Consider the following 115,343-nt stretch of genomic DNA (forward strand, 5'->3'; position numbering starts at 1 on the left):
GGTTCAAATACACCGGCCTGAACGGCGCGATCGTCGGCATGACCACCTTCGGTGAGTCAGCGCCAGCGGATCAGCTGTTTAAAGCGTTTGGCTTCACCGTTGAGAACGTGGTTAAAACGGCGAAATCGATTCTGTGAGAGTGAAGCGGCGTCCCAGCGGGACGCCCTTCTTAACTACGCGGTAATACGAATGATTTTTTGCGTCATGCTCATGGCTGAATCAAACGGGCCGGTATTGCGCACGATTTTTACCATCACGCTGGCGCCCACCCAAAGCTGATACAGGCTTTCCGCTACCCGGCCGGGTGTATCATCAATAGCCAGTGAACCCTCTTCAACGCCCGCTTCCAACGCTTCCGCCAGTCGCGAGATGATACCCGAGGTGCCATTTTGCAACGTAACGCGCATGTAATCCGACAGATCGGCAACTTCAGCGCCCAGCTTCACCGCCAGGCACTTGCCCTGACAATCGGAGAACGATTGCGATTCGCGCCACAGCTGCCAGTAGTTCATTAGCCGCTGCGCCATCGTGAGCCCCGGCTGAGCAAGCGTGGTATCAAGCTCAGCCAGATAATCATCAAAATAGCGCGCCAGCATCGCGACGCCGAACGCTTCTTTCGAACTGAAGTAATGGTAGAAAGAGCCTTTCGGCACGCCTGCATCGGTGAGGATTTCATTCAATCCGACCGCCGAAAATCCCTTGCCCGCCATAATACGTTGGCCGGTGGCAAGGATGTGATCGCGGATTTCATTACTGTGTAATTGGGATGTAGTCGTCATAGCGTTAGATTACCAAATACTAGACCAGTCGTCTATGAGCAGATTATACGCAAATTACTGCGATAAGCTACGGGCCGCATGCTCGATCGCCGCCGCCATTTCCCTTGGCTGTGAGGCATAGAAAGCATGATTGCCTTTCAGTTCCGTCACCGTGCGACAAGGGAATAGACAGCGGTTCATCCCGATAAGTTTATTGCGCCAGTTGTTTGATTAACTGTTGCGCCGTCTCTGCTGAAGAAGTTGGGTTTTGTCCGGTAATCAGCAAACCATCGCTAACCACATATGAACTCCAGTCGGCACCTTTCGAGTACAGACCGCCCTTAGCGATCAGCTCGTCTTCCACCAGGAACGGCACCACCTTCGTCAGGCCGACCGCTTCCTCTTCGCTATTGGTAAAACCGGTGACTTTGCGCCCTGCTACCAGCGGTTTGCCTGCTGGCGTTTTGACGTGGCGCAGCACGCCCGGCGCATGACATACCAGCGCCACGTGTTTGTTGGCTGCGAGGAAACCTTCGATCAAGGCAATCGAGTGCTTATCTTCGGCTAAATCCCACAGCGGACCGTGGCCGCCTGGGTAAAACACCGCGTCAAAATCCGCAGGTGAAACGCTATCCAGACGAACGGTGGCGGCGAGCTGTGCGGTTGCTGCAGCATCTGCTTCAAAGCGATGGGTTTGTTCGGTCTGAAAATCGGGCTCGTTGCTTTTCGGATCTAACGGCGGGTTGCCGCCTTTCGGTGACGCCAGGGTGATTTCTGCGCCGGCATCCTTGAAGGCGTAGTAAGGCGCAGCCAACTCTTCCAGCCAGAAACCGGTTTTGCGGCCGGTATTACCCAATTGATCGTGTGAGGTCAAAACCATAAGAATCTTCATTGTAAATCTCCTGCTTGCTGGATTTAAACATCTAAACTAGACCAGTCGTCTAGAGCTTGAATTCAAAGTAACAGCAAATAGACCAGTCGTCTAGAGGTTAATTCATTTTTTACTGCCGTGAAATGCGCCCGCGATTGTTACTTTCTATCCGCTTGCGGGTAATCTATCCCCATTTACTCTCTCTCATGGAACTGGAGAAATCATGTCTACCTTACGTTTGCTCATCTCTGACTCACACGATCCCTGGTTCAATCTGGCGGTGGAAGAGTGTATTTTCCGCCAGATGCCAACGACGCAGCGTGTGCTGTTTCTTTGGCAGAATGCTGAAACCGTGGTGATCGGGCGCGCACAAAATCCATGGAAAGAGTGCAATACGCGGCGCATGGCAGAAGACGGCATTAAGCTGGCGCGCCGCAGTAGCGGTGGTGGTGCGGTGTTTCACGATTTGGGCAACTGCTGCTTCACCTTTATGGCCGGCAAACCTGAATACGATAAAACCGTCTCTACCGCGATCATCCTGCGTGCGCTTGAGCAGCTCGGCATTGCCGCTGAAGCGTCAGGGCGCAACGATATCGTGGTGAATGTTGACGGTAACGTGCGCAAAATTTCCGGTTCCGCCTACCGTGAAACGCCAGATCGGGGTTTTCATCACGGCACCTTTTTAATGAATGCTGATCTGTCGCGTCTCGCCGATTACCTCAATCCAGACATCAAAAAATTACAGGCGAAAGGCATCAGTTCGGTACGATCGCGTGTGGCTAACATCGTCGATTTGGTGCCGGACATCAGCTTTGCAGCGATATGCCGCGAGGTGATTGCCGCCTACTTCGCTTACTACCATGAGCAGTGCGAACCGGAGCATATCTCCCCTGAGGCGCTGCCTGACTTACCTGGCTTCAGGCAGCAGTTTGCCCGGCAAAGCAGCTGGGAGTGGAATTTTGGCAACGCGCCGGATTTCTCGCATTTGCTGAATGAGCGCTTTGTCTGGGGCGGCGTGGAGATCCATTTCGATGTGGAACGCGGCGTGATTTCCCGCTGCCAGATTTTCACCGACAGCTTGAACCCTGCGCCATTAGAGACGCTGGCGTTACGCCTGCAGGGCGCGGTATATCGACCAGAAACCATGTCGACGCAAGTCGCGCAGTTGAAAGCGGAATGTCCAGAACAGCTGAATGAACTGAGCCAGCTGGAAAGCTGGCTGGTCAGTAGCGTGAGTTAACTATGATTCAGGTGCGCCGTTGCGCGCACCTGTTCGCTTATTTTCTCTCTGTCTGCACCACTAAATCAGGTTCCTTGCCCACCAATATCAGCGTCAGGCTAAAGGACATAATCAAGGCAATCGCCACACCAGAAACTGCCCAGATAAAGTACGGTCCAATATAGGCTGGCAGACTAAAGATACTGGAAAGAATATAGCCATATAAACGCACGCCAAAGAAACCAATAAACGCGGATGCCAACGCGCTGGAAACCGTGGCGGCGATAAAGGCTTTTTTGTAGCGGGTTAATACGCCAAACAGCGCCGGTTCCGTGATGCCTAATAGTGCTGAAATGGCGGCTGAAAGTGTTACCACTTTATCCTGGCGATGTTTACTTAATGTCCATATAGCAAAAGTCGCGCCGGCAATCGACATATTGGCCATAAACATCATGGGCATTAACATGTCATAACCGCGATCGCTGAAGTTTTGTAGCGCGATCGGTGTCATCGCATGGTGCATACCGGTTAGCACCGCAATAGGCCGGATCGCGCCGACAATCAAGCCGGCAAAGCTGGAAGAAATACTGAATAAGCCTTCAATAAATAACGCTAACCCTTTGCCCAACCAGATGCCCATCGGGCCAATCACCACCAGCGCCGTCAGTGCCGCGAGGAACAGCGTTAAGGTTGGCGTAAAGACGGTCTTCAACACCTCGGGCATAATACGATCCACCCAGCGATGGATATAGCTAAGCGCCAGAATAGAAAAAATTACCGGAATAACGCTGGAGGCATAATTAAACACCGAAACCGGAATCACGCCCATCAGCCAAAACGCACTTATCGCCCCTTCCTGATGCGCCGCCAGCGTTTTAGCCGCGTCGATTAATGTGGGATACATTAAACACGCGGCAACAGCCGCCGCGAGATACTCATTGGTTTTAAATATTTTGGCTGCAGAGACTGCCAAAAAGAACGGTAGGAAATAGAATACTCCGCTGGCGATTAAATCAATCACCATTACCGTATCACTCTTTGCCGAAATCAGTTTTAACGCCACTAATCCGGCCAGCAATCCTTTGATCATCCCTGCCCCAGCAATCGCCGGGACAATAGGCCCGAATACGCCGGAGACGGTATCCATAAACATCGACACCACACTTTTACGTGTTTTTTCACTCGACGCAGTCTGTGCGCTATCGCTATTTAATACCGGAGCGATCTGCTCATACCAGCTATTCACCTGCGGACCAATAATGATTTGAAACTGCTCGCTCTGCATTTGCGCACCCAGTATGCCGGGCAAGGTTTTAATTTCACTCTGGTTAACTTTATTGTCATCAATCAGATCAAAGCGCAGGCGCGTCATGCAGTGCCAGACTTTATTAATATTACTCTTCCCACCCACTAAGTGGATTATATTTTTTATGACTTCCTGCGTTCCCATAGTGGCTCCTGAGGGAAGAAAAATGGTGTGATAAAAGCTGCCGTGGATGGTAATAAATGCCAGAGTGCAAAACAAACCAATAAATCATGATGAAGATCACAAAACCTGCCACAGCAGGACAAATAAACCATTAAATTCCTAATTGGTCCGTTTTTTTAAGGAAAAATTAAAGCTTTCCTAACCAATATTTATTTCTTAAAAAAGGGTTTGCGCCTCAATAAAAAGCCAGTAATTATACGCAAAAAAATTCTTATCATACTGCTTTGATGTCGAACGCAGTCACTGCGCTGCAGGAGTATTTCTCGTGACCCCAACGATTATTGAGAGTATTAGCTGTTTTATTACCCGTCCGGATCGCCATAATCTGATTACCGTACGCGTCACCACCAATAAAGGCATTACCGGTCATGGCTGTGCGACTTTTCAGCAGCGTCCGCTGGCGGTGAAAACCATGGTTGATGAATATCTGGTACCGTTATTAGTGGGACGTGATGCCAACAATATTGAAGATTTATGGCAGATGATGAACGTCAATGCCTATTGGCGTAATGGCCCGGTAACCAATAATGCTATTTCAGGGATTGATATGGCGTTGTGGGATATTAAATCACAGCTGGCGGACATGCCTCTCTATCAGCTATGGGGCGGTAAAGCGCGCGATGCCATTGCAGCTTATACCCATGCCAGTGGAGAAACGCTGGCCGAACTTTTTAGTTCGGTTGATAACGCATTGGCAAAAGGTTATCGCCATATTCGCTGTCAGCTCGGTTTTTATGGCGGCACCGCGAAAGAGCTGAATTCGCCAGAGAACAGCACGGCTGGCGCCTATTATTCTCAGCAAGAGTACATGGCAAATACCCTTGAGATGTTCCGCGCGTTGCGAGAGAAATACGCCCACCGTTTTGAAATCCTGCACGACGTTCATGAACGCCTGTTTCCGCAACAGGCCATTCAGCTGGCAAAACAGCTTGAACCCTATATGCCCTATTTCCTCGAGGATGTGCTGCCGCCGGCGCAAACAGCCTGGCTGGCACAGTTGCGTCAGCAAAGTGCGGTTCCGCTGGCATTAGGTGAACTCTTTAACAATCCGGCTGAGTGGCATGACTTAATTGTAAATCGCCGCATTGACTTTATTCGCTGCCACGTCTCGCAAATCGGTGGCATTACGCCCGCTTTAAAACTGGCGACGCTGTGTCAGGCGTTTGGCGTCAGACTGGCGTGGCATGGTCCAGGCGATATGACACCGATTGGCGTCGCGGTGAATACGCATCTAAATATCCATCTTCACAATGCCGCGATTCAGGAGTTTATTCCGCGCTCGGCGTTGACGGATGCCATTTTCCCAGGCGCGCCGGATATCAAAGAGGGCTATCTTTATCCCCCGCAGGCCTCGGGCATTGGCGTAACGTTTGACCAGGCGTTGGCAGAAAAATATCCGGTGGTGTACCGCCCGCATGAATGGACGCAGAGCCGTCTGCCGGATGGCACTATTCACACGCCGTGATTTAGCGCTGTTCCTGACGGAAGCGCAGATTGTCGGAATTGTGCGGAATCAGGTAGGTGCAGGTGTAGTTAATATCAATGATGTCACTGATTTCATACACCTGCCCGCCCTGCAGAATGCCGCGGTTAATAATGTGCATCGCCGGGCTGCCTTTTTTACACTGCAACAGAGCCGCCTGTTCGCGATTAACGTTAATAGCCCGATAGCTGGTGAGCAAATGTGAAATCTGGTAGCCCTTAGCTAACACATATTGCTGTATCGAACGCTCAATCACTTCACCGCTAAGGTCAGCAAATAAGCTGGCGGGCATGCGTGATATTTCGATCTGCACCGCGACATTATCGACAAAGCGCAGGCGGGAAAACTCCCAAATAAACGCGTCATCATTGATGGCGAATATTTGCTGCTCATCGCTGTCCGGGCGTCGTTTGCGCAGGCTAATCGCGCGGTAATGCATCTGGTCGAAGCGTTTTTCGGTGATGGAATTATAAACCAGCGGGTTATTACGTACCGTTTCATTGATCCAGATACCTGAGCCCTGCACGATGCGCACGGCGCCGATACTCACCAACTTCTCCAGCGCCTGGCGAATGGTAAAACGGGAAACACCATACTCTTCCGCCAGTTGGCGTTCAGGAGGCAATTTGCGCGGTGCCGATGTGTCTTCCTGATAGATCTTGCTCAGCAAATCCTGGGTAATGAACTCTTTCTTTTTCATTGAATTACCCTCCTTTGGTCGATGTTCTGCCGATCATAACACGAGGAGGGTAACGCAACAGGCTGCGTTAGGCGCCGCTGACGGTGCCACTCAGCACCGCAGGCACATCATCCTGCACCATAAACGCCACCAGCGTGGCATCACGCTCACCCGTAAGCGCTGGCAATGCCGTCGCCGCACTGACGGAGTCGCCCTTATGCAGGCGCTCAGCGTCTATTTTCACAATACCGTCCAGCACGGTTATCCAGCTGGAATAGCCTGCGCGCTGCGGAAGTTGCACCCGCTCGCCGCGTGCCAGTTTCACATCATAAATATAAACGGCCTGGCCCAGCGTCAACGGTGCTTCGCTGCCGTGCGGCCCGGCCAGCAGCGTCCAGGCGTTAACTGCTGCACCGTCTTCACGGGTAAAGCTATTAATACGTGCTTCGCCACCAGACCGGGCCGGGCGAATGCTGGCCTGCAGCATCTCGGTTTCGATAAAGGGTGCAGATTGTTCAACACGCGTACCGCTGCCCGCACTCACCATCAGCGCACGTTTCGCGTTGAGTGAAACAGTGGCGCCATTCTCAGTGCGGTGCAGCAGCGAGCCGCGCCAGACGTAACTAAAAATCTCGTCGTCCTGATGAGCTTGCAGCGGGATTTTCGCGCCCAGCTGCAGCGTCATCTGGTCGATAATCGCTAACGGCCCGAACGCTGCGCCAGGACGCTGACGCCGAATAGTAAATGGGCCATATTCAAACAGTTGATCGCGATCGGCACGCAAGATGTTCATGGCTATTTTCCTCAATGATTTCTCTCTGACAACCATCATAGAGGCTGAAAAAATCCTGAACAGCAGGCAAAACTGCTCGCTTACATCAAAACTTTTGAATAAGGGAAGCCGGCTGTTTACCTGCCCATCCTGAGACAATATTGATGCATAAGCGGGTGCCGGATAACGCGTTTATACGGTGATCAGAGTGATATTCTCGTCACGAAAGGCGTTGTAAAACTCTTTATTCAGACTCTCTTCAACCACCAGCACATTGATCTGTTCGCAACCTGCAACTGAAAATCTGGCAACCGCGGGGATTTTATCGGCGGTGAGTCCAACGATCGTCTGATTACTTTGCTTGATCGCCGCTTTTTTAAATTCACAGTCTGCAAAGTCAAAACCGGTTAGCCCCGAGTCGGGACTCATGGCGCATCCGCCGATAAAGGCCTGGTCAAAGATGATATTTCTAAGCTGCTCAATGGCGGTATTCCCTACGCAACCGCCGCTTTTTTTCTGAATATGTCCGCCCAGCATAATGACGTCGATATTGGGATGTTTTAACAGCACGGCGGCAATATCCGGTGCATTGGTGGCCACCGTTAATGAGAGCGCCTCCGGCAGCGCCAGCACCATCGCCAAATTGGTGGTGCCCGCATCAACAAATATGCAGCTATCGCTTTTAACCAGGGCTGCGCACTGTTTCGCGATTCTGTCCTTTTCTGCGTGGTTTTGCTGTTTTCGCTGTTGAAATGCATCCGCTTCGGGCAGCTGCAAGACTGCACCGCCATACACTTTTTTGCACAGCCCCTCTTTACTCAACTCATGCAAATCGCGCCGGATAGTGTGTTCAGACACCTGCATTTGCCTGGCGAGATCCACACACACTACGCGGCCCTGCTCACGCAAAATCTGCCGTATCAATGCCTGTCGCTGTTCGGGGAAAGCCGCATAATCGAGCATATTAATTCCTTAAACCATCACAATCGATCTATACTGAGCATAATCACGCAAACGTGCAGTGATTGTCAATTTTCAAGTGCAACCCTATGGGAATCTGCCTTTCGCGCATAGGGCACTGATTCGTTTTTAACGAGGAATGAAATGATACAAAAAGCCCTTAGTACCTCCCCCGGCCTTGCGACACGACTGACGTTCTTCGTGGCGGGCTTCGTTACGGCAACCTGGGCCGTGATTGTGCCTTTCGCGCGCCATAATACCGGCGTCAACGAAGCCATGCTTGGCACTCTGCTGTTGTGCCTGGGTTTTGGTGCGTTGATCGCTATGCCCGTAACCGGTTTATTAACCAGCCGTTTTGGCTGCCGCCGGGTGATCATCGTAGCCATCGGCTTAATCATCCTGAGCACGCCACTGCTGGCTGTAATAGCGGATCCGTTACTGCTCGGGCTGGTACTGTTGGTGTTTGGCGTCGGGGTTGGCGTGACCGATTGCGCCATGAACATTCAGGCGATTCTGGTCGAGAAACAATCATCTGCTCCGTTGATGTCTGGCTTTCACGGCATGTACAGCTTTGGGGGGATTGCTGGTGCCGGTTTCATGACTCTGCTGCTGTCGCTGGGGATGTCCGTTTTAACCGCAACGCTATTGGTCACTGGCGCGGTGATAGTGTTAACCCTGCTCAGTTATCCCGGCCTGCTGACCTATGCTAATCCCAAAGAGGGGCCCGCCTTTGCCGTGCCGCGCGGTAACGTTTTACTGCTCGGCATTATCTGCTTTGCGGTATTTCTGACGGAAGGGACGGTGCTGGACTGGAGCGCTGTCTACCTGACGCAGGTCAGAAATATCCCTGAGACACTCGGTGGTCTGGGTTATACCTGTTTTGCCATTGCGATGACATTAGCCCGGCTAACCGGTGACCGTATTATTGCCACGCTGGGTCGGTTACCTGTGGTGCTGGCAGGTGCCTTAACCGCCGCCGTAGGACTGGCGCTGGTCACCTATACGCCTGCATGGCCGTTGGCGTTGCTGGGATACGTCCTGGTGGGAGGCGGCTGTGCCAATATTGTACCGGTCATGTTCTCTGCTGTCGGCCAGCAGAAGGTTATGCCGCAAGCCGTTGCTGTGCCGGCAATCACCACCATGGGCTACCTCGGGGTGTTAAGCGGCCCAGCGATGATCGGCTTTATCGCGCACGCCAGTTCACTGGCCTTTGCGTTCTCACTCATCATGGTGTTGATGCTGATGGTTGGCGCGCTGTCTCTCACACTGAATCTGGGTCAAAACAAGGCAGAAAGGGAAAGCGTATGAAAATTGCCCACGTGGCGTTATGGACGCGACATCTGGCTGCACAGCAGCACTTCTGGCATCAGTTTTTTGGCGTAACCTCTAACCCGTTGTACGTCAGCAAAAACCGGCCTGGTTTTCGCTCTCACTTCATTAGTTTATCGGAGGGACCCACCATCGAGCTGATGACGCTTGAAGCGTTAGCGCCAGGTCCGCACGGCGTGGAGCTTACCGGTTGGGCGCATATCGCCATTAACGTGGGCGGCAGAGAAGAGGTCGACTTGATGGTGAAACGCGTATCAGAGCAGGGAATTTTAGTCAGTGCCGCCCGGCAAACCGGTGATGGGTTCTATGAGGCGATCATTCGCGACCCCGACGGTAATCTGATTGAAATTGTCAGTGATCAATAACAAAACTGCACAGCCAACCTTCGCTGGCTGCGCAGTTTTCATCTTCAATCTCCTGACCAAACCGCCTGGAGCGCCAAATGCGGGCTGGTTAATGGCCGCTCATCATGCGTAGATGTGGCATGACGATATGGCTCAGCGCGGTATTTTTCATTCCCAGTGAATGCGCCGCGTTATCAAAAATGGCGATGTTACTGGCAGCGGTGTGCAGGCAGGCAATGGTCATGATTGTCCCCGTTTAGCTTTTGCGCTTCACTTTATTGAATTATTTTATAAAATTATCAATCATTTATTTCAAACGCTAATTGCAACGTTGCAAGGAATTTGAGCATGGCATCCTCTCTTTCGCTGACCGACCTGGGCCCGCGCATCTGCATTCTTGGTCCATCGAACAGTGGGAAATCGACGCTGGCGCAGGCCATTGCCGTTAAAACTGCGTTGCCCCTGATTCATCTCGATCAGCTTTTTCACTTGCCGGATACACATTGGCAGCCGCGCAGCGAAGCGGCGTTCCGTCAGCTGCATCTTGACGCCATTGCAGGTGAGCAATGGGTGATGGACGGCAACTATGTGCGCTGTCTGCCTGAACGTTTGGCGCGTGCCAGTGGGCTGATTCTATTGGATATTCATCCTGCTCATAGCCTGCTGCGTTATATCCGGCGCACCCTGTTTGATGCCCAACGCATTGGCGGTGTTGTCCCGGCTCATCAGCGCGAGCACCTGACCTGGGAGATGACGCGTTATTTGCTGGTGACCACGCCGGGCCATCGGCAACGCAATCGTCGTATGTTCGAGCAGTGGACGCTGCCCAAGCTGTTTATCACCTCGCCCTCCCAGCTCAACACCTGCTATCAGGCATGGGGACTGTCACGCGACAAATAAAAAAGGCGCCCATTGGGCGCCTTAGTCTGCTCTGTAACGATTATTTCAGTCGGAACGCGACAACGCTGTCACCCGCCTGGGTGCCGAGCGAACCGTGACCGCCAGCGGCAATCACCACGTACTGCTTGCCGTCTTTACCCATAAAGGTAGATGGCGTGGCTTGCGCACCGGCACTCAGTTCGGTCTGCCACAGCAGTTCACCGGTGGTGCTGTCGTAGGCGCGGAAGAAGTTATCCGCTGTTGCACCGTGGAACACCAGATCACCCGCCGTCAGCAACGGACCACCGTGCGCCACCATGCCCATCGGGAAACCGATTGGGAAGCGGCCAGGCAGGAAGCTGGTCTTCAGGTTTTTGGTGACACCGACGCGGCGCAGCCATTCGGTTTTACCGGTCTTCAGATCCACGCCCACCATGCGGCCCCAAGGTGGCGCAACACACGGAATGCCGAGGCCAGAGGCCAGCTGCTGGATATGAATGGCGTAATCACCGTGGAAGTTTTCGTTCCAGTACGGCTGACCATCTTTGGTGAACAGGCGCTCGGTAGCGGTCTGCTCGCTGCGTTTGATCAGGTTGTACTTGTAGGCCAGACGCACTGGCGCGGCAATCAGCATTTGACGCTGCGGATCGACAGCGACAGAACCCCAGTTGAACACACCAATGTTGCCCGGGAAGATCAGTGAACCGCCTTCGGTTGCTGGCGTCCACGGATTGCCGTCATAGCGCAGGCTGCGGAAATCCATGCGGCATGACATCTGGTCAAACGGCGTGATGCCCCACATTGACTTCTCGGTCAACGGCTGTGGAATGAAGTTCAGGCTCGATACCGGCTGAGTCGCGGCAAATTTCTCGCCCGCTACGCCACCTTCGGTAGACACTTTAACCTGATTCACTGGATACACCGGCTGACCGGTAAGACGATTCAGAACAAACAGGTTGCCGGTTTTGGTCGGCAGAATCACCACGGGCTGCTTCTGGCCCTGATAATCGATGTCCACCAGCGAAGGCTGTGACGGATTATCGCGGTCCCACAAATCGTGGTTAGAGCTCTGATAGCGCCATTTGAACGCACCGGTCTGCAGATCAAGCGCCACCAGCGCATCGCGGAACTTCTCGGTGTTGCTGTTTGGATCGCGCTCAATGCCCACTTCATCCGGTGAAGCGTTACCAAACGGCACATAGACTACGCCGTTTTTCAGGTCAGCACTCAGCGTGCCCCACGCCACTGGCGTGTCCTGCGGATAGTTCTGACCTGCGGCGATCGGTGCGGTGTTTTCCGGGTTAGCCGGATCAAAGTTCCACACCAAACGGCCCGATTGCACGTCATACGCACGAATCACGCCTGACGGGTTGCCGCTGTTGAAGCCGTTGTCCATCACTGAACCGCCAACGATCACCAGCTTGCCCGCCACCAGCGGTGCTGCGGTTTGCATCAGCGCATGTGGACGCACTTCGCCCATGTTGGCATGCAGATCAACCACGCCGTTCTGACCGAAATCAGCGCACGGTTTACCGGTATCCGCATCCAGCGCAATCAGCTGAGCATCAGTGGTCGCATTGAAGATACGCTTACGGCAGATGGCCGGATTCGCAGCGCTATCCTGCGCGGCTACCGGGGCTTCTTCGTAATAGCTTACGCCGCGACAGGTTTGGTGCTGCTGCAGGTAAGAGCGATCTTTATTCGGCGTAAACTTCCACTTCACCGCGCCGGTTTCTGGATCGAGCGCGTGCACCTCGTTATGCGGCGTACAGAAGTACAGCATGCCGTTGGCTTTCAGCGGCGTCGCTTCAAAGGTGTATTCAGTCGCATCGGCATCCTGACGCAGATCGCCAGTATGATAGGTCCATGCCACTTCAAGGTTTTTGACGTTCTCTTTACTGATCTGGTTCAGCGCGGAGAAACGCAGGCCATCGGACGATCCGCCATAAGCGGTCCAGTCGTTAGATGCGCCCTGCTCGCTGTTCTGCTCGCGCGCATTACTGATGGTGCCTTGTTGTGGAACCGGATCGTAGAAACACAGCCCGATCACCACCACAATCATGATAATCACCGTGCCGCCAAGGAAGCCATGGAAACGGCGCTCACCGCGATACAGCGGCTTCACCACCCACGGCATGGCCAGCCACAGGCCGATCACGCCGAACAGGTCACCGCGCGGGATCCACTGCCACTTATCAAAGCCCACTTCCCAGATAATCCAGGCCAGCGTAATCCACATCAGCACCGCATACAGCGCCAGCGCACTGCGCTGATTGCGGAACAGTAAAATCGCGGTGATCAGTAATCCCACCGCCATCAGCGCATAGAAAGCGCTGCCGCCCAGCATTAACAGCTTGCCGCCCATGTACAGCAAGGCAATCGCCAGAATCGCGAGCACGATACTGGTTAGTTTGTTAACCATGCTAATCCCTCAACCATTTTCATCAAAAAAACCTCAAAAATAACCCCACATAAAATCAACAGAATTTTAACTTACGTTACCGTTTAGTAAAAACCCGTTGCGAGGTGTGTCGTTAGCTCCGCTAATGAATGTAGTTCGGCTAATGGCTGCTAGCTGCCGCCTCGTTCAATGTGTGACTGAAATCACGTTTCATTTTCGTTGAGAGAATTAATCATTAGGCGAGAAAATTCGCATTTTTTGATAACGGAAAACCACGAAACGGCGCGACAGGATGGCTTTTGCGTCGCGGACATAACCTTGTGCGGATTTGTTACTACGCCCGCCGTAAGAGAAAACTTACGCTGTTTTCTTTTTACCCGGGAAACGTTATGAAATTCACATTATTAGCCAGCTCATTAATTCTCCTCGCTCTCTCTTCACACGCGGCCAGCAACTCGCTAGTGGTGGGCGATCAAAAAGGCAATGCCCGCGCGGTGATGTCCGCCGCCGGTGAACTCAACAATGTGCCTTATGAAATCAAATGGTATGAGTTCCCCAATGCCGCCCCGCTGCTGGAATCGCTCAATTCCCAGCATCTGGATGCCGGTTTAGTCGGCGATGGCCCGCTCTCCTTTGCGGTGGCTGCGGGTGCGCAAATTCGTGCCATTCAAGCCTCGCAGTATCTGGGGAACGCCATCGTGGTGAAAAACGCTAGCGCTCTGCACACCATCGCCGATCTAAAAGGAAAGAAAGTGGCAACGGTGAAAGGTTCAGCCGGACAAAATATGGTGCTTAACGCGCTGCATGAAGCGGGCCTGCCGGACAACAGCGTGAGTTTTGTCTTTACTACGCCGTCGGAAGCCACGCTGGCGCTGGACAATGGCGCGGTTGATGCGGTGGCGACCTGGGAACCCTATGTGTCGTTTGCCGTAGCGCAATCCGGCGATCGTATTGCCATTGATGGCAAAAACTCGCCGGTTTCAAATTATCTGGTGGCGACCGATAGCGCCATTGCCAACAAGCGTGAGCAGCTTGCGGACTTCCGTCAGCGCCTGATTCGTGCACGCGCCTGGGGCGTGGCGCATCCACAAGCGTACGCCAGCGAGATCGCCAAACTGCTGCGTCTGCCGGAAGCGGTGGCGCTGAGTAAGGTACAGCGCGAAAACAACGCGCCGGTGGAAGATTACGCGTTGGTAGAAAAACGCCAGCAGCTGGCGATCGATACCTTCACGCGCGGCGGCCTGATCAAACCCGGCCTAAAAGCAGACAAACTGGTGGATGCGTCGTTTTTTAATACTCAGGGAGCCGCCAAACCATGATGAATCTGGCGCTCTACCTCGACTCTGGCATCCATCAGGGCGGCTGGCGCCATCCTGATGCAGCGGCCACCGGCGGCAGCAACTGGCCGCTATACCGCAGGATTGCGCAGCGCGCCGAAGCGGCCAAGCTGGATCTGATTTTTGTTGCCGACAAGCTGGCGATTGATGATGTATACGGCGGCCATCTGGCGCAAACCGTGCAGCATCGCCAGGTTGGCTGGTCTGAACCGCTAACGTTACTGGCCGCGCTGGCAGCCGTGACCGATGATATCGGCCTCGGCGGAACCGTTTCTTCGTCCTATTCGGTGCCTTACACCACCGCGCGCCAGCTGGCGAACATTGACCATATCAGCGGCGGACGCGCGGCGTGGAACGTGGTGACCTCGCTAAGCCACGCCGAAGCGCGCAACTTTGGTCGCAGTGAGCACTTCAGCCATGCAGCACGCTATCGCCGCGCCGCCGAATTTATTGAGGTCATGAAGGCGCTGTGGGACAGCTTTGAGGAGGATGCGCTGATTATGGATAAAGCGCAGGCGCGCTTTGCCGATCCCGCGCGCTTCCATCGGCTCGATCATCAGGGCGAATCCTTCGATGTGCAGGGGCCGCTGAACCTGCCGCGCCCGCCGCAAGGCCATCCGGTGGTGATTCAGGCCGGCGTGTCCGATGCCTTTATTGATTTGGCGGCACAGCAGGCGGAGATGCTGTTTGTGGTGCAACCGACGCGGGAACGTGCGCAGCAGTTCTACCACACTCTGAAACAGCGCGCGCTGCAGTATCAGCGTCAGCCGGACCAGCTGCGCATTCTGCCCGGCATGGTACCGATTGTTGGCAACACGCAACGTGATGCCGAGGAGCGCGCTGAATACCTGAAATCGCTGATCACCGTGGAGTCCGGGCTGAGCTTTGTCTCGGCCAGCATGAATATCGACCTGTCGCAGTATCCTATCGACGGTCCGGTTCCCGATTTACGCGAGCAGATCACCGGCAGCAAAGGCCGCTTCCAGTATGTGATTGCCAGCGCCATTGAACAAAATCTGACGTTGGGAGAGATGGCAAAACGCTATGCCGAAAGCCTCTCTTTCCCGGCACCGACCGGCACCGCCGATACCATCGCTAAGCAGATGATTGAGTGGTATCAGCACCAGGCCTGCGACGGTTTCGTCATTCTGCCGACCTATATTGATGAAAGGGAAGATCGCTTTCTGGAACAGGTGGTGCCGCGCCTGCAGCACGCCGGCGTATTCCGGAGCGAATATCAACCGGGCACGCTACGCGATCGTTTAGGTTTAGTAAAACCGGCAAATCGCTTTCACACTTAGTCATCAATTGAAATAATTTAATTAATAGCGCCGCCGCCTCTGCGATTAGTCCTGGCAGGATTGTTCGCAAAGGCGCGAATAAGCGCGTATTTATTGATATTTTATTTAAGGCCCCGACTCAATTCCGATTTAAATTGATTAGCCCGCGCTATATAACGTTATTTTGGGAGTTTCCTCAGCCTGTCACGCCTGATTCAGCGTGATATAAATCACGTAACTGCTCTGCGGCAATGCCGCTTATAAAAAGAAGGTTATGATGATCAGCGCAGATTCCCTTTTTCGAAAATTACGTTTTCCTTTTAAACTCACACATGCTGCTATTAAGTTTCCGGTTGCCAATGCACGCGCCAGACAATATCAGGTGATGTCGCCCGAGCAAACCATTGACCTGCTGCTCAGCAACGATGCCCTGTCCGTAAGCCGCTACGGCGATGGAGAACTGGAAATGACCCTATTCAAAAATATCGGCTTTCAATCTTTTGATGAACGTCTCTCTATTCGTCTAAAAGATATTCTGCGCCGTGGCAGCCAGGCAAATAATACCTGCTTATTATGTATGCCGGATGCGTTTCGCGGCACCGGCAATATGCGGTTTGGTTCGGCCCTATTCTGGTTTTTTCATAAAGCGTTTTATTTTCGTCATTATGAAGGCTTATTAAAGAAAAATTATCGTTACGGCAACACCTCTGTTACCCGCCCCTATCATGATTATACGGATAAGCAGCAGGCCGCTCGCGTCTTCAGCAAGTTTAAGCAGCTGTTCAGCGATAAAAAGATCTTAATCGTTGAAGGGAGCGGCACGCGGCTGGGAATGGGCAATGATTTACTCAACGGCGCCCGCGATATTAAACGCATCACTACGCTTAATCGTAACGCCTTCTCGGTTTACAACGATCTTTACACCAGCGTACTGGCGCACGCGCGTGACTACGATATGGTGCTGATGTCCCTTGGCCCTACCGCCACGGTGCTGGCTTACGACCTCAGCCAGCACGGCATCCGCTGTATTGATACCGGCCATATCGATATCGAGTACGAGTGGATGCGCAGTGCCGCGCGCGACAAAGTGCAGGTAGCGGGTAAAAACGTCAATGAAGTCGGCGTGCTACTCAGCGACGCCCCACGCAACGATGATGAGCATTACCGTCAGCAGATCTTGCTGCACGTCGGATTGCCGCAGGAAGCCGTGCTAACCTCGATGGTAATCCATCCACCGCTGGTGTGATTCACTTCGCAAGCAATCGCAAAAAGGGGGTATTTTGAGATTGCTTGAGATTATCGGCAACGCCAAATGACGCTTGCGCGATAGTTACTTGCCATGCCGCTGGCAGAACGCGGCAAGGTCGGATGACTGAAAATCTGCCAGATTCACCATGAGCTTTTCCAGCGGCCAGTTCCACCAGGCAATCGCCTGCAGCTGGGCGGCAATGTCCGCAGCAACTCGCGTTCGAATCACTTTGGCGGGTACGCCACCGACAATGGTATACGGCGGCACATCTTTGGTGACCACCGCGCCCGCCGCCAGCACCGCACCATCGCCGATGGTCACGCCCGGCAGCACAATCACGCCATGACCAATCCATACATCGTTACCCACAATCACGCGATCGGCACGGCGATCGGCGAAGAAGCCATTATCGCGCTCTGCTTGCGCATCATAATATTCCGGGCAATAGGTGAATCGATGCTGTGAGGCGCGATCCATCGGGTGATTGGGCGCACCCAGTCGCACGTGATTGGCAATCGCGGTAAAGCGCCCAATCTGGGTATCGGCGATGCAGCAGTGTTCGCCCAGATAGGAGAAATCCCCCAATTCGCTGTACTCAAGATAACTCTCTGCCAACACTTCACACTGCTCACCAATGTGGGTTTCGCGCATACGCACGCTAGGATCGATAACGGTATGTTGCAATTTTGCCGGTTGCACAGCAGCGAGTGCCATAATCAATGCTCCGTCGTGGTCAGATGTCTGGATAACAGGTTGCAGCGGGGCAACCGCGAGCCACAACACTACAGCGACAAGATGACAGTAATGCTATTGTGCGCGTCTGTGACAGGCGATTTGAGGAGAGGGAATGAGAAGATCACCATGGTCAATTCTGGCGTTGTTATGGTCAGCCGGACAGGCATCCGCCGCGCTGCCCACCGACATCAAAGCCGGAGACATTGTGCAAGTGCAGCTGGCGCAGCTGCATCCCACGCAGGCGGCGATTGGTTATCGTCAACTGGATTACAAGCAGCATCGTTATGAAGCCGAACCGAAAAAGCTGTTTGATGATTATTGCGAAAGCATGGGTCAGAAAGGCGTGGATAAATTTGATGCGCAATCACGCCTCTCGCATCCCAGCAGCTTCAGCTGTAAAGCGTCGGTTGGTAGCGATCCGGGTCCGATGAAAACCGCGGTAATCGCGCCGGATAACGTGCTGTACCTTACCGATGGTCATCACACTTTCAGCAACTTCGCCGATATCGCCGGCCTCAACACGCCGGTGCAGGTGCGCATTACTGATGACTTCCGCAGCCTGAAAACCATGCCGGCGTTCTGGCAAAAAATGGCGGCAGCTCATCTGGTGTGGCTGAATACGCCATCCGGTAAAATCAACCCGGATGCGCTGCCGAAAGAGCTCGGTCGCCAGCACATGCAGAATGATGAATATCGCTCGCTGGTCTACTTCGTGCGCGATATTGGCTTTGAGAAAGAGCAGAATCCGCCGCCGTTCCTCGAATTCTTCTGGGGCCAATGGCTGGAAACTCAGCTACCGCTGAAGAACTTTGATCTCAGCAATCGCAACGGCTATGCCAAAGCCGTGGAAATCATCGCTGAGAAGATCACCCGCGTGCCGAAAGAGACGGTAATTGCGCAGAGCGATAGCGGCCCGCTGACGGCAGAGCGTCTTGGTGCGCGCAACAAAGTGAATCAAAAGAAATTGGATAAGCTGACCGCGGATAACGGCAAATTGAGCTGGGCCTTCGCCCACTAATTTCTTGCCTGGCGGAGGTTCTCTCCGCCTTTGCGCGCAGTTGTAGTTGCAGATGAAAAGCATTCTCAATTAAGCTACGGCTCTTTGCCGCCTGGGCACGCTTTTCTCTGGAACACCCGCCATGCACGCTACGCCAGCACCGATGAAAATTCTGGTGGTTGACGATCACCGTAAAATCCGCGAGCCCCTTGCCACCTATCTGCGGCGCCAGCACTTTGCGGTGGTCACCGCCGAAGATGCTGCCTCACTTTGGACCTTGTTGCGCACCACACGCTTTGATCTGATTGTGTTGGACGTGATGTTACCCGACGGCGACGGCATGCAGCTTTGCCAGCAGATTCAACGTCACTACCGAACGCCGGTGATCCTGTTAACCGCGCGTGATGCCCTGGACGATCGCGTTGCCGGGCTTGAACGCGGTGCCGATGATTATGTGGTGAAACCTTTTGAACCGCGCGAGTTACTGGCACGCATTCATACGGTGCTGCGACGTGCCGAACGCCAGCCCAGCGCGCCGCGCGCAAAGCCACAGCCTGTGGTGCACACGGTGCACTTTTCCGATCTGATGTTCAATCCCGCCTCACGGGTGGTTAGCAACCCACAGCAGCAAGCCGTGCGCCTCAGCACGATGGAATCCAAACTGCTGACGGCCTTTCTCGCGCATCCTTATCAGGTGTTAAGTCGGGAAGCGCTGATGGATCACTGCGTAGCGCCAGGTAATGAAGTCTTTGATCGCGCTATCGATCGCCAGGTGAGCCGTCTGCGCATCAAACTGGAACAGGTTCTGCCTGGCAGCGTGCTGCTGGATACCGTGTGGGGCGAGGGTTATCGCTTTACCGCTGAGGTGCAGCTAACAGCATGATGCAGAAACTGCGTACGCTGCTGCCGACGCGCATGATGAGCCAGCTCGCCTGCCTGATGATTCTCGCGTTGCTGTTTGCCAACCTCGCCGCCGTGACCGCAACACAATTTTTGGGCAATTTGCTCTCGCCTGCCATGCGCAACATCGCCGTCGAGCGCCTGGTGCTGGCCTATCACGAAAGTCTGAGCGGCGGAGAGAACTTCTCGTTAACACGCGCCGATGGGGCGCGCTTTTGGCTGGCAGCGCATCCGGAAGTGTTGGACTTTAGTATGCGCGAGGAGGAGCAACGCCTGCGCGACTCGCTAATGAGCCAGCTGGCATTAAGCCATCCTGCAAGCGTAACCCTGCAGCTCGAAAGTGCCGATGGCGGACTGGCGCGCAGACACATCTTCAGCGCCGCGCGCCACCAGCCGCTGCGCCTGCGCGCGACCCTTGCCCTGCCCGATGGCCGTTTCTTTAATAGCGTGCAATCGGTGATGCCCGCCTACGAGTGGACGCAACTCTTGTCATTTTCTCTGCCGATTGTCAGCGTGCCGCTGCTGTTGCTCAGCCTCTATTTTATCTATCGCGTTGTCAGGCCGATTCGTCGCCTGGCAACTGCCGCAGAGGCAATCAGCCGCGGCGAAGGGAGCAGCACGCTGCCGCTCAGCGGACCGCAGGAGTCGCGGGAGTTAACCCAGGCTTTCAACCTGATGCAGCTTCGGCTGGCGCGCCATCTTGATAGCCGCACGCGCATGCTGGCCGCCATGAGTCACGATCTCAACACGCCGATAACGGAACTGCGTTTGCAGGTGGAATTGATGCCCGACGGTGACGCGCGTGACGATATGCTGGAGAGCCTGAACGAGCTGCGCGCCATGGTGAGTGAAACCCTGCATTTCATTCGCGGCGACGTGCAGCAGGAGCTACCGCAGCGTTGCAACCTCAGCCAGATGCTAGATGAGTTGACGCGCCGTTATCTCTCGCTGGGGAAACGCGTGCGCTGGCAAGGCGAGCCGCACAGTGAACTGATGTGTCGCCCGCTGGCGATTAAGCGCGCGCTGAGCAACCTGATCGAAAACGCGCTGTTGTATGGCGGCGAAGCTGAAGTGACGCTCATTCATCACCCCGGATGGGTGTGGATTGAAGTGCTGGATCAGGGCGCGGGGTTACCCACTGAACAGTTGGCACAGGCCTGTGAACCCTTCGTGCGTTTCAGCGAAACCGCGCGTGCCGATAACACTGCAGGCGGCGGTTTGGGCCTTGGATTGGCCATCGCCCAATCAAACATTCACGCGCATGGCGGGGAACTGATTCTGGCGAATCGTCCCCCGGCCGGTTTATGTGCCACCGTCATGCTGCCAGACGGTGTCAGAAGCTGAGCGTCACGCCCCCCCAGAAAGTACGGCCATAGTTAACCGTGCCATAGGTTTCGTCGTCCAGACGCTTGTCGCCAAGATTATAAATGGCGCCGTTTAACGTCAGGTTGTGCGTTAACTGATGCGACACACCCACATCAGCCGTGATGTAATCCGGTGCCGCTTCCGCCGTAACGCTAGTGCCATACTCTTTGCCATAGTAATTTCCGGCCGCCCACAGCTGAGTAGCGGCGCTCACACGCCATTCACTGCGCAGACTCGCTTTGTGCTTCGGCGTCAACGCCAGCGGCGCGCCACGGTTGCTGCCACTTTTCTGCTCGGAGTCGAGCCAGGTATAGTTGCCTTTCAGCGACAGCTCAGGCGTGATTTTCCAGCTGCCGGTCAACTCCACACCGCGGATGACCGCTTTATCGATATTGACGCGATCCATGACGATATAGCCATTCCAACGCTGATCGGTGGTGACCGTCGAAAGTTTGTCTTTGAAATCGTTGTAGAAAAAAGTTGCGCTGGCCGAGAGATCGTCGCGATTTGACCACATCGCCGATAGCTCATAGTTGGTGCTGGTTTCCGGCTTCAGATTAGGATTGCCCAACATCGCATAGGTATTACGGCGTAGCACCGCATAATCCTCAATCACCGCTCGAATTTCTGGTGCTTTGAAACCGCGCGCCACGCCACCTTTCAAGGTCCATTCGTCACTGACATACCAGATGCCATAAATACGTGGACTGTAATGGTTGCCGTATTGCTCATGATTATCGAGACGTAAGCCACCCGTAAGCGAGAAGGATTCCAGCATGCGCCACTCATCTTCGAGGAACAGCGCGCGCTGCAATACGCTGTAGCGATGGTCCACGCGGGTACCGTCGCCCTGATTCCAATCGGTGAGCGCATTTTGCTGCCACTGGGCACCGGCTGTGGTGGTGTGATAGGCGGTTGGCATCACCAACTTCGCATCAAACACGCTGTTTTTGATGGTCGGCTTGCGGCCATAGACATCGGCTTGCGCAGGGCTGGCAAGCCCTTCGCGGCTGGTTTCTTCCTGGGAAAAGGCCAGCGTTGAGGTCGCCCAGCCCCAGCGCCCTTCATGCGCCAGTGACCAGTGGTCGCGATTGTTCTTCTGTTCACGCGTCGCCCAGTTAGCGCTCTCACCTTCCCCGTTCTTTAACCGGCTCACGCCACCTTCCAGCGTAATGTCATGCTGCGCATTCGGCGTAAACGCAAGGCGAGCGGTAATATCACGGTGATCGGCCTGGGTATAGCCGTTGGTGGTCTGCACATTGTCGTCGCCCTGACGATTGAGATAACGGCCCCACAGCTGTAAACCGAGCCGATCGGCAATCAGCGGACCGTTCAGGTAAAACTGGTTATTGCTGGCGTTGCCCTGATCCTTATGCTGGCGGACGGCATAATCCCATGAAAGTGAGCCATTCCACTGCTGGGTGACTTTGCGGGTAATAATGTTGATCACGCCGCCGATGGCATCCGAGCCATACAGCGATGACATCGGCCCACGGATCACTTCGATGCGCTCGATCGCCGACGCCGGCGGAATGAAGCTCTGTTCGTAGCCCCCATTACCGTTTACGCGCGAATCGCGCCCGCTTTGACGGATGCCATCCACCAGAATCAGGGTGTAATCCCCCGGCATGCCGCGAATAGAGATATCACTTTCGTTGGCGCCGCCAATCACCGCGACGCCTTCAACATCGCGTACCGCGTCAGCCAGATTGTTGATCGATCGCTTACGCAGATCGTCGCCATTGATCACCGTGACCGAGGCTGGCGCATCTTCCAGCCGCTGTTCAAATCCGGCAGCGGTCACCACCAGCGTGTCGGCGCGACTGTCATCGTCGAGCGCGAAAGCCGTTGCTGGCGTCAGCACCATCAGAAAGGCTAAAGAGAGGGGTTTTAGGGTAAAAGTCGCTGTGCGCATGATCGAATAGAGTCGTAGTTGAAAACGCGAATCATACTCATGCGCATCGGTGGAAGTTGGACAATGTTGGACAACTTCCACCGCAGGGAAAGAGATCAGGCGCGGGTCGGGCGCCGACTAACAGGTTTATACCAGTTCGCAGTTTTTCACATCTGCAGATGGCGCCAGCAGATTTTTGTCAAACTCACGCAGCTCTGCGCCATCACGAATCCGCATCGGCCAGTCAGGATTGGCCAGCGCACTTTTACCGATTGAGACATAATCTGCCCCCTGCTCCAATGCCTGCGCGGCGCGGCTGGCATCGCCTAACGAACCATTGGCAACGATAGTCAGATTAGGCGCGGCCTGACGCGCCAGCTGCACCAGCGAGTAGGCTGAATCTGCAAATGCCGGCTGCAGCGCGTCATATTCGGTGAGGTGCAGATAATCCACGCCCGCCTCCGCCAGCAAGGCAAACACCTGGCGCGCACCCGCTTCGCCCTCCCGCCATTTGTGGTGGAAATCATTCACTTTGCCCTGCGAAATACGCACGCCAAGGGTGGCGTCGTTGCCAACGCGCTGCCGCACTGCCGCAATCACCGCCAGCGTCAGCGACAGACGTTGCGCGATGTTGCCGCCCCAGCGATCGCTGCGCTGGTTGGTGTAGTCGGTAAAGAACTGGTCGAGCAGATAGCCGTTGGCCGCGTGAATCTCGATGCCATCAAAACCCGCCTCGCCGATGGCCCGCGCGGCAGCTTGCGCAAAACTGTCGATCACCTGCTGGATCTGCGCTTCATCGATTGCGTCTGGCAACGGATACGCGCCATGTCCGTGGTAAAAGCTCAGTTGCTCGCCACGCGGCGCTAGCGCTGATGGCGCAAGGGTGGTTGAGCGATAAATATTGCCCTGGGAAATCGCACCGGCATGCATCAGCTGCGCAATGATTTTGCCGCCGCGCTGATGCACTTGATCGGTGATGGCGCGCCACCCCGCACTCTGTCTGGCATTCACCAGGCCGGCCTGAAACGCATAGGTCTGCGACCAGGCTTCATCGATGTACATGCCTTCGGTGATGATGGCGCCAAAGCCACCGCGCACGAAGCGTTGATAATAGTGCCGCATACGTTCGCCCGGCACGCCGTCGACGCTGGCAGAGATGCGCGTCATGGGCGCCACCATGATGCGATTTTTCAGCACCAGTCGATTCAGCGTCCCGCTCTGGAAAAGATGTTTATCACTCATATTGCTCTCGCAGGAGAATTATCTACAGAGCGCAGTATAGTGGATGGCCATAATGACAAAAATGGCCGATGATGATACGTCTGTATAACGGAAATCGTTACAATGAACTCAAAAGATGTTGAGGTTTTCCTGATGGTGTCGCAGACGCGCAGTCTGACGCAGGCGGCGCGGCGACTGAATACCACCCCGATGACCGTATCGCGCCGGCTCGCTTCGCTGGAGGAGGATCTCGGCGTACGCCTGCTGCATCGCACCACGCGCGCCATTGCGCTGACCGATGAAGGTGAAGAGTTTCTGCCCTACGCTAAAACGCTGGCAGAGACCGAGCAAAGCGCGCGCAATCTGTTCTCGCTGGATAAGCAAGGTGCCACCGGCCAGCTGCGCATTACTGCCCCTTCTGGCTTTGGCCGCCGCACCATTATCCCGTTGCTGCCCGCGCTGATGGCGGAGAATCCCGAGCTGCGGATTGAGTTTCAGCTCAGCGATAACGTCACGGATATTGTCGGGCTCGGCTACGATGTGGCGATCCGCATTGCGCCGCTGCGCGATTCCCGCTTAGTGGCGCAGCGGCTGGCGGATAATCCGCGCGTATTGTGTGCTTCACCGGACTATTTAACCCGCTGCGGGACACCGCAGACGCTGGCCGACCTGCATCAGCATAACTGTCTGCGCTTATCTGGCGTGCTGCAGTGGAGCTTTATGGTTGATGACCATATTTCCACACTGAGCGTCGAAGGGCGTTTTAGCGGCAGCAACGTCGAGGGCGTGCGCACCTTATGTGTCGCCGGAAGCGGCATCGCACAGCTCTCGGCGTGGGATGTGCAGGAGGAGTTAGCGAGCGGTGAGCTGGTCGAAATTGCCCTGCGCGATGCACAACCGCAGATTCTGGGCGTCTGGGCGCTGTTTCCCACCACCCGCCATTTACCGACACGGGTGACGGTGTTTCTGCACGCCCTGAAACAGGCGATGCAGGCGGCCGCGCAATAATTCGGATAATGCGCAGTCTTATCATGGGTATAGTTATTCACTCATCAACATCATGGAGGCCGACAGTGAAACCTGAAATCCATACGCTCGCGTCAACAGAAATCTACCGCAATCGCTGGTTAACGCTGAAAGAGGATAAAATTCAGCGCGCCGATGGCAGCGAAGGCATCTATTCGGTGATTGAGAAGAGTGATTTTGTGGTGGTGTTGCCGGTGGAGGATGACCACATTTATGTGGTTGAACAGTATCGCTATCCGCTCGGTGAACGCACCGTTGAGCTGCCTCAGGGCAGTTGGGAGCTTGCGCCGGATGCCTCTCCCGAAGATCTGGCTGCCGGGGAGCTGTTAGAAGAAACCGGGTTACTTGCCGGACAGCTTGATTACGTGGGTTATCAAAAGTTAGCGCAAGGCTACTCCGCCCAGGGTTATCACATTTACCTGGCACGCGATTTGACGTATCAAGGGCAAAACCTTGATGCCGAAGAAGTGGGATTAACCGCCAGAAAAATCAAAATCGATGCGTTTCTTGAATTAATTCTGGCAGGCAAGATCAGCGATGCAACATCGGTGACCGCGTTTCTGCTGGCACGGGCAAAAAAGTTAATCGATTGATGTCATAAACGGCATATTGTGTAGCGGCGCAATTTATTGCGCAGTCATAACCGGATGACCAAATTACCAGCATTAGAAATGCGCGATAAATCGCGCCGCTACGGCACGTGCGAGAGTTAATGTTCGCACGTGCCTTAGCACTGTTACGCCGCTGTCATACTCGCCAACACCGCTTCAGCCTGGGTGCCATCAACTGCCACGCCATCAATATACAGCTTGCGCTTTTCACCCACCGGCAATGCCACTTTCAGCGTTTTCCATCCCGGCAGGAAACTGCCTTTGCGAGTGAAGTTAAGGTGAATCGCCTCAGCGTCGCAGCGCATTTCCCAGTTAAGCCACAGCGCATCGCCCTGCTGATAGCCCCAGGATTCGCCATCATCCTCAAACAGCACGCCGGTTGTTATCCCTTTACCTTGCAGCGGGAACAGCTGCAGCGTGCGGCAATCGTCCGCCTGGGCATCAACGTGGCGCAGACGTTCACTCAGCGGTAAAGCGGCACCGGCACGCACCAGCATTGGCTGAGTTTCCAGCGGCGCATCCAGGGTGATCCACTGACCGCCGCTGTACCATTGCTGGCTGGCAAAGTCATACCAGCCAGATTGGTTGTCGGGCAACCATAGACGACGTTGACGCTGGCCGGGTTCGACCACGCTGGCCACCAGCAGATCGCGTCCCAGCATAAACTCATCGCACTCGGCAAACGTCTGCGCATCCTGCTCGTGATCGAGGAAGGTTGGACGCAGCATCGGCTCGTCGTCCGCATGTGCCTGCCACAGCAGGGTGTAGAGATACGGCAGCAGACGATAGCGCAGCGCCATGGCCGCACGGATCGCAGGCGTAGCCGCCGGATACATCCAGGGTTCGTTAACCGTGTGATCATCATTCCAGGAGTGGATGGTAAAGCGCGGATGCATCACGCCATTTTGTACCCAGCGCACAAACAGTTCTGCGTCCGGCTTATCGCCGGAAAAACCGCCGACATCATGTCCCACGTTGTACAACCCGGACAAGCTCATGCCTAATCCCATGCGGATGTTGTAGCGCAGCGTGTTCCAGTTGGTGCGGTTGTCGCCGCTCCAGGTCTGCACATAGCGCTGCATCCCGGCACAGCCCGAACGGGAGATCAGAAATGGACGCTTGTCCGGTGCAAAGCGCTGCTGCGCTTCCATCGAGGCACGCATCATCAGCAGCGGCATAACCGGGCGGATATGTTTAATCGCTATCGGCGTGCCAAAACCGTGACAGCGCGCTTCGCCATCCCACACTTCGTATTCGTTGTTGTCGTTCCAGGTGGAATCGATGCCCTTCTCCAGCAGCTGCTTGGTGACGTTTTCCTGCCACCACGCCACGGCTTGCGGATGAGTGAAATCAAGATGCGAACCTTCATCATCCCAGAATACCGAACGCTCCGGCGCATCCTCTTCGGAGTCGCGAATGAACAGCCCTTGTTCCGCCACCTCGTGGTAGCGCGGATGATCCTGCAACAAACACGGTTTGATATTGGCGGCGAGGCGCAAGCCGGCGTCGTGAAACGCCTGACTCATCACTTCAGGCTGCGGCACTTTGTCGTGATTCCAGTTAAATACGTAACGCTTGTTGTTGATCGAGGTATAGCCGGAGGAGAGCTGGAAGGAATCACACGGAATATCGTGCTCTTCGCACAGGCGAATGAAGTTCATTAGCTGATGCTGTGCGTCTGGTGCGTCGGTGTAATGCATGGTTGAGCCGCTGTAGCCGAGGCTCCATTTCGGGCCGAACAGGGTTTTACCGGTCAGACGCACAAAGGCTTTGGTGATATCCAGCACCTTGTCGCCGACAAACAGGTAATAGTCGATATCGCCGCTCTCAGCCTGCCAGCGGCGATACGGCTGATGATAGTTGTCGAGCTCATTGCCGAGATCAAACCAGCTGCTGCTGAGGTTATCGTAATAGAGGCCAAAGCTAACGTTGTTGCGGCGCGTAATGGTGAACGGCACGTGTTTGTACAGCGGGTCGGTGGAGGCCGCGTTGTAACCCATGGCATCAAGGTTGCGCATCTCATAGCGCTGGCCGTTGCGCTGCAAATCACCGCTTTTCTCACCCAGACCATAATAACGGTCATCGTGCATGCGGCGCTGATAGTGCGCCACGCCATCGCCGTGCGCATTGATTTGATAGGCGCTGGTCGGGCGATCGCAGGTCAGCAGTTGCCACGCGCCGGCGCTGTCGCAATATTGCCACTCCAGTGCCAGCGGCTGATGCACGATTACCCGTAGCTTATCGGTGGCGATCACCAGCGTGCTGCCCTCCTCCTCAAGCGTAAAGCCCGGCAACGAGAAGCCCGCCAGACTGTCACGCTGACGCCCTTCCCACGGCACATCACTCTGCGGCGCAATGCTCCAGGTTCTGTCGAGGGTAAAGGCGCCCTGACGTTTAATCGCCACGCGGAACAGACCCGATTCCAGCACATACAGGCACAGCGTGTGTTTGCCGTCGACGGTTAACGCCACGTGGTGGGCATCGGACGCCGCTAAAGACCAATTTTTTAACGTTTTCATCGTTACCTACTTTTTCAGGCGCGCTGTGCGCGACGTTCAGCAATAAAAGCAATCAGGAATACCGCGCCAATCAGGTCAAAGAAGCCCATGGCGACGAACAAAGGATTGAAACCAATGGTGTCGGCGGTGACGCCGATCAGCAGCGAAAACAGGAAGCTGGAGATCCAGGCGAATGAGCCGCGCATGCCGTTAACCGTCGCCATTTGCCCTTTATCAAACTTCTCTACCACCAGCGCGCTCAGCATGCAGGAGATGATTTGGTGACCGAAACCGCCAATTGAGATCAGCGCAATGGCCACGTAAGGATCTTTGGTGACCGCCACCATCGCCAGCGACAGCATCAGGAATGCGCCGGTTACCGAACTCGCTACCACCGAGTTAACCTGGGTAAAGCCAAAAATTTTGGTGTAAAGGCGCGTCAGATAACCGCTGGCGGCGCTGCCTAAATCTGCCGCGAGGAATGGCAGCCAGGCGAACATGGCGATCTGTTTCAGGTCCATGCCCAGCTCTTTTGCCAGATAGAGCGGCACCCAGAAGCTCAGCACCCCCCACGCAGGCTCGGCCATAAAGGCGGGAATGGCGATGCCGTAGAAACGCTTGTTTTTTGACACGGGTTTCAGCGCAGTAAAGAACGGCAGTTTTACCGCCGGTGGTTCGTTGTCCTGACGAATAAATTCCAGTTCAGACGCCTGCAGATTGGGGTGCTGCTCTGGATCGCGATACAACAGCCACCACAGCACCACCCATCCGAGCGCCAGGCAGCCGGTGAACAGGAACGCACCCTGCCAGCCAAACGAGGCATGTGCGAAGTAGATAATCGGCGGGGCCAGCATCGCGCCCAGGGAGAAACCCACACCGGCCCATCCGGCAGCAATCGGACGCTCTTTTTTCGGAAACCATTCGCCAATCACCTTGGCGTTAGCCGGTGTGGCAGCGGCTTCGGCGCCGCCCATGACAAAGCGCAGAATCGCCAGGTGCACCCAACTTGCCGCGCCGGCGTGGAACAAACAGGCGACAGCCCAAATCGTGGCGCAGACCAGGAAGCCAACCTTCAGGCCGATGACATCGATCAACCAGCCGCAAATCGGTTGAAAGAAGGTATACGCCAGCTGGAACGCGCCGACGATCCATGAATATTGTTCAGTGGTGATATTGAGGCTGGTTTTGAGTTCCGGTGCCAGCAAGCCTAGCGAGTTACGGGTGATGTAGTTAACCGTAACGCCCGCTAAGAACAGCACCAACACCCACCAGCGCAAATTACGCAAGGTGCGTTTGCTGCCTGCGGCGGTTATCCCTGGATTCAAACTGCGGTTCATCGGCTTCTCCATTTATCAGTCATTGCTAACTATCCGCCAGGAGTGAAACACAGTTGCGAAAAGTGGTCGCCAGCTTGATGCAGCATTTGTGATCTGGTTAACCAAAATCATCGACCAGGTTGACTTAACCCGACAAAGAGCAGAGTTTTACGTGCAAGCGGCGTGATAACGTCATAATGAAACGCGCTAAAGATAATATTGGTCAACCAATAATGAGTGAGGTAACAACATGAAGCAGACCTGGCGCTGGTATGGCCCGAACGATCCTGTCTCTCTGGCCGATGCGCGCCAGGCGGGCGCCACCGGCATCGTCACGGCGCTCCATCACATTCCCAATGGCGAAGTGTGGACAGTTGACGAAATCGTGCAGCGTAAGGCGCTGGTGGAAGCCGCTGGATTGGTCTGGTCGGTGGTGGAAAGCGTGCCGATTCACGAAGAGATCAAAACCGGCAGTGGCCGCTGCCAGCACTGGATCAGCAATTATCAGCAGTCGCTGCGTAATCTGGCGCAGTGCGGCATCACCACCGTGTGCTACAACTTCATGCCGATTCTCGACTGGACGCGCACCGACCTTGAGTATCTGCTGCCCGATGGGGCCAAAGCGCTGCGCTTCGATCAGATTGAGTTCGCGGTGTTTGAACTGCACATTCTGCAACGCGCGGGCGCGGAGCAGGATTACAGTGCCGAAGAGATTGCTGAGGCTGCCGAGCGTTTTAGCCAGATGAGTCGAGAACATCGTGACCGCCTGGTGCGCAACATTATTGCCGGCTTACCCGGCGCCGAAGAGGGTTATACCCTCGACCAATTCCGCGCCCAGCTGGCGCGTTATGACGGCATCGGTAAGGCCGAGCTACGGGAGAATTTTGCCACCTTCCTGCGCGCGATTATTGCGGTTGCCGAAGAGGTGGGCGTGCGCATGGCGGTACATCCGGACGATCCACCGCGCCCGATTCTCGGCTTGCCGCGCATCGTCTCCAACGCTGACGATCTGCAGTGGATGATTGATACCGTCAGCAGCCCGGCCAACGGTTTTACCCTGTGTACCGGTTCGTACGGGGTGCTGGCAGAGAATGATCTGGCCGGCATGGTGCAACGCTTTGGCCCGCGTATCTACTTCGCACATCTGCGCTCTACCAAACGTGAAGCGAATCCCAACAGCTTCCACGAAGCCGCGCATTTAGCTGGCGATGTCGATATGTTTGCGGTGATCAAGGCGATTGCCGAAGAGGAGCAGCGGCGTAAAGCCGCAGGCCAGCATGATTTAATTCCGATGCGTCCCGATCACGGCCACCAAATGCTGGATGACCTGAAGAAGAAAACCAATCCTGGCTACTCGGCGATTGGTCGACTGAAAGGGCTGGCTGAAATTCGCGGCGTTGAGCTGGCGATCCACCGCGCCTATTTTAGCGAGCCAACTCAGGGAGCCGAGTAATGCGCTTTATGGACGAAGATTTTCTGCTGCAAAGCGATACCGCGCGGCGTTTGTATCATGATTTCGCCGCAGATATGCCCATCTACGACTATCACTGCCATCTGAATCCGCAGGAGATTGCGCAGGATCGCCAGTTTGCTAATCTCGGCCAGATTTGGCTCGAAGGCGATCACTATAAATGGCGTGCGATGCGTGCCGCGGGCGTGGATGAATCTTTGATCACCGGCAGCGCACGCAGTGATTACGATAAGTATCTCGCCTGGGCCGAAACGGTGCCAAAAACCCTTGGCAACCCGCTCTATCACTGGACGCACCTGGAACTGCGTCGTCCGTTTGGCATCACTGATACGCTATTTGGCCCGGCCACCGCGCCGGACATTTGGCACAGCTGTGCCGAAAAGCTGGCGCAGCCTGAGTTTTCTGCGCGCGGCATCATGCGCCAGATGAAGGTGCGCATGGTCGGCACCACCGACGATCCGGTCGATTCACTGCGCTACCATCGCCAGATCGCCGATGACGCCAGCTTTAATATTGAGGTCGCACCGAGCTGGCGTCCGGACAAAGTATTCAAGATCGAGCTGGAGGGTTTTGTTGCGTATCTGGCTCGCCTGGAAGCCGCCGCCGATGTGGCTATCGACAGCTTTGATGCATTGCGCCGGGCGCTGCTGCGTCGCCTTGATCACTTCTCCGCCCACGGCTGCCGCGCATCGGATCATGGCATCGAAACCCTGCGCTTTGCGCCGGTGCCGGACGACAGCGTGCTTGATACTATTTTGGCGAAACGTCGCCGTGGCGATCTGCTGGATGAAACTGAAATCGCCCAATTCAGCAGCGCGGTGCTGGTGTGGCTCGGCAGTGAATATGCACGACGCGGCTGGGTGATGCAGCTGCACATTGGCGCCATCCGCAATAACAGCACGCGCATGTTCCGTCAGCTCGGGCCGGATAGTGGTTTTGATTCGATTGGCGATAACCATATTGCCTGGCCGCTAGCGCGCCTGCTGGATGCGATGGACATCAACGATCAACTGCCGAAAACCATCCTCTATTGCCTAAATCCACGCGATAACGAAGTGCTGGCCACCATGGCGGGCAACTTCCAGGGCGCGAGCATTGCCGGCAAAGTGCAGTTCGGTTCTGGCTGGTGGTTTAACGATCAGCGTGACGGCATGCTGCGTCAGCTGGAACAACTGTCGCAAATCGGCCTGCTCAGCCAGTTTGTCGGCATGCTGACCGATTCGCGCAGCTTCCTCTCCTACACGCGCCACGAATACTTCCGCCGCATTCTGTGCAATCTGCTGGCACAGTGGGTTAAAGACGGCATTGTGCCTGCTGATGAGCCGCTGCTGGGGAGCATGGTGCGCGATATCTGCTTCAACAATGCCGAGCGCTATTTTGCCCTTAATGTGACGTGATGGCAGCCTGGTCATTGCACGCCATGACCAGGCCGATTCTTAATCGCTATGCTATAGTGCGCGTCTCTGACCTGGCAGTAGCAGAGGTTATGCATCCCTTAACGCAAAGATAACTAACACGATGAAAACGCAAACTTCAGCACAGCGTCCCTATCAGGAAGTCGGGGAAATGCTCCGTCAGATGATCTCGCAAAAACAGTATGCGGTGGGCCAACGGCTGCCACCGGAGCGTGAGCTCGCGGCGCTGCTGGATGTGACGCGTACGCTGGTGCGTGAAGCGCTAATCATGCTGGAGCTGGAAGGCTTAATCGAGGTGCGTCGTGGCGCGGGAATCTACGTGATTCACGACTCGCCGCAGCCACCGGCTCCGCAGCACAAAGCCAGCAATGATGCCGGACCGTTTGAGATGCTGCAGGCGCGTCAGCTGCTGGAGAGCAACATCGCTGAATTCGCCGCACTGCAGGCGACGCGTGAAGACATCATGAAAATGCGTCAGGCGCTGGAGCTGGAGGAGAAAGAGCTCGCCTCTGGCGCGGTCAACCAAAGTGAAAATGGCGATCGCAACTTCCATCTGGCTATTGCCGAAGCCACGCACAACAGCATGCTGGTTGAGCTGTTTAAGCAATCCTGGCAGTGGCGTGAAGACAACGTGATGTGGAGTCAGCTGCATCGCCATCTGGTCAACAACGATTACCGCAAACAGTGGCTCGACGATCACAAGAAAATTCTCGCCACGCTGATCAAAAAAGACGCGCGCGCTGCCAAACAGGCGATGTGGCAGCACCTTGAGAATGTGAAACAACGCCTGCTGGAATTCTCTGACGTCGATGATATTGATTTTGATGGTTACCTGTTCGAATCCTGGCCGCTGTATGTCGCCAGCAATCCTAATAATTGAAGCCGTTATAGAAAAGGGTCAGCCGCATGCTTCGGGAAAATTTCAACGACCTGATCTATTTAGTGATGGTGGCACGCGAATGTAGCTTCACGCGCGCCGCCGCCAAATTAGGCGTATCACAATCGGCATTGAGTCATTCAATACGCGGTCTGGAAGAGCGTTTAAATACCCGATTATTGACGCGCACCACGCGCAGCGTGGCGCCGACCGAAGCCGGTGAAAATCTGATTAAAAGCGTCGCGCCAATGATGGCGGATATGGAAAAAGCCCTGCTACAGCTGGCCGATAATCAGGGCAAACCGTCGGGGAACATTCGTATCACCGCCGGGGAACATGCGTTGTCATCCACGCTGTGGCCGCTGCTGAAGCCCTTTCTGCAAACCTATCCTGACGTGAACGTCGAACTCTCTGTCGACAATACCTTAACCGATATTGTCAGCGGGCGTTTCGATGCGGGTGTACGACTGGGTGAAAGTATTGAAAAAGATATGGTAGCGGTGCGGATTGGCCCGGACTGGAAAATGGTTGCGGTTGCAGCACCTGAATACCTGCAAAAACACGGCATCCCGCAGACGCCTTATGAATTGCAAAATCATAACTGTATTAACATGCGCCTTCCCACACTCGGCGGATTATACAGCTGGGAGTTCAGTAAGGACGGCAAAGATATTCGCGTCAAAGTTGAAGGTCAGCTGATATTTAATAATCTGGCATCCCGTATTGATGCGGTGCTTTCCGGCATGGGTATTGCCTATGTGCCCGAAGACACCGTCAAACAGCATATTGCCAACGGCGACCTGCAAGCCATTCTGGCTGACTGGTGTGAACCGTTCAGCGGATATTACCTCTATTATCCCAGCCGCAAACAACACACCGCTGCGTTTGAGAAACTGATCGAAGCCATTAAATACCGGGGATAATGGCTTTGATCGTGGACGATTAACGTTCCATTTTCAGCGCAAGCTGCCTGGCCAGGAAGAACGGCCTTAAATAAGCCACGGTATTTGACAGTGGCAAAACGTCATCGCTTAGCTGGATACCGATCTCCGCGCGCAGATACTCACGACGCGTTTCGATACGCTGCCACAGCGCCGGATAGGCGTGGCGAATCGTCGCCTGCAGTGCCGCATCGGCCAGCACCACGCACTCTTCGGCGCTGGCACCGTTGTAGCCCGGCACGGACGGGATGATATCAATTTGTAGCATCATGCCGCTTTTCAGGAGTTCAGTGGAACCGCGATAAATCGGCGACGACATCCACTCTTCATCCGCCACCAGATGGCCGGGATTCAGGTGCCAGCCAAAACGCGCTTTAGGCAAAACCTGTTCGATCAGCTGGTAAAGCGCGCCGCCGCGCATGCCGACGTGAATCGTCTCCAGCCAGCTCACCACCGCGGAGAAATAGGGTTTGGCGATGCGATCGAGATAATCCTGCTGGGTTGCTGGCAACTCACTTTCACTGGCAATCACGAAACCGCTGCGGCTGGAAAGGCCACCTTTGTAGGCGGTGGTCAGGGAGAGCGGATCGCCGCGCCGCACGGTTTTCGCGCTGGGATAAAGATTCGCGGTTTCGAAACGCGTGCCGGTGGCCGCGATGGTCACCACGGTGTTGTACTGCCCTTCAGCGGTAAGTAACGCGCCCAACTCGGTTTCACGCACGCCAACTTCAATCGCATTGAGCGCGTCCAGCATGCAGCTGGAAGCGAGATTGGCACCATATTCGTAATGCGCGATTTCATTGGCATTGCAGCGGGTACGTGCGCCGTTATCACCAATCAACAAAGGGATAGCATTTTCTAACACCGCGTCATCTTTGAGCGTGCGCTTAATCGCGTCGACAATAAAGTAGGGTAAATCGAACATCGCGCGCCCATTGCCGGCGGCTGGCGTGAACATTTTCCAGCCAATCAGACCGACTTTTTTGCTGCTATCCAGGCCCGCATCCTTGAAAAGCGTTTCCAGCGGCACTTCATTATCCATCGGCTGATTAGGCAGCGAGAAGTACGGCGAGTGAGCCAGCGTGGCCTCAATGCGCGAGAAACGTGCCATTTTCAGGTTTTCGTTACCCAGCACCAACGTGGCGTGCCCGAACTTGTCCAGCAGCAGTAGCCCCTCTTCGAAACGCGGTATAAATCCGGTGAGATATTCGAAATTGCTGCCGTGTTCCTTGTCCGCGTAGATGACCAGCGTGTCAAAACCGTGCTGTTTCATTGCCTTCAACAAGGTGTGTTTTCGTTCCAGCAGGGTCTCATCAGAGAGAACGACTGCTTCCACCCCAGTGAACTTCACTGGCTCGGTGACGCAGCCAAGCGCGATCGCCATCGTTTACCTCCTCACATTGCATAATGTGTTGAGGATAGTAGCGTCTTTCACCGCAGGGCGTTTTGACACAGCACGAAAAAAGGCGGAGGGGTGAGCTCCGCCTTGTTTCAAGTTCCGGTCAGTGCGCCTGACCGGTCAGTTGCATAAGGGCAACGATGATTTGAAGAATGATGCGGACGATGTCCAGCAGCAATCGAACAATTTCCATCACTTTCCTTCTCCTCTGAGAGGAGCGCGCCTTTCAGCTGCCGAGGCTTTGACTCCACCCGCCGACCGCCTAAGCACAATTGTGAGGAGTGCTGAGCGGCTCTCATTGTGGAAGCCACAGGCCAGCACCACCTGAAACCTGCCGGGATTTGACTATCCGCGCCCCTGGAGTCATCAGCAAAACAATGAGGCTTCGCCCGTCACTCAACACCTGTATAACCATACAGTATTATGGCAAAACTTGAAATATCTCGCCGCACATTTTATTATCGCGGGTGTGAGGAGTGCTGAGCACCCCGTTCGCGGCGCGGTTACCAGCCGATTAGCGAACATAAAAAAAAGGATTTGGCTTTACTGCCAAATCCTTTTTTATTGCCGGCGTTTAATTACCGCGCGGAACTGATGCGCCAGATAGTATTACCCGCATCATCGGCAATCAACACGCCGCCCTGGCGATCGGTAGCTAAACCGACCGGTAAACCACGCACCTGCTTCTGATCGTCGGTGAGGAAGCCCGTCACCACCGGCTGCGGCTGCCCCACCGGTTTACCGTTCTCGAATTTCACCCACACCACCTGATAACCATTAAGCGGCGTACGGTTCCAGCTACCATGCTCGCTGATAAACGCCCCGCCACGATACTGCGGCATGTTATCCGCGCCATAGAACAACAGGCCGAGCGGTGCGACATGCGAGCTCAGTGCGTAATCAGGCTTGATGGCCTTCTCCACCAAATCCGGCCTTTGTGGCTGGGCACGCTCATCCACGTGCTGACCATAATAGCTGTACGGCCAGCCGTAGAAGCCTTTGTCCTGCACCGAGGTCATGTAATCCGGAACCAGATCGGAACCAATCTCGTCACGCTCATTGACGATAGCCCACAGCTTGCCGCTCTGTGGCTCCCACTGTAAGCCGGTAGGATTGCGCAGGCCGCTGGCATAGATCCGGCTGGCACCGCTCGCCGCATCCACTTCCAGCACCGCCGCGCGGCGATACTCTTCGCCAATGCCGTTTTCCGTTACGTTACTGTTGGATCCCACCCCAACATACAGCTTGCTGCCATCCGGGCTGGCGAGCAGTGATTTAGTCCAGGGATGGTTAATCGGACCACCCGGCAGTTCGGTGACTTCCACCGGCGGCGTGCGGATTTCGGTTTGCCCGGTTTCGTAAGGGAACTTCACCAGGCTATCGGCGTTCGCCACATACAAGGTATTCCCCACCAGCTGCATGCCAAACGGCGCCGTCAGGTTATCGATAAAGCGATGCTGCTCCCATTTGCCGTTAACGTTGCGCAGCAGCGTGATGCGATTGCCGCCCTCACCGCCTTTGCCTGAGGCTTTCTGCACAATGCCCATAATCAGCTGCTTCGGCGCGGTGGTCGGTTTCGGCATGCCATTGGATTCCGCTACCAGCACATCATTATTAGGCAGCACCAATACCTGACGTGGATGCTGCAGGTTTTCGGCGATCTTTTCGATCTTTAAACCCTCCGCCACTTTCGGCATTTCCCCGGTTTTCCACGGCGTGCCTTCCGGTACCTGCATCGGGGGCATAAAGAAGTTCTGCGCCTGCGGCAGCTCAGGATTGGGACCGATTTGCTTTTGCGGATCGATCAGCGCCCCGTCGTCACAGGCACTGAGCAGCATGGCGATCGCTACCGCACTAAGTAGGTGTTTCATACGCGACCTCCCTGTGTGCGACGTTCGCGCAGCACCAGCTGCACGTTGGCAATCAGCAGCAGCGCCACTACCAGCGTCGAGAGCGTCACGCCCATGGGCACCACCGCGTAGGCATCACGGCTGTGAATAAAGGCGTTCACCACCGCCAACACCATTGCCAGCAGCGACAGCCAGAAGTGGGTTTTCTCATTTGGCCGGGCACCGCGAAATAAATAAACCAGGCTAATTAAACGTGGCAGGATGGCCAGCACCAGACCAAGGGTAATCAGCCAACTGGCCGATTTGGTCCACATAATGACGAAGGTTTGCAGATAGAGGATATCGAAAAACCAGGCGGCGACAAAAAAGCCCAGCGGCAGCGGTTCCAGCAGCGTATACAACGTCACGCCGAACACCGATCTTCCTGAGGTATGAAACATTACTCTCTCCCTTTTACCGAATTATCATCAGATGGCGCACGCGTTGCGCTTTTTGCAACAACGTGCCACCACCTGTGAAATATTAGTAAAGATAAACAGTAATGTTTAACACTTATCTAACTTGCTCAAACTTATGACTTATCTGCCGGCAGGGTTACCCAATATCCCGGCTGATAAGGCAATGGCAGAAACTTCTGGTGGAACTCGCGGAAAGTGGCGTCCGGATCGAGATCGGCAAACAATTCGGGATGCAGCCACTTCGCCAGCGCCTGAATCGCCACAAACTGGTACGGGCTATCGTAGAACTGATGCCAGATTGCATGCGCATTGCCGTTATGGGCTACCGGCAGGGTTTTGAAGGCATCGCGCATCATCAGCAGTTGCAGCCGCGCAGTGGCTTCTTTCACATCCGCACCGGGACCGACACCCACCCATTTGCCGACGGTATTGTAGTTTTTCCAGTTGGCACCAGTCACCACCACCACATCCGGACGGCTGGCGATGATCTGTTCTGGATTGAGCGTGCCAAAGGTGCCCGGGATCAGATCTTTGGCGATATTGCGGCCGCCCGCAATTTCCACCATCTGACCAAAGTTCTCGTTGCCAAACGACATGCAGCACTCATCGCTGTAGCCGCCAGCGCGGTCAATCATCACTTTTGGGCGCGTGCCGCTAAAATTCTTCAGGCGATCGGTCACCTTTTCAATTTGTGCCCGGCGGAACGCCACAATCTCTTCGGCACGCTGCGGATTATTCACCAGCTCGCCCATGATGCGGATGCTTTGCTCAGCGTGTTCCATCGGCTTCTCACGGAAATCGATAAACACCACCGGCACGCCCACTGCCTGTAACTTCTCAATCAACTTGCCTTCATCGGTGGCCGCTTTGGATTCAAGGTTCATCAGCACTAAATCGGGCTTCAGCGTCAGCGCCTGCTCAACGTTGAAGGTGCCATCCTTCGCGCCGCCAAAGGTCGGCAACGTTTTAATCTGCGGATATTTCTTCTCATACGCCATGTAGCCGTCGTAATCCGCTTTATGAAAATCATCGCGCCAGCCGACCACGCGCTGGAACGGTGCGGCGGTATCAAAAGCGGCCAGCAGATACATCTGACGCCCTTCGCCCAAAATGATGCGTTTGGACTCCTCTTTGACCTCGACCTGACGTCCAGCGACATCCGTAATGATTTTTGCGGCAGCGTGATGCGTTACCGCCAGTAACCCCAGTGCAAACAGCCATATTTTCATATTACCGACCCAGAATGATAATGATTATTATTTAATTTTCGCGGCGTCACTATTACCTGGCTGACGGGAAATGAAAAGCCCCCAGCGACACATTTTTTTACATTCCGCCCAGCGCTTTTCACTGTGCAATCGCTCACAAAACGCCAGTCATTCGTGAAAACGCTCACAGCGAACCATGCAAATGCCCAATTTATCGCCGTTGTTTCCTGCGCTTTGGCTAATGCGTAAACAAAATGTGAACGCTAAATTACAAAATGAAACGGCGTTTTATTTTTTATGTTAATGCCCATCGTGGGAGCGCCAAGCATGAACGGAGGAGTAACCGTGAAGATCAGTGCCATTGATGTGACCCTGTTTAGCTACCCTACCCGCCGCGTCTCGGACAGCGCCGGGCATTCGCATCCCGGCGCCGAGACCGATGCGCAAATGGCGCTGCTGACCCTGACCAGCGAGGATGGGGATTGCGGTTATGCCTTCGCACCGGCTGAGGTGATTCGTCCACACGTGGTAAACGCCTTCTTCCGCAAGGTGCTGATTGGGCAAAACGCCTTTGATCGTGAACGGCTGTGGCAGGATCTGGTGCACTGGCAGCGCGGTAGCGCCCACCAGCTCACCGAACGTGCGTTATCCGCCGTGGAACAGGCGCTATGGGATTTGATTGGTCGCAAGCTCAAGCAGCCGGTGCACAAATTGCTTGGCGGCTATCGCGAGAAGATCCCGGCCTACGGCAGCACCATGTGTGGCGATGAGCTGGAAGGCGGTTTATCGACGCCCGACGAATATGCCCAGTTTGCTGAAAAGCTGGTGGCACGCGGTTATCAGGCCATCAAACTGCACACCTGGATGCCACCCGTCTCGTTCGCCCCCAGCCCACAAATGGACATTAAAGCCTGCGCCGCGGTACGTGAAGCGGTCGGCCCGGACATCGCGCTGATGCTTGACGGCTATCACTGGTACAGCCGCAGCGATGCGCTCACCATTGGTAAAGCGCTGGAAAAACTCAACTTCGCCTGGTTCGAAGAGCCGATGGAAGAGGAGAGCATGGCGTCTTATGCCTGGCTGGCGGAAAACCTCAGCATCGACGTACTGGGCCCGGAAAGCCTCGGCGGCAAACACCATAGCCGCGCCGATTGGGTGCGCGCCGGCGCGTGCGACATTCTGCGCGCCGGTGCCAACGGCGTCGGCGGTATTTCGGCCACTATGAAGGTCGCTAGCCTGGCCGAAGCCTTCGGCATGGATTGCGAAGTGCACGGCAATGGCGCGGCCAGCATCGCGGTGGTCGGTGCCATCCGCAACTGTCGCTGGTACGAGCGCGGCCTGCTGCACCCATTCCTCGATTATGAACAGCCGCCGGCCTATCTCAACGCGCTGGTCGATCCGATGGATGCCGAGGGTTTCGTGCATCTGCCCACGCGACCGGGACTCGGTGAGGACATCAATTTCTCGTGGATTGAGACACACACGCTAAATCGCTGGTAAGCGCCTGACACAAGCAGTACGGCAAAAAACTATAAACCTCTGACCTGCTGGACTTTGCTTATGAACGTAGTGAACCGATGCAGAGCGTGGTGCGCCGCGCTGCTGCTGCTCACCTGTAGCCCGTCGCTGCTGGCCGCCACGCCAGACGACCAGCTGATTGTGGGCATGAACATGAATAATCTCCTCACTCTCGATCCCGCAGCCATGACCGGCAACGAAGTGGTCGGCATTGTGGTCAATCTCTATGACGGTTTGGTTGAGTTAGATCCGCAACAGCTCACCAACGTGCGCCCGGCGCTGGCGGAACGTTGGGAGATCAGCCCCGACAATCGTCAGCTCACCTTCCATTTGCGTGACAATGTCACCTTCCACTCCGGCAATGCGTTGAGCAGCGCCGATGTGATTTGGTCGATGCGCCGCGTGCTACACCTCAATCTGGCGCAGGCGTCGGTGTGGAAATCTTACGGCTTCAGCAAAGAGAACGTCGACCAGATGATCAGCGCGCCGGATGCGCGCACGGTAGTGATTCGCTTGCCTAAGCCTAACGATCCCAAACTGGTGCTCTATTCGCTGGCGGCGCTCGGCAGCATGGTGGTGCTTGATAGCAAAACCGTGCAGGCGCAGGCGGTAAATAACGATTGGGGCAATCGCTGGCTCACCACCCATGAAGCAGGGTCAGGACCGTTTCGTCTGGACGTGTGGCAAGCCAAAGATGTGCTGCGCATCAGCCGCGATCCCCACTATTGGCGCGGTGCACCCAAGCTGCAGCGCGTAGTGTTCCGTCATCTGCAGGAGTCGCAAACTCTGCGCCTGATGATGGAGAAAGGCGACCTTGATATCGCCAGCAACATGGCGATTCCCGATGTGAAGGCGTTGCGTCACGATCCCGACCTCTCCGTTGATGCCGTGCAAAAAGGCACGATTTATTACCTGGCAATGAGCATGAAGGACGATCACTTCGCCAATCCGCAAGTGCGCGAAGCGTTACGCTATCTGGTGGATTATCAGGGCATCAACAAAACGCTGATGGCCGGTTACGGCACGCTGCACCAGCGTCCGATTCAATCCGGCATGCCGGCGACGCTGCCCGATCCGGGTTACAAGCTCGATGTGCCGCGTGCCAAAGCGCTGCTGGCGGCTGCAGGTTATCCCAACGGTTTTGATACCACACTGCGCGTGCTGGCCGATCAGCCGTTCCTCAATGTCGCCATCGCCATTCAATCCACGCTGATGCAGGGCGGCATTCGCGCCAAAATTATTACCGGCACCGGCAACCAGATTTATGGTGCGATGCGCGATCGCCAGTTCAATTTGCTGGTGGGACGCGGCGGTAGCGGTGTGGAGCCCCATCCGCACTCCAGCCTGCGCGCGCTGGTTTACAACCCCAACAATGCCGACAGCGCGCGTCTCACCAATTTTCAGGGCTGGCGCACTGGCTTTTATGATGCGCAGCTGAACAGCATGATCGACAAAGCGCTGCTGGAGCGCGATGCCAAACAGCAGCAGCAGGATTACTTTGCCATCCAGCAACGTTACGACCAGCTGATTCCGGCGCTGATGCCGATTTCGCAAATGACCGATTCGGTGGTGGTGAACAATCGGGTGCAGGATTACGTGCCGCATCCGTCGGCTACCACTTTCCTGCGCGACGTGTGGAAAACGCCAGATAGCCTGGCAGGAGGTACGCAATGAAGCTAAGCAAAAGTCACTGGCGTCGTCTGCGCAGCCGCACGTTGCAGGTGGCGATCACCCTGTTTGGCCTGCTGCTGCTGACCTTCTTTATTGGTCGCGTGATGCCGCTCGACCCGGTGCTGGCGATTGTCGGGCCGGATGCTGACCACAATACCTACCAGCAGGTTTATCATCAGCTGGGCTTTGATAAACCGCTGTGGGTGCAGTTTGGCATCTATCTGCAGGGCTTGCTGCACGGCAATCTCGGGCTGGCGCTGCTCACCGGACAACCGGTCATACACGATATCCTGCGCGTCTTCCCGGCCACGGTGGAACTGGCGACGCTGGCGATTGTGATTGGCACCGGGCTCGGCGTTCCGCTCGGCGTGTGGGCCGCCGCCCGTCGCAACAGCCTGATTGATTATCTGGTGCGCATCATCAGTCTGGCGGGCTATTCCACCCCCATCTTCTGGGTCGGCATGGTCGGCCTGCTGCTGTTTTATGCCCATCTCGGCTGGGTGGGTGGCGCGGGTCGCGTTGACTTCAGCCTTGATGGCATTGTGCCGCGCCGCACCGGTTTCCTGCTGATTGATGCGTTGCTGGTAGGCAACTTCACGGTGTTCAGCAATGCGCTTAACCACCTGATTCTGCCCGCTTCCCTGCTCGGCTTTCACTCGCTGGCTTACATCAGCCGCATGACGCGCAGCTTCATGCTGGCGCAGCTGTCGCAGGAGTTCATTCTGACGGCGCGGGTAAAAGGCCTTAGCGAGTGGCAAGTGATTTGGCAGCACGCATTCCGCAATATTCTGGTGCAGCTGCTGACGGTGGTGGCGCTGGCCTACGGCTCGCTGCTGGAAGGCGCGGTGCTAATCGAAACCGTCTTCTCGTGGCCCGGTTTTGGTTCTTATCTCACCGGCAGCCTGATGCTCGGCGATATGAATGCGGTGATGGGCTGCGTATTGGTAGTCGGCCTGATTTTCGTGCTGCTTAACCTGCTCTCTGACCTGCTTTATCAGGTGTTCGATCCGAGGACCAAAGTATGACGATTTCTCTCGATACGCCGTTAGCCAGCCAGACGCGCGAACGGCTGGCGCGCTGTCGCCGCACCGGCGCGCGCATTGGCCATTTTCTCTGGCAAATGGCGCGCAACCCGTTAACCGCGATTGGCGGCGGGATTATCCTGCTGCTGCTGGTGGTGGCGCTGTTTGCACCGTGGATTGCGCCCTATCACCCGCTGATTCAGGACCTCAACAATGCGCTGACGCCGCCGAATGCGCAGCACTGGTTTGGTACCGATGAGTTTGGTCGCGATATCTTCAGCCGCCTCGTCTGGGGCGCGCGCATCACGCTGTATATCGTGCTGCTGGTGTCAGTCACCGTTGGCCCGCTGGGCCTGCTGCTCGGCGTCACCGCCGGTTATTTCGGCGGCAAAGTAGATAGCGTATTGATGCGCGTCACCGACATCTTCATCTCCTTCCCGAGTCTGGTGCTGGCGCTGGCGTTTGTCGCCGCGCTCGGTCCGGGACTGGAGCATGTGGTGATTGCCATCACGCTCACCGCCTGGCCGCCGATTGCCCGTCTGGCGCGTGCTGAAGCGCTGTCGCTGCGCCAGGCCGATTTTGTTTCGGCGGTGCGCTTACAGGGTGCCTCTTCACTGCGCATTTTGTGGAAACACATCGTGCCGCTGTGCCTGCCGTCGGTGATCATCCGCATCACCATGAATATGGCCGGCATCATTCTCACTGCGGCCGGACTGGGTTTTCTCGGATTGGGCGCGCAGCCGCCGGATCCTGAATGGGGCGCGATGATCGCCAGCGGCCGTACCTATATGCTCGAATGTTGGTGGGTGGTAACGGTGCCGGGTCTGGCAATTCTGATCAACAGCTTAGCGTTCAACTTCTTAGGAGATGGCTTACGTGACATCCTCGATCCCCGCAGCGAATAGCGCTGCACCATTGCTCGACGTACAGGATTTACAGGTCAATTTCGTCAATGGTCGCCTCGTCACACCCGCGGTGCGCGGCATCTCCTTCCAGTTAGGCAAAGAGAAACTGGCGATTGTCGGCGAATCCGGCTCCGGCAAATCCACCGTAGGTCGTGCGCTACTGCAACTGCATCCGCGCAGCGCACAAGTCACCGCACAGCGTATGCAGTTTGGCGAGATTGATCTGCTGCGCGCCACGCCCGCGCAGATGCGCGCCATTCGCGGTAAACGCATTTCAATGATTATGCAGGATCCGAAATACTCGCTAAATCCGGTGGTGCGGGTTGGTGAGCAGATAGCCGAAGCCTGGCGCAGCCATCATCCTGGACAGCGCGAAGTGGCGCGTCAGCGAGCGATGGAGATGCTTGAGGTGGTGCAGGTGCGCGATCCCGGGCGTATTTATCAGTGTTATCCGCACGAAATTTCTGGCGGTCAGGGCCAGCGCGTGATGATCGCCATGATGCTGATTACCGATCCCGAGTTGCTGATTGCCGATGAACCCACCTCGGCGCTGGACGTTTCAGTGCGCCTGCAGGTGCTGGCGCTGCTGGATGATTTGGTGAAACAGCGCGGGCTGGGGCTGATCTTTATCAGCCACGACATCAATCTGGTGCGGCGCTTCTGCGATCGCGTGCTGGTGATGTATGCCGGGCGCGTGGTGGAGTCGCTGGCCGCCAGCGAACTCGATCGCGCACAGCATCCCTATACGCAAGGCTTACTGGCCGCGCTGCCGGATATGGATCAGCGTCGCGCACGGCTGCCGGTGCTGCAACGTCAGGCCAGCTGGCTGCAACCTTAAGGAGCAACGATGAACGAGATGATCCGCGTCAGTAATCTCAACCTCAGTTTTGGCGAGGAGGAGCGCTGTAATCAGGTATTGTTTGACGTCAATTTATCGATTCGCCAGGGCGAGATTTTTGGTCTGGTCGGCGAGTCGGGATCGGGCAAAACCACGGTGCTGAAATGCCTGGCCGGGCTGTTTACCCACTGGCAGGGCGAGCTGGCGATTGACGGCGTCGCGCTGGAGCATCGCATCGCCCGCGAGCGTTGCCGCAGCGTGCAGATGGTGTTTCAGGATCCTTACGGATCGCTCCATCCGCGCCACACTATCGGCGATATTCTTGAGGAGCCGCTGCAGATTCACGGTATCGGACAGCGCCAGCAACGGGTGATCGCGATGCTGGAAAAAGTGGGCCTCAATCGCGCGTGGCAAACACGCTATCCGCATCAGCTCTCCGGCGGTCAGCGACAGCGCGTCGCCATTGCTCGTGCGCTGATCCTTGAGCCGCGCGTATTGCTGCTGGATGAACCGACGTCAGCGCTGGATGTATCGGTGCAGGCGGAGATCCTCAACCTGCTCAGCGACTTGCAGCAGCAGGAGAAGCTGACCTATTTGATGGTCACGCACGATCTCGGCGTGGTGGCGCATCTGTGCCATCGCGTGGCGGTCATGCAGCATGGCAAAGTGCTGGAGACACTGGATGTCGATGCGCTGGTAAACAACCGCGCGCAAGTGGCCTATACGCAGATGCTGGTCGATGCGAGTCGGCAGGATAATGGGGTTTTGGCGTAGGTTCGCCATTGATGGTGAGCAGGTGCGCATCAATGCGCACCCTACGAACAAATTACTGCGTCAGTTCACGCACAAAGCGCGCAATTTCCTCACTCTGACCCTTTTCATTAACACGCCGCTGCAATTATCAAATAACACGCCAGTAACCGCCTTTGGCAGCACCGACTCGTTGCAGACGATAAAGTGATTGTAACGTTTTGAGATTACGTTCAACTGTCCTGCTGCTCACGCCCAGCAGCTGCGAGAGATCGGCAATCGTCATCTCAGGTGATTTACGCAGAGCAGACAGTATTTTCTCAGCGGTTACGGAAAGTTTAGCCGATGGTTTCTCCGACATTTTCTCCGACACTTTCTCCGACACAATCCCCTTTGAGGTGTCGATTGAAACAGTACGAGAGCCAATCCCTTCAGCCAGCGCCTCGATCAATTTTTCCAGCATAAATGCGATAAACGGCGTGCAGTCACTGCTGCGATCGCATTCCCCTAAAACGCGATAATAGTGTTGTTGTTGATTATGGATCAGCGTTTCAACCGGTAGCCAGGCAAATTCAGTACGCCATTCACTGAGAATCAAGGTTTGCCATAATCTTCCCATGCGCCCATTGCCATCAGTGAAAGGGTGAATAAATTCAAATTCGTAGTGGAAGATTGAACTGGCAATCAGCGGATGAATATCCGTTTGTTTAACCCAACCGAGTAAATCACCTATCAGCCTTGAGACCTGGTTTGCAGGCGGAGCCATATGGATAAGTTGCTGTTCGCGATAGACACCCACATTGCCATTGCGTAATTGGCCCGGCGCATCAACCAGCCCGGTCATCAACAACCGATGTGCCGACAGTAAATCGCTAAGGTTGCCACTTTGCCAAACATTGAGTTTTTCATAAGCCAGAATGGCGTTGCGCACTTCCTGAATATCTTTAGCCGGAGCCAACACGCGCTTGCCTTCCATAATCGCAGTCACCTGTTCAGTTGACAGACTATTATGCTCAATAGCCAGCGAAGCTTGAATGGTGCGGATACGATTCTCTTTACGTAAAAGCGGTGAGGATTGTTCTGCCTGAGCGGCCCAGCGCCCTAATAACTCACCAACCTCAATCACCTGATTCAGGATAGTAGGCGTAATGGTGTAAGGCGGCTGATAACCTGCCATGCATCTCTCCCTGGATAACGGCTGAACTTAAGAATTTGGCTAAAGCGGTGATATTAAGCATGACCTGCGAGGATATTACAATTTTAGGCATCGTGTGACGGGGAAGCGTGAGATTTAAAATCCGGCAGTGATAAAACAACCAAGCCAGGTTTCCCTGGCTTAGTTAAACGCGTCTCGATTACTGCGTCAGTTCACGCACAAAGCGTGCAATTTCCTCACTCTGACCATGCTCAAACAGTGCATGCTGCAGACGTGGGCCGCTCAACGCGGTTCTCACCAGTTCAGGGTCGATGGCGCGCAGTGAATCGAGGTAGTTCTCTTTCAGCAATGCCGCTTTCACCTGATTAAGCAATCCGGCATTGCGCACCTGCGGCTCTTTGCGCTCTGGCGGATAGCCGTGCCCTTTCTCGCCGGTGAAGGCTTTTTCGAAGATAAAGCGCAGGTTCAATTCCGCGCCCCAGCCGAAGCCTTTGGCGAACGGCAGCGACAGCGCATTGCCGTTATTGATTTGCGCAAACAGGTAGGCATCGGCGGGATCGATGCAGTAACCGCACACCACGCCCGGATGCAGGTTAAGCGACATCAAGGCGCCCTGTCCGGTGCCGCAGCCGGCCACCACGAAATCCACGGCTTGGCTGTTCAGCAGCACGTTGGCCATGATGCCGAGGTGAATGTAGGTCAGATGATGATCTTGCTCGTCGCTCATACCGACGTTAAACACCTGATGTCCGAGCGGTTGCGCCACGGACTGAAGCTCTTTCAACACCGTTGCGTTCTTCGCAGCCTGGCTGTTTTCCATCATCAAAGCGATTTTCATGATCCATCCTCAGATTAAATTGAAACACCGTTTCATTTTAATCAAAGAACGGTAAAATGCAGCCTTTAAATGCCTTTTTGACTGTGAGTTATGTCACACATTCACCATGCAACCGGCAAGGAGAAAACATGTTTATCTATAAAAACACCACGCAGTTAGAGGATCTCGGCAACGGCGTCACCCGCAGGGTGCTGGCGCACGGCGGCAGTATGATGGCGGTGGAAGTGACCTTTGCGCAAGATGCCGTTGGTCCGCTGCATCATCATCCGCATGAGCAGCTGACCTACGTGTTGTCGGGACGTTTTGCCTTTACCATTGATGGTAAGACACAGGAGGTCGGCGCGGGGGATACGCTGTATAAAGCGCCCAATATTGTCCACGGCTGCGTTTGCCTGGAGGCCGGCGTGCTGCTGGATACTTTTACGCCCCAGCGCGAGGATTTTCTGGCGGCACCGTAACGCGCCGCCAGTGAAATCAGCGGGCGGCCCACCACAAGCGCAGCTTGAGGCCCCACCCGCTGGTCCAGCCGCTGCTGGTGCTGATGACTTTACCCTGGTGCAGTACGATAAAGGTCGGCGTAGCGTTGATATCCCAGCGCTGGCCGATCGCCCCGCTTTCATCATTGATCGCCACACCTTGCAGCCCTTTCTTCTCCAGCCAGGTCGCAACCCGCGCATCATTGCCGGAACGCAGCGCCACGCTCACCACTTTTACGCCTTGCTGGCTTAACGATGCCACGGTGGGTGTGGTGAGCTTGCATACGCCGCACCACGTGGCCCACACGTAGACCAACAGCGGCTGATGCTGACTGAGTTCGGCAAGATTAACCTCGCCCTGCAGCGCGGTTAGCGGCTGTTGCGCCAAATCAACGGGCAGCTGCGGAGCGCGCAGCCAATCCATGCCCCACAGCGCCGCAGCGACAATCAGCACCAGAAAAAGCGCCTCACGTAACCCGCGCTTCACGCGACTCATTGCTTCGCCTGCAGCGCGCCTTTCACTGCGGCTTCCAGCTGTTCATACGGCACCGCACCGCTGATCATCTGATCGCCCACCAGCGTGGCTGGCGTGCCCTGCACACCCAACTGCTGCGCCAGCGTCAGATTACTGTTGATGGTATCGAGGCTGGCTTTGCTTGGCTGTTTCAGCGTAATGCCAGTTTTCTCTAGCGCCGCGTCAATACTGGCTTCATCGTGATTGCCCTTCTTCGCCATTAAACGCTCATGCAGCTTGAGGAAGTTCTTTGGCTGCTGCTCCCAGACGGTAAGCGCCAGACGTGCCGAGGTCAGCGAGGTTTCCGCGCGATACGGCAGCGGCTTAATCACCACCGCTACCTGCGGATAGGCTTTCATCAGCTTTTCTATGTCTGCTTCAAACTTTTTACAGAACACGCAGTTGTAATCGGTGAAGTAAACCAGCGTCAGCGCGGGCTTCTCAGCACCGATGCGCGGTGAACCGGCATCGTTGAACAGCACATCGTGGTTTTTCTTCACCATCTGCGCGACCACATTTTGCTGCTGCTGTGCCGCTTCTTTATCGAATGCATCAGCCGCTTCCGCCAGAATCGCTGGGTTCTGCACTAATGTTTCACGAATCAGCTCCTTAATGCGCGCTTCCTGCTCGGGAGTAAATGGCGCAGCCGCAAGTGCAGGCATGGCAAGGAACATCAATGGCAGTAACAGGGATTTCTTCATTATTTTTTCGCCTCAGAGAGAGTGGAGATCACCGCTTCACGACTCAGCAGCGGTGACAAAATCTGGCCTTGCGGCAGTGCCGGGCCATAAATTTGGTTAAAAGGAATCGCTACACGATCGCGGCGACGCAGGAACTCACCGATAGCGGGATCGGGTTGCGTCCAGTCGCCGCGCAGCAACACCACATCATCGGCCTTCAGCGCAGCACGCACATCCGGCTGATTAAGCACGCGAGATTTATTCACTTTGCAGGTAATGCACCAGTCTGCGGTGACATCAACAAACACCCGTTTGTCCTGCTCGAGCGCTTGATGGATGGCGGCTTCGGTCAGCGGCTGCCAGTGCAGCGCATCCTCTTCCGGCTCGATGCGCGTCATAAGCAGTAACGCACCGGCCAGCGTCAGCGTGATAAACACCAGGCCCGCCTGTTGCAGCGCACGGCGTTTAACCAGCCAGCCACACAGCACCAGCAGCAGCGCCACCGCCAGCACTAGCGCAACCGTGCTGCCCCAATGCGGTACCAGCAGCGTCACCAGCCAGAAGGTGGCAAGCAGCATCAACAAACCGAGCACAGTGCGCAGACGCACCATCCAGCGACCGGGACGCGGCAAGCAACGCGCCATACCCGGCAACGCCGCAACCAGCAGCCACGGCAGGCTCATGCCCACACCCAGCGCGACAAACAGCAGCCACAGCTGCGGCAGCGGCGCCGTCAGCGCGAAGGCCACGGCGGTACCAAGGAACGGTGCGCTACACGGCGTGGCCAGCAAGGTGGCAAACGCGCCCTGTCCGAAGTGTCCGAGCAGACCCTCACCGCCCTGGGTCGCCAGTTTAGTATTCAGGCCCGACGGCAAGCGGAAGTGCAGCAGATCAAACAGGCTGGCGCTGAACAGGAACATCACCAGCACCATCACCAGCAGGAAACCGCTACTCTGGAACTGGATGCCCCAGCCCAGCGCCTGGCCGCTCAGTCGCAGCCCCGTCATCAGCAGCGCCAGCAGCAGGAAGGAGAAGATAATGCCGGCGCTGGAAGCAAGGAACTGCTTGCGCGTTTGACGCTGGGTTTGCCCCTGCTGCTGCACCAAACTGCTGAGCTTGATCGCCAGCACCGGCAACACGCAGGGCATCAGATTGAGGATTAAACCGCCCAGCAGCGCCAGCAGCAGCACGGACCAGAAGGTCTGCGCTGCCTCGCCCGACACCAGCGTTTCCGCGCCGATGGTTAACGAACTTTGCTGCGCGATGCCCGCATCGGCCACCACCAGCGACAGCGTTTTGCCGCGCAGATCCGGTGCCGCTTCACCCCACTCATCAGTTACCGCCACGCGCGCGCTGAGCGTGTCGCCATTAACACTGATGTGCGGTGCCGCCAGCATGCTGCCCGGCGGATAGTCGAAGAACAGCTCCGGCTTTTGCCAGCCACCCTGACGCTCGGCACGGATTTGCAGCTCACCGTTGATGAAGCTGGCGGCGAGTTGATCGGTTAAGCCGCTTGCCGCCGGAATTTTTCCCATCGCCTCGGCGAAATCGCGCGGAAAATCGGCGTCAGCGGGCTGCGTCAGGTCGAGGCTGAACGGGAAGTCGGTAAGAATGCAGACGTCGCTACAGGTTGAGAGCGTCAGCGTACCTGCCAGCCGCAGGCTCGACAATTTTGCCAGTGTGATTGGCAGCGTGATATCGCCTTTGTAGCCTTGCGTGGTCAAACCGCTGACGTCAAAACGCGCGGGCGCTGGCCAAAACCATTGCGCATTAACCTCTGGCGTTTGCCAACGAATTTCCGGTGCTACGCCGCCTTCACCTGGCGTGCGCCAGTAGGTTTTCCAGCCAGGTTGCAAGCGGATATCCAGCAGCAGTTGCTGATCATTATTGTGGCTGGCGCTACGTAGACGCACTTCCGCGTGGCTGTTTTGCGCATTGCGCAGCCAGCCAGTATCTGCCGCCTGCGCGGTGATCGCACAGCTCGCCAGCAGGAGCAGCAGACTCCTGATAAATATAGACATGGTGATTCTCCAGTGAATAACAGGGTTTACGCGATGCAACGCGTAAGTGTTATTCCCGGAAGACGCAGAGGGTCAGATGCCGCCGTCGCAGTGGCGGAAACAGCGGTGTCCGGCGATAGCCGAAGGAGGTAGAGCGTTGCGTAAAGGTGGCAATCAACGCCAGCAGCAACAGCAGGAAAGGCAGTGCGGTATCCAGGATTGGCGCGGCGGCACTCAACGATTTCGCGCTCAGGGCACAGGGCTTTTCGCTGCCGCTGGCATCGTCATTACCGTTTACCTGCGTGGACGCGCTGACCTGCGCCAGCGGCGCAGATGGTAAATTGAAGCTGCGCTGGACGAGACAAAACGCCAGCACCAGACAAACCAGTGCCAGAATCCATTTTGCGCGTGATAGCGATATCGTCATGCCGCAGCCTCAGAGAAAAGTGCGGGCATTTTAAGCATCGACAGCAGAAACACCAAGCTTTGCAGTGTAAACTTTTGTCTTTGTTGTGCGGAGCGTGTTTTGAGCCGGTGGCATAAGGGTACCAACCGGGCTGATGGGTAACAGTTTGCTCGCTGTAGTTAAAGGTGCTTGCTGTCCCCCATCCTGGCCTTCCCCCGCAAGCGGGGGAAGGAAACGCAGCCATATGCTGCTTCAGAACTCACATGCATGGCGACCAGGTCAATCGCAGCATGCGGCTAAACAATATCATCCACGACGCCACCATCGACGCGCAGCGCGGCGCCCGACGTGGCTGATGCCTGTTTCGAACAGACATACACCACCATATTCGCCACCTCTTCCACCGTAGCGGCACGCTGAATGATGGAGCTTGGCCGCTGGGCCATCACAAACGCTTTCGCTAACTCTTCCAGCGGCTTGCCGGTGCGTTTCACTTCATCTTCCATCATCGCGGCAAAGCCATCGGAAAGCGTAGGGCCCGGCAGCACGCTGTTGACCGTCACACCACTGCCCGCCACCACCTTCGCCAGTCCGCGCGCCAGCGACAGTTGCGCGGTTTTACTGACGCCGTAGTGCAGCATTTCGGCAGGAATGTTCAGCGCCGACTCCGAGGAGATAAATACCACTCGCCCCCAGCCACGCTTCACCATCTCCGGCAACAGTGCCCGCGACAGGCGCACGCCAGACATCACGTTGGTTTGCCAATAGGCTTCCCAGGTTTCATCGTCCACTTCATAAAAGTCCTGCGGGCCGTAAATCCCGGCGTTATTGACCAGAATATCAATGGGCGGCAAGCCGTTGAGCAGCTGTTTGACGCCCTGCGCACTGCCAAGGTCGGCGATGAAGGTGTGGATTTTTGCCCCCGCCACCAAACCGTTTAGCTTTTCACGCGCGCGACTGACCGAAGCTTCGCTGCGCCCATTCAACACCACTTCCGCCCCGCTGGCGGCTAAGCCCTGCGCAATAGCAAAACCAATGCCGCCGGTTGACGCGGTGACCAGTGCTGTTTTTCCGTGTAAATCGATGTTCATGGAACTCTCCTATGCGATCGTTATCACAAAAGCCTGGTTGATGCCGCCAAATATGCATTGACAAATCATGCGGTTATTATCACGACGAGGGATTAACGGCGGCCCGAACGGCACGTTGTCCCGTCCGCCATGCCACTGCAAAAGCCATAATTAACAACAGCAGCAACACCGGCGTGAAACTGACGATACCGAAATTCTGCAATAACATGCCGCCCAGCATGCCGCCACCCGCAATCGCCAGATTCCATACTGTTACCAACATCGATTGTGCGACATCAGTCGCGGAACTCGCCCGCTGCACCATCGCGGTTTGAAACAGCGTTGCCGCACCACCAAAGGCCAATCCCCACAATCCCACCGCCAGCCCTACCAGCAGTGCACTGGACATATTCAGTTGCAGCAGCAGCGCTGCAGCGATGAAAAGGCCGATGCAACTAAGCGTTAGCGGCTGGAGATATCGGTCCACTACTATGCCAGTGATGACGATACTGACCAGCGAGCCGCTGCCAAACAGCAGCAGGATCGCGTCGGTACGCGCCATTAACCCAGCCGGCTGCAGAAACGGTGAGATATAGGTGTAGAGAATGTTATGCGCCAGCACGAAACACAGCACCAGCGCCAGCACGCTACGCACGCCGGGCAAGCGCGTAACGGTGGCCAGAGACAAACGCTGCCGTGCCGCTTGCCCGGGCTGCTCTGGAGCAGTGAGACGCAGCACCAGCATCAGCAGCAGTGACAGCCCACTTAACGCCATAAAACTCAGGCGCCAGCCGATGGCGTTACCCACAAAGGTCCCGAGCGGCACGCCAATCGATAGCGCCAGCGGCGTGCCTGCCATCGCTATCGCAATGGCTTTGCCTTTTTTTTCCACTGGCGCCATCGACGCGGCATAACCGGCCAGCAGCGCCCACAAGACGCCAGCAGCAGTACCCGCGACACCGCGCGCGATCAGCAGTAAAAGGTAGTCATTAGCCATGGCGGTGATCAGATTTGCTGCGGTAAAACCGGCCAGGGTGAATAGCAACAAACGACGGCGCCGCACGCCTTGCAATAGCGTCATCAACGGGATCGCCGCCAGGAAGGAGCCCACCGCATACACCGTAACGCTCTGCCCGGCTGCCGCCACTGAAATGGATAACTCCTGCGCCATCGGCGTCAGCAATCCGGCGGGAAGCGCCTCGGTAACGATGGTGACAAACGCAGCCAGACTTAATGCCAGCAGCGGAATCAAAGGTAAACGTTCGCTCATAATGCCTCCCGCATTCGCGGCAGCTCATCCAGCGCCTGCGGCATCACCGCCTGAAGTAAATCCTGCATGCTTTTCTCTCCTCAATAATGAATAGCTTCACAGTAGTCACTTCTCTATTGCGGAAAAAGCGCGGTATATTTCTCGACTTAACGGACATTTATGTCCGCAATCGCGAGGCAACATGGACAGTCTGAACAGTATGGTGGTGTTCGTGCAGGTGGCGGAAACCCGCAGCTTTGTGGCTGCAGGGCGGCATTTAGGGCTTTCCGCCTCGGCGGTGGGCAAAAGCATTGCCCGGCTGGAGGATAAACTTGGCGTGCGGCTATTTCACCGCAGCACGCGCAGCATCACGCTGACCGCCGAAGGCGCGCTGTTTCTGCAGCGCTGCCGCCGAATTCTGGCCGAAATTGAAGCTGCCGAAAGCGAGCTGTCGCAGGCAGCAGGCCGTCCCGCCGGGCGTTTGAAACTGAGCCTGCCGATTGTGGGTTCGCTGATCTTGCCGGTGTTAGGCGACTTTATGCAGGCCTATCCGGACATTCAGCTCGATCTCGACTTCAGCGATCGCGTTGTCGATGTGATTGCCGAAGGATATGACGTGGTGATGCGCGCTGGACCGCCGACGGATTCACGCCTCTCGGCGCGCAAGCTGGGTTATGCCTACTCCATCGCGGTGGCCTCGCCAGACTATCTGGCCCGTTATGGTGAACCTAAAACACCCGAAGCGTTGACGCAGCACGCTTGTCTGCACTATCGCTTTAACACCACCGGTAAGCTGGAGCGCTGGGTGCTGCGCGGCTACGAGGATGAACAGGAGCTGACGCTGCCCACCACCATGATCTGTAACAACATTGAGACTCGCGTCTGCTTTGCGCTGCGTGGATTAGGAATCGCCATGCTACCGGATTTCTCGATTCGCGAAGCACTGGCACAAGGTACGCTACGCGAGGTATTAGGTGACTTCGCCTGCCATCGCAACGTGTTTCACCTGTTGTGGCCCGCCAGTAAACATCCGTCGCCAAAAGTGCGCGCGCTGATCGACTTCCTCAGCGCACGCGTTTTTCAACCAGAAGCGGATAACGCCGGCCGGGCAGCGATTGGCCGTCGCAGCTGACGCTGCAACCAGGCAAAGGCGGCCGCCTGGTCTGGATTGCGCGCATCCAGTTGCAACACCGGACCCAGCGCCATCGGCTGCGCGCTTTCGGCCAGCTTGCGCAGCTCCGGCAAATACTCGGCGCCGGGATGACCGGGCATACGATCCGTCAATCGCGACTGATAGCGTGCCACCGCATCATCGGGCGAAATCGCCAGCCACAGCTCCAGCACCCGCGTCACGCCGGCGTGCTGCAATCCCTGCTGCAATACTTCGCGCGGCTGAAAGCCAAACCAGGCATCGATCACATAGGTGCAGCGCGCCGGGGCTTGCGCCACCACTTTCCAGATCGCCTGGTAAGCAGCACAGCCCAGTTGTCGATTGCGCTGGCGATCCACCGGCGCAAAGCTGGCCATAAACGGCTCTTTCAGGCTATCCAGCGTCAGCACCGGCAAGCCGAACTGCTCGGCCAGCGCGCGCGTCAGGGTGCTTTTGCCCGACGCCGGAATGCCATTCACCAGCACCACCACCTTCTCTTCAGTGTCGGTTGTCATAGGATGTCTATCACCTCCGCGGCACTGCTGGCGTTGCGCAGTCGCACCAGCGTCTCTTCATCTTCCAGCAGCGTCACAATCGCGCGAATGCCCTCTTCAATGTGGGCATTGCTATCACGCGCGCCGAACATAATCACGATGTCGGCTTTGTCGCTGCCGTCGAACGAAATCGGCTCATCCAGCACAATCATGCTAAAACAATCTTTCAGCACGCCGGTTTCTGGCCGGGCGTGAGGGATGGCAATGCCCTCTTCAAACACGTAGTACGCGCCATGTTCCAGCGTATTGGCGATCACCGCTTCCGGATAGCTGGCTTTGATGTAACCGCCGTTGACCAGTGGAAGCGCAGCCAGCGCAATCACCTCGCGCCAATCCCTGGCGCTGATCCCCACCTGAATCGCACTTGCCTCCTGCAGCAGCTGTTTAATACTCATACTGCCTCCTAAATTGATTTGCGAATGGTGTTGCGCAGTTCATCAATTTTGACAAACAGCGGATCAATTTCCTGACGAAAACGACGGCTTTTAGCAAAGATATTTAATGCACGATTATACTCTAGCATTAATTGTTTTTGCGTATCTGTCGCCTGCGGATTATTTGCCAGCTGTTGCTCTAGCTGGCTTATTTTACCGCTGATGGTTTCAGCCTGAAGATCTATTTCCTGTGAATCCTGGCTCTTATTATCCGAGCCCTTTTTCAAGAATCCAAACATAGCGTCTCCTGCCCCGAATGGCGCCGGGCACCTCAGGTTATTACGTCATGAGTGAGTCGGAATTAGCGGAACAGCTGAATCTTTTCTACCAGAACATTGGTCACCGCGTCGTTAGCTGGCACAAGGAAATTGCGCACGCTATCGTTGACCTTGCCCTTTTCAAACGTCTGCTTACAGTTGGCTACCCACTGCACATTCATCTCAGTGCCGACATTCACTTTCTCGATGCCGCTGCGCACCGCAAGACGCATGTCTTCATCGCTGACGCCGGTGCCACCGTGCAACACCAGCGGCGTATGCGTGGCGTCAGTGATATCCGCCAGGCGCTGATGCTGAATGTGCGCTTTGCCGGTGTACAAGCCGTGTACCGTGCCGATGGAGATGGCTAACATGTCGACGCCGGTCTCCTCCACGAAGCGTTTGGCATCGTCTACCGTGGTGAAAGCCGTTTCGCTCATCGCCACCACTTTGCCATCTTCAGAGCCGCCAATGGCGCCAAGCTCCGCTTCCACCGAGACATCCAGCGGACGTGCCATATCAATAACCCGACGCGTATTGGCAATGTTCTCTTCAATCGGTAAATGTGAGCCGTCGTACATAATCGAACTGAAGCCGGCATCCAGGGCGGTTTGAATCGCGGCTAAATCGGAACAGTGATCGAGATGCAAGCAGGTTGGGACATTGCGGCTCTCTGATAATGAACGAATGGCATCCACCAATAATTTATGTCCCAGATATTTCGCGGTGCCGGTAGATATCTGAATCATTAATGGACTATTGGTTTTTTCTGCCGCGCTAAAAAAGGCCGGCAACATCTCCAGGCAGTGCAAATTAAAGGAACCCAGCGCTTTAAAATCACGTTCTTTAGCCACCTGTAACAGATCGGTAAAGTTATAAAGTTTCATGGAGCTTTTCCTCATGGGATTTAGACTTGGTGGATTTTCCGTTAACAAACCAGGCGATAAGGGTAATAAAGGCAATAAACAGCGCGACGAATAGCCAGTTATTCTGGAATGCGTGGCCGAGCACCAGACCGGTACTGATCACATCCGAATCACTGAAGGTGACGCCGGTAAAACCGTAGCTTTCCAGCATCGGCACCAGAATCGCCGGCAGGAAGGTGATGAACAGACCGTGAACGAAACCACCGATCATCGCACCGCGACGTCCGCCGAGCGCATTACCAAATACGCCTGCGGTGCCACCGGCAAAGAAGTTGGTCAGCAGGCCAGGCAGAATCATCGCCAGACCAAACATCGGGAACACCAGCATGCCGACTACCGAACCCATGGTGGTGGCGAGGAAGCCGACAATCACCGCGTTCGGGGCATAGGGGAACATCACCGGGCAGTCGAGCGCCGGTTTAGCATCGGGCACCAAACGCATGGCAATACCGCGGAAGGCTGGCACCAATTCGTTCAGCAGTAGGCGCACGCCGCTGTACAGCACGAACACGCCGCACACGAACTGAATTGACTGCATAAAGGCATACATCAAATAGTTCATGCCGTTGCTGTACTGGCCGATAAATTCCGGACCGGCTGCCACAGCGGGAATCAGGTACATCGGTACCATCACCACCGCCATCGACAGATAGGTGTCCTGCAGGAATTTAAAGTTGTCGGGCAGTTTGAGATCTTCAGTAGAGCGCGAGCCTTTGCCCACCACCTTCGCTACCGCCGCCGTCAGCAGGTAGCCGATGGTGCAGAAGTGGCCGAGCGCCACGTCATCGGAGTCAGTAATGCGGCGCACCACCGGTTGTGCCAGCGCGGGCATCACCACCGCCATAATGCCGCCGAAGATGCCGCCGGTAAGGATCAGAGGTAAACCTGTCAGCCCCGCTTTATAGCCAATCACCGCACCGATTGTCGCCATCCACAGCAGCGCCTGACCGGTCAGGAAGATGTATTTGAACGGTGTCAGACGCGCAATGATGATATTGACGATAAAGATCACCAACAGCGTCAGCGCCACTTCTGAACCCAGCTCGCGGTTAGCTAACCCGGCGATGGCGGCAACGTCGGTGATATAACCCTGCATGCCAAAACCGTGGGTAAAAATGGTGTTGAGGAAGGTCAGCGTGCCAACAATAATGTTGATACCGGCCATCATAATTAAGAAACCGAGCAGGGTTTTAAAGGTGCCTTCCACCACCTTTCCCGCCGATTTTTTTTGCAGTAGCAGACCAATCAGGGCAATAAAGGCGATCAATATTGATGCCTGCCCTAATAGATCTTTTACCAGGAAGTCGATCACACTATTCATGATTAGCAACCTTTAAGTTACGTTCTTTCATAAACGCCACGATTTTTTCTTCAATTTCCGCTTTATCAGTGAGCTTATTGAGAATAATCACCCGCTTAATTTGTTCCGGGCTGGCATCGGCATTTAACACATCAGCGAAGGCTTTCTGGGTTAAAATCATGTCGGATTTAAAGGCGTTGGCTTCAGAAATGGTGGTGTGATCGATATCAGCATCGATTTCGAGTTTCTTTAATACCGACTTGGCGCTCATCTCAATCGCAAAGCTAGAACCCAGACCACATCCACAGACACATAATATTTTCAGCATGGCTATTTCCTCACAGAATTTGCAGTTGTTTAGCGAGTTTATAATGATGCCCTTCAGTATCGACCAGGCGTTTTTTCATGCTTATTAAATCAATCGGAATCGGTCGATTACTGCCATTAATAATCACCGCTTTATTGCGCATTCCCGACTGAATACAACGCGCGACTTCACTGGCCATAATGGTGCCCTGGTAAATCTCTTCACAGGTAGGGTCGCCATTACGCAGGCCGTAACCGATAATGGTTTTACGAATACGGACACCGATTAACGGTTCAATTTGTTTAATTAAGGTGTCGATAGCACCCTGGAAGCCCGGTGAATATTCACGGGTATAGCCTTCCGAGCACAAAATAATCACGCTGTTCTGCGCGGCCAGCCGCTGCGTGATACGCTCAGCCAGCTCCTGCGGCGCAATCTGGCATTCGGGGATCAGCGCGAAATCCGCATTAGACTTGATCGCCGACTGCAGGGTTAATTCGCCGCAATAGCCACCGAGCAGCTCCACCATAAATACGCGACCGGTTAACGCACGCCCGGTATTGCGTAATTTCGCCACCTCTTTTAATACCTGCTCGCAGGCGGTGGAGAATCCAATACTGTAATCACTGCCAAATACGTCATTATCGATGGTCATGCCAACGCCGAAACAGTTGACACCAAATTCGCTTAGCGTATGCAGGAATTGCAATGAACCATCTCCGCCGGCCATAATTAACACATCAATACGCAGCGACTTAAGGTGTTTAGCAATGCTCTCATATTCGGGCCGAATTAATTTTTTGCTGGTGCGTCCCGACTGCATTACCGGAATAGCGGCAATGGCATAATCCACTAAATCGCGCTGGGATATTTCCTGGTGATTATTTTCCAGCAGACCGGGTATGCCGCCATTGAATAACACCATTTCCGCCTGCGTTAAGCGCGATATTTGGTACACAAAGTTATTAATCCCGGTGACATCGCCACCGCTGATCACCATGCCAATTCTCATTGTCATCACCCTTCATGCTGTGCGTCTGATATTCATTCTTCCGATTAACCGACTTGTTATTTGCAACGGATGTCACACTTTTGCCATGAATTTCCCTATTGAGATCGTTGACAGCGCTTTTTGATGACTTAATTTTGTGATTTAAATCACATCCACATTTCAGTCTTTTGATAACAATATCTACCAAAATCATACTGTTATATTTAAATCAGCCAGCTAAACTTACCGGTATAATTAACGCCGCTAACGCTCGTTTTCTTTCGATCTATTTTGTGATTTCCCGCGCATTTTTATCGTTCACTGACATTTATTCCGTAAAAGATAAAGGGATAATGATTGCGTGCGTTATTTCCCTGCCAGTGCCAGTCAATGATTGACTCAATGCGGCTGCGCTTGTCCAATACCGTGGCGGATAAAGAATAAATAAGAGAGAAGATGAGCATGCAGAAGGAAATGTTGCGTGAGTTGGCTGACGTGGTGGGTGACAAGCAGTTATTAACCCATGCTGATGATAAAGCCTGGTATATAAAAGGGTTCCGCGTCGGACGTGGCGAAGCGCTGGCGGTGGTGTTACCGCAAAGCTTATTACAGCTTTGGCAAACGTTGCAGGTGTGTGTGGCGCACGACGTCATCGTACTGATGCAGGCCTCGAATACCGGCGTCACCGGTGGCTCCACGCCCGACGGCAACGATTACGATCGCGATGTGGTGATCATCAGCACCCGCCAGCTTCAAGGTGTGCAGGTGATCGATCAGGCGCGTCAGGTGATTGCGTTTCCCGGTACCACCCTCACCGAACTGGAGCACACCTTGCAGCCACTGGGCCGCGAGCCGCATTCGGTGATTGGCTCGTCCTGCATCGGCGCGTCAGTGGTGGGCGGCATCTGTAATAATTCCGGCGGTTCGCTGATTCGCCGCGGCCCGGCCTTTACCGAGAAGTCGCTGTTCGCGCGTATTCATGACGATGGCCGATTAGAGCTAGTCAATCACCTGGGTATTGCGTTGGGCGAGACGCCGGAGGCAATGCTGGACGCGCTGACGCAGCAGCACTATCAAACCGGCGAGCAGCCCGACTGGCAGGGGAAAATCTGGGCTGATGATTACGCCGATCGCCTGCGTGACGTCGCGGCAGACTCTCCGGCACGCTTTAACGGTGACCTGCGCTACCTGCACGAAAGCGCCGGCAGTGCGGGAAAAGTGGTGGTGTTTGCCGTGCGCTTGCCCACCTTCGAAGCCAGTGCCGGCAGCGATACCTTTTACATCGGCACCGATGATGAAAGCGTGCTGGTTGAACTGCGGCGTTATCTGTTAACCCGCATGAGCGAGTTACCTCTGCAGGCGGAATATATCCATCGCAACGCCTTTGATTTGACGGTGCGCTACGCCAAGCATATGTATCTGGCAATCCGCAAACTTGGTCCGCAGGCGATTCCACAGATGATGGCGAAGAAAGCCAAATGGGATGTGCGCGTCAGTCACCTGAAATTCCTGCCACGCAATTTTGTTGATCGGATGCTGCAATGCTTTAACCAACTGACGCCGAGCTTTATCGCGCCGCGCATCATGGCTTACCGCAGCGAGTATCAACACCATTTGATGATTAAAGTCGAGTCGCAGCAAACCGCTGAACTGCAAGCGCTGTTGCAGTCATTCTTTGCAGAGCACGCGGGCGGCTTTTTCCACTGCGATGCACGTGAAGCGGCGGATGCGTTTCTGGTGCGTTTTGGCGTGGGCGGCTGCACCATCTCCTACTGTGATGCGCTAGGCTACAACCCCAACGAGCGGCTGGTGGCCTTCGACGTGGCGCTACGGCGAAATGATGATGTGTGGCGCCTGACGCTGCCGGATCACCTGGCGATGCAGGTGCAGGTCGATTCATGCTGCGGGCACTTCTTCTGTTTTGTGAATCACCAGGATTACGTGCTGAAACCGGGCTGCGACGCCAAAGTGTTTAAGGAAGAGGTGAAGCAGTATCTGGAGCAGCGCGGGGCTAAATATCCCGCCGAGCACAATGTCGGACATCTGTATGAGGCTTCATGCGAGCACGTTGAGCACTGGAAGCAGCTCGATCCTACCAATAGTTGCAATCCGGGAATTGGCAAAACCAGTAAGAAGAAGTTTTGGCGATAAATGTAGCATCAGCAGCCAGGTCGCCATAAATGGCGTAATGCTTGTCAGTTAAGCAGCGTACTGGCTCCGCAGGGGTTCCGCCCGCTAAGCATCCGGCAGTTTCAGAATGTGTGAAGCCGGCGGCCGGGCTAAGGTCCGAAGGCGCGGACCTTAGCAATCCGCGCCTGCGCCGTCCTCGCTGTTCCCTCGCTTATCACTCCGGCCTGACGGACCGCGCGGATTCGCCATCCCTGCCTCATGCCGCGCTTTCGCCGACGTCGTGTCGGCTCATCCTGGCCGTCCCTCTGCGCTCGGCGCTGCGGATAGCGCTCAACACCGTCGCCTGTCATTACCGCATCTGATTTGAAATTTTGCTGGCTGAAGATTGTGGGTTACCTGGTCGCCATGAATGGCGACACTACAGGCGTGACAGCGATGGTGATTCAGGAATAGGCATTGATGCTGCAGCGCGGGTGTTGAGGCGACATCCCAGCCCGCTGAGCGAGTGAGGGATTCCAGGGCGAGCCGCAGGGATGCGGCGAGAGGCGGCGCTGAGCAGGAGCGAATCGCCGCCGGTCCGTCAGGAATCGCGAGGGAGCGAAGGCACCGCGAAGCGGCGGGATGGGCTGGCGCAGGGCCCGGGAGTGCAGAGGGCGCGGCCAGGCGTCCTCTGCTCGGTCGCCGCACGGCATAGCTGAAACTGCCTCAGCCGATGGCGAACGAAAGTCGCTCAGCGCTTAACTGATCGGCATTACGCCATAAATGGCGATCCTACGGTTATTTAGCGGGATTTCGTAGGGTGCGCATTCATGCGCACCTGGTCACCATCAATGCGCGTCCTGGCGGATTAATAGCGATTGTGACTCAGCAAACATCGATGCGATTATTTCGCGTATGCTTCGGTTGAGATGGTCAACGTCACGTCATCGCCTACCGCTGGCACATACTTATCCAGCTTGAAATCCGAACGCTTAATCACGCCAGTGGCATCAAAACCAATGGCCTCTTTTTTCACCATCGGATGCATGCCCTGCTGATTCAGCGTGGCATGCAAGGTGACCGGCTTGGTAATCCCTTTCAACGTCAGGTTACCTTCCACGTCGAATTTGTTATCACCCTTGGCTTCCACTTTGGTGCTGTGGAATACCGCTGAAGGATATTTTGCGGTATCGAAATACTCAGCACCGAGAAACTCTTTGGTCAATGCAGGTACGTGGGTATCAATTTGCGTAATCGGCAGCGTGACATCAACGCGCGACTGCTGCGGCTGATCCTTATCAAATACGATTGACCCTTTGCTATTCGGGATATCGGCCGTCGGGTGAGAGAAACCAAAGTGCGTCCAGGTCACGATGACCGAGGTGTGCGCCGGATCGAGGGCATAGTGCATCGCTGCAGCCTGTGACAAGGGGGCATAAAGCGTAGCCGCCGCCAACAGTGGCAGCGCAAGACGGGTAACGTTTTTCACTCGCAGTTCCTTTTAGATCGGGATAATGCAGTGAGTGTCGCCCTTTACCCGCTAACTAACCAGTGAAGAGATTTGCTGGTGACTGTCAAATATATTCAAATATATCAATGAGTAATAATCATCATACGAAAAAGTCACAGCGAGTAAGTAGCATGCTCGTTGCTTTCATAGCCTAAAGGCTATAGGTTATTTATAGCAAAAAAGCTATGGGATGGCATTATGTGGGAAATTCTGACAACGGATGTTTTCGATAAGTGGTTCCTGGCGCAGAGTGAAGCACTGCGCGAAGATGTGTTAGCCGCGATGACTATTTTAGGTGAAATGGGACCCCAATTGGGACGCCCTTATGTTGATACGCTAAAAGGTAGCGATGTCCCTAACCTGAAGGAGTTGCGCATTCAGCATGCAGGTAACCCCATCAGGGCATTTTTCGCTTTTGATCCGGTGCGACGCGCTATTGTGCTATGCGCAGGGAATAAAACCGGCTGCAACCAAAAACAGTTTTACCGAACGATGATTCGCCTTGCTGAAACAGAATACCGTAAGCATGTGGCACAGATGGAGGGATAAGATGTCTACTTTGAAAGAGTTACTGGAAAAACAATCACCTGAAAGCCAGCAGCGGATCGCTAAAAAAGTCGAGAAATTGCGCCAGGAGATTGCCTTGAGCCAGCTACGTGAAGAGCTTAATCTCTCGCAAACTGAATTAGCACGTGTGATTGGCGTCTCGCAACCCACACTGGCAAAAATGGAAAATCCCGGCAACGACCCGCGACTCTCCACATTAAAACGTTATGTTGACGCTTTGGGTGGTGAACTTCGTATTGACGTTACGCTGCCCAACGGTAAACACATCGCCTTTCAACTTTGATTAACCAAAATTAACCAGCGATGCCTTTCACGCAGCAGGCGATAGTGAAGTTGCTGTAGCTGCTGTAGCGTGAGCGACTGGATGGCGGCGCGGTTAAGAATGGGTAAGCCAAACTGCTGGCGCAGCGCTTCTTGCGCACGCTCGCTATTGTCCTGGTTTAGGCACTGCATCGCTAAGTTGGCCTGCCAGTCCGCGAGATTGGCTGCAGGAATAGCGGCGATTTCAGCGAGCATGTCTCGCATAAAGCGTTTGCAGTGGCCAAGCAGCGTGCGCCACGGGATATTCGGCGACTGCAGCGCCAACAGTAACCCATCGAAATCCGCAACTCGCTGATAGCGCGCCGACACCACATAGCCAATTTGCTTCTCCACCCGCAACTGCTGGAAGAAACGCGTTTCCAGCATCAGCGCCAGCGCGCGTAACGCCGCGAGGCTGGCGTTATCTGCATGCGGCAGCGGCATAAACAGTAACAGCGCCTGATCGCTCCCGTCACAGGCAACCGGCACCACGCCGCGATGCAGCTTGGCAGGCGGCGCATCGCGCGCCAGTTCGGGGGAGAAATCGCTGAGCAGATGGGCCACGCGCTGGCTTAACGCACCCTTTACGCCGCACCACGCGACCAACCATGGTGGTGTTGCCTGCGGCGGGATCAGTTTGCCAGGCAAAGCGGCCAGCAGCTGACGAATAACGATAGAGTGCGTTGTCGTGACGAGTTGATCCTGCGCCGGTGCGTTAAGCGCCTGTAATGCCTGATGCACGCTAAGCAAAGCGCGATCGGCGCAAGCAGGCAAATTAAGCACCAGCTGCCAGCTACCCTGTTTTTGCTGCCAGCTGCCGTTGCCTCCGGCGTGACGCAACTCAGCCAGCACCGGACGCAATAAGCGTTGCCGCGCCTGCGCTTCCTCATCGCGCAACAGCTGATAAAAGGCCGGGCGCAGCAGCAGCGTCTCAACCGATTGCACGGGCGCAATCACCGGCAGCGGCTGCGCCACTGGCGGTAAACGAGGCATACTTAGCTGTGCTGACGCCGGATAAAAGTGAAACGTCGCAGGTTCGATGGCGACCCACGGTTGGGGCAACCATTCAGCCAGTGGCAGCGTAATCCCCTGTTTCTGCTGCGGTATACCCTTCAGCTGTTGCTGTGTGAGCAAACGCCTGCGTGGGCAATGAGGCAACGCAGAGGCAAAGTCCGTCAAATTAGCGGGAACGGTTAAGCCAGGCGCGAAGCCGAGCGCCCTGCCGCGTAGCTGCTCCAGCGCGGACGCGGCGGCGAAATCCTGCTGGGCAAGCTGCGCGTAGTGCTGATGCTGCCGCGCATGCGCCCCTCTTAACGCGGTGAGATGCTGCCAGAAGTAGTGTTCAATACGTTGCGCCTGCGCGGGAGAAAGCTGAACAGCGCTAAAACGCAGCGCCAGTAACGCGTGTTGCGTATCCTGCCACAACCACTGGGCGTTAAAGGACTGACATAGCCCTTCACGGCGCAGTAGCGCCATTAAGCTGCCGGGTGCTTCATCTTGCCAAAAAGTATTCAGCAAGGTGACATTGTCACGAATGGGGGGCTCATCGCCGTCAATCAGCAGCGCCAGCCAGAAGCTCTCTTCACCCGCCAGCTGCAGCAAACCATCGCCTGGCAGCAGTAGAGGTTCGATTGCCGCTGGGGTTGCACCACCCGTTAATAATCTGCTGCCAAACTGCGACGCCAGCTGCGCCAGTTCATCAAGCGATTGCGGACCTTGCAGCCAAAGCTGCATGTTATCAGCGTGATACCAATGCTGATGAAATGCCTGTAACGCTGCACGCAAATCAGTGACGTTGTCACCAAATACCGCGCGACTGCCCACGCGAAAGCGTTGAAAACGGCCTTGCAGCGCATCAATCAGCGCCGCTTCACTCAACGTCTCAGCATGGCTTTGCAGCAGCTGATACTCAGCATCAATCACCGCCACTTCCTGCTGGATAGCCTGCGAGGTGAGCAGCGGTGCCGCGAGCATATCGCACAGCCGCTGCACGCCGGCTGATAACGCCGCTGCCGGCAGCTGGCAGAAAAAGGCGCTGCGGCTCAGCTGCGTGGTGGCATTCACCTGGCCACCCTGCTGCTGCACCCACGGCATCAGGCGGTTGTCGTCGCTGAAGTTTTCACTGCCGCAAAACAGCAGATGCTCAAGCAAATGCGCCAGGCCTGGCCAACGATCCGGCTCATCCAGGCTGCCCGCCTGCACGCGCATTAACGCCGCCGCATCGCGTGCGCCGGGTTGATGGTGCAGATAACAGCGCAGGCCGTTGGCGAGCGTGATCTGGCGCGCGTTCATCAGGTGACGCGCTGCTTAAAGATCAGTTCGGAGTTGCTACGATTGCGGAACTGCAGCTGCTGGATTTTGATATCACTGCAATTAGCCTGACGCCGCGCTTCGAGGATTTTACCGTGATGCGGCGACTTGCTGCACACCGGATCGGTATTGTCCGCATCGCCGGTCAGCATAAACGCCTGGCAGCGACAGCCGCCAAAGTCCTTCTCTTTCTCATCGCAGGAGCGGCACGGTTCCGGCATCCAGTCAAAACCGCGATAGCGGTTAAAGCCAAACGAGTTGTACCAGATGTCATCCAGCGTGCGTTCCAACACCGACGGGAACTCGACCGGCAGCTGACGCGCACTGTGGCACGGCAACGCGGTGCCGTCGGGCGTGACGCTAAGGAAGATCGATCCCCAACCGCCCATGCAGGGTTTTGGCCGCTCTTCATAGTAATCCGGCGTGACGAACAGCAGATTGGTCAGATTGCCGCTGGCGCTCATGCGCTGACGATAATCGGCCACCACTGCTTCGGCGTTGGCGATCTGTTCGCGCGTCGGCAGTAATCCTTCACGGTTCAGCTGCGCCCAACCATAGAACTGACAGGTTGCCAGTTCGACATCATCGGCCTCCAGCTCGATACAGAGATCGATGATTTTGTCGATCTGGTCGATATTGTGGCGATGCAGCACAAAGTTCAGCACCATCGGATAGCCGTGCGCTTTCACCGCTTTCGCCATCTCCAGCTTCTGCTGGAAAGCCTTTTTCGAACCCGCCAGTGCAGCGTTTAACGTTTCATCGCTGGCCTGGAAGCTGATCTGGATGTGATCGAGCCCGGCATCAGCAAAGGCGTCGAGTTTTTTCGCCGTCAGGCCAATACCGGAGGTGATCAGGTTGGTGTAGAAACCGAGATCGCGCGCGGCGCGGATCAGCTCTGGCAAATCTTTACGCGTTAGCGGTTCGCCGCCGGAAAAACCGAGCTGCACGCTGCCCATGGCGCGCGCCTGGCGGAACACCTCAATCCACTGTTCGGTGGTCAGCTCTTTCTCCTGCTGGGAGAAATCCAGCGGATTAGAGCAATACGGGCACTGCAGCGGGCAGCGATAGGTCAGTTCTGCCAGCAGCCACAGCGGCGGCATTACGGCTTTACTCGGGTTCACGACAGAGTATCCATTTTTGTTCGATGGCAGATTGCAGAAACTCTTTCACGTCATCGCCCACGCCGCCCGCTTCCGGGAAACGCGCATCCAGCGTAGCGGTGATCGCGGCCACATCCTGTTTGCCATCCACCAGTTCGAGGATCGCCGTGGCGGTTTCGTTTAGCTTGGCCATGCCTTCCGGATAGAGCACGACGTGGCTCTCCTGCGCCGCTTCCCACTGCATGCGGTAACCGCGACGGAAAGCAGGAATCACATTATCTTTCATATTTTTATACCAATCTTGTACTGTGCCAGGACACCTGATCGGTGACCGTATGATAAGGCGGACGCTGCAGTGCATACGCCATGGTCATGGCATCCAGCATGGTCCAGAGAATATCGAGCTTAAACTGCAGAATCTCCAGCATGCGGTTCTGCTGCTCGGCGGTGGTGAACACCTCAAGCGCCAGCGCCAGGCCGTGTTCCACATCGCGATTCGCCTGGCTCAGGCGGCTGCGGAAGTAGAAATAACCTTCCTCTTTGATCCATGGATAGTGCTGCGGCCAGCTATCGAGGCGCGACTGGTGAATCTGCGGCGCGAACAGCTCGGTCAGCGAGCTGCACGCGGCTTCCTGCCAGTTGGCCCGGCGGGCAAAGTTAACGTAGGCATCCACTGCAAAGCGCACGCCCGGCAGCACCAGCTTCTCTGACAGCAACACGTCGCGATCCAAACCCACCGCTTCCCCCAGCTGCAGCCAGGCTTCAATACCGCCTTCATGGCCGTTGCTGCCGTCGTGATCGAGAATGCGCTGCACCCACTTACGACGCGTCGCCGCATCCGGGCAGTTGGCCATGATCGCCGCGTCTTTCAGCGGAATATTGGTCTGATAATAGAAGCGGTTCGCCACCCAGCCCTGAATCTGCTCACGCGTCGCGGCACCATTGTGCATCGCTATGTGGTACGGATGATGAATGTGGTAGAACGCGCCTTTGTCGCGCAGCGCCTGCTCAAAGGCGGCGGGCGCGAGTGCTTCGGTAATGATCACGATGCAAACTCCTGCAGATGAATCGCCATGCCATCCCAACTCACTTCAATGCCCTGCTGCGTCAAAAATTCACGCTGCGGCGACTGCTCGTTAAGGATCGGATTGGTGTTGTTAATGTGAATCAAAATTTTGCGTTTGGCCGGCAGCGAAGCCAGCAACGCCATCAAACCTTGTTCTTCGGCCAGCGCTAAATGCCCCATCGCCTTGCCGGTATTTTTGCCGACGCCGGTGGTCAGCAGCTCATCGTCCTGCCACACCGTACCGTCAATCAGCAGGCAATCGGCTTTTTGCAGCCACGGCATAATCACCGCATCGGGCTCACCGAGTCCCGGGGCGTACAGCAGCGTTTGGCCGTTGACGGTGTTTTCAATAAACAGCGCCACGTTGTGTCCTGGCAGCGGACGATCGCGATACGGCGAATAGGGCGGCGCGTTGCTGAGGATAGGAATGGCGGTGAATTGCAGGCTGTGGCACACATCAACGCGGAACGGCTCCAGCGGCGTTAACGCATGATGCTGCAAACCGCCGTTCCAGTGCTGCAACATGGTGAAAATCGGGAAGCCGCTGGTGAGATCGGCATGCACTTCTGGCGTGCACCATACCTGATGCGGGCAACCTTCACGCAGGCTGAGCAAGCCGGTGGTGTGATCGATTTGGCTGTCGGTGAGAATAATGCTGCCAATGGCGGTGCCGCGCAGCACGCCCTTTTTTATCAATTCTGGGGTGTGGGCAATTTGCTGGCTGATGTCCGGCGAGGCATTACACAGCACCCAATCTTCACCGTTGTCGCTGACAATGATGGAGGATTGCGTGCGCGCCTGCGCCTGAATAGTGCCGTTACGCAGGCCGCTGCAGTTGGCGCAGTTACAGTTCCACTGCGGGAAGCCGCCGCCAGCCGCTGAACCGAGGACTTTAATAAACATGAATGTTGACCAGAGAGAGAAAACAAAATGCCCGCACGAACGGCGGGCAGAAGTCTTAGCGGTTGGAGATGTACAGAGTCACTTCCAGGCCCAGACGCAGGTCAATAAACGCAGGTTTTTTCCACATAATTTTCTTCCTCTTCTTCAGTCAAAATGCAGAGAACTCTCTGCTGGAGATAATTGCAGCTGTGACGTAGATCACATTGCAATCATGACGCGCGCAGATGTTGCGCCAATGTAGCGAGCAGATCAACCCTGATTAGGTAAGGGAATTGTGCTAATCCCGCCAAATCTGGTGCAACACGCGCTGCCAGTTGCCCCAGGCGAGCTGCTCGAGTGCCGTTTGATCGTAGCCCAGTGAGCGCAACAACGCATACAGGCGCGGCAATCCGGAGACATCTTTCAACGCTTCGGGCACGCTGATGCCATCAAAATCGGAACCCAGCGCCACATGATCGCTGCCCATTATCGCGATCAAGTGCTCAACATGTTTAACAATTTCGATCAATGGCGTGTCGTTATCGCGTTTGCCATCGCGGCGTAAAAACGCGTTACCAAAATTCACACCCACCACGCCGCCGCTGTCGCGAATGGCACGCAATTGATCGTCGGTGAGATTGCGCGGCTGTGCGCACAGCGCGTGAGCGTTGGAGTGCGTCGCCACCAGCGGCGCGGTTGACAGACGCGCGGTGTCCCAAAAAGCTTTCTCGTTCATGTGCGACAGGTCAATCAGCATACGATGGCGATTGGCTGCGGCAATCAGCTGCTCGCCGGCGGCGGTTAAGCCTGGCCCGGTGTCCGGCGAATGGGGAAACGCACCGCTGACGCCCTCGCCAAAGCGATTAGGCAGATTCCAGAACGGGCCGATGCTGCGCACGCCGGCCTGATAAAAAGCGTCGAGCGCTGCGCCGTCGGCATCAAATCCGTCCGCCCCTTCGATATGCGCCACCAGCGCCAGCACACCCTCGGCGCGGCAAGCGGCAATATCCGCGGCGCTGAGGCACAAACGCGCGCGCCCGGCGGATTGCGCCGCCAGCGCTTTAAGAATATCGAGCTGCTGCCAGAGAATCTCCAGCGGTTGCAGATTTTCCTGCGCGCGCTGCGGGGCGACCTCTTGTACATAGCGCGGCGGCGGCACAAACAGGGCGAACAGACCACCGGCAAAACCGCCCTGCTGCATACGAGGAAAATCGAGATGGCCCTTTTCAATACCATGGAAAAAGGCCTGTGCGGGATCATCGCGATGATGCAGCCACAGATTGAGCAGTAGGTCATTATGACCGTCGAAGGTTTTTAGCATGGGGAGATCTTTGACGAAACAACATGCCGCCATGCTACGCGCGCGCTGCGGTTTCGCCAAATGCGGGCGCACAAAGGGTTAGTTCTGCGCAACCTGTAAGCCATGATAAAACGTCGGTTTCACATCAAGATGCTGCTGGATTAAACCGTATTTTTGGTAGAAATCGGCGGTCTCCTGCTGCTGGGCGATGGTAGCGTCATCAATGCTCTGCCAATGTGATTTCCGGCGGGAGAACGATTTCGCTGCGGCCTCTTGCGGGAAGCCGATGATCTTCGCCAGCGTGGTGGAGTACTCATCCACATGGCTGTTGGCCCAACGATCGGCCGCGGCTAAACGGTTAACGTAATCCTGCAGCGCGGCACGTTTGCCATCGTCTTGCAGCGCCGCATCGGTGGCGGCGAGGAAACTATTGCCGCTGGACAGCCCTACGCCATTCACCAGCACGCGGCCGGTGTTGGTCACTTCCGCCAGCGCAGTGTAAGGATCCCAGGTTGCCCAGGCATCCACCGAGCCGTTGGCCAGCGCGATGCGCGCATCTGCCGGCGTTAAGAAGCGCCATTTGACGTCTTTATCGCTGATACCCGCCTGCTCCAGCGCTTTCAGCGCTTCAAAGTGACCAATCGATCCGCGTCCGGTGGCGATGTTTTTGCCCTTGAGTTCGGCAACCGTTTTGATCGCTGAATCCGGGCTGACCAACACCGCCAATCCTTCAGGCACCGATTTGCTCACCGCGACCGCTTTCACCTGCGAACCGGCCGCCAGCGAGAACAGCAGCGGCGCATCGCCGATAATACCGGCATCTACCGCACCGGCATTCAGCGCTTCTGCCAGCTGCGCCGCCGCCGGGAACTCGGCCCACTCGATTTTGTAATTGAGGTGATTTAACTGCTGTGCCGCTTCCATTTCGGCGTGCATATTTCCCTTTTGATCGGCAATACGCAGCGTTACGGTTTCAGCCGTTGCCGCCCCGCTGGCTGCCACGATCAATAGTGCCAAAGCTGCTCTTTTCATTGTGTTTTATCTCGTCGTGCAAAACCCCAGCCTAACCCGCGCGCGTCAAATGACCGATGCCGATTTCGCATGTGAAATGCCACCTGGCGCATATAGGTTGTCAGTTATGCGCGTGTGGTTGTCAGCAATGGGCGAGCCGAGGCACGCGCTGCCAGGCGAGACTACACCCAACACAACAAGGAGATGGTTATGCTCACTCAACCCGCGACAAAATACCGTGCGTTTCCGGTGATTGATTTACCCGACCGCCAGTGGCCATCGCGTCAGCTGACACAGGCGCCGCGCTGGCTCTCCACCGACCTGCGCGACGGTAATCAGGCGTTGGCCACGCCGATGGACAGCGCGCGCAAGCTGGAGTTCTGGCAACTGCTGCTGCGCTGCGGCTTTAAAGAGATTGAGGTGGCGTTTCCGGCGGCCTCGCAAACCGACTTTGATTTTGTGCGCCTGTTAATCGAGCAACACCACATTCCTGATGACGTGGCGATCCAGGTGCTCACCCAGGCGCGCAGCGATCTGATCGATCGTACCTTTGAGGCGCTGCGTGGCGCGCCGAAGGCGATCATCCATATGTACAACGCCACCGCGCCGCTGTTCCGCGAGCGCGTATTCCGCCAGAGCAAAGCTGAAATTATTGAGCTGGCCTGCGCGGGTGCGCGCCAGATTCGCACCCGCTGTGCAGAACAAACCGATACCGCGTGGACCTTCGAATATTCCCCGGAAACCTTCTGCTTTACCGAGCCCGAGTTTGCGCTGGAAATTTGCGAAGCGGTGGCGGCGATTTGGCAGCCGGGCCCCACGCGCCCAATGATCATCAACCTGCCGGCTACCGTTGAGGTGAACACGCCAAACGTGTATGCCGATCAGATTGAGTATTTCTGTCGCCACTTCAGTCAGCGATCGCACGTGGCGATCAGCGTGCATCCGCATAACGATCGCGGTACCGGCATTGCCTGTGCCGAGCTGGCGATGCTGGCGGGCGCCGATCGCGTGGAAGGCTGTTTGTTTGGTAACGGTGAACGCACCGGCAACGTGGATCTCATCACGCTGGCGCTCAATCTCTACACCCAGGGCGTGGCGCCACAGCTCGACTTCAGCGATATCCAGCAGGTGCTGGAAGTCGTGACGCGCTGCAATCAGCTGCCGGTGCATCCCCGCCATCCTTACGCCGGCGAGCTGGTGTTTACCGCGTTCTCCGGTTCACATCAGGATGCGATTCGCAAAGGCTTTGCCGAGCGTGCCGAACGTGAAGAAGCGATTTGGCAAATGCCGTATCTGTCGCTCGACCCGATGGATATTGGCTGCAGCTATGAAGCGGTGATCCGCGTCAATAGCCAATCCGGTAAAGGCGGTGCAGCGTGGCTGCTAGAGCAAAATCACGGCCTGCAGCTGCCGCGCGGTTTGCAGCAGGATTTCAGCCGCCTCGTGCAGCAGCAAACGGATCAACATGGTCAGGAGATGACGCACCACGCGCTGTGGCAGTTGTTCTGTCAGCATTACGGCTTAACTCAGCCGGCGCGGCGTTTGCTGGAAGCGGAAAGCCACAGCGATGACAAAGGCGAAACGCGTTTCAAAGCGCGATTACAACAAGGTGTGCAGCAGGTGACGCTGGAGGCCAGAGGCAACGGATTACTGTCTGCCGCGGTTGCAGCGCTGCGTCAGCGCTACGATTTAGCCATCACCATCGAGGATTATCATGAACATACGCTGGGAAAACGTAGCGACAGCCGCTCGGTGACCTACATCAGCTGCGTTAATGCCCGCGGTGAACGTGCGTGGGGTGTGGGCATTGATAACGATGTGGCGCGCGCCTCACTGCAGGCTCTGCTTAACGCAGCGCACGCTTTTCTGCCGCAGGAAAGTAGTTCGCTGGCGTAACGCCGAGCACGCGGCGGAACATGGCGCTGAAAGCGCTCGGGCTGTCGTAACCGAGATCGAGCGCCACCGTTAACACGCTTTCGCCCTGCGCTAAACGAGTGAGCGCCACGCTGAGCCGCGCGCGTCGTACCCAGTCGCTAAACTGCAAACCGGTTTCGCGACTGAAATGGCGCGCCAGCGTGCGCTCGGCCACGCAAAGCTCAGCGGCGGCACGGGCCAGCGTCCAGTTTTCACCCGGCGCGTGCTGAATGTGTTGACATAAACTCAGCAGCCGCTCGCTTTCCGGCAGCGGCAGGCCAAACGGCAGCACATCCATCACGCGTATTTCATCCAGTATCAGCTCATAAATGCGCTCGGCGCGGCTGCCGGAGCCGTACTGCTCTGGCAACGCCAGCGCGCTGACGATCAACTCGCGCAGCAGCGGCGAAATCTGCACCACCTGACAACTGGCAGGCAGATCGGCGCGCGCCAGCGGATCAACAAACAGCGTACGCGCCGCCACCGCACCAACGATATGTAATGCGTGGCGCGTTCCGGCAGGCAGCCAGACGCCGCGGCTGGGCGGCACAATCCAGCTGCCCTGCTGGGTTTCGACTTTCACCACGCCACTCAGTGTGTGGATCAGCTGTGCGCAATCGTGGTAATGCCACGGCTCGGCGTCACCATGCGCGTAATCGTGCGCATACGGCACCAGCGGACGATGGGCAAAATCGAAATTGAGCCGCGCGCTCATGTTAGCGTTTCAGATACTGATAAACCGCCGCCAGATCCTGCTCACCGTAACCGGCGTCTACCGCTTGCTGCCAGACATCCACAATGTTTTCCAGCGCGGGCAGTTTGCTGTCGCCCGCCGCGTCCAGCGCCAGTTTGGCGTCTTTCAGCGCCCACACCAGATGCATCTGCGGGGTGAAATCGCCGCTGGCAATCATGCCCAGCTTCATTTTGGCATAGGGTGCAGCCAGTGGACCGCCATCCAGCACTTTCCACAGATCGTCGGTGCTGAAACCGAACGCTTCCGCCAAACGGGTACTTTCCGCCAGGCTCTGCATCAAACCAATCAACCAGCTATTCACCACCAGCTTCATGCGCGAACTGGCACCCGCGGCACCCAGCCACTGCGTGCCTTTACCAATCGCGGCAAACACCTGCTCGGCGGCCTGGGCTTTACTTTGGTCGCCGCTCGCCATCACCAGGATTTGTGCATTTTCTGCCGGCGCTTTAGTACCGGAAACCGGCGCGTCGATAAACACCACATCCGGACGCGCGCGTTTGAATTCGGCGATCAGTTGATCGGTGGCTTCCACACCGATGGTGCCCATCTGGCAAAGGGTTGCGCCCTGCTTGAGCGCGCTGCTGGCGTCGTTCAGCGCCTGACGCGTGGTGGCGCCATCCGCCAACATAGCGATCACTACGTCCGCGCCCTCAACGGCTTGCGCCGCGCTGTCGCTCAGGTGGATGCCTGCGCTCAGCAGATCTTCGCCTTTGGCACGCGTGCGGTTCCAGCCGCGTACCCTGAAGCCTTTTTTCAGCAGGTTGGCGGCAAACGCATGGCCCATTGCACCCAATCCCAGTACCGCTACCACAGGTTGTTGACTCATATTCCCTCTCTTTTGTGCCTTCAGACAAAACCGCCAGACTGACAGAATTTTCCCCACGCAGCCAGGCGAGAGATGCGATGAAAAAACATTTTCAACACCGCAAACAGTAATAATCCGTCATACTATTAACGCTTTTCAAACAAATGAAAAAACGATTAACATACGCGCCATTAATGTTCCAATCGGTTCATTCCACGCCCTTTTTACGGTCTTTCATAATGAAAATAGCTTTACTGCGCCAGGCTTCGCTGTTGATGCTGCCTGCGATGTTACCGGTCTCGGCGCTGGCGGCAGGCGCTGCCAGCAATACCATGGTGGTGAGTGCCGCGCCGTCCGCGTCCGGCCTTTCCGAACTGGATACGCCAGCGGCGGTCAGCGTGGTCTCCGGCGACGATATGCGTCACGCGGCACCGCGCGTGAATTTGTCAGAAAATCTCGCCAGCGTGCCCGGTTTGCAGATTCAAAATAGGCAGAACTATGCGCAGGATTTGCAGATTTCGGTGCGCGGCTTTGGTTCGCGCTCCACGTTCGGCCTGCGCGGCATCCGCCTGTATGTCGACGGGATCCCAGCGACCATGCCTGATGGCCAGGGACAAACCTCTAATATAGATATCGGATCGATTGATCATATCGACGTGCTGCGCGGCCCGTTCTCGGCGCTGTATGGCAACTCATCCGGCGGCGTGATTAACGTTGAAACCGAAACCGGCCAGCAGCCAACCACGCTGGAAGCCAGCAGCTGGTACGGCAGTTACGGCAGCTGGCGCAACAGCGTGAAAGCCAGCGGCGCAACCGGCGACGGCACTCAGGCCGGTGACGTCAACTACACGGTTTCCGCTTCACGCTTTACTACGCACGGCTATCGCGATCACAGCTCGGCGCAGAAGAATCTGGGTAATGCCAAACTCGGCGTGCGCATTGATGATGTCAGCACCCTGACGCTGCTGTTTAATAGTGTGCACGTTGAAGCACAGGATCCGGGCGGGTTGACCGCCGCACAGTGGAAAGATAATCCGCGCCAGGTGGCCAACAACGTCACGCTGTACGATGCGCGTAAAACCGTCGACCAGACGCAGGCTGGCCTGCACTATCAGCGCCAGATGAGTGAAAACGACGATCTGAGCGTGATGATGTACGCCGGTGAACGTGAAACCACCCAGTATCAATCGATTCCGAGAGCCACCCAATTAAATCCCGGTTATCCCGGCGGCGTGATTTCGCTGTCGCGTCATTATCAGGGCATTGATACGCGCTGGACGCACCGCGACGCACTGTTCACCATTCCGGTAACTCTCACCGGCGGCCTCGACTATGAAACCATGACCGAGAAGCGTAAGGGTTATCAAAACTTTACCGCCAACGAGTTGGGCGTGCAGGGCGATATGCGTCGTAACGAACGCAATCTGATGTGGAACCTCGATCCCTATCTGCAAACCGCGTGGCAGCTAACCGACAAACTGTCGCTGGATGCCGGCGTGCGTTTTAGCACGGTGAATTTCGACTCCAACGACTACTACGTGACCGCCAGCGATCCAGATGATAGCGGCAACCGTCGCTATCATCGCTGGCTGCCGGCGGCGGCACTGAACTACGCGATTGATAACAGCTGGAACGCCTACGTTTCTGCCGGTCGCGGTTTCGAAACGCCAACGCTGAATGAGTTGTCATATCGCTCAGCCGATCAGGCCGGTCTTAACCTGAATCTGCAACCCGCCACCAGCGAGACAGTGGAACTGGGCAGCAAAAAACGTATCGGCAATGGACTCCTGACTGCTGCCGTGTTCCAGACAGATACCAAAAACGAGATCGTTTCCGACAGCAGCTTTGAAGGCCGCTCCAGTTACAAAAACGCCGGTGAAACGCGTCGTCGCGGTTTAGAGCTCGGTCTCGATCAGCAGTTTGGTGAAAGCTGGCGTTTCAAAGCCGCATGGACCCTGCTGGATGCGCGCTATCGCTCTAACGCCTGCGGCACCGAAAGCTGCGACGGCAACCGTATTCCCGGCATTGCCCGCAATATGGCTTATGCCGGTCTGGCCTACGCGCCCGATCAGGGCTGGTATGCCGGAACAGATGTGCGTTACCTGAGCGATATCGCCGCGGATGATGAGAACGATGTGAAAGCGCCCTCTTACACCGTGGTTGGCGTCAACAGCGGTTATAAGTGGCTGGTGCAGAACTGGACGCTGGATCTGTTTGGCCGCGTCGATAACCTGTTTGACCGTAACTACATCGGCTCGGTGATCGTCAACGAAAGCAACGGCCGTTATTACGAACCGGCGCCGGGCCGTAATTACAGCGTGGGTCTGACGGTGAGTTATGCGTTTCAGTAGTTTAAATTAAGCTTCTAACAAGCCCTGCTCAGCAATCTGCGCAGGGCTTTTTTTTACTTCAACAGTGCCAGCACGTCTTCCGTTGTGCCGGTTTCACCCAAGCGCGGGAAGATGCGTTCAACGCTGTTTTTGTGCGTTTCGGCATTCAGACAGGTCATGGCATCGGTGGCCAGCGTCACGTTGTAACCTAACTCATACGCCTGACGCGCCGTCGATTCCACGCCAATGCTGGTGGCGATGCCACAGATGACCACCTGAGTAATGCCGCGCTGTTGCAGTTGTTCATGCAGGTCAGTATTGTGGAATGCGCCCCAGGTTTTCTTAGTGATGGCGATGTCGCCACGCTGCTGCGCCAGATCCGGCACTAACGTCGCCCAATCGGCAGGCAGATCGCCGCCGTGCTTAGGCTGCTCATTGCGGCCCGGTGCGCCACCAGCCACATTAACCAGCACCACCGGGCGCTTTTGGCCACGGAAGGCATCGGCCAAACGCGCTGAACGCTCAATCACCTCGTTAGCCTCTAACGGTGCCACAGGCAGCGCGACAATGCCGTTCTGCAGGTCAATCACAATCAGCGCGGTGTTGTCGTCAAGGGTAGTTAAAGCCATGTTGTGTCCTCTCAGGATTATTGGTCGGCAAGTCTTTGCAGTAAGGGAATAGCCGCCAGCAGCGTTTGCTGTTCCTGCAAACTCAATTGCGTGGCGATGCTGTTGACGAGCCAGTCATCACGCTGCGCGCGGTTAGCGGCAATCAGGTGCAGGCAGGCATCAGTGGGATGATAGCGGGTTTTACGGCCATCCAGCGGATCGGCCTCGCCCTGTACCATGCCCAACGCCTGTAAGCTGGCAATCGTGGCGCCCATCGATTGGGTGCGCACCGCTTCCCGCGCCGCGAGTTCAGTGACCGTCATCGCGCCATCCCGCACCAGATAACCCAGCACCGAGACCTGCGACCAGGTGAGATCGCCCGGTGGCGCTGATTCGCGCAAGCGACGCGCCAGTTTGCCATTGATACTGCGCAGTATCGCCGCCGCGCTGTTGAGGTCGCTCATGGCACCGTCTCCCTTACTGATGAGCCGCGAGTATATAAATACGAAGGCAAACTGTGTAGTTTACCTTCGTATCAATTTGTAATTGTCAGCTAATCCCGCTGCAAATAATGAATCAAGCTATGAAAGCGCAGCGGCGTGCTGAGGGGATTGCGGTAACTGTGCGGTGTATCGGCGGCGAACTGGCTGGCCTCGCCCTGCAGCAAGCGCCGCCAGGTCCCTTCCACGCCCAACAGTAATTCGCCGTCCAGCACCACCACTTGCTCAATCACCCCGCTTTCATGTGCGGATGAGTCGCTCTGCGCGCCGCCCGCCAAAGTGACCTCCAGCAGATCAAAACGCAGCCTGGCATCGTATGGCAGCAGCGGTTTGACTTGCATCTGCGCGTTCGGCTGGCTGAAAGTCGCCACGCTGCCCGGCGGGTGATCGCTGCCCTGCACAAAGAAGGAAAATGGCACGTTAAAGCCGGTAGCGATTTTCCACAGCGTCGCCACTGTCGGGCTCGATTCGCCGCGTTCGATCTGGCCAAGCATCGCTTTGCTCACGCCGGTGCGTTCCGCCGCCAGCGTCAAACTCCAGCCGTTGGCCTGCCGCAATTGCTTCAGCGCCAGGCTCAAATGTTGATGCAGATTTTCCATGTGTTCTCCCGAAAGCTCGCGCGCAGTGTAGCACTTGTGCGCTATAGCGTCCCATGCAACAATGTGCGCTATAACGCACAACGGGATGTGACCAGATGATGACCGCCACCACGCGCAGCGCTTTCTCTTTTCCCATGCTGATATCGGGCTTTGTCGCCGTGCTGATCGGCTACAGCAGCTCAGCGGCACTGATCTTTCAGGCGGCACAAGCGGCAGGCGCATCGCCGGAGCAGATTGGCGGCTGGCTTTCCATGCTGGGCATCGGTATGGGGCTGGCATCATTGGGTCTTTCGCTGTGGACGCGTATGCCCATCCTTGCAGCATGGTCCACGCCCGGCGCCGCGTTGCTCGCCACCAGCGTGCAGGGATTAACGCTCAATGAAGTGGTCGGCGTGTTTGTCGCCACCAACCTGTTGATTGTGTTGTGCGGCGTCACCGGTCTGTTTGCCAGGCTGATGAATCACATTCCCCAGTCGCTGGCGGCGGCGATGCTGGCCGGCATTCTGCTGCGGTTTGGTATCGGCACCTTTAGCGGTTTGCAAAGCCATTTCGCCCTGTGCGGCAGCATGTGTCTGGTATGGCTGATTAGCCGCCGCTGGCTGCCGCGCTACGCCATCATTCTGGCGCTCATCGCAGGTGTGCTGGTAGCGTTCTACCAGCAAACCCTTCATTTACCGCCACATGCGCTGGCCATCAGTCGGCCAGAATTTATCATGCCGCAATTCAATCTGGCCGCGTTGATTGGCGTCGGTTTACCCTATTTTCTGGTGACGATGGCTTCACAAAACGCGCCCGGTATCGCGACTCTACAGGCGCATGGCTATCAACCACCGATTTCCGCGCTGACCGGCTGGACCGGATTTATTGCCCTGATACTGTCGCCGTTTGGCGGCTTTTCGGTGTGCATTGCCGCGATTACCGCCGCCATCTGTATGGGTGAGGAGGTTGATGCCAATCCGGCGCGACGCTGGATGGCCTCTGCGCTGGCGGGCGTATTCTATCTCCTGACCGGCTTTACCGGCGGATTGATTGCCGTGCTGCTGAGCGCGCTGCCGCCGGTATTTATCGCTACGCTGGCCGGCCTGGCGCTGCTTGGCACGCTTGCGGGCAGTTTGCAACGCGCGCTGGCAGAACCGGCGCAGCGCGATAGCGCCATCGTGGCGTTTCTGATCACCGCCAGCGGCATTTCGCTGCTGGGCATTGGCTCCGCGTTTTGGGGCTTGCTCGGCGGCATGCTGACGTTTTTGATTCTGTCCCCACGCAGTCGCGCTTAAAATTTCAGCAACCTGACCCCGCAGCCGGGAAAAACGCCCTGTTTTTCCCCCTTTATCAGCCGTTTGATTTGCCGGCATTTGGCTTAAGATCACTACCATCGCCATCAACACACACTGTTCTGCCTCAGACAACCACCGATAAGGGCCCAACGAGTGGCAAAAACTTTTCTGCGCAGCGGCAATCTGGACACGGTACTGGCACTGGGTGAAAACGGCCAGCCGGTCTGGAGTTCCGCCTTGCAAATCCGCGAAACCTTGCGTCTGCGCCGCCAAACTACGCTGGCCAACTGCCTGGCGATTCCGCAGGCCAATGAGCGCGGTGATCGCCTCGACTGGTACGCCCCGTTTAATGGCAAAGTGAAATCCTGGCTTGGCGCCAGCGACCACGAACGACGTCAGGCGCTGGAGCTGCTGACCTTGAACCAGCAGGATTTACAGGCGCTGAGCCTGCGCGCGCGCGATGCGGATAATCCTGCCATGCGGCTGTTTGGTGCGTTGCTGAGCAAAACCCTGCAGTTCCCGGACCAGCAGTACGTTTATCTGGTGGATGGCAAACCGGTGATCACCTTCTGGGGCTTTGTCGATCCGCAGGCGCGTTCGCGTGATGATGCGCTGGCCTGCCTGCGCGAGACGCTGGAAGAAGCGTTGCCGCCGCTGTTGCCGGAACCGCCTGCCGCACCGCTGGTGGTGGCACCGGTGATTGCGCCGCTGATCGACGTACCGCCTGCCGCTGCCGAACCGGTGCTCGCGCCTGAACCTGAAATCGAACAACCGCCAGCTGAAGTCATTCCTGAGCCAGCACCTGAACCCGCACCCGAACCTGTCGCGCCACCACGTCGCGCCTTTGCCGTGCGTCCGCTGATGCTGCTGTTACCCGTTGCGGCGGTGGTCGCCGCGGGTGTCGCCTTCTGGCTGCACAGCGCGCCTGAGCCAGCCAAACCGGCAGCGGCCAGCGTTGCTGATGCTCCGGTGCCGGTCATGAAGACGCCTGCGGTGATAGTGAAAGCCGAAAAACTCGCCGCCACGCTGCCGCAAACCGCGGCCAGCGTGATCGCCGCTGCGCCGGTCGTGGCCCCTGCCGCCGCGCCTGAAGTGGTAGCAGAACATACCGAACCGGCAAAAGCCGACGATCTGGTGATGACCACCGAAGATGCGCGCGTCGGCTCCGTGAAGTTTATCAATGGCACCTGGCGCGTCACCTTGCGTCAGACCAATCTGCCAACCGGCAAGCCGCCGAGCCTGCGCTATCAGATCCGCAATGGCAAAGGCACCGCCACCATTACCCAAGGCGATAACATCCGCTGTAAAGCCGATGTCACCGCCGCGATGACCACCTCCGGCATCATGGAAGTACGCAGCCGCTATACTGCCAGCTGCAGCGATAAATCGCGTTACCGCATGCCGGAATTGGTGTGTAAAGCCGGTGATGGCATTGCCAGCTGTACTGCGCAATATGGCGCAGATCAGGTGTTCCCGTTGACGATTAAGCGTGAGAGTAAGTAAACATGTTGGCTCCCCTCATCGATGACAAACAGAAAATCACGCTGATTGAAGATAGCGGTGTACAGTTTCTTGATTTCGGTTTGCGTTTGCCTGCGTTACAGGCGCGCCGTCAGTTCGTGCGTCAGACGGCTAATGGCCCGCTGCTGCGCCTGAATGTCGATGGCAACAGCGGTAAGTTCCTGCTTTATCCGGAAGATGGCGGCGCGGCAGAAGTGGTGCGTCCGGAGTCGGATATTGCGCTGGCCGACTCACTGAAACTACTGGCCCAGCAGTGGCTGCCGCTGCCGGTACTGCGCTGCACCAGCGGACGCCGTTTTATTGGCGGCCCAGACAACTGGGCGCGTCTGCATCTGGCCGCGCTGAGCCAACCCGATGCGGCCGGCAACACCCATCGCATCACCCTCGCCTTCGATACCCGCATTGTTTCCGAACAGGATGGCGGCGAGCAGCACGGTTTAAGCAAGGCCGATGCGCAGAACGGCGTTAGTTTCGCCCTCGCCTGGCACAACTATGAACTGGGTGAATTTCTCGATCATACCTGGGTTGATGGCTGGCTGCGTGAGACCTTTAGTCAGCAGGTGCATGCGCTGGAGTCACGTCGCGAGCAGGAGCTGAATCAGGCGCTGCGCGAATTCGAATATCAGGCGCACTACCTCAATCTGCTGGAGCTGCTGGGCGAACAGCTCGATCTGGCCGAAATCACCATTCAGGCGGCGTCCCACCAAACCCCGGCGGTTAACGTCGACATCATTCTTGATGTGGGCAACTCGCACACCTGCGGCATTCTGGTGGAAGATCATGCCGAAGAGAGCAGCGGCCTGCGCCAGACCTATGAGCTGCAGCTGCGCGATCTCTCCGAACCGCATCAGGTTTACAACGAACTGTTCGACAGCCGCCTGGAGTTTGCTGAAACCCGTTTCGGCAAGGCCAACTTCTCGCTGGAGAGCGGCCGTGAAAACGCCTTTATGTGGCCGTCACTGACGCGCGTCGGACGTGAAGCCAGCCGCCTGGCACTGCTGCGTGCCGGTACCGAAGGCAGCACCGGCTTATCCAGCCCGCGCCGCTATCTATGGGATGAAGCGCGCTATCAGCCCGGTTGGCGCTTCAACGCTAACGGCAGCAGCGATGAGCCGCAGGCCACCGCGCTGCCGTTTACCCTGTTGATCAATGATGAAGGCCAGCCGCTGCACGCGCTGGCGGAAGACGAACGTCTGCCGGTATTCTCGGCCAGCTACAGCCGCAGTTCATTGATGACCTTTATGCTGTGCGAGTTGTTGGCGCAGGCGATGATGCAGATGAACAGCGTGGCGCAGCGTCAGCGCATGCCGCAAAGCCAGGCGCCGCGCCAGCTGCGTCACGTGATTTTGACGCTGCCGTCCGCCATGCCCAAGCCGGAGCGGGAAATTTTCCGCCGCCGCATGCAGGAAGCCATCGCGCTGGTATGGAAGGCCGAAGGCTGGCATCCGGCAGAGGAGGATTTCTCGGCCGCCAGCCAGGCAAAAAGCCTGCGCCCGGTGCCGGATGTACAGATGGAGTGGGACGAAGCCACCTGCGGTCAAATGGTTTGGCTGTTCAACGAAACCCAGGTCAACTTTGCCGGTCGCGCGGAGGATTTCTTCAGCAGCATGGCGCGTCCGGATCGCCCGCGTGAAGCCGATGAAGTCCCGGGCAAGAGCCTGCGTATCGCGTCGATTGATATCGGCGGCGGCACCACCGATCTCGCCATTACCCAATATCGTCTTGATGACGGCCAGGGCAACAACGTCAAAATCACTCCGCGCTTACTGTTCCGTGAAGGTTTTAAAGTGGCGGGCGACGACATCCTGCTGGATGTGATTCAGCTGTGGATTCTGCCCGCGCTGCAGCACAGTTTGCAGAAAGCCGGTTTGACGCTGGCAGAGCCGCTGATGAACAAGCTGTTCGGCCATGACAGCCGCATGGACGGTCAGGCCACGCTGCGTCAGCAGGTGACGCTGCAGCTGTTTATCCCGCTGGCGCAGGCGGTGCTGGAGCAGTATGAGAACTGGGATCCGCTCGACAGCCACAGCGAAATCAATGCGCTGTTCGGCGAGCTGGTGCCGCAAAAACCGGCCAGCAGCGTGCTGGCGTTTGTGAACGGAGAAATTCAGCGCACCCTCGGCGGCGACAGCCGTTTCGATCTGCTGGAGGTACCGCTGGTGGTAAGCATGACGCAGCTGCACGGCGAGTTCCTGCAGCACCGTATGGCGATCATTCCGGCGCTGCGCGCAATGTGCGAAGTGGTGTCGCTGTACCAGTGCGATGTGCTGCTGCTGACCGGTCGTCCGTCACGCTTCCCGGGCATTCAGGCGCTGGTGCGCCATCTGCAACCGCTGCCGGGCAGCCGTATTTTGTCGCTGGAGGGCTATCACACCAGCGATTGGTATCCGTTTAATAAACAGGGCCGCATTGATAACCCGAAATCGACCGCCGCCGTCGGTGCAATGTTATGCCTGCTGGCGCTCGATCTACGCCTGAGCAGCTTCTGGTTCCGCGCCGGTGATTTCGAACCTTACTCCACCATCCGCTATCTCGGCGTGCTGGATGAAACCACTGCGCTGAGCGACGACAACCTGTGCTACAGCGAAATCGATCTCGACAGCAGCAGTTTTGCGCTGGATCGCAAGAGCAGCTTCCGCATCCGCGGCAATGTCTGCCTCGGCTTCCGCCAGCTGGAGAACGATCGCTGGCCGGCCTCGCCGCTCTACAGCCTGAGCATTGTCGACCCGACGCTGGCGCGCCAGGTGGCCGGGGAAAGCGTGCTGCGCATTAAGCTGGCGGTGCAGCCTGGGCCAGATAATCTGGGGCCGGAACGCTTAGTGCTAAGCGATGCGCGGATGGATGACGGCACGCGCGTGCCGCTGGAACAGCTGAGTCTGAAACTGAATACGCTTTCGGCCACCGGTAACGCAAATGCGCAATATTGGATCGACAGCGGGAGCGTCTGTAAACGATGAGAACTGCCAAAAAAGCTACGCCGGTTACGCCCGCCAAACGTCTCAGCCTGATGCAGGAAACGCTGGACGGTGCGCTGAATTGGGTGGAAACCCATCAGGCGCATGCGCCACGACTGGCGATGGAAGCCGAGACGCTGACGCTGCAACTGCGCCGCGCACGTGTGGAAAGCCATGCGCTGGCGCGTCAACTGGCGCGCCCGGTCACGCTGGCGCTGTTTGGCCAATCGCAGGCGGGCAAAGCCTGGCTGCTGAGTGAAATGGTTGGCGATGCGCAGGGTCAGCTGATTGCGCGCCTCGGCGATAAAGTCCTGAACTATTTCCAGCACATCAATCCGGGCAATCTCGATTTCGCCATTGCCACCCGCTTCAGCCACCAGCGTGAAACGCAATCCAACGCCTGGCCGCTGGAGATGACGCTGCTGAGCGAAGTGGAGCTGATTCGTTTGATGCTGGCCAGCGCCAAAACGGAAGATCAGCCCGATAGCGCGCACATCGACGCCGCGCTGCAGCGTTTGCAGCGCCATCGTCAGGATGAGGCGCAGCCCGGCCTGGACAGCGACGCGCTGATCACGCTGTGGGCGTGGAGCCGTCGCCACCATCGTCACGCCGAAATACTCGATCGTCACTTCTGGCCGCAGGCCGTGGCGCTGGCGCCGTGGCTCAACGTTGACGACCGCGTGCAGCTGTTTGCGTTACTGTGGCCAGGCCAAAACGCCCTGAATGAAAGCCTGCGCAGCCTGATGCATTTGCGTCATCAACTGCGTCACGCGCCGCGCGTGTTAGCGCCGCTCAGCCTGCTGGTCGATGACGCCGCGCTACCGGCAGAGAAACTGATCAGTCATGATGCCGATGGGCAAGAGATGATCGAAGTGTGCCCGATTGTCGCCAATCGCGTGGGTAAAGCGCAGCAGGTGCCGTTAGGTTTACTCGCGCTGCTGACGCTGGAAATCACTCTGCCGCTCAGCTCCACGCCGCGCCAGGCGTTGTACGATGACGCCGATATGCTGGAGCTGCCCGCGCCGGGCACGCCAGCTGACCGCGCCCAGCAGGAAGAGCTGGCGCAGCTGCGCCAGCGCGATCCGCTGCGCGCCGCCCTGCTGGAACAGAAACGCGCGCTGCTGCCAGGCCTGTACGCCGCGCGTCAGGGCATCGATCTTATGCTGATTTGTACCGCAGCCAGCCAGCGTCAGGACACCGATGTCGCCGCCAGCGCGCTGCGTGAGTGGCACATGCATCAAACCGTCGCGGCCAGCGGCGAAAAACCGCGTCTGATTTGGGCGATCACGCCGCATGACGCGCGCTATCAGCAGCAGCAGATTAACGTGGATGAAGCGGTACAACGGCAGATTGGTCAGCCGGGACAGAGCTGGGGCTCAATGCTGGCGCTGGATCGTGCCGGTGTCGATCGCATGGGCAGCTGGCTGCAGGATGAGATGCAGCCGGAGGCGCGCCGCGATCGCCTGGCACAGCAGCTTAGCGCCCTGCAGCAGAAGCTGGTGGAGCGTTTACAGCCGTGGACCGAATCCAGCGCTACGCCGGAACAGGCGGGACGCAAGCAGGCGATCGCCGATACGCTGCTGAAATGTTTGCAACATCGTACCGGTTTACACGGCGAACTGCTGGAGCGTTTGCAGCCGTCACGCGAAGCGGTGCGTCAGCTGTGGCTGAGCCAGAGCAGCAGCAACGTTAGCCAGCACAGCAGCAAAACTGCTGCCGCCGAGCAGAGCTATTTTGGTATCGGCTTCGAGTTTGATCTGTTCAAAGATGAACCGGTCGCCGCCGCTGAGCCGCGCAGTGCGGGTGGCCAGCGCGATCAGCAGTTCCCACAGCAGGTATTTGCTTTGTGGCTGGAGCATTTGCGTCAGCTGCCGGAGAGCCGCAGCCTGCTGGCGCTGCTCAACGTCGATAAACCCACGCTGGAGATGCTGATAGAGGAGCTGATCACCGCCAGCTTCCGTCTGAAAATGCTCAGCAAGCTGCAAACGGCGCTCAATGAACCCGACGCGCAGGCCAGCGCGCACGAAGCGCGTACCGATCGTCAGGTTTCACGCGCCATGACGGTGCTGGGTGATTTTGTCGCCTGGCTGGGCTTTTTGCAGCGTCCAGAGAGTGAGCGTCCGGAGAGTCGCGTCAATCGCGGTCAGACAATTTTCGCCCGTCCGCCGGCACCGAGCGTCAGCTTTTCGCCGGGACAGCGTTTAACGCGGCTGTCAGCCGCCCCTGCTAATCATACGGCTTACTACATCTATGACTGGCTGGTGGGGTTAAATTCGGTGATTGTCGAGAACAACGGTTATACCGGCGGCGGCGATCTGCCGGCGAATGCGCGACAGATGCTGGCAATTCTGCTGCTGCCGCTGCATGCGTAATCTACGCCTCACGTATCAGGTGCAGCTCGCCCGCTAACTGCTGCTGCGCCTCTTCCAGTAGCGCCAGCAACGGCGCGAATTCGGCGCTGTGGCTGGCGTGATCGGCATGCGTTAAATAGAGGGTCGCAGGCAGCGCCATGCCGCCGGTCAGCCAATCCCACAGCGCATCAAGGTTGTTGCCGAAATCCATCGGGCAGGCGCTTTGCTGCACCAGCGCGCGGTAAAACGCCTGGCGATCCGGCAAGCTTTGAAAGTCAAAATGGAGCGTCAACATGGTTAAGGCACCTGTTTGAAGCTGCGATAGTGATCGGTAGTGAGGAAAATCAGGCCATCGGACGAGTAAAGCAGACGATCGGCATCACGGTGACCGCAATCGTAATTCACGTCGGCTTCATACCACTGCCTGCCCGCCTGCATCGGCAACCTTCTTTCACGGTTGCTGAAGCGATCGCCGCCAATCGCGCGCCCCGGTAACACCTCACACAAATTGCCTTTGCTCGGGTTCCAGCCCTGGCGACGCGCCTCGTTTTTAGTGAGATAGAGATCGGGCAATCGCTGGTGCTGCTGCACCCAGCGCGCCACGGTGTTGGCATCGGTGAGCTGCGAAATATCGGGGTGGCTGTTGGCCCATTTGTCGGACAAATGCGGTTTTAACCCAAGCCACAGCGCGGCGAGGATCAGAATTAAGGCAATCCAGAGTTTTTTTGACATGGTGACATCCTGAAACACAGGACGACGATAGTAGCAGATTTAAAACGCAGAATTTATAACGGAGAGTAACGCGGGCCAGCAAAGCTGGCCCTGGCGGGGTGTTACTGCATCGCGCTGGCGGTTGGCGCGGCGTGACGACGCCATGCTCCCGGCGCTACGCCATATTGACGTTTGAAGCTGCGGTTAAACGACTGCTGCGAGTCGAAACCGAGTGAGATGGCCACATTGAGAATCGGCTCATTGCTGGTGGTCAGTCGATCAGCCGATTTTTTCAATTTTTTGTTACGAATGTATTCACCCAGCGGATAGCCGGTGTGCTCTTTGAACATACGCTGCAGGTGCCACTTCGAATAACCGGCGCGCCCCGCTACGGTGTCCAGGTCCAGACGTGCTTCAATGTTGTTATCAATCCAGTCGATCAGATCGTGAATAAATGCGTCGCTCATCATCCCATTCTCTCCCGTCGCCTCTGCGAACAGTATCAGTATCAGTTGCAATTACACTTTAAGGGTGACTGATGATGCCAGTTAATGCAAGTTTTATTATTGCATTAAATGCCGCACAGCGCGTAGGGGCTTTGATCGCTTTGCAACGCAATGATCAAAACCGCACATAAAGTGTATCAGATATTCTTGCAGTTGCAGTTTGCACAAGCCTACACTCATCGCGTTTTAATGCAATCTTCAAAGTTGCAGATTTTTCGTACGTCTCCTTTCTTTTTCACCTAAGCGGAATAACAACAATGCATCTGCAAACATATGGGGTTCGTCGGGCAGTAAGCCTGTCAGGAGTGATATTGCTGGGAAGCCTGCTGGCCGGTTGCGATCGCGGTGTGGCGCAAAACGCCCCGCCGCCGCCGCCCGAAGTGAGTGTCGCGCAGGTGGTTGAGCAGAAAGTCAGCCAATGGGATAGCTTCAACGGCCGCTTCGAAGCGGTGCAGAGCGTGCAGCTGCGCCCACGCGTCTCCGGCTATATCGATCAGGTGAATTATCGCGAAGGCGATGAGGTGAAAAAAGGCCAGGTGCTGTTCACCATCGATGACCGCACCTATCGCGCCACTCTAGAGCAGGCGCAGGCGGAACTCGCCAACGCACGTAGCCAGGCCACGCTAGCGCGCAGTGAATCGGCGCGTACCGATAAGCTGATCGGCACCAATGTCGTGTCACGTGAAGAGTGGGAACAGCGTCGCTCTGCGGCCAATCAGGCGCAGGCCAGCGTGCTGTCAGCGCAGGCGGCGGTGGATATGGCGCAGTTGAATCTTGATTTCACCCGTGTGACCGCACCGATTGAAGGTCGCGCCAGCCGCGCGATGATCACCACCGGCAACCTGGTGACCGCCGGCGACAGCGCCAGCGTGCTGACCACCTTAGTGTCGCAGGATCGCATGTACGTCTACTTCGACGTGGATGAAGCCACCTATCTGCACTATCAGGCAATGGCGCGTAAAGGCGAAAATCGCGGATCGCTGCCGGTGGAAGTGGCGCTGACCGGCGAAGAGGGTTTCCCGCATCGCGGCACCGTCGATTTTCTCGATAATCAGCTGACCGCCAGCACCGGTACCATCCGCATGCGCGCCTCACTGGATAACCAGCAGCGCCAGTTCACCCCGGGCTTGTTTGCGCGCGTGCGCCTGCCGGGCAGCGCTGATTTCACCGCGCTGTTAATTGACGATAAAGCGGTGCTGACCGATCAGGATCGCAAGTACGTTTACGTGGTCGATGCCCAGGGCAAAGCCCAACGCCGCGATATTCAGGCCGGTGAGTTAGCCGATGGCCTGCGCATTGTGCAGCAGGGTCTGAAGCCCGGCGACAAAGTGATCGTCAATGGCTTACAGAAAGTCTTTATGCCTGGCATGCCGGTGACCGCCCAACCGGTGGCGATGCGCTCCGCTCAATAACCTTCGAGACTGCCTTTTATGGATTTCTCCCGCTTTTTTATCGACCGACCGATATTCGCCGCGGTGCTGTCGATTTTGATCTTTACCACCGGACTGATCGCCATTCCGCTGCTGCCGATCAGTGAATATCCCAACGTGGTGCCACCCAGCGTGCAGGTGCGCGCCGAGTACCCAGGCGCTAACCCCAAAGTGATTGCTGATTCCGTGGCGACGCCGCTGGAAGAAGCCATCAACGGGGTGGAAAACATGATGTACATGAAGTCGGTGGCCGGTTCCGATGGCGTGCTGGTGACCACCGTGACCTTCCGTCCAGGCACCGATCCGGATCAGGCGCAGGTGCAGGTACAGAACCGCGTGGCGCAGGCCGAAGCGCGTCTGCCGGAAGAGGTGCGACAACTGGGCCTCACCACGCAGAAGATGTCGCCGACGCTGACGCTGGTGGTGCATATGTTCTCGCCGCACGGCAAGTACGATTCACTCTATTTGCGTAACTACGCCACGCTAAAGGTGAAAGATGAGCTGGCACGCCTGCCGGGCGTCGGACAGATTCAGATCTTCGGTGCCGGTGAGTACGCGATGCGCGTCTGGCTCGACCCCAATAAGGTGGCGGCGCGTGGCTTGACCGCTTCCGATGTGGTTAGCGCCATGCAGGAGCAGAACGTGCAGGTTTCTGCCGGGCAGCTTGGTGCGGAACCGCTGAAGAAACAGAGTGACTTCCTGCTGTCGATTAACACGCAGGGCCGGCTGGAAAGCGAAGAGCAGTTTGGCAATATCATCCTGAAAACCGCCGACGACGGCACGCTGGTGCGCCTGCGTGACGTGGCGCGTATCGAGATGGGTTCCGGCAGCTATGCGTTACGTTCGCAGCTGAACAACAAAGATGCGGTCGGGATTGGTATCTTCCAGGCACCGGGCGCCAATGCCATCGATCTCTCCAATGCGGTGCGCGATAAAATGGCCGAGCTGGCCACCCGCTTCCCGGACGATGTGCAGTGGGCCGCGCCTTACGATCCGACCGTGTTTGTGCGTGATTCGATTCGTGCCGTGGTGCAAACGCTGTTTGAAGCGATTGTACTGGTGGTGCTGGTGGTGATTCTGTTCCTGCAAACCTGGCGCGCCTCAATCATTCCGCTGCTGGCCGTGCCGGTTTCGGTGGTTGGTACCTTCAGCATCCTCTACCTGCTGGGCTTCTCGCTCAATACCTTGAGTTTGTTTGGCCTGGTATTGGCGATCGGTATCGTGGTGGATGACGCCATCGTGGTGGTGGAGAACGTTGAGCGTAATATCGAACAGGGTTTGTCACCCACCGCGGCGGCGCATCAGGCGATGCGCGAAGTTTCAGGACCGATTATCGCTATCGCGCTGGTGCTATGTGCGGTGTTCGTACCGATGGCCTTCCTGTCGGGCGTGACCGGTCAGTTCTATAAGCAGTTTGCCGTGACGATTGCCATCTCCACGGTGATCTCGGCTATCAACTCGCTGACGCTCTCTCCGGCGCTGGCGGCGCTGCTGCTGAAACCGCACAACGCGGCGAAAGATATGCCGACGCGCATTATCGATCGCCTGCTCGGCTGGCTGTTCCGCCCGTTCAACCGCTTCTTCCAGCGCAGCTCGGATGGCTACGAATCGCTGGTAGGGAAAACGCTGCGTCGACGTGGCGCGGTGTTCGGCGTCTATGTGCTGCTGCTGGCGGGCGCGGGCTTTATGTTCCATACCGTGCCAGGCGGCTTTATTCCGACCCAGGATAAGTTGTATCTGATCGGCGGCGTGAAAATGCCAGAAGGGTCATCGCTGGCGCGCACCGATGAAGTGATTCGCAAGATGAGCGAAATCGGGATGAACACCGAAGGCGTGGCCTATTCGGTCGCGTTCCCGGGGCTTAATGCGTTGCAGTTCACCAACACGCCAAATACCGGCACGGTGTTCTTTGGCCTGAAGCCGTTCAGCGAGCGGACGCGCAGCGCGGCGGAAATTAATGCTGAGATTAACGCCAAGATATCCAAAATCCAGCAAGGTTTTGGCTTCTCGATTATGCCACCGCCGATTTTGGGTCTGGGACAAGGCTCTGGTTATTCGCTGTATGTGCAGGATCGTGCAGGTTTGGGTTACGGTGCGCTGCAGAACGCCATCAATACCCTGACCGGTGCAGTGCTGCAGACGCCGGGCATGATGTTCCCGATTTCATCCTACCAGGCCAACGTGCCACAGCTGGATGTGCAGGTCGACCGCGACAAGGCCAAAGCGCAAGGCGTGTCGTTGACCGAGCTGTTTAGCACGCTGCAAACCTATCTGGGATCGTCGTACGTTAACGATTTCAATAAGTTTGGTCGCACCTGGCGCGTGATGGCGCAGGCAGACGGTGATTTCCGCGATAGCGTGCAGGATATCGGCAATTTGCGCACCCGCAACGATCGCGGCGAAATGGTGCCGATTGGCAGCATGGTCAATATCACCACCACGTACGGCCCCGATCCGGTGATTCGCTACAACGGCTATCCGGCGGCGGACCTGATTGGTGATGCCGATCCGCGCGTGCTCTCTTCAGCGCAGGCAATGCAGAAGCTGGAAGCGATGTCCACTCAGGTGCTGCCGAACGGCATGAACATTGAATGGACCGATCTGAGCTATCAGCAATCCACGCAAGGCAACACTGCGCTAATTGTGTTCCCGGTGGCCGTTCTGCTGGCGTTTCTGGTGCTGGCGGCCTTGTATGAAAGCTGGACGCTGCCGCTGGCGGTGATCCTGATTGTACCGGTGACCATGCTGTCTGCCCTGGTTGGCGTGTGGCTAACCGGCGGCGATAACAACGTGTTTGTGCAGGTTGGATTGGTGGTGTTGATGGGGCTGGCGTGTAAGAACGCGATTCTGATCGTTGAGTTTGCGCGCGAGCTGGAGATGCAGGGCAAGAGCATTGTCGATGCGGCGCTGGAAGCCTGTCGTCTGCGTCTGCGTCCCATCGTCATGACCTCGATTGCCTTTATCGCCGGTACCATTCCGCTGATTCTGGGTGAAGGTGCAGGTGCGGAAGTGCGCGGCGTGACCGGGATTACCGTGTTCTCGGGGATGCTGGGCGTGACGCTGTTTGGGCTGTTCCTGACGCCAGTGTTTTATGTGACGCTGCGTAAGCTGGTGACACGCAAGCAGCCGCAAGCGGAAGTGCAGACCGCGTAACAGTTAAATGTGTGATGAACAATCCGGGCCGATGTGCCCGGATTTTTTTATGTGTGGCGCTCGGAGCAATAAAAAAAGGTCACCATGAATGGCGACCCTACGGGATGGGTGCGGTTTTAGCGGCCTTTCTTACACAGATCGGCGAGTTCGACATCGGGCAGCTCTTCGCAGTTGCTGGTGTCGTTATGCTTCAGCTCGGCCAGCGCATCTGCCACGGTGCGGGTTTCCAGCACCTTCAGCGACGCTTCTTCAGCCTCTTCCGCAATCGATTTAAAGTACCAACACAGGTTAGCACTGACCAGACAACGCGGGGCGACATCGGGACGCGAGGCCCAGAGCTTTTTATCTTCAATCACCGAGGTGTAGATGTCGCGCAGCGTGATCTCAGCGGCCGGACGACCCAGGTGAATTGAGCCGGTGCGGCCAAGCGTCGAGACGATGATGCCGTCGCGCGTGAGCGGAACCATGAGTTTTCGAATGAAACTGGGGTTCGCTTCAAGACCATACGCCAATATGGCACTGGTCGAGCGTTTGCCCAGTTGCTCCGCCATCGCTACGCTCAAAACCATCTGCAAAGCTGTCGGGAAGCGGTAATCAAGCATTTCAATATCCTGAGTTGCGGTTATCTTGTTGTTTTTATGCCGCGACAGTGAGTAATCAATGAGCAATAAATATAACAAACACTGTTGCTTTTTAGAAGCCAGCGCCCGTGATCCAGGCACGTATTCCCCATTTAAGCTGGTAGAAGCGCACAGGCTGCTTAATTTATCGCTCCCCTTTCCGACTGTGGGCTGGCGTGTGGCAATTTCTGCTTCAACACCATCACCAGCAGCACGTTGATAAACGCCAACAGACACAATAGCCACAGCGTGGCATTGGCGCCGAGGTGCTCAAAGACATAGCCGCCAACCAGCGGCGTTAATGCCTGGCCAATCAACGCGGGACGCGCCATGCGCCCAACCACAATCGCGTAAGCCTCTGGTTTGACCATTACCAGCGGTAAAGTTCCCCGCACTATCGCCCGCAGCCCATTTCCGGCGCCGTACAGCACCATGCTCAGCACGGCAAACTGCGGATAACACGCCAGCAGCAGCAGGCCCAGCGCCACCAATCCCACCGAGAAGAAAGTGGTCCAGATCGGATGTCCGCGCTTGAAGGCGATGTCGACAATGCGCGAGCCAACCTGACAGGGACCAAGAATGGCGCTGATCGCTAAAGCCGACGCCAGCGTATGCCCGCTGGCTTGCAGCAAGGTAATCAGTTGCACCGAAATCGCCGTCATGATCACCGATGCGAGGGTGAAAATACTGCACAGCAACCAGAACAGCGCCGGGGCAAGTGCATCGCCGTGCGCGGTTGATGTCGGCTTGCTGGTAGCGATTTTCGCTGCGGGCGCAGGCAGTGCGTAAAGGTAGGCGGGCAACACGGAAAGACACAATAATCCGGCGATGGCAAAGCAGGCGCCGCGCCACTCCAGCCAGTGGATCAGCAGCGCGGTGCCCGGCCAAACCAGGGTGGTACAAAAACCGGAGATCAGCGTGATGCCGGTAATCGCGCCGCGCGCCTGCCCGCCGTACAGCGTGCCGAGCGTGGCGAATAGCGCATCGTATAAGCCCATCGCCATGCCAATGCCGATAATCAGCCAGGCAAACAGAAACAGCAGCAGATGATGGCTGAGGCCCATGATCACCAGACCGATCGCCATCACCGCCCCGCTCGCTGCCAGCAATACGCGACCATAAGAGCGGGAAATCAGTCGGCCGCTTAGCGGGGCCAGCAAACCCGAAATCAACATACCGAGCGACAGCGCGCCATACACCCACTGCTGCGACCAGCCGGTTTCCGCCACGATCGGATTGGCCATCACCGCCATTAAATAGAACGATCCGCCCCATGAGAGGATTTGCACTAATCCAAGCGTAATAATGGCGGGAACAGGTGGCTTTGGCAGAGGCTGCACGACAATTTTCCGTTAGCAGGCAAAGCATTGTTATAACACGTTAATCCAGCAGGAAAAATCCCCTCTTCCCCTGCTTAGCGAAATCCTTGCGCTGCGCTGGCAGATTAGCACCCGAGCCAGTACACTAAAAAGTATGTTGTAACTATGGAGGCATTTTATGGCCCGCTATGATTTAGTTGCCGATCTACATGAATGCGTGAACGCGCTGGAAGCGGCGTTGAGTGCCTTACGACAGCAGATTGAACAGCAACCACTGCTGATTGCACGGGTTTTCAGCCTGCCGGAAATTGAAAAAGGGCGTGAGCACGATGAAATTGAACGCATCGCGGTAACGCAGCATCTCGGTAAAACCGCGCGCGAAATGGCATTGGCGCACTACTGCCGCCTGTTTATGCAGCATCAATCGGAAAAGCTCAGCACTAAAGCCGCGGTGCGATTGCCGGGCGCGATCTGCATCCAGGCCGATGGGGGAATGCATGCGCAAATCACGCAGCAGGTGGCCGAGATCAACACGTTGAAGCAGCGGCTGGAACAGCTCATTACCGTGGAGTCGGGCTTGCCGAGCGAGGCGCGCTTTGAGTTTGTCCACCAGCATCTGCGCGGCTTAATCACCCTAAACGCCTACCGCAGCGTGACGCTGCTTAATTCGCCAGACAGTTTGCGTTTTGGCTGGGCAAATAAAAACATCATCAAAAACGTGACGCGTGATGCGGTGGTTGAGCAGCTGGAGCGCAGTCTGAAAGCCAATCGCGCTCAGGCGCCGTGGACGCGTGAGCAGTGGGCGGAAAAAGTGCAGCAGGAGCTGGAAGCGATTCTCGCGTTGCCTGCGGGAGCGAAGCTGAAAATCAAACGCCCGGTGAAGGTACAACCGATTGCCCGCGTGTGGCGCGCCAGCGAGAAGAAGCAGGTACAGCTTGCCTGCCCTTCCCCGCTGCTGGTGCTGTGTCGCGATAAGACCCAGGTACCCATTTTGGGCGAGCTGCTGAATTATGATGCAGATAACGTCGCGTATCGCCACAAACCGCTGGCCGAACCGCTGCATTTGATCATTCCACGCCTGCATTTGTGGAGCGATCGACTGGCGTAAATTTATTTTCAAATCGCTGCATCCAATTCGCCATCAACCCTCGTATATCCGAGTGTGAGCAACTCCTTCGCTCCCTACTACGAGGATTTATGATGAAAAAGCTTATGAGCATTGCAGTCGTATCCGGCACGTTACTGTTTACCGCAGGCGCCTACGCCGCCATGGACAATGACGCTGTGATGGTTGGCGGCGCAGCGATGTATCCACAAAAAAACATCGTGGAAAATGCGCTGAACTCAAAAGATCACACCACCCTGGTCGCTGCGGTAAAAGCCGCTGGCCTGGTAGAAACCCTTGAGGGCAAAGGCCCGTTTACCGTATTCGCGCCCACCAATGCCGCCTTCGCCAAACTGCCGGCGGGCACCGTTGATAATCTGTTGAAACCGGAAAACAAAGCCAAGCTGACCAGTATCCTCACCTACCATGTGGTGGCGGGCAAATTCGACATGAAAGCGCTGGAGAAGAAAATTAAGCAAGGTGGTGGACATGCCGAACTGAAAACCGTAAACGGCCAGCCGCTGTGGATCATGAACAATGGTCCGCACAACATTCAGCTGAAAGATGGTCAAGGCAATGTGGCGAATATCAGCACCTATGACGTCAATCAGAAAAATGGGGTGATTGATGTAGTTGATACCGTCTTGATGCCTAAGTAATTGTCTATACTCGCTTTAGGATTACAGTTTGGCGAGAACTCCATGGATAACAGGCTGACAGAACAGCAAGTTAGATTGTTGCAGGCGGTCGCCAATGGCGATCGCCGTGCTTTTGAGCAACTGTATCGACTCACTTCGCCGCACCTTTTCGCCTTGGCCTTGCGCATGTTACATCAGCAAGGCTGGGCGGAAGAGGTGCTGCACGATTGTTATCTCACCATCTGGAACCGGGCAAACGCCTACGACGCAACTCTTAGCGCGCCGATGACATGGATGACGCACATTGTACGTAATCGCTGCATTGACGGATTACGCAGCGGACAAGCACGCATGATGCAGGATGCTGAAACGTTTGACGATCGGCTGCTGGCAAACGCTGAACACGATGACAATAACTGGCACGATGCGGCACAAGCCGATCGCCTGCGACACTGCATTGACCACCTGAGCAGCGAACAGCGGCAAAGTATCTCGCTGGCTTACTATCAGGGGATGTCCCACAGTGATATTGCCGCCTGGCTACAACAGCCGGTGGGCTCGGTAAAAAGCTGGATTCGCCGCGCGCTGGAGCATCTGCGGGAGTGTGTGGGCCTATGAACAATCAACAACAACGCGATGACGCGTTATCGGCGGAATATGCGCTGGGTACCTTAAGCGGCCTTGCACGTTTACGCTTTGCAACCCGGCTGCGCGCTGAGCCAACACTCGCGGCTAACGTCGCGCGCTGGCAAGCCATGCTGGCGGGGTTGGATAGCCAGCTTGGGCCCATCACACCGCCGGAAAAAGTGTGGAAAAAGATTGCGCTCAGCTTGCCAGAGAAAAGGGAGCAGCCACCTCAACGCCGCTATGTGGGCTGGATGTTGGCCGCCAGCATCGCGGCTATCGCTCTGATTGCTACCTTCTTGCTGCAGCCACCGACATTAACGCCATTAACCGTGTTAAGCGACGCGCAGCACCGTGAACAGTGGGTTGTCAGCGCTGACAGTAAGCTGGCACAGCTGAGCCTGACGCCGTTACATCCGGCAGCTTTAACCGCCAGTAACAGCCTCGAGCTGTGGTTAATTCCGGCCGGTAAAGCGCCGATTTCGCTGGGTTTACTGGATAGCCAAAATGCCACGGCAATCGCGCTGAAAAATCGCAATCTCGTGCGTTCCGACATGATTGCCATCAGCCTTGAGCCGCAGGGTGGCTCGCCAACCGGCCAGCCAACCGGTCCAGTGTTGTACAGCGGGCAGCTTTAGCATAAAAAAGGCCGTTCAGATGAACGGCCTTCATAACAGTTAGCGGCAGATTACGGCTTCATGCTGCCAACCATCTCCTGCGGACGTACCCACTCGTCGAACTGCTCTTCAGTGAGATAACCCAATTTCAGCGCCGAGCCTTTCAGCGTCAGGCCCTCTTTATGGGCTTTCTTGGCGATTTCCGCCGCTTTGTCGTAACCGATATGGGTGTTGAGCGCGGTAACCAGCATCAGCGACTCGTTCAGCAACTGATCGATACGCTCGCGCACCGGCTCAATACCCATCGCGCAGTGGTGATTGAAGCTGTCCATACCGTCGGCCAGCAGGCGCACCGATTGCAGGAAGTTGTGGATCACCATCGGACGGAACACGTTGAGCTCAAAGTTGCCGGACGCACCGCCAATGTTCACCGCCACATCGTTACCCATCACCTGGCAACACAGCATGGTGAGCGCTTCGCACTGCGTCGGGTTCACTTTGCCGGGCATGATCGAGCTGCCTGGCTCGTTTTCCGGGATCGCCAGTTCACCAATGCCGCAACGTGGACCAGAGGCCAGCCAGCGCACGTCATTGGCAATTTTCATCAGCGAGGCCGCCAGGCCTTTTAGCGCGCCGTGCGCATGCACCAGTGCATCGCAGGTTGCCAGCGCTTCAAACTTGTTTGGTGCGGTTACAAACGGCTGTTTGGTCAGATCGGCCAGCGCTTTTGCCACGCGCACCGCGTACTCCGGATGGGTGTTCAGGCCGGTGCCGACCGCGGTACCGCCCAGCGCCAATTCCGCCACGTGCGGAATGCTGTTTTCGATGTGCTTAAGATTGTGTTCCAGCATCGCCACCCAGCCGGAGATCTCCTGACCGAGCGTCAGCGGTGTCGCATCCTGCAGATGGGTACGACCAATCTTAACGATATCTTTGAACGCGTCGGATTTCTCACTCAGCGTCTTTTTCAACACGTGAATCTGCGGAATCAGCTGCTCCCGCACGGCAATGACCGCGGCGACGTGCATGGCGGTGGGGAACACATCATTGGAGCTTTGGCTTTTATTCACGTCATCATTCGGATGCACCAGACGCGACATGCCACGCTCGCCGCCGAGAATTTCACTGGCACGGTTGGCCAGCACTTCGTTCATGTTCATGTTGGTTTGCGTGCCGGAGCCGGTCTGCCAAATCGCCAGCGGGAATTCATCGCTGTGCTTATCAGCCAGCACTTCGTCGGCGGCTTTGAGAATCGCCTGAGCACGATCGGCCGGTAACAAGCCGAGATCCTGGTTAACCTGCGCGGCGGCGCGCTTGGTCAGCGCCAGCGCGTGTACCAATGCCACCGGCATTTTCTCGGTTGAGATTTTGAAATGTTCCAGCGAACGCTGGGTTTGTGCGCCCCACAACTTATCTGCCGGTACTTCGATCGGTCCCATTGAGTCTTTTTCAATGCGATTGGCTGCCATGACTACGTCTCCTTAGCTCAGATTTTGAGGTTTCCGCTCTAAACGCCTTCCCGCGACGCCGTTGAGCGAGCAAGATTGTCACATACAAGAATTTAACATTATGCGAGCCTATCGCGTTTATTGCACTTGTTCGTGTATTTTCTATGGCACTTTCTGCTTTAATACGCTTATTTACTTACGGTTATTAAGGGTAAACGATGCAAAAATTGAACAATTCGCTGCAAAATTACGCTTGGGGCAGCAAAACTGCGCTGACCGAACTTTACGGCATCGAAAATCCGCAGGGGTTGCCGATGGCCGAGCTGTGGATGGGCGCGCACCCAAAAAGTCCTTCCACCGTTGACGTAAACGGTGAAGCGCGTTCGCTGCGCGATGTGATCGATGCAGATAAAGTGGCCACGCTGGGCAAAGCCGTCGCTGAACGTTTTGGCGAGCTGCCGTTCCTGTTTAAAGTGCTGTGCGCCGAACAGCCGCTGTCGATTCAGGTGCATCCAAGTAAAGCCGCCGCCGAGCAGGGCTTTGCGCGAGAAAATGCCGCCGGCATTCCACTGAGCGCCGCCGAACGTAACTATAAAGATGCCAATCATAAGCCGGAGCTGGTGTATGCATTGACGCCCTTCCAGGCGATGAACGGTTTCCGCGAGCTGCATGAGATTGTCTCGCTGCTGGAACCGGTCGCTGGCGCGCATCCGCAAATCGCCCACTTCCTGGAGAATGCCAACGAAGCCAATCTGGCAAAACTGTTCGCCACCCTGCTGTCGTTGAAAGATGAGGCTAAATCACGCGCCATTGGCGTGTTGAAATCGGCGCTCAATTCTCGTGAAGGCGAGCCGTGGCAAACCATCAAATCCATTGCCGCCGATTATCCCGATGACAGCGGCCTGTTTTCCCCACTGCTGCTGAATGTGATCACGCTGCAGCCGGGCGAAGCGATGTTCCTGTTCGCCGAAACGCCGCACGCCTATTTAAAAGGCGTGGCGCTGGAAGTGATGGCGAACTCCGATAACGTGCTACGCGCCGGTCTGACGCCGAAGTTTATCGATATCCCGGAACTGCTGGCTAACCTGAAATTCCACGCAAAACCGGCGGCGACGCTGCTGACGCAACCGCAGCGCGACGGCGAAACGCTGAACTTCCCGATTCCAGTGGAGGATTTTGCCTTCGCTATCCATGCGCTCTCAGCTGCGCCGCAGGCCCTGGCGCAAAACAGCGCTGCCCTGCTGTTCTGTATCGAAGGCCAGGCGGTGATTGAGAAGTCTGGTCAACAGCTGGTGCTGAAGCCGGGTGAATCCTGTTTTGTCGCCGCCAACGAGTCACCGGTGAGCGCAGCAGGTACCGGACGACTGGCGCGCGTGTTTAATACGCTGGACTGATCCGGCTGACGCTTGCAGCATTAACTGCTATTCTTTCAAACTATTAATTTAAAACGCCTGCGGGCGTTTTTCTTCACCCGTCGCGCACCGACCAGCGGCGTGCGGACGCAAGGATAAGGACGACACAGCGATGAAAAAGACCAAGGTTGCCGTAGGTGTGATTGTGGCGCTCGGCGTGATTTGGACTGGTGCTTCATGGTTTACCGGTAAACAACTGGAAAGCCACATGGATGAGATGTTGCAGAATGCCAATGCGCAGCTGAATGCTTACGCGCCCAATAGCCGTTTGACGCTGAGCTATCAGGATTATCAGCGTGGCGTGTTCAGCAGCAAGACCAAACTGGTGGTGCAGGCCAGCTCGCAAACCAATGACAATCCGCTGTTGAAGCCTGGTCAAAGCATCGTGCTGAACGAGACCATCGATCACGGTCCTTTCCCGTTCGCCCAGCTGAAACGTGGCAGCCTGATCCCAAGTATGGCATCAGTGCATACCGAACTGGAAAACACCGATGCGGTGAAGAAACTGTTTGAATTGACCAATGGAAAATCGCTGGTTAATGCCGATACGCGCGTGGGCTACAGTGGCGCGACCGATACCGATCTCACGCTGCTGGCGGTGGATTACAACAATGCGCAAACGGGCGATCGTCTGGCGACCAACGGCGGTTCGCTGAATATCAGCGCCGATAGCAAAGGCGATAAGGTTAGCCTGGACGGCGACTTCTCCAGCATCGCGGTGACCAGTAAAAATCAGGTCGCCATGCCGGTGCTGTTCACCTTGAATGGCCTGAAACTCAGCGGCGATACGCATCTCAGCCCGGAAGGCGTGCGCGTTGGCGATCAATCCATCTCTCTGGATAAGCTGAATGCCAGCATCAACGGCCAGGAAGGTCTCTCGCTGGAGAAGCTGAAAACCACCTCTTCCTTTGATAATAAAGAGGGCAAGATTGGCGGCAAGCTGGACGTGAACGTTGACAACATCACCCTGCAGAAGCAGCCATTTGGTGAAGCCAAACTGGCGATGACCTTCGCGCAATTCGATGCGCAGGCAGTGAAAGCCTTCTCCGACACCTACAACGCCCAGATGCAAGATCTGCTAAGCCAGCCGGGCGTAGCGGAAGATCCGATTCGCTATCAGGCCAGCGTGCAAACCATCCTGCGTAACAACCTGCCAACGCTGTTAAAAGGCTCGCCAACCTTAAGCATTGCGCCGCTGAGCTGGAAAAATGACAAGGGCGAGAGCAGCTTCAATCTGAACCTGGGCTTTAACGATCCGGCCACCGTGACCGGTGAAGCGCAGAGTTTGGGTGCCGCGGTAGATCGCGTGTTGAAAAACCTCGACGGTAAACTGACCATCAATATGCCGATGGCCACGGAAACCATGCGTCATGTCGGTCTGGCGGAGGGATATCAGGGCGATGATGCGCAGAAGCTGGCGGATCAGCAGGTAAAAGGCTTAGCCGCGATGGGCCAGATGTTCCGTCTGACACAGCAGCAGGATGACAACATCGTCACCAGTCTGCAATACGGCAACGGTCAGGTCACCATGAATGGCGACAAGATGACGTTGGAGCAGTTCTTGTCACGCTATATGCTGGGTGCGCCAACCAGCGAAGGTATGCCGGAGTAATCTCTTGTGGGCGGCCGCCTGGCCGCCCTTACGCTTCCCCGCGCATCAATTGCGGCGGTACGATCAAACTCTGAATTTCCGCCTCTGGCTGCAGCAGCCTTTGCAACATTCTCTCCGCTGCACGACGCCCCACATCCCGCGCTTCGCTACTGACAAAAGTCATGGTGGGATCGTGTAATTCGCGCTGCGGATCGTCGTTGAAGCCCACCAGCGCCAGCTGCTGGGTGTAATAACTGTCTACTGCGCCTTCGCCAAAGGTTCGCCCACAGCGTAACGCCCCGAAGTAACAGCCGAGCGCGGTGCTGCCGTTATGCGCCAGAATTGCGGTGATGCCGGGATGCTGGCGCAGCAATGCCAGCGTCAGCGCCGACACGCTTTGCTGGCGATCGTCGCACTCAATGATCCAGTCGGATCGAAACGGCAAGCCATATTGCAGCAAGGTAGCGCAATAGCCGCCAATCCGCTCCGCTCGCGTCAGTGACGATCCTAATCCGCCCATCCAGGCGATACGCTGATGGCCCTGCCGAATCAGATATTCGGTGGCGATGCGTGCCGCCTGGCTGTTGTCGGGACGTAACGAATCGACATTGTCCAAACTGCTGGCGCGCGCGGCGCAGACTAAGGCGATGTTCTGCTCTTGCGCTAACGGTACCAGCGTTTCCGCCTGCGCCACCGCGCCGCCCAGCACAATGCCCTCCGCGCCCTGCGCCACCAGCGTGTCAAAACAGCGTTTAAGATGTTGTCCATGCTGACCGCTTTGTGTCAGCACCAGCACTTTGCCCTGCTGCTCCAGTATTTCGCTGAGTCCGGCGGTCATTGCGGCATAAAAGGGCTGGCTAAGATCGCGCACAATCAAGCCGATGACGCCACTTTCTCCGCCGCGCAAGATGGATGCAGAGCGATTTCGTACATAGCCCAGTTGCTCAATCGCTTGATTGACGCGTGTGGCGGTGGCGGGCGAGATGCGCCCTTTTCCTGATAACACCAACGACACGGTAGAGACCGAAACCCCGGCGACCAATGCCACATCATGAATAGTGGTTTTCTGCTGGGACATAGTGTTCCGTTACCGACGAGCAAAAACAAAGAGATAAAACGTTACACTGATTTCATCAAAAATAAAGTCTGCAATTAGTCACTCTTTGTGATTATAGCCACAAAAATAAGTGGTAAAACGTTTTATCATCCTTGACCCCATTGAAGCCTTTCACTTTTTTGCCAGGAGATCCTATGTCCGCCACCCGCCCGAAAATGTCACTTTGGGAGTTTTTCCAAAGTCTGGGTAAAACCTTTATGTTGCCCGTTGCGCTGCTGTCGTTTTGCGGCATTTTGCTGGGAATCGGCAGTTCGCTCAGCAGCCACGACGTCCTGACGCTGATTCCTCTGCTCGATCAGCCTTTCCTGCAATACCTGTTTATCTGGCTGGCGAAAATCGGGTCATTTGCTTTCAGCTATCTGCCGGTAATGTTTGCGATTGCCATTCCACTCGGTATGGCGCGCGAGAATAAAGGCGTAGCGGCGTTTGCCGGTTTTGTCGGTTATGCGGTGCTGAACCTGAGTATCAACTTCTGGCTCAATATCAATGGCATTCTGCCGACCACCGATGCGGCGGTGCTGAAAGCCAACAACGTGCAAAACATCCTCGGCATTCAATCGATTGACACCGGGATTCTCGGCGCGGTGATCGTCGGCGTCGTGGTGTTCTGGCTGCACGAGCGTTTCCACAACATTCGCCTACCGGATGCGCTAGCCTTCTTCGGCGGTACGCGTTTTGTGCCGATCGTTACGGCAATGGCAATGGGCGTGCTGGGCTTAGTGGTTCCGCTGATTTGGCCTTTCTTCGCTCGCGCGATTACCGGTCTTGGCTGGATAATCAACAGCGCCGGTGAATTTGGCCCGATGATCTTCGGTACCGGTGAACGTTTGCTGCTGCCGTTTGGTTTACAGCACATTCTGGTGGCGATCATTCGCTTCACCGATGCCGGCGGCACGCTGGATGTGTGCGGGAAAAACGTCAGCGGCGCGTTAACCATTTTCCAGGCGCAGCTGGCCTGTGCGGATACGCACGGCTTTGCCGAGAGCGCCACGCGTTTCCTGTCGCAGGGTAAAATGCCGGCCTTCCTCGGTGGTTTGCCCGGTGCGGCTTTAGCCATGTATCACTGCGCCCGTCCGGAAAATCGTCATAAAATTAAAGGGCTGCTGATTTCTGGCGTGGTGGCCTGCGTAGTAGGCGGCACCACTGAACCGCTGGAGTTCCTGTTCCTGTTCGTCGCGCCGGTGCTGTATCTCATCCACGCGCTGTTGACCGGTTTAGGCTTTACCGTGATGGCGATGCTTGGCGTCACCATCGGTAACACCGACGGCAACGTCATCGACTTCTTCGTGTTCGGCGTACTGCACGGCCTCTCGACCAAATGGTACTGGGTGCCGGTGATTGCTGCAGTGTGGTTCGTGGGCTATTACGCCATCTTCCGCTTTGCTATCAGTCACTTCAATATCAAAACGCCGGGCCGCGAAATCGAGACCAACAGCGTGGCTCAGCAGGTCAGCCGTGCCAGCGTGGGGAAATCAGGCTTTAATACGCCAGCAATTCTGTCGGCACTGGGCGGCGTTGAAAACATCGCTTCGCTGGATAACTGCCTGACGCGTCTGCGTATTACCGTGGTCGATATGAGCAAGGTGGATGATGCGACACTGAAAGCCAACGGCGCGATTGGCGTGGTCCATGTCAATGCCACCAATCTGCAAGTGGTGATGGGGCCGCAGGTACAGTCGGTGAAAGATGAGATGGCGCACCTGATGAGCGCAACGGTGTAATGATGCAGGATTTCGCTTTCAATAGCGTGGTCGATCGCCACGGCAGCTGGTGCACGCAGTGGGATTTTGTCGCCGACCGCTTCGGCGTGGCGGACTTACTGCCCTTCACCATCTCCGATATGGACTTCGCCACCGCGCCTTGCATCATCGAGGCGCTACAGCAGCGACTCGACCACGGTGTTTTCGGTTACAGCCGCTGGCAGCATGATGATTTTCTCGCCGCACTCCAGCACTGGATGCGCAGCCGATTTAATACTGAAGTCCCGGCAGAATCATTGGTTTATGGCCCGTCAGTGATTTATATGGTGGCGCAGCTGTTGCGCCACTGGACACAGCCTGACGATGAAGTGCTGATCCACACGCCCGCCTACGATGCGTTCTACCACACCATCAATGGCAATCAGCGTCGCGTGCTGGAGTTGCCGCTGCAGCGTCACGGTAACGAATGGGTTTGTGATATGGCAAAGCTGGAGACGTTACTGGCACGGCCGCGCTGCAAAGTGATGCTGCTTTGCAGTCCACATAACCCAACAGGAAAAGTGTGGCAATTGCAGGAGTTGCAGCAGATGGCGATGCTGTGCGAGCGGCACGGCGTCAAGGTCATCAGCGATGAAATTCATATGGATATGGTGCTGGATGATGTGCGTCATACGCCGTGGAGCAAGGTTGCCGCATCTGATTGGGTGCTATTTACCTCGGCCTCCAAGAGCTTCAACATTCCGGCGCTAACCGGTGCCTGGGGCATCATTCCTGACGAGCGCGATCGTCAGGCGTGGTTCCGCGCCTTGAAGCAGCAGGATGGCTTGTCCTCACCGGCGGTTATGGCGGTTGCCGCGACCATTGCCGCTTATCGCGATGGCGCGCCGTGGCTGGATGCATTGCGCCATTACCTGCGCGGCAATATGCAGCACATCGCGCAGCGCCTGAATGCCGCGTGTCCGCCGCTCAACTGGCAGCCACCGGCCGCCACCTATCTGGCGTGGATCGATCTCAATCCACTTGGCATGGACGAACAGGCGCTACAACAGCGTCTGATACATCAATACAAAGTGGCGATCATGCCCGGTTCAACCTACGGTGCGGCGAGTCGCGGTTATCTGCGTCTCAACGCCGGTTGCCCGCGTAGCAAACTGGATGACGGGCTGGATCGTCTGATCGCCGGGTTAAAATCGTTCTAAAATGCGACGGATGCTGATTAATTCAGCATCCGTTTTACTGTTTGCGCAAATCGCTGGCGCTGTTGCGCAAGATGTTTTTATAATCCTCTGCACTTTATGAAACTGAAGCGAGTGCGCCATGATTGATCTTAAACTCCCCCTCACCGATATCCACCGCCACCTTGATGGCAATATTCGCGCACAAACCATTCTCGATTTAGGTCGCCAATATAATCTCGCGCTGCCCGCCGATTCACTCGATGCATTGCGTCCGCATGTGCAGGTCACCGCCAACGAGCCGGATCTGGTGAGCTTCCTGCAGAAACTGGATTGGGGCGTGAAAGTGCTGGGCGATCTTGATGCCTGCCGTCGCATTGCGCTGGAAAACGTCGAGGATGCGGCGCGTGCCAATATCCATTATGCGGAGTTGCGCTTCTCACCAGGTTATATGGCGATGACCCACAACCTGCCGATTGCCGGCGTGGTTGAAGCGGTGATTGACGGCGTGCGTGCCGGTATTGCGAAATACGGCGTCGATGTTCGCCTGACGGGCATCATGAGCCGTACTTTTGGCGAGGAAGCCTGCCTGCGTGAGCTGGAAGGCTTACTGGCGCATCGCGATGGCATCACTGCGGTCGATCTGGCCGGCGATGAGTTAGGCTTCCCGGGCAGCGAATTCCTGAGCCACTTTAATCGTGCACGCGATGCGGGCTTCCGCATTACCGTCCACGCCGGTGAAGCGGCGGGGCCGGGAAGTATCTGGCAAGCGATTCGTGAACTGGGGGCTGAACGTATCGGTCACGGCGTCAAGGCGATTGAAGATCGCGCGCTAATGGATTTCCTCGCCGAGCAGCGTATTGGGATTGAATCTTGCCTGACCTCGAATATTCAGACCAGCACCGTGTCGTCGCTGAGCAATCATCCGCTGAAAACCTTCCTGCAACACGGCATTCTGGCGACCATCAACACTGACGATCCGGCGGTTCAGGGCGTTGAACTGGCACATGAATACGAAGTGGCGGCGCCACAGGCGGGATTGAGCGCTGAAGAGATGCGTCAGGCACAGGACAATGGCGTGACCATCGCGTTTCTGAATGATGCAGAGAAAGCAGCGCTGCGCGCACGCGTAGCGGGCTAAAACATTCCCTCTCCCGCATGCGGGAGAGGGTTAGGGTGAGGGAGTAAAGCGAGTATCAGCGCTCCCAACGGAAAGGTATTAAGCGATTAACGCAACGACATGGTCTGGCGCTTCTCGGCGGACTGCAAGCCCAGCTCGATCAACTCCATCACCTGAATCGCCTCTTCCGCGTGTACCGGATTCGCACCCGTACCGGCAATGGCATCGCGAATGCCGGCATAGTACGCCGGATAGTTACCCGGCAATGTCAGCAACTCTTTCTCCACCATCACATCGCCTTCCGCCAGCGTCAGCGTGCCGTTGCGCATGTCATAGCCCCAATCTTCCTGTGGCGGACGCTCACCCGCTTTCAGCCGATCTTCCTGCGGATCCAGACCGTATTTGACGTAGCTGCCACGGGTGCCGTGCACCACGAAGCGTGCCGATTCCGCCGCCACCAGCATGCTGGCATGCAGCACCACGCGACGCGTTGGATAGGTCAGCACCGCATGGAAGTAATCGGTGGTTTGCGCGCCCGGACGCAGTTCGGCCATATCCACGTTGATGGCAACTGGCGTGCCAAACAGCTGCAGCGCCTGGTCCAGCACGTGCGGTCCAAGATCGAACCAGATACCGCTGCCCGCGCCTTTCATCTCACGCCAGCGCTGGCGCACTTCCGGACGGAAGCGATCAAAGTGCGATTCAAAGTAGCGTACTTCGCCCAGCGTTCCTTCGTTTAGCAGATTTTTCAGCGTCAGGAAATCACTGTCCCAGCGACGGTTATGGAACACCGACAGCAGCAAACCTTTGGCTTTTGCCAATGCATCCAGCTCACGCGCTTGTGACAACGTCACGGTAAACGGTTTATCAACCACCACGTGTTTACCGGCGTTCAGTGCCGCTTTGGCTAAGGGGAAATGGGTGTCATTCGGGGTCGGAATAACAATCAGTTGCAGTGTCGGGTCGTCCAGAAGCGCTTGTGGATCGGAAACCACCTGCACTGACGGCCAGTCAGCATGAACTTTGCTGGCATCGCTGCTTGAGATCGCCGCCAGCTCAACATCCGGCGTACCGGCGATCAAGGGTGCATGGAAGGTTTTGCTGGCAAAACCGTAGCCGATTAGGCCGACACGTAGTTTATCGCTCATTCTCATTCCTCTTGTTCGTTACCAGACTGATTTAAGACGAATCGGTCTGTAAGAACAAGGCGGAATCACCTGAAAACTCAGGAAATAGCACTCCGTGCGGATTGCCAGCTCTCATGCGCCACCAAGGCATCCTGCGCATCCTGGCTGCGGCGGCGGAAGTCGCTGGGGCTTACGCCCACCCGCTTGCGGAACACGCGCGAGAAATAGAGCTGGTCATCGTAACCCACTTCGCGGCCAACCGAAGCGATCGGTTCCTGGGTGGTTTGCAGCAGCAGTTTGGCACGGATCACCCGCTGGTCTTCTCGCCAGCGCAGCAGATTTATGCCCATCTGCTCGCGGAACAGATGCGCCAGGCGAGACGGCGACAAACAAACATGGCGCGCTACCTCTTCAATCTTCACTTCACCCGCCAGATGATTGGTGACGTACTGGCAGGCTTCAATCACGCGCGGATCGCGAATCTGCTGATGGCTACGCGGATCTTCTTCCACTGCGCGCAACAGCAGACGTTCCAACAGGTTCATCGCCAGCTCTTCGGCGAAACGGCGTCCGGAATTATGCGTTTGCTCAATGCTGGCGAACAGGCGATCAAACTCAGCACGCTGCGCTTCGGTGAGGCGCAAGCGGCCAACGCCCTGGCTTTCATCCTGCCACTGCAACCAGTCGGTCCAGTAGGCACGCGGACGGAAATAGACCCAGCGGTGGAACCAGCACGGGCTATCGGGCGCGCGGCCATAATAGTGCGGCGTTTTCGGTTGAAACAGCAGCAAATCGCCCGGCTCGCAGTCGAAGGCAGATTCGCCATCAAACACGCGCCCCTGACCTTTAATGGTCAAATTGAGGATGTAGCCTTTCATGCCGTGCGGGCGGTCAATAAAGAAATCCAGCGCGTCGTTGGCGTTAATCGGCGTCAACCCCGCCACCAGCCAGGCGTTAAAGGGATAGCCCGGCAATAAGGGGTTCTGCTGCTCACTCGGGGGTTCACGGTGGTACATAGTGCCCTCACTTTTCGCGTGAAATGCGCTGAGCGCGCCCTTGATCAGGCGCGCTCAGCCGGGGTTATCAGGCGGCTTTATTTTTCTGTTTGTAGCGGTCAAAAATCACCGCCGCTAACAGTATCAAACCGCGCACCACATACTGTGAGAACGGCGAGATATTCAATAAATTCATCGCATTCTCAACCGTACCGAGAATCAACACCCCCGCCACCACGTAGGAGATTTTGCCGATGCCGCCTTTCAGCGAAACGCCGCCCAGCACGCAGGCGGAAATCACAATCAACTCGTAACCCAGCGAGGTCATCGGCTGGCCGCTGGTCATGCGCGAAGCCAGAATAATACCTGCCGCCGCCGAGACCAAACCCGACAAGATAAAGATGATGATACGGGTGCGCACCACCGGCACGCCGGCGAGGCGCGCGGCTTCTTCATTGCCACCAATCGCCAGCGTGTTGCGGCCAAAGGTGGTTTTGTTCAGCAGGAAACCGAACAGCACCATGGTTGCAATGGTCAGCCAGATAGGCGCAGGCACGCCCAGCCAGTTGGCGTAACCGAGGGTAAAGAAGCGCTCGTCTTCAATGCCCACCGCTTTACCGTCGGAGAAGATGTAAGCCAGGCCGCGCACAATCTGCATGGTCGCTAGCGTGGTGATCAAGGCGTTGATTTTCAGTCGGGCGATAACAAAACCGTTAATAAAGCCGGTGGCCATGCCGAGCAGCAAACCTGCTGCCACGCCAATCCACAGGCTTTCGGTCATGTTGATCACCACCGCGGTCACGACGCCGGCGCAGGCAATCACCGAGGCTACCGAGAGGTCAAAATCACCGGAAGCCAGGCAGAACAGCATGCCGCACGCCACCATGCCGGACATCGACATCGCCAGGCCGAGACCTTTCATGTTGATGATCGAACCAAAGTTCGGCACGAAAATGGCACAGACGATAAACAGCAGCGCGAACACCACCAGCATGCCGAAGTTGTCCCAAATCCGCCCCAGCTGCAGCCCATTGCGCTGCGCCGGTGGCGTGTTGGAAGTGGTAGATGAAGCCATTATGGATCTCCTTTACATCAGGCCACGGCGGCCGCTTGAGTGGTTTTTGGCATCGCCAGGCTGAGCGTCAGCTGCTCTGTGGCCGTATCGTGGGGCAGTTCACCGGCGATCTCACCTTCGCGCATCACCAGAATGCGGTCGGCTAAACCCATCACTTCCGGTAGATCGCTGGAGGCAAACAGCACCGCAATTCCCTTCTTCGCCAGCTGGTAAATCAGGTTGTAGATTTCATGTTTAGCGCCGACGTCAATGCCACGCGTTGGCTCATCCAGCAGAATCACGTTCATCTCTTCCGACAGCCAGCGACCGAGAATCGCCTTCTGCTGGTTGCCACCCGACAGGTTCATGATCAGCTGCTGCGGACCGGGCGTTTTGATGTTGAGCGAACGAATATGGATATCCGCGTTTTTCGCCTCCCAGCTCGGTTTAATCAGGCAACCCGCGGTGAGATTGTGACGGCGCGCGCTGATGTTGATGTTATCGCGCACCGAATGCACCGGAATGATGCCCTCGGATTTACGATCTTCCGGACACAGCATGATGCCAGCGCGAATCGCATCAATCGGCTGGCGAATGTTGAGCTTTTTGCCATCCAGCGTCACGGTGCCGCCGCGCAATTTGGTGGCACCGAACAGCCCTTTCATCAGTTCGCTGCGCCCCGCGCCGACCAGCCCAAACAGGCCGACGATCTCACCGGCACGCACCGTCAGTGAAACCGGCATTCGCACGCCTTTCGCTTCCACCGCGTCCAGCTGCAGACGCACCGGGCCCAATTCACGTGGCGCGTAACCGTAAATATCCCCCAGATTGCGCCCTACCATCGCCTGCACTAAATCGTCATGATGGGTGTTTTTCATGTCGGTGAAGGTGCGCACATAGCGGCCATCTTTGAACACGGTAATGGCATCACTGAGCGCAAAAATTTCCTCCATGCGATGCGACACGTACAGCACGGTGCGGCCCTGCTCGCGCAGCTGGCGAATAACGCGGAACAGATGGTCAATCTCGCGCGCCGAGAGCGAACTGGTGGGTTCATCAAAGGCGATAATGCGCGCATTACGCGCCAGCGCTTTGGCGATCTCCACCATCTGCCACTGACCCAGCGACAGATATTTCAGCGGCATATCCGGATCGATATTCATCCCCAGATTTTGCAGCTGTAAACCTGCCTCGTAGCGCAGCAGTTTGCGATTCACCAGCCCACGCTTGTGCGGCAGCTGGCCGAGATAGATGTTCTCAGCCACGCTCATTTCCGGCACCAGATGCAGCTCCTGATAAATGATGGCCACGCCGGCATCCAGCGCATCCACCGTATTGTTAAAGCTCTTCGGCTGGCCTTTGATGCGAATCTCACCGCCGCTCGGCTGATAGCTGCCGCTGAGGATCTTCAACAGTGTCGATTTACCGGCACCGTTTTCCCCCATCAGCGCGTGTACTTCACCGGCACGGCAGCTGAATGAGATGTCCTGCAGCGCTTTCACGCCAGGGAAGGTCTTGCTAATGCCATGAAACGACAGAAAGGCTTGATCAGTGTTCATGGTAACTCCTCTAAGCCTTCATACTTCGCGCCGCAGCAGCGTTGGCTGCGCCCACTCACCCCAGTCACTTACCTCGGTAAGCTCCTGGGGCTGAGCGCGCTTGCCGCCTTGCTGCAACGCGAATTATTTTGGCTACCTGTTAGTCTTGTTTTGGGAGAGATGGGATTACTTCAGCCCTTTCTTATCCAGTTCGGCTTTGAAGTTATCGCGGGTAATTAGCACCACATCGGTGACTTCGGTGAACTTCGGCGGTTCCTGATCTTTAGTGACCCAGTTGTAGAGCATCTCGCTGCTCTTATAACCGTGCACATCCGGACTTGGCAGCAGCGAGCCGTAGAAACCGGTAGCAGAACCTTTCGACAGCTCACTCACCGCATCCACGCCGTTGATGCCGATACCGATGACGTCCGGTGCTTTAAAGCCCTGGCCTTCGGTGGCGCGCACGCCGCCCAGCACGGTGTTATCGTTCATGCCAAGAATCAGCCAGTGTTTCACTTCCGGATGCTGCACCAGCAGCGAGTTACCGGCGTCAAATGCGCCTGGGATATCGTTGGATTTGGTCGGCACCTGATAGATCTGTTTCTCCGGGAATCCGGCCGCTTTCAGGGCGTCCATTGAACCGCTGGTACGACGACGTGCGGTGTCGAGCTCGTTAGCCGTGATCGCCATTACGCCGGTCTCTTTCGCATCCCAGCCGCGTTTCTGCATCTCTTTATAGAGCTCTTGTCCCTGACGCTCGCCAATTTTGGTCGCCGCCATCATCACCAGGGGCACGGTATCCATCGGCTTGCCTTTGGCAGTAACGAATTGGTCATCTACCGCGATCACTTTCAGACCGTAGCCGCGCGCTTTGGCGACAATCGCCGAACCGAGCTTGGGATCCGGTGTACAGATGACGAAGCCTTTGGCGCCGCTGGCGGCCAGGCTATCGATGGCATTAAGGGTTTTCTCGCCGTCAGGTACCGCAATTTTGATCACTTCAAAACCGAGATCCTTGCCCGCTTTATCCGCGAATTTCCATTCTGTCTGGAACCAGGGCTCCTCCGGTTGTTTAACGAGGAAACCGAGTTTCATGGTCTCGGCGATAGCGGATTGTGACATAACCGCGGCGAGACTAACCGCCGCCAGCGCTTTAGTGAATTTATGCATGATGCTCTCCGGCACAATGATGTTTTTGGCTGTTATTAACCAATCGGTGTAAACGCTACCAATCAAATTTATTCATAGGGTAAGGCTGAAAATCAGTGCGTTAGCGCAGCGGTTGTGCAAAGGCTGTGCAAACGCTGGGCTAGTTGTAGCGGGAATGACGGGGAAAAATGTAGAGCGGTATCACATCCTAAAACGATGACAAAATTCTCCATATATACAGCGAATTTAACCGGCCATTAACTTTTGCTATGGATCACACAACGTCGCCGATGGCAGAAAAGTGCATATTCTCAGCCGCTGATGACTAACCGCTTATGCGCCACCCTTCCAGGATAGAGCCAGATAACTCACACAGGAGAATCCCAATGGGTGCTGGCACCATAACAATTGGGCTGGATTTTGGCAGTGACTCGGTGCGCGCGCTGGCCGTGGACTGCCACAGTGGTAAAGAGCTGGAAAAAGCGGTGGTGAACTACGCGCGCTGGGCCAACGGGGAATTCTGCGATCCCCATAGCAACCGCTTTCGCCATCATCCGCAGGACTACATTGATGCGCTGGAACAGGCGATTGTGGCGGTGGTGAAGGCGTTAACACCGGAGCAGCGCGCTGCCGTTGTCGGCATCGGCGTCGATTCCACCGGATCCACACCGGCGCCTATCGATCGCGATGGCAACGTGCTGGCGCTGCGTCCTGAGTTCGCCAGCAATCCGAATGCGATGTTTGTGCTGTGGAAAGATCACACCGCGATTGAGGAAGCCGAAGAGATCAATCAGCTGTGTCGTAGCGGTCGTTTCAACGATTACACCCGCTATATTGGCGGCGTGTATTCGTCGGAGTGGTTCTGGGCCAAGATACTGCACGTGTCACGCGCAGATGCTGCGGTACGTGATGCGGCAGTGTCTTGGGTGGAACTGTGCGATTGGGTGCCGGCGTTACTCAGCGGCACCACCGCCCCTGCGCAACTGCGCCGTGGGCGCTGCGCTGCCGGACATAAATCATTGTGGCATCCGGAATGGCAAGGCCTGCCGCCGGCTGACTTCTTCAACGCGCTCGATCCGATCCTGAGCGAAAAGCTCGACTCCCCGCTCTTCACTGAAACCTGGACCGCCGATAGCCCGGTCGGCACGCTGAGCAGCGAGTGGGCGCAGCGACTCGGCTTATCCG

The 115,343-nt window shown here is 56.4% G+C and carries 104 protein-coding genes and 1 pseudogene (1 of these 105 running past the window's edge); 47 read left to right on the top strand and 58 right to left on the bottom strand.

Annotated elements, in window-relative coordinates; genetic code table 11:
- The coding region (locus AC790_RS24980; protein WP_162838741.1) for a hypothetical protein at positions 1–137 on the top strand (137 nt) is incomplete at its 5' end.
- 36 nt (positions 138–173) lie between these two features.
- Here AC790_RS24980 and AC790_RS10360 read toward each other — a convergent pair.
- Both AC790_RS10360 and AC790_RS10365 read right to left on the bottom strand, forming a co-directional pair.
- Positions 174–779: a TetR/AcrR family transcriptional regulator gene (locus tag AC790_RS10360; protein WP_007888312.1), complete on the bottom strand. Its 606-nt coding sequence runs from the start codon at positions 777–779 to the stop codon at positions 174–176.
- A 190-nt stretch (positions 780–969) separates the two neighbouring features.
- Positions 970–1,650, bottom strand: a complete 681-nt coding sequence (locus tag AC790_RS10365; protein ID WP_007888309.1) for a type 1 glutamine amidotransferase domain-containing protein — start codon at positions 1,648–1,650, stop codon at positions 970–972.
- Between the two features lie 202 nt (positions 1,651–1,852).
- On the opposite strand from AC790_RS10365, the gene AC790_RS10370 reads away from it, so the two are divergent.
- Positions 1,853–2,869 (top strand): lipoate--protein ligase A, encoded by a 1,017-nt coding sequence (locus AC790_RS10370; RefSeq protein WP_049851731.1) that lies wholly within the window; start codon positions 1,853–1,855, stop codon positions 2,867–2,869.
- Between the two features lie 37 nt (positions 2,870–2,906).
- On the opposite strand, the gene AC790_RS10375 is transcribed toward AC790_RS10370, so the two are convergent.
- A complete protein-coding gene (locus AC790_RS10375; protein ID WP_049851732.1) occupies positions 2,907–4,298 on the bottom strand; it encodes a PTS transporter subunit EIIC in 1,392 nt (463 codons plus the stop codon).
- A gap of 304 nt (positions 4,299–4,602) precedes the next feature.
- On the opposite strand from AC790_RS10375, the gene AC790_RS10380 reads away from it, so the two are divergent.
- Positions 4,603–5,802 (top strand): enolase C-terminal domain-like protein, encoded by a 1,200-nt coding sequence (locus tag AC790_RS10380; protein ID WP_007888304.1) that lies wholly within the window; start codon positions 4,603–4,605, stop codon positions 5,800–5,802.
- A gap of 1 nt (position 5,803) precedes the next feature.
- Here AC790_RS10380 and AC790_RS10385 read toward each other — a convergent pair whose 3' ends face one another.
- The 3 genes from AC790_RS10385 to AC790_RS10395 all read right to left on the bottom strand — a co-directional run bounded on the left by AC790_RS10385 (position 5,804) and on the right by AC790_RS10395 (position 8,234).
- On the bottom strand, positions 5,804–6,520 hold the full coding sequence (locus AC790_RS10385) for a GntR family transcriptional regulator (protein WP_049851733.1): 717 nt from the start codon (positions 6,518–6,520) through the stop codon (positions 5,804–5,806).
- Positions 6,521–6,587: 67 nt separating this feature from the next.
- Positions 6,588–7,292, bottom strand: coding sequence for a hypothetical protein (locus tag AC790_RS10390; protein ID WP_049851734.1), 705 nt, complete (start codon positions 7,290–7,292; stop codon positions 6,588–6,590).
- Positions 7,293–7,463: 171 nt separating this feature from the next.
- A complete protein-coding gene (locus tag AC790_RS10395) occupies positions 7,464–8,234 on the bottom strand; it encodes a DeoR/GlpR family DNA-binding transcription regulator (RefSeq protein WP_049851735.1) in 771 nt (256 codons plus the stop codon).
- Positions 8,235–8,375: 141 nt separating this feature from the next.
- Between AC790_RS10395 and AC790_RS10400 the strand changes: the two genes are divergently transcribed.
- Positions 8,376–9,539 carry an MFS transporter gene (locus AC790_RS10400; protein WP_049851736.1) on the top strand — a complete coding sequence of 388 codons (1,164 nt, stop codon included), beginning with the start codon at positions 8,376–8,378 and terminating at the stop codon, positions 9,537–9,539.
- Positions 9,536–9,925 (top strand): VOC family protein, encoded by a 390-nt coding sequence (locus tag AC790_RS10405; RefSeq protein WP_049851737.1) that lies wholly within the window; start codon positions 9,536–9,538, stop codon positions 9,923–9,925. The genes AC790_RS10400 and AC790_RS10405 overlap by 4 nt, the downstream gene beginning before the upstream one ends.
- Positions 9,926–10,034: 109 nt before the next feature.
- Here AC790_RS10405 and AC790_RS25240 read toward each other — a convergent pair.
- Positions 10,035–10,148 (bottom strand): annotated as a pseudogene (locus tag AC790_RS25240) (glutamate racemase); the annotation flags it as partial.
- Positions 10,149–10,252: 104 nt separating this feature from the next.
- On the opposite strand from AC790_RS25240, the gene AC790_RS10410 reads away from it, so the two are divergent.
- Positions 10,253–10,804, top strand: coding sequence for an AAA family ATPase (locus AC790_RS10410; RefSeq protein WP_049851738.1), 552 nt, complete (start codon positions 10,253–10,255; stop codon positions 10,802–10,804).
- 40 nt (positions 10,805–10,844) lie between these two features.
- Here AC790_RS10410 and AC790_RS10415 read toward each other — a convergent pair whose 3' ends face one another.
- Entirely contained in the window at positions 10,845–13,205 is a 2,361-nt protein-coding gene (locus AC790_RS10415) for a membrane-bound PQQ-dependent dehydrogenase, glucose/quinate/shikimate family (protein ID WP_007888279.1), read from the bottom strand.
- Positions 13,206–13,573: 368 nt separating this feature from the next.
- Here AC790_RS10415 and AC790_RS10420 point away from each other — a divergent pair, with 368 nt between their 5' ends.
- The 3 genes from AC790_RS10420 (at position 13,574) to AC790_RS10430 (ending at position 17,047) form a co-directional block, all read left to right on the top strand.
- A complete protein-coding gene (locus tag AC790_RS10420; RefSeq protein WP_049851739.1) occupies positions 13,574–14,503 on the top strand; it encodes an aliphatic sulfonate ABC transporter substrate-binding protein in 930 nt (309 codons plus the stop codon).
- Entirely contained in the window at positions 14,500–15,822 is a 1,323-nt protein-coding gene (locus AC790_RS10425; protein ID WP_082204279.1) for an NtaA/DmoA family FMN-dependent monooxygenase, read from the top strand. Before AC790_RS10420 ends, AC790_RS10425 begins: the two co-directional genes overlap by 4 nt.
- 256 nt (positions 15,823–16,078) lie before the next feature.
- On the top strand, positions 16,079–17,047 hold the full coding sequence (locus AC790_RS10430) for a GT-D fold domain-containing glycosyltransferase (RefSeq protein ID WP_049851740.1): 969 nt from the start codon (positions 16,079–16,081) through the stop codon (positions 17,045–17,047).
- An 84-nt stretch (positions 17,048–17,131) separates the two neighbouring features.
- Here the strand turns inward: AC790_RS10430 and AC790_RS10435 are convergent, their stop codons facing one another.
- On the bottom strand, positions 17,132–17,764 hold the full coding sequence (locus tag AC790_RS10435; RefSeq protein ID WP_049851741.1) for a DapH/DapD/GlmU-related protein: 633 nt from the start codon (positions 17,762–17,764) through the stop codon (positions 17,132–17,134).
- 133 nt (positions 17,765–17,897) lie between these two features.
- Here AC790_RS10435 and AC790_RS10440 point away from each other — a divergent pair, with 133 nt between their 5' ends.
- From AC790_RS10440 to AC790_RS10450, 3 genes are all read left to right on the top strand, one after another.
- Complete coding sequence (locus tag AC790_RS10440; RefSeq protein WP_049851742.1) at positions 17,898–18,803, top strand: ParB/Srx family N-terminal domain-containing protein; 906 nt, start codon at positions 17,898–17,900, stop codon at positions 18,801–18,803.
- A 121-nt stretch (positions 18,804–18,924) separates the two neighbouring features.
- Entirely contained in the window at positions 18,925–19,665 is a 741-nt protein-coding gene (locus AC790_RS10445; protein ID WP_049851743.1) for a response regulator transcription factor, read from the top strand.
- On the top strand, positions 19,662–21,026 hold the full coding sequence (locus AC790_RS10450; RefSeq protein WP_007894046.1) for an ATP-binding protein: 1,365 nt from the start codon (positions 19,662–19,664) through the stop codon (positions 21,024–21,026). The genes AC790_RS10445 and AC790_RS10450 overlap by 4 nt, the downstream gene beginning before the upstream one ends.
- Here AC790_RS10450 and AC790_RS10455 read toward each other — a convergent pair.
- Both AC790_RS10455 and AC790_RS10460 read right to left on the bottom strand, forming a co-directional pair.
- Positions 21,016–22,962 (bottom strand): TonB-dependent receptor domain-containing protein, encoded by a 1,947-nt coding sequence (locus AC790_RS10455; RefSeq protein WP_007894055.1) that lies wholly within the window; start codon positions 22,960–22,962, stop codon positions 21,016–21,018. The genes AC790_RS10450 and AC790_RS10455 overlap by 11 nt on opposite strands.
- Positions 22,963–23,088: 126 nt before the next feature.
- Positions 23,089–24,183: a tRNA-dihydrouridine synthase gene (locus AC790_RS10460; protein ID WP_049851744.1), complete on the bottom strand. Its 1,095-nt coding sequence runs from the start codon at positions 24,181–24,183 to the stop codon at positions 23,089–23,091.
- Positions 24,184–24,285: 102 nt separating this feature from the next.
- Here AC790_RS10460 and AC790_RS10465 point away from each other — a divergent pair, with 102 nt between their 5' ends.
- The gene (locus AC790_RS10465; RefSeq protein ID WP_049851745.1) at positions 24,286–25,170 is read left to right on the top strand and encodes a LysR family transcriptional regulator; all 885 of its coding nucleotides are present in this window, start codon (positions 24,286–24,288) and stop codon (positions 25,168–25,170) included.
- A gap of 65 nt (positions 25,171–25,235) precedes the next feature.
- Positions 25,236–25,781, top strand: coding sequence for an NUDIX hydrolase (locus AC790_RS10470; protein ID WP_082204280.1), 546 nt, complete (start codon positions 25,236–25,238; stop codon positions 25,779–25,781).
- 143 nt (positions 25,782–25,924) lie between these two features.
- On the opposite strand, the gene AC790_RS10475 is transcribed toward AC790_RS10470, so the two are convergent.
- A complete protein-coding gene (locus AC790_RS10475; RefSeq protein WP_049851746.1) occupies positions 25,925–28,318 on the bottom strand; it encodes a TIM-barrel domain-containing protein in 2,394 nt (797 codons plus the stop codon).
- 14 nt (positions 28,319–28,332) lie between these two features.
- The gene (locus AC790_RS10480) at positions 28,333–29,634 is read right to left on the bottom strand and encodes an MFS transporter (protein WP_049851747.1); all 1,302 of its coding nucleotides are present in this window, start codon (positions 29,632–29,634) and stop codon (positions 28,333–28,335) included.
- A gap of 229 nt (positions 29,635–29,863) precedes the next feature.
- On the opposite strand from AC790_RS10480, the gene uxuA reads away from it, so the two are divergent.
- The 4 genes from uxuA (at position 29,864) to AC790_RS10500 (ending at position 34,299) form a co-directional block, all read left to right on the top strand.
- Complete coding sequence (gene uxuA / locus AC790_RS10485; protein WP_049851748.1) at positions 29,864–31,066, top strand: mannonate dehydratase; 1,203 nt, start codon at positions 29,864–29,866, stop codon at positions 31,064–31,066.
- Complete coding sequence (gene uxaC / locus AC790_RS10490; protein ID WP_049851749.1) at positions 31,066–32,481, top strand: glucuronate isomerase; 1,416 nt, start codon at positions 31,066–31,068, stop codon at positions 32,479–32,481. Before uxuA ends, uxaC begins: the two co-directional genes overlap by 1 nt.
- Before the next feature lie 121 nt (positions 32,482–32,602).
- Positions 32,603–33,379, top strand: coding sequence for a Uxu operon transcriptional regulator (gene uxuR / locus AC790_RS10495; protein WP_036621325.1), 777 nt, complete (start codon positions 32,603–32,605; stop codon positions 33,377–33,379).
- 26 nt (positions 33,380–33,405) lie between these two features.
- Positions 33,406–34,299, top strand: coding sequence for a LysR family transcriptional regulator (locus AC790_RS10500; RefSeq protein ID WP_009128253.1), 894 nt, complete (start codon positions 33,406–33,408; stop codon positions 34,297–34,299).
- A 19-nt stretch (positions 34,300–34,318) separates the two neighbouring features.
- On the opposite strand, the gene AC790_RS10505 is transcribed toward AC790_RS10500, so the two are convergent.
- The 4 genes from AC790_RS10505 to AC790_RS10520 form a co-directional block, all read right to left on the bottom strand.
- Positions 34,319–35,701 (bottom strand): Xaa-Pro peptidase family protein, encoded by a 1,383-nt coding sequence (locus AC790_RS10505; protein ID WP_049851750.1) that lies wholly within the window; start codon positions 35,699–35,701, stop codon positions 34,319–34,321.
- A 593-nt stretch (positions 35,702–36,294) separates the two neighbouring features.
- Positions 36,295–37,587, bottom strand: a complete 1,293-nt coding sequence (locus AC790_RS10510) for a sorbosone dehydrogenase family protein (protein ID WP_049851751.1) — start codon at positions 37,585–37,587, stop codon at positions 36,295–36,297.
- Positions 37,584–38,006 carry a DUF2231 domain-containing protein gene (locus AC790_RS10515; protein ID WP_049851752.1) on the bottom strand — a complete coding sequence of 141 codons (423 nt, stop codon included), beginning with the start codon at positions 38,004–38,006 and terminating at the stop codon, positions 37,584–37,586. Before AC790_RS10515 ends, AC790_RS10510 begins: the two co-directional genes overlap by 4 nt.
- A gap of 131 nt (positions 38,007–38,137) precedes the next feature.
- Positions 38,138–39,253, bottom strand: a complete 1,116-nt coding sequence (locus tag AC790_RS10520) for an ABC transporter substrate-binding protein (protein WP_009128243.1) — start codon at positions 39,251–39,253, stop codon at positions 38,138–38,140.
- 306 nt (positions 39,254–39,559) lie between these two features.
- Between AC790_RS10520 and AC790_RS10525 the strand changes: the two genes are divergently transcribed.
- From AC790_RS10525 to AC790_RS10550, 6 genes are read left to right on the top strand one after another with little or no spacing between them, the layout of a single operon-like run.
- Positions 39,560–40,732, top strand: coding sequence for a mandelate racemase family protein (locus tag AC790_RS10525; protein ID WP_369817602.1), 1,173 nt, complete (start codon positions 39,560–39,562; stop codon positions 40,730–40,732).
- 60 nt (positions 40,733–40,792) lie between these two features.
- Complete coding sequence (locus tag AC790_RS10530) at positions 40,793–42,424, top strand: ABC transporter substrate-binding protein (protein WP_049851754.1); 1,632 nt, start codon at positions 40,793–40,795, stop codon at positions 42,422–42,424.
- Complete coding sequence (locus AC790_RS10535; RefSeq protein WP_009128232.1) at positions 42,421–43,446, top strand: ABC transporter permease; 1,026 nt, start codon at positions 42,421–42,423, stop codon at positions 43,444–43,446. The genes AC790_RS10530 and AC790_RS10535 overlap by 4 nt, the downstream gene beginning before the upstream one ends.
- Positions 43,443–44,348 (top strand): ABC transporter permease, encoded by a 906-nt coding sequence (locus tag AC790_RS10540; protein WP_009128225.1) that lies wholly within the window; start codon positions 43,443–43,445, stop codon positions 44,346–44,348. The genes AC790_RS10535 and AC790_RS10540 overlap by 4 nt, the downstream gene beginning before the upstream one ends.
- Complete coding sequence (locus AC790_RS10545) at positions 44,320–45,186, top strand: ABC transporter ATP-binding protein (RefSeq protein WP_049851755.1); 867 nt, start codon at positions 44,320–44,322, stop codon at positions 45,184–45,186. The genes AC790_RS10540 and AC790_RS10545 overlap by 29 nt, the downstream gene beginning before the upstream one ends.
- Before the next feature lie 18 nt (positions 45,187–45,204).
- Positions 45,205–45,960: an ABC transporter ATP-binding protein gene (locus tag AC790_RS10550; protein ID WP_161804877.1), complete on the top strand. Its 756-nt coding sequence runs from the start codon at positions 45,205–45,207 to the stop codon at positions 45,958–45,960.
- Between the two features lie 127 nt (positions 45,961–46,087).
- On the opposite strand, the gene AC790_RS10555 is transcribed toward AC790_RS10550, so the two are convergent.
- Both AC790_RS10555 and AC790_RS10560 read right to left on the bottom strand, forming a co-directional pair.
- Positions 46,088–47,113, bottom strand: coding sequence for a Fic family protein (locus tag AC790_RS10555; protein WP_049851757.1), 1,026 nt, complete (start codon positions 47,111–47,113; stop codon positions 46,088–46,090).
- A gap of 178 nt (positions 47,114–47,291) precedes the next feature.
- Positions 47,292–47,930, bottom strand: a complete 639-nt coding sequence (locus AC790_RS10560) for an RpiB/LacA/LacB family sugar-phosphate isomerase (RefSeq protein ID WP_049851758.1) — start codon at positions 47,928–47,930, stop codon at positions 47,292–47,294.
- A 128-nt stretch (positions 47,931–48,058) separates the two neighbouring features.
- Here AC790_RS10560 and AC790_RS10565 point away from each other — a divergent pair, with 128 nt between their 5' ends.
- Positions 48,059–48,388 carry a cupin domain-containing protein gene (locus AC790_RS10565; protein WP_049851759.1) on the top strand — a complete coding sequence of 110 codons (330 nt, stop codon included), beginning with the start codon at positions 48,059–48,061 and terminating at the stop codon, positions 48,386–48,388.
- Between the two features lie 16 nt (positions 48,389–48,404).
- Here the strand turns inward: AC790_RS10565 and AC790_RS10570 are convergent, their stop codons facing one another.
- The 6 genes from AC790_RS10570 to AC790_RS10595 all read right to left on the bottom strand — a co-directional run bounded on the left by AC790_RS10570 (position 48,405) and on the right by AC790_RS10595 (position 54,346).
- The gene (locus AC790_RS10570) at positions 48,405–48,902 is read right to left on the bottom strand and encodes a protein disulfide oxidoreductase (protein ID WP_049851760.1); all 498 of its coding nucleotides are present in this window, start codon (positions 48,900–48,902) and stop codon (positions 48,405–48,407) included.
- Positions 48,899–49,621: a DsbA family protein gene (locus AC790_RS10575; protein WP_009128218.1), complete on the bottom strand. Its 723-nt coding sequence runs from the start codon at positions 49,619–49,621 to the stop codon at positions 48,899–48,901. Before AC790_RS10575 ends, AC790_RS10570 begins: the two co-directional genes overlap by 4 nt.
- Entirely contained in the window at positions 49,621–51,621 is a 2,001-nt protein-coding gene (locus AC790_RS10580; protein WP_049851761.1) for a protein-disulfide reductase DsbD, read from the bottom strand. The genes AC790_RS10575 and AC790_RS10580 overlap by 1 nt, the downstream gene beginning before the upstream one ends.
- A gap of 49 nt (positions 51,622–51,670) precedes the next feature.
- On the bottom strand, positions 51,671–52,027 hold the full coding sequence (locus AC790_RS10585; RefSeq protein WP_049851762.1) for a hypothetical protein: 357 nt from the start codon (positions 52,025–52,027) through the stop codon (positions 51,671–51,673).
- A 275-nt stretch (positions 52,028–52,302) separates the two neighbouring features.
- Positions 52,303–53,097 (bottom strand): SDR family NAD(P)-dependent oxidoreductase, encoded by a 795-nt coding sequence (locus AC790_RS10590; protein ID WP_049851763.1) that lies wholly within the window; start codon positions 53,095–53,097, stop codon positions 52,303–52,305.
- Between the two features lie 79 nt (positions 53,098–53,176).
- A complete protein-coding gene (locus tag AC790_RS10595) occupies positions 53,177–54,346 on the bottom strand; it encodes an MFS transporter (protein WP_049851764.1) in 1,170 nt (389 codons plus the stop codon).
- Between the two features lie 181 nt (positions 54,347–54,527).
- Here AC790_RS10595 and AC790_RS10600 point away from each other — a divergent pair, with 181 nt between their 5' ends.
- Entirely contained in the window at positions 54,528–55,457 is a 930-nt protein-coding gene (locus AC790_RS10600; protein WP_049851765.1) for a LysR family transcriptional regulator, read from the top strand.
- Here the strand turns inward: AC790_RS10600 and AC790_RS10605 are convergent.
- From AC790_RS10605 to AC790_RS10635, 7 genes are all read right to left on the bottom strand, one after another.
- Positions 55,406–55,990, bottom strand: coding sequence for an AAA family ATPase (locus AC790_RS10605; RefSeq protein WP_049851766.1), 585 nt, complete (start codon positions 55,988–55,990; stop codon positions 55,406–55,408). The two genes, AC790_RS10600 and AC790_RS10605, sit on opposite strands and share 52 nt — an antisense overlap.
- Positions 55,987–56,424 carry a PTS sugar transporter subunit IIA gene (locus AC790_RS10610; protein WP_009128206.1) on the bottom strand — a complete coding sequence of 146 codons (438 nt, stop codon included), beginning with the start codon at positions 56,422–56,424 and terminating at the stop codon, positions 55,987–55,989. The genes AC790_RS10605 and AC790_RS10610 overlap by 4 nt, the downstream gene beginning before the upstream one ends.
- A gap of 8 nt (positions 56,425–56,432) precedes the next feature.
- Positions 56,433–56,702 (bottom strand): hypothetical protein, encoded by a 270-nt coding sequence (locus AC790_RS10615; RefSeq protein WP_009128204.1) that lies wholly within the window; start codon positions 56,700–56,702, stop codon positions 56,433–56,435.
- Positions 56,703–56,764: 62 nt separating this feature from the next.
- Positions 56,765–57,607, bottom strand: coding sequence for a class II fructose-bisphosphate aldolase (locus AC790_RS10620; RefSeq protein ID WP_009128201.1), 843 nt, complete (start codon positions 57,605–57,607; stop codon positions 56,765–56,767).
- Positions 57,594–58,967, bottom strand: coding sequence for a PTS sugar transporter subunit IIC (locus AC790_RS10625; RefSeq protein WP_049851767.1), 1,374 nt, complete (start codon positions 58,965–58,967; stop codon positions 57,594–57,596). Before AC790_RS10625 ends, AC790_RS10620 begins: the two co-directional genes overlap by 14 nt.
- Positions 58,960–59,274, bottom strand: a complete 315-nt coding sequence (locus tag AC790_RS10630; protein ID WP_008110086.1) for a PTS sugar transporter subunit IIB — start codon at positions 59,272–59,274, stop codon at positions 58,960–58,962. The genes AC790_RS10625 and AC790_RS10630 overlap by 8 nt, the downstream gene beginning before the upstream one ends.
- 10 nt (positions 59,275–59,284) lie before the next feature.
- A complete protein-coding gene (locus AC790_RS10635; RefSeq protein WP_049851768.1) occupies positions 59,285–60,265 on the bottom strand; it encodes a 6-phosphofructokinase in 981 nt (326 codons plus the stop codon).
- A 435-nt stretch (positions 60,266–60,700) separates the two neighbouring features.
- Between AC790_RS10635 and dld the strand changes: the two genes are divergently transcribed.
- Entirely contained in the window at positions 60,701–62,395 is a 1,695-nt protein-coding gene (gene dld / locus AC790_RS10640) for a D-lactate dehydrogenase (RefSeq protein ID WP_049851769.1), read from the top strand.
- Between the two features lie 862 nt (positions 62,396–63,257).
- Here dld and AC790_RS10645 read toward each other — a convergent pair.
- Complete coding sequence (locus tag AC790_RS10645) at positions 63,258–63,842, bottom strand: YceI family protein (RefSeq protein ID WP_007891816.1); 585 nt, start codon at positions 63,840–63,842, stop codon at positions 63,258–63,260.
- Positions 63,843–64,061: 219 nt separating this feature from the next.
- Between AC790_RS10645 and AC790_RS10650 the strand changes: the two genes are divergently transcribed.
- The gene (locus AC790_RS10650) at positions 64,062–64,412 is read left to right on the top strand and encodes a type II toxin-antitoxin system RelE/ParE family toxin (protein ID WP_007891814.1); all 351 of its coding nucleotides are present in this window, start codon (positions 64,062–64,064) and stop codon (positions 64,410–64,412) included.
- 1 nt (position 64,413) lies between these two features.
- The gene (locus AC790_RS10655; RefSeq protein WP_007891812.1) at positions 64,414–64,713 is read left to right on the top strand and encodes a helix-turn-helix domain-containing protein; all 300 of its coding nucleotides are present in this window, start codon (positions 64,414–64,416) and stop codon (positions 64,711–64,713) included.
- On the opposite strand, the gene pqqF is transcribed toward AC790_RS10655, so the two are convergent.
- The 8 genes from pqqF to AC790_RS10690 all read right to left on the bottom strand — a co-directional run bounded on the left by pqqF (position 64,704) and on the right by AC790_RS10690 (position 72,420).
- Entirely contained in the window at positions 64,704–67,022 is a 2,319-nt protein-coding gene (pqqF, locus tag AC790_RS10660) for a pyrroloquinoline quinone biosynthesis protein PqqF (RefSeq protein WP_049851770.1), read from the bottom strand. The genes AC790_RS10655 and pqqF overlap by 10 nt on opposite strands.
- A complete protein-coding gene (gene pqqE / locus AC790_RS10665; RefSeq protein ID WP_152929125.1) occupies positions 67,022–68,140 on the bottom strand; it encodes a pyrroloquinoline quinone biosynthesis protein PqqE in 1,119 nt (372 codons plus the stop codon). Before pqqE ends, pqqF begins: the two co-directional genes overlap by 1 nt.
- A gap of 7 nt (positions 68,141–68,147) precedes the next feature.
- Entirely contained in the window at positions 68,148–68,426 is a 279-nt protein-coding gene (gene pqqD / locus AC790_RS10670) for a pyrroloquinoline quinone biosynthesis peptide chaperone PqqD (protein ID WP_049851772.1), read from the bottom strand.
- Positions 68,427–68,430: 4 nt separating this feature from the next.
- Positions 68,431–69,186 carry a pyrroloquinoline-quinone synthase PqqC gene (pqqC, locus tag AC790_RS10675; protein ID WP_007891806.1) on the bottom strand — a complete coding sequence of 252 codons (756 nt, stop codon included), beginning with the start codon at positions 69,184–69,186 and terminating at the stop codon, positions 68,431–68,433.
- Positions 69,183–70,109, bottom strand: a complete 927-nt coding sequence (gene pqqB, locus AC790_RS10680) for a pyrroloquinoline quinone biosynthesis protein PqqB (RefSeq protein WP_049851773.1) — start codon at positions 70,107–70,109, stop codon at positions 69,183–69,185. Before pqqB ends, pqqC begins: the two co-directional genes overlap by 4 nt.
- Before the next feature lie 55 nt (positions 70,110–70,164).
- Positions 70,165–70,236: a pyrroloquinoline quinone precursor peptide PqqA gene (pqqA, locus tag AC790_RS24185; protein WP_002905689.1), complete on the bottom strand. Its 72-nt coding sequence runs from the start codon at positions 70,234–70,236 to the stop codon at positions 70,165–70,167.
- A gap of 150 nt (positions 70,237–70,386) precedes the next feature.
- Positions 70,387–71,409: a dipeptidase gene (locus tag AC790_RS10685; RefSeq protein ID WP_162838742.1), complete on the bottom strand. Its 1,023-nt coding sequence runs from the start codon at positions 71,407–71,409 to the stop codon at positions 70,387–70,389.
- Positions 71,410–71,487: 78 nt separating this feature from the next.
- Positions 71,488–72,420: an ABC transporter substrate-binding protein gene (locus AC790_RS10690; protein ID WP_049851774.1), complete on the bottom strand. Its 933-nt coding sequence runs from the start codon at positions 72,418–72,420 to the stop codon at positions 71,488–71,490.
- 189 nt (positions 72,421–72,609) lie between these two features.
- On the opposite strand from AC790_RS10690, the gene leuA reads away from it, so the two are divergent.
- The gene (gene leuA, locus AC790_RS10695) at positions 72,610–74,295 is read left to right on the top strand and encodes a 2-isopropylmalate synthase (RefSeq protein ID WP_049851775.1); all 1,686 of its coding nucleotides are present in this window, start codon (positions 72,610–72,612) and stop codon (positions 74,293–74,295) included.
- Here leuA and AC790_RS10700 read toward each other — a convergent pair.
- Both AC790_RS10700 and AC790_RS10705 read right to left on the bottom strand, forming a co-directional pair.
- Entirely contained in the window at positions 74,246–75,028 is a 783-nt protein-coding gene (locus AC790_RS10700) for a helix-turn-helix transcriptional regulator (RefSeq protein WP_007891798.1), read from the bottom strand. The two genes, leuA and AC790_RS10700, sit on opposite strands and share 50 nt — an antisense overlap.
- Before the next feature lies 1 nt (position 75,029).
- Positions 75,030–75,917, bottom strand: coding sequence for an NAD(P)-dependent oxidoreductase (locus AC790_RS10705; protein WP_255348774.1), 888 nt, complete (start codon positions 75,915–75,917; stop codon positions 75,030–75,032).
- A gap of 194 nt (positions 75,918–76,111) precedes the next feature.
- On the opposite strand from AC790_RS10705, the gene pqqU reads away from it, so the two are divergent.
- Positions 76,112–78,223: a TonB-dependent receptor PqqU gene (pqqU, locus tag AC790_RS10710; protein WP_200902262.1), complete on the top strand. Its 2,112-nt coding sequence runs from the start codon at positions 76,112–76,114 to the stop codon at positions 78,221–78,223.
- Between the two features lie 53 nt (positions 78,224–78,276).
- On the opposite strand, the gene AC790_RS10715 is transcribed toward pqqU, so the two are convergent.
- The 3 genes from AC790_RS10715 to AC790_RS10725 form a co-directional block, all read right to left on the bottom strand.
- Positions 78,277–78,831: an isochorismatase family protein gene (locus AC790_RS10715; RefSeq protein ID WP_007891795.1), complete on the bottom strand. Its 555-nt coding sequence runs from the start codon at positions 78,829–78,831 to the stop codon at positions 78,277–78,279.
- Between the two features lie 17 nt (positions 78,832–78,848).
- Entirely contained in the window at positions 78,849–79,274 is a 426-nt protein-coding gene (locus AC790_RS10720; RefSeq protein ID WP_049851776.1) for a MarR family winged helix-turn-helix transcriptional regulator, read from the bottom strand.
- Positions 79,275–79,363: 89 nt separating this feature from the next.
- Positions 79,364–79,909 carry a helix-turn-helix domain-containing protein gene (locus tag AC790_RS10725; protein ID WP_007891789.1) on the bottom strand — a complete coding sequence of 182 codons (546 nt, stop codon included), beginning with the start codon at positions 79,907–79,909 and terminating at the stop codon, positions 79,364–79,366.
- Positions 79,910–80,004: 95 nt separating this feature from the next.
- On the opposite strand from AC790_RS10725, the gene AC790_RS10730 reads away from it, so the two are divergent.
- The 4 genes from AC790_RS10730 to AC790_RS10745 all read left to right on the top strand — a co-directional run bounded on the left by AC790_RS10730 (position 80,005) and on the right by AC790_RS10745 (position 88,030).
- Positions 80,005–81,183 (top strand): benzoate/H(+) symporter BenE family transporter, encoded by a 1,179-nt coding sequence (locus AC790_RS10730; RefSeq protein WP_049851777.1) that lies wholly within the window; start codon positions 80,005–80,007, stop codon positions 81,181–81,183.
- 153 nt (positions 81,184–81,336) lie between these two features.
- Positions 81,337–82,686 carry an SrfA family protein gene (locus AC790_RS10735; RefSeq protein ID WP_049851778.1) on the top strand — a complete coding sequence of 450 codons (1,350 nt, stop codon included), beginning with the start codon at positions 81,337–81,339 and terminating at the stop codon, positions 82,684–82,686.
- Between the two features lie 2 nt (positions 82,687–82,688).
- Complete coding sequence (locus tag AC790_RS10740) at positions 82,689–85,661, top strand: virulence factor SrfB (protein WP_049851779.1); 2,973 nt, start codon at positions 82,689–82,691, stop codon at positions 85,659–85,661.
- Complete coding sequence (locus tag AC790_RS10745) at positions 85,658–88,030, top strand: virulence factor SrfC family protein (protein WP_049851780.1); 2,373 nt, start codon at positions 85,658–85,660, stop codon at positions 88,028–88,030. The genes AC790_RS10740 and AC790_RS10745 overlap by 4 nt, the downstream gene beginning before the upstream one ends.
- A gap of 1 nt (position 88,031) precedes the next feature.
- Here AC790_RS10745 and AC790_RS10750 read toward each other — a convergent pair whose 3' ends face one another.
- The 3 genes from AC790_RS10750 to AC790_RS10760 all read right to left on the bottom strand — a co-directional run bounded on the left by AC790_RS10750 (position 88,032) and on the right by AC790_RS10760 (position 89,190).
- Positions 88,032–88,304: a barstar family protein gene (locus AC790_RS10750; protein WP_007891335.1), complete on the bottom strand. Its 273-nt coding sequence runs from the start codon at positions 88,302–88,304 to the stop codon at positions 88,032–88,034.
- A 2-nt stretch (positions 88,305–88,306) separates the two neighbouring features.
- On the bottom strand, positions 88,307–88,741 hold the full coding sequence (locus AC790_RS10755; protein ID WP_007891340.1) for a ribonuclease domain-containing protein: 435 nt from the start codon (positions 88,739–88,741) through the stop codon (positions 88,307–88,309).
- Between the two features lie 101 nt (positions 88,742–88,842).
- Positions 88,843–89,190 (bottom strand): helix-turn-helix domain-containing protein, encoded by a 348-nt coding sequence (locus AC790_RS10760; RefSeq protein ID WP_007891342.1) that lies wholly within the window; start codon positions 89,188–89,190, stop codon positions 88,843–88,845.
- Positions 89,191–89,483: 293 nt separating this feature from the next.
- Here AC790_RS10760 and AC790_RS10765 point away from each other — a divergent pair, with 293 nt between their 5' ends.
- Positions 89,484–90,638, top strand: a complete 1,155-nt coding sequence (locus AC790_RS10765) for an efflux RND transporter periplasmic adaptor subunit (RefSeq protein WP_049851781.1) — start codon at positions 89,484–89,486, stop codon at positions 90,636–90,638.
- An 18-nt stretch (positions 90,639–90,656) separates the two neighbouring features.
- Entirely contained in the window at positions 90,657–93,809 is a 3,153-nt protein-coding gene (oqxB, locus tag AC790_RS10770) for a multidrug efflux RND transporter permease subunit OqxB (protein WP_049851782.1), read from the top strand.
- 116 nt (positions 93,810–93,925) lie between these two features.
- Here oqxB and AC790_RS10775 read toward each other — a convergent pair whose 3' ends face one another.
- Together AC790_RS10775 and AC790_RS10780 are read right to left on the bottom strand one after the other, a co-directional pair.
- Positions 93,926–94,411, bottom strand: a complete 486-nt coding sequence (locus tag AC790_RS10775) for an Rrf2 family transcriptional regulator (RefSeq protein ID WP_007893848.1) — start codon at positions 94,409–94,411, stop codon at positions 93,926–93,928.
- 158 nt (positions 94,412–94,569) lie between these two features.
- Positions 94,570–95,769, bottom strand: a complete 1,200-nt coding sequence (locus tag AC790_RS10780) for an MFS transporter (RefSeq protein ID WP_049851783.1) — start codon at positions 95,767–95,769, stop codon at positions 94,570–94,572.
- A gap of 157 nt (positions 95,770–95,926) precedes the next feature.
- Between AC790_RS10780 and tus the strand changes: the two genes are divergently transcribed.
- From tus to AC790_RS10800, 4 genes are all read left to right on the top strand, one after another.
- Entirely contained in the window at positions 95,927–96,856 is a 930-nt protein-coding gene (gene tus, locus AC790_RS10785; protein WP_049851784.1) for a DNA replication terminus site-binding protein, read from the top strand.
- Between the two features lie 92 nt (positions 96,857–96,948).
- Positions 96,949–97,512 (top strand): fasciclin domain-containing protein, encoded by a 564-nt coding sequence (locus AC790_RS10790; RefSeq protein WP_049851785.1) that lies wholly within the window; start codon positions 96,949–96,951, stop codon positions 97,510–97,512.
- Between the two features lie 42 nt (positions 97,513–97,554).
- Positions 97,555–98,109, top strand: coding sequence for a sigma-70 family RNA polymerase sigma factor (locus AC790_RS10795; protein ID WP_049851786.1), 555 nt, complete (start codon positions 97,555–97,557; stop codon positions 98,107–98,109).
- Positions 98,106–98,753, top strand: a complete 648-nt coding sequence (locus AC790_RS10800) for an anti-sigma factor domain-containing protein (protein WP_049851787.1) — start codon at positions 98,106–98,108, stop codon at positions 98,751–98,753. The genes AC790_RS10795 and AC790_RS10800 overlap by 4 nt, the downstream gene beginning before the upstream one ends.
- Positions 98,754–98,803: 50 nt before the next feature.
- Here AC790_RS10800 and fumC read toward each other — a convergent pair whose 3' ends face one another.
- Positions 98,804–100,201, bottom strand: a complete 1,398-nt coding sequence (fumC, locus tag AC790_RS10805) for a class II fumarate hydratase (protein WP_049851788.1) — start codon at positions 100,199–100,201, stop codon at positions 98,804–98,806.
- Positions 100,202–100,398: 197 nt separating this feature from the next.
- Between fumC and manA the strand changes: the two genes are divergently transcribed.
- Both manA and AC790_RS10815 read left to right on the top strand, forming a co-directional pair.
- On the top strand, positions 100,399–101,574 hold the full coding sequence (gene manA / locus AC790_RS10810; RefSeq protein WP_049851789.1) for a mannose-6-phosphate isomerase: 1,176 nt from the start codon (positions 100,399–100,401) through the stop codon (positions 101,572–101,574).
- 130 nt (positions 101,575–101,704) lie between these two features.
- On the top strand, positions 101,705–103,204 hold the full coding sequence (locus AC790_RS10815; RefSeq protein ID WP_049851790.1) for a YdgA family protein: 1,500 nt from the start codon (positions 101,705–101,707) through the stop codon (positions 103,202–103,204).
- A 28-nt stretch (positions 103,205–103,232) separates the two neighbouring features.
- Here the strand turns inward: AC790_RS10815 and malI are convergent, their stop codons facing one another.
- Positions 103,233–104,261 (bottom strand): Mal regulon transcriptional regulator MalI, encoded by a 1,029-nt coding sequence (malI, locus tag AC790_RS10820; RefSeq protein ID WP_007893832.1) that lies wholly within the window; start codon positions 104,259–104,261, stop codon positions 103,233–103,235.
- Positions 104,262–104,434: 173 nt separating this feature from the next.
- Between malI and malX the strand changes: the two genes are divergently transcribed.
- The 3 genes from malX to add all read left to right on the top strand — a co-directional run bounded on the left by malX (position 104,435) and on the right by add (position 108,316).
- Positions 104,435–106,021, top strand: coding sequence for a maltose/glucose-specific PTS transporter subunit IIBC (gene malX, locus AC790_RS10825; protein ID WP_049851791.1), 1,587 nt, complete (start codon positions 104,435–104,437; stop codon positions 106,019–106,021).
- Complete coding sequence (locus AC790_RS10830) at positions 106,021–107,199, top strand: MalY/PatB family protein (protein ID WP_049851792.1); 1,179 nt, start codon at positions 106,021–106,023, stop codon at positions 107,197–107,199. Before malX ends, AC790_RS10830 begins: the two co-directional genes overlap by 1 nt.
- Positions 107,200–107,317: 118 nt before the next feature.
- Positions 107,318–108,316: an adenosine deaminase gene (gene add / locus AC790_RS10835; RefSeq protein ID WP_049851793.1), complete on the top strand. Its 999-nt coding sequence runs from the start codon at positions 107,318–107,320 to the stop codon at positions 108,314–108,316.
- An 86-nt stretch (positions 108,317–108,402) separates the two neighbouring features.
- Here add and AC790_RS10840 read toward each other — a convergent pair whose 3' ends face one another.
- From AC790_RS10840 to AC790_RS10860, 5 genes are all read right to left on the bottom strand, one after another.
- Positions 108,403–109,443, bottom strand: a complete 1,041-nt coding sequence (locus AC790_RS10840; protein ID WP_007893818.1) for an oxidoreductase — start codon at positions 109,441–109,443, stop codon at positions 108,403–108,405.
- A gap of 77 nt (positions 109,444–109,520) precedes the next feature.
- On the bottom strand, positions 109,521–110,438 hold the full coding sequence (araC, locus tag AC790_RS10845; protein WP_007893815.1) for an arabinose operon transcriptional regulator AraC: 918 nt from the start codon (positions 110,436–110,438) through the stop codon (positions 109,521–109,523).
- Positions 110,439–110,505: 67 nt separating this feature from the next.
- Complete coding sequence (araH, locus tag AC790_RS10850) at positions 110,506–111,492, bottom strand: L-arabinose ABC transporter permease AraH (protein WP_007893814.1); 987 nt, start codon at positions 111,490–111,492, stop codon at positions 110,506–110,508.
- 17 nt (positions 111,493–111,509) lie between these two features.
- Complete coding sequence (gene araG, locus AC790_RS10855) at positions 111,510–113,030, bottom strand: L-arabinose ABC transporter ATP-binding protein AraG (RefSeq protein WP_049851794.1); 1,521 nt, start codon at positions 113,028–113,030, stop codon at positions 111,510–111,512.
- A 165-nt stretch (positions 113,031–113,195) separates the two neighbouring features.
- Entirely contained in the window at positions 113,196–114,179 is a 984-nt protein-coding gene (locus tag AC790_RS10860) for an arabinose ABC transporter substrate-binding protein (RefSeq protein ID WP_007893809.1), read from the bottom strand.
- A 365-nt stretch (positions 114,180–114,544) separates the two neighbouring features.
- Between AC790_RS10860 and AC790_RS10865 the strand changes: the two genes are divergently transcribed.
- Positions 114,545–115,343 carry the 5' portion of a ribulokinase gene (locus AC790_RS10865; protein WP_049851795.1) on the top strand. It continues 887 nt past the right edge of the window, so only the first 799 of its 1,686 coding nucleotides appear in the window; it begins with the start codon at positions 114,545–114,547; its stop codon lies off the right edge, out of view.

The sequence above is a fragment of the Pantoea sp. RIT-PI-b genome, from assembly GCF_001187905.1.
In the GTDB taxonomy this organism is placed as follows: Bacteria; Pseudomonadota; Gammaproteobacteria; order Enterobacterales; family Enterobacteriaceae; genus Pantoea; species Pantoea nemavictus.

Bases quoted from the DNA above. Each gene is read 5' to 3' on its own strand.
- AC790_RS10690 (WP_049851774.1), bottom strand. From the start codon at position 72,420: ATGAAAAGAGCAGCTTTGGCACTATTGATCGTGGCAGCCAGCGGGGCG.
- AC790_RS10590 (WP_049851763.1), bottom strand. From the start codon at position 53,097: ATGAACATCGATTTACACGGAAAAACAGCACTGGTCACCGCGTCAACC.
- AC790_RS10500 (WP_009128253.1), top strand. From the start codon at position 33,406: ATGCTTCGGGAAAATTTCAACGACCTGATCTATTTAGTGATGGTGGCA.
- AC790_RS10375 (WP_049851732.1), bottom strand. From the start codon at position 4,298: ATGGGAACGCAGGAAGTCATAAAAAATATAATCCACTTAGTGGGTGGG.
- AC790_RS10460 (WP_049851744.1), bottom strand. From the start codon at position 24,183: ATGAGTGATAAACATCTTTTCCAGAGCGGGACGCTGAATCGACTGGTG.
- AC790_RS10815 (WP_049851790.1), top strand. From the start codon at position 101,705: ATGAAAAAGACCAAGGTTGCCGTAGGTGTGATTGTGGCGCTCGGCGTG.
- AC790_RS10440 (WP_049851742.1), top strand. From the start codon at position 17,898: ATGAGAAGATCACCATGGTCAATTCTGGCGTTGTTATGGTCAGCCGGA.
- AC790_RS10650 (WP_007891814.1), top strand. From the start codon at position 64,062: ATGTGGGAAATTCTGACAACGGATGTTTTCGATAAGTGGTTCCTGGCG.
- AC790_RS10515 (WP_049851752.1), bottom strand. From the start codon at position 38,006: ATGTTTCATACCTCAGGAAGATCGGTGTTCGGCGTGACGTTGTATACG.
- pqqD (WP_049851772.1), bottom strand. From the start codon at position 68,426: ATGAAAGATAATGTGATTCCTGCTTTCCGTCGCGGTTACCGCATGCAG.
- AC790_RS10410 (WP_049851738.1), top strand. From the start codon at position 10,253: ATGGCATCCTCTCTTTCGCTGACCGACCTGGGCCCGCGCATCTGCATT.
- AC790_RS10535 (WP_009128232.1), top strand. From the start codon at position 42,421: ATGAAGCTAAGCAAAAGTCACTGGCGTCGTCTGCGCAGCCGCACGTTG.
- AC790_RS10400 (WP_049851736.1), top strand. From the start codon at position 8,376: ATGATACAAAAAGCCCTTAGTACCTCCCCCGGCCTTGCGACACGACTG.
- AC790_RS10575 (WP_009128218.1), bottom strand. From the start codon at position 49,621: ATGAAGAAATCCCTGTTACTGCCATTGATGTTCCTTGCCATGCCTGCA.
- AC790_RS10570 (WP_049851760.1), bottom strand. From the start codon at position 48,902: ATGAGTCGCGTGAAGCGCGGGTTACGTGAGGCGCTTTTTCTGGTGCTG.
- araC (WP_007893815.1), bottom strand. From the start codon at position 110,438: ATGTACCACCGTGAACCCCCGAGTGAGCAGCAGAACCCCTTATTGCCG.
- oqxB (WP_049851782.1), top strand. From the start codon at position 90,657: ATGGATTTCTCCCGCTTTTTTATCGACCGACCGATATTCGCCGCGGTG.
- fumC (WP_049851788.1), bottom strand. From the start codon at position 100,201: ATGGCAGCCAATCGCATTGAAAAAGACTCAATGGGACCGATCGAAGTA.
- AC790_RS10600 (WP_049851765.1), top strand. From the start codon at position 54,528: ATGGACAGTCTGAACAGTATGGTGGTGTTCGTGCAGGTGGCGGAAACC.
- pqqB (WP_049851773.1), bottom strand. From the start codon at position 70,109: ATGTTTATTAAAGTCCTCGGTTCAGCGGCTGGCGGCGGCTTCCCGCAG.
- AC790_RS10755 (WP_007891340.1), bottom strand. From the start codon at position 88,741: ATGTCAAAAAAACTCTGGATTGCCTTAATTCTGATCCTCGCCGCGCTG.
- AC790_RS10840 (WP_007893818.1), bottom strand. From the start codon at position 109,443: ATGAGCGATAAACTACGTGTCGGCCTAATCGGCTACGGTTTTGCCAGC.
- dld (WP_049851769.1), top strand. From the start codon at position 60,701: ATGAGCATGCAGAAGGAAATGTTGCGTGAGTTGGCTGACGTGGTGGGT.
- pqqU (WP_200902262.1), top strand. From the start codon at position 76,112: ATGAAAATAGCTTTACTGCGCCAGGCTTCGCTGTTGATGCTGCCTGCG.
- AC790_RS10655 (WP_007891812.1), top strand. From the start codon at position 64,414: ATGTCTACTTTGAAAGAGTTACTGGAAAAACAATCACCTGAAAGCCAG.
- AC790_RS10720 (WP_049851776.1), bottom strand. From the start codon at position 79,274: ATGAGCGACCTCAACAGCGCGGCGGCGATACTGCGCAGTATCAATGGC.
- AC790_RS10800 (WP_049851787.1), top strand. From the start codon at position 98,106: ATGAACAATCAACAACAACGCGATGACGCGTTATCGGCGGAATATGCG.
- AC790_RS10385 (WP_049851733.1), bottom strand. From the start codon at position 6,520: ATGAAAAAGAAAGAGTTCATTACCCAGGATTTGCTGAGCAAGATCTAT.
- AC790_RS10520 (WP_009128243.1), bottom strand. From the start codon at position 39,253: ATGAAAATATGGCTGTTTGCACTGGGGTTACTGGCGGTAACGCATCAC.
- AC790_RS10465 (WP_049851745.1), top strand. From the start codon at position 24,286: ATGAACTCAAAAGATGTTGAGGTTTTCCTGATGGTGTCGCAGACGCGC.
- AC790_RS10685 (WP_162838742.1), bottom strand. From the start codon at position 71,409: ATGCTAAAAACCTTCGACGGTCATAATGACCTACTGCTCAATCTGTGG.
- AC790_RS10555 (WP_049851757.1), bottom strand. From the start codon at position 47,113: ATGGCAGGTTATCAGCCGCCTTACACCATTACGCCTACTATCCTGAAT.
- AC790_RS10550 (WP_161804877.1), top strand. From the start codon at position 45,205: ATGATCCGCGTCAGTAATCTCAACCTCAGTTTTGGCGAGGAGGAGCGC.
- AC790_RS10435 (WP_049851741.1), bottom strand. From the start codon at position 17,764: ATGGCACTCGCTGCTGTGCAACCGGCAAAATTGCAACATACCGTTATC.
- pqqE (WP_152929125.1), bottom strand. From the start codon at position 68,140: ATGCCGCCGCTGTGGCTGCTGGCAGAACTGACCTATCGCTGCCCGCTG.
- araH (WP_007893814.1), bottom strand. From the start codon at position 111,492: ATGGCTTCATCTACCACTTCCAACACGCCACCGGCGCAGCGCAATGGG.
- manA (WP_049851789.1), top strand. From the start codon at position 100,399: ATGCAAAAATTGAACAATTCGCTGCAAAATTACGCTTGGGGCAGCAAA.
- AC790_RS10595 (WP_049851764.1), bottom strand. From the start codon at position 54,346: ATGAGCGAACGTTTACCTTTGATTCCGCTGCTGGCATTAAGTCTGGCT.
- AC790_RS10420 (WP_049851739.1), top strand. From the start codon at position 13,574: ATGAAATTCACATTATTAGCCAGCTCATTAATTCTCCTCGCTCTCTCT.
- AC790_RS10605 (WP_049851766.1), bottom strand. From the start codon at position 55,990: ATGACAACCGACACTGAAGAGAAGGTGGTGGTGCTGGTGAATGGCATT.
- AC790_RS10860 (WP_007893809.1), bottom strand. From the start codon at position 114,179: ATGCATAAATTCACTAAAGCGCTGGCGGCGGTTAGTCTCGCCGCGGTT.
- malI (WP_007893832.1), bottom strand. From the start codon at position 104,261: ATGTCCCAGCAGAAAACCACTATTCATGATGTGGCATTGGTCGCCGGG.
- AC790_RS10795 (WP_049851786.1), top strand. From the start codon at position 97,555: ATGGATAACAGGCTGACAGAACAGCAAGTTAGATTGTTGCAGGCGGTC.
- AC790_RS10430 (WP_049851740.1), top strand. From the start codon at position 16,079: ATGATCAGCGCAGATTCCCTTTTTCGAAAATTACGTTTTCCTTTTAAA.
- AC790_RS10715 (WP_007891795.1), bottom strand. From the start codon at position 78,831: ATGGCTTTAACTACCCTTGACGACAACACCGCGCTGATTGTGATTGAC.
- AC790_RS10475 (WP_049851746.1), bottom strand. From the start codon at position 28,318: ATGAAAACGTTAAAAAATTGGTCTTTAGCGGCGTCCGATGCCCACCAC.
- AC790_RS10635 (WP_049851768.1), bottom strand. From the start codon at position 60,265: ATGAGAATTGGCATGGTGATCAGCGGTGGCGATGTCACCGGGATTAAT.
- uxaC (WP_049851749.1), top strand. From the start codon at position 31,066: ATGCGCTTTATGGACGAAGATTTTCTGCTGCAAAGCGATACCGCGCGG.
- AC790_RS10630 (WP_008110086.1), bottom strand. From the start codon at position 59,274: ATGCTGAAAATATTATGTGTCTGTGGATGTGGTCTGGGTTCTAGCTTT.
- AC790_RS10565 (WP_049851759.1), top strand. From the start codon at position 48,059: ATGTTTATCTATAAAAACACCACGCAGTTAGAGGATCTCGGCAACGGC.
- malX (WP_049851791.1), top strand. From the start codon at position 104,435: ATGTCCGCCACCCGCCCGAAAATGTCACTTTGGGAGTTTTTCCAAAGT.
- AC790_RS10730 (WP_049851777.1), top strand. From the start codon at position 80,005: ATGATGACCGCCACCACGCGCAGCGCTTTCTCTTTTCCCATGCTGATA.
- uxuR (WP_036621325.1), top strand. From the start codon at position 32,603: ATGAAAACGCAAACTTCAGCACAGCGTCCCTATCAGGAAGTCGGGGAA.
- leuA (WP_049851775.1), top strand. From the start codon at position 72,610: ATGCTCACTCAACCCGCGACAAAATACCGTGCGTTTCCGGTGATTGAT.
- AC790_RS10750 (WP_007891335.1), bottom strand. From the start codon at position 88,304: ATGTTGACGCTCCATTTTGACTTTCAAAGCTTGCCGGATCGCCAGGCG.
- AC790_RS10445 (WP_049851743.1), top strand. From the start codon at position 18,925: ATGCACGCTACGCCAGCACCGATGAAAATTCTGGTGGTTGACGATCAC.
- tus (WP_049851784.1), top strand. From the start codon at position 95,927: ATGGCCCGCTATGATTTAGTTGCCGATCTACATGAATGCGTGAACGCG.
- AC790_RS10700 (WP_007891798.1), bottom strand. From the start codon at position 75,028: ATGAGCGCGCGGCTCAATTTCGATTTTGCCCATCGTCCGCTGGTGCCG.
- AC790_RS10480 (WP_049851747.1), bottom strand. From the start codon at position 29,634: ATGAACCGCAGTTTGAATCCAGGGATAACCGCCGCAGGCAGCAAACGC.
- AC790_RS10760 (WP_007891342.1), bottom strand. From the start codon at position 89,190: ATGATGAGCGACGCATTTATTCACGATCTGATCGACTGGATTGATAAC.
- AC790_RS10390 (WP_049851734.1), bottom strand. From the start codon at position 7,292: ATGAACATCTTGCGTGCCGATCGCGATCAACTGTTTGAATATGGCCCA.
- AC790_RS10830 (WP_049851792.1), top strand. From the start codon at position 106,021: ATGATGCAGGATTTCGCTTTCAATAGCGTGGTCGATCGCCACGGCAGC.
- AC790_RS10530 (WP_049851754.1), top strand. From the start codon at position 40,793: ATGAACGTAGTGAACCGATGCAGAGCGTGGTGCGCCGCGCTGCTGCTG.
- AC790_RS10370 (WP_049851731.1), top strand. From the start codon at position 1,853: ATGTCTACCTTACGTTTGCTCATCTCTGACTCACACGATCCCTGGTTC.
- AC790_RS10580 (WP_049851761.1), bottom strand. From the start codon at position 51,621: ATGTCTATATTTATCAGGAGTCTGCTGCTCCTGCTGGCGAGCTGTGCG.
- AC790_RS10360 (WP_007888312.1), bottom strand. From the start codon at position 779: ATGACGACTACATCCCAATTACACAGTAATGAAATCCGCGATCACATC.
- AC790_RS10395 (WP_049851735.1), bottom strand. From the start codon at position 8,234: ATGCTCGATTATGCGGCTTTCCCCGAACAGCGACAGGCATTGATACGG.
- AC790_RS10790 (WP_049851785.1), top strand. From the start codon at position 96,949: ATGAAAAAGCTTATGAGCATTGCAGTCGTATCCGGCACGTTACTGTTT.
- AC790_RS10560 (WP_049851758.1), bottom strand. From the start codon at position 47,930: ATGAAAATCGCTTTGATGATGGAAAACAGCCAGGCTGCGAAGAACGCA.
- AC790_RS10365 (WP_007888309.1), bottom strand. From the start codon at position 1,650: ATGAAGATTCTTATGGTTTTGACCTCACACGATCAATTGGGTAATACC.
- AC790_RS10405 (WP_049851737.1), top strand. From the start codon at position 9,536: ATGAAAATTGCCCACGTGGCGTTATGGACGCGACATCTGGCTGCACAG.
- uxuA (WP_049851748.1), top strand. From the start codon at position 29,864: ATGAAGCAGACCTGGCGCTGGTATGGCCCGAACGATCCTGTCTCTCTG.
- AC790_RS10540 (WP_009128225.1), top strand. From the start codon at position 43,443: ATGACGATTTCTCTCGATACGCCGTTAGCCAGCCAGACGCGCGAACGG.
- AC790_RS10510 (WP_049851751.1), bottom strand. From the start codon at position 37,587: ATGAAACACCTACTTAGTGCGGTAGCGATCGCCATGCTGCTCAGTGCC.
- AC790_RS10525 (WP_369817602.1), top strand. From the start codon at position 39,560: ATGAACGGAGGAGTAACCGTGAAGATCAGTGCCATTGATGTGACCCTG.
- AC790_RS10450 (WP_007894046.1), top strand. From the start codon at position 19,662: ATGATGCAGAAACTGCGTACGCTGCTGCCGACGCGCATGATGAGCCAG.
- AC790_RS10775 (WP_007893848.1), bottom strand. From the start codon at position 94,411: ATGCTTGATTACCGCTTCCCGACAGCTTTGCAGATGGTTTTGAGCGTA.
- AC790_RS10425 (WP_082204279.1), top strand. From the start codon at position 14,500: ATGATGAATCTGGCGCTCTACCTCGACTCTGGCATCCATCAGGGCGGC.
- AC790_RS10610 (WP_009128206.1), bottom strand. From the start codon at position 56,424: ATGAGTATTAAACAGCTGCTGCAGGAGGCAAGTGCGATTCAGGTGGGG.
- AC790_RS10505 (WP_049851750.1), bottom strand. From the start codon at position 35,701: ATGGCGATCGCGCTTGGCTGCGTCACCGAGCCAGTGAAGTTCACTGGG.
- AC790_RS10455 (WP_007894055.1), bottom strand. From the start codon at position 22,962: ATGCGCACAGCGACTTTTACCCTAAAACCCCTCTCTTTAGCCTTTCTG.
- AC790_RS10765 (WP_049851781.1), top strand. From the start codon at position 89,484: ATGCATCTGCAAACATATGGGGTTCGTCGGGCAGTAAGCCTGTCAGGA.
- AC790_RS10625 (WP_049851767.1), bottom strand. From the start codon at position 58,967: ATGAATAGTGTGATCGACTTCCTGGTAAAAGATCTATTAGGGCAGGCA.
- araG (WP_049851794.1), bottom strand. From the start codon at position 113,030: ATGAACACTGATCAAGCCTTTCTGTCGTTTCATGGCATTAGCAAGACC.
- AC790_RS10585 (WP_049851762.1), bottom strand. From the start codon at position 52,027: ATGACGATATCGCTATCACGCGCAAAATGGATTCTGGCACTGGTTTGT.
- AC790_RS10740 (WP_049851779.1), top strand. From the start codon at position 82,689: ATGTTGGCTCCCCTCATCGATGACAAACAGAAAATCACGCTGATTGAA.
- pqqF (WP_049851770.1), bottom strand. From the start codon at position 67,022: ATGAACGCGCGCCAGATCACGCTCGCCAACGGCCTGCGCTGTTATCTG.
- AC790_RS10620 (WP_009128201.1), bottom strand. From the start codon at position 57,607: ATGAAACTTTATAACTTTACCGATCTGTTACAGGTGGCTAAAGAACGT.
- AC790_RS10725 (WP_007891789.1), bottom strand. From the start codon at position 79,909: ATGGAAAATCTGCATCAACATTTGAGCCTGGCGCTGAAGCAATTGCGG.
- add (WP_049851793.1), top strand. From the start codon at position 107,318: ATGATTGATCTTAAACTCCCCCTCACCGATATCCACCGCCACCTTGAT.
- AC790_RS10415 (WP_007888279.1), bottom strand. From the start codon at position 13,205: ATGGTTAACAAACTAACCAGTATCGTGCTCGCGATTCTGGCGATTGCC.
- AC790_RS10745 (WP_049851780.1), top strand. From the start codon at position 85,658: ATGAGAACTGCCAAAAAAGCTACGCCGGTTACGCCCGCCAAACGTCTC.
- AC790_RS10615 (WP_009128204.1), bottom strand. From the start codon at position 56,702: ATGTTTGGATTCTTGAAAAAGGGCTCGGATAATAAGAGCCAGGATTCA.